Raw genomic sequence first — 113,178 nt, forward strand, 5'->3', positions numbered from 1 at the left:
AGCCGCTCAACGATCCTCGCCACAGGCCACAGCCTATCGGGCCAATTGAGATGACTTCTTAATGGGTCGATCAGGCTTCACGCATGAACGCCTCTGCTGGTGACCTTTTCGGACTCCCTCCTGAAGACCGCACGTCGAGCTCGTACACCGGATACACGCGTGCCCACTGGGAGGCGGCCGCCGACGGCCTGCTGGAGGCCGCCTGGAAGTGGGCCACTCCTGGCGGTGCCCGGCTCGACCTGCCGGGGCCCCCGTCGCACTCGGGGGTCCGCAGCGACGGTCTGGAGGGGTACGCGCGTACGTTCCTGGCGGCCGGGTTCCGGGTCGCGGGGGCGGGTGGCAAGGACCCGAACGGTCTGCTGGAGCGGTACGCGGACGGGCTCGACGCCGGAACGCGGACGCCGGGCCGGGACGACGCGGAGTCCTGGCCGCTGATCCTCGACCACCATGTGCAGGGGCAGCCCATGGTGGAGTCCGCTTCCGTGGCCCTCGGCCTGCGGCTCACCCGGCCCTGGCTCTGGGACCGGCTGCCATCCGACGTACAGGACCGGGCGGAGCAGTGGCTGCGGGGTGCGCTGCGGCATGTTCCGGCGGGGAACAACTGGTACCTCTTCCCCTACACCGTCGCCGGGTTCCTGGAGTCGGTGGGCCGGGGTGACGCGGAGACGGCGCGGGCCCGGGAGCGGGCGTCGGAGCTGCTGGAGCGCTGGTACCGGGGCGACGGCTGGTACGCCGACGGGGACGGGCGGGCCTTCGACCACTACAACGGCTGGGCGCTGCACCTGTATCCGCTGCTGGACGCCCATCTGGCGGGCGACGAAAGGGAGTCGGCGCGCCACGGGGCGCGGCTGCGCGAGCACCTGGAGAGCTTCTCGCTGATGTTCGGCGGCGACGGGGCCCCGCTGCACTTCGGGCGTTCGCTGACCTACCGTTTCGCGGCGAGCGCGGGGGTGGGTCTGGGCGCGGTGACCGGGCACACGCCGCTCGCCCCGGGGGTCTCCCGGCGCGTGGTCAGCGGGTCGCTGCGGTACTTCCTGGAGCGTGGCGCCGTCGGGAGCGACGGGCTGCTGACTCTCGGCTGGCACGGTCCGCACGCGGCGACGCTGCAGAGCTACTCCGGTCCCGCGTCGCCCTATTGGGCGTCGAAGGCGTTCGTGGCTCTCCTGGCCCCGGACGGGCATCCTTTGTGGGCGTCTCCGGAGGAGGCGGGTCCGAGCGAGGGTCCCGACCGGGTGTTGTCCGTTCCGGCGGCGGGCTTTCTGGTGCAGTCGACGGGGGCGGACGGCGTGGTGCGGCTGCACAACCACGGCAGCGACCATGTCCGCCCGGACGAGGGCGAGTCGGCGGCCGACGACGACCCGCACTACGCGCGCCTCGCGTACTCCACCGTGACCGGTCCTACCTCGGCGGAGAACACGGCCGACAACCATCTGTCGGTGATCGTCGGCGGCGCGCGCAGCGCCCGGCGGCGTATCCGTCCGCTGGGGTCCGGGCACGGCGACGGCTGGGGCTGGGCGGCCTCCTGGCATCTGCCGGTGTTCCCGGCGGGGCCGTCCACGGTCCCCGGGCTGCGCGTGGAGAGCGTGACCGTGGCGCGGGGCCGCCATGAACTGCGGGTGCACCGGGTGCTGGGCGCGCCGGACGGGGCGCGGGCCGAGCTGACGGGCTGGGCGACCGACCCGGACGGGCCGGTGCGTTCACTGCTGCGGGGAGTGCACGGGTGGGAAGCGCCCGAGGAGGTACGGGCACCGCAGGGCACGGCGTTCGCACGCTGGGCGACCGTGCCTCGGCTCGGCGCCGAGGTGACCGGCACGGCGGTTCTGGTCGCCCTCGCCTCCCTCACCGCCGCTCCGGAGGCCGCCCTGCTGGACGGGGTGGTGGACCGGGTGGAGGTGGCCGGTGACACGGTCATCGTGCGCTGGGCGGAGGACGGGGCGCGGACACGTATCGCCTTCGGCCCTGGCGCGGCAACGGCAACGGCAACGGCAACGGCAACGGCAACAGTGACGGCAACGGTGACGGTCGATCACGGGTAGGGGCTCCCCGGCTTTTACGCGTCCGTGCGGATCACCACCACCAGCGTGCGGGGACCGTGGACGCCCTCCACCCGCTCCAGCTCGATGTCGGAGGTGGCGGACGGTCCGCTGATCAGCGTCGTCGGCCGTTCGGGCACCAGGCGTGCCACCGCCTCCGGCACGCCCGCCTCGACGGTGGAGAGGTCGACGACGCACACGTGCAGATCGGGAACGAGGGAGAGCGCCCGGCGGCCCTGGTCGGGCGAACCGTCCAGGAAGATCGTGCCGGTCTCGGCGCACGCGGCGGCCGATCCCGTGACCACCGCGTCCAGCGCGTCGAGTCGGGCGGGCGGGACGTCGGCGTGGTCCTGCCGCACCTCGCCCTCGTACCCGGCGAGCCAGCGCGCGTCCAGCCCGGCCGGCACGCCGATGCGACGCGCGCCGTGCTCCCGCAGGACCTCGCCGACGACCTCGGCGGTGCGGTCCGCCGTACAGGGGTGCACCCGTGCCTTGTAGTCGAGGAGCCGTTCGGTGAACAGGGCGAGGCGCTCGTCGTCGGGCAGGGCACGACCGGTGCGGTAGGCGCGCGGGACGACGACGGGGGGCGTCGGGGCCAGCGCCAGGGCGTCGCGGATCCGGCCCAGGACGGTGTCGCGGGCACTGCTCATGCCGTCTCCTCGCCTTTCTGCTCGCTGTTCGGGTCGGTGGCCGCCGCTCGCAGGGTGGCCCGGCCCTCCTCGGAGGCGAACCAGGAGCGGAAGGTCTCGCGAGGCGGGGCCGCGGTGTCGCGGCTGTCGCTCCAGCCGCTGAGCGGCGGGGGCAGCCGTGAGATGGTCCCGTCGCGCCCCGCGACGACCCGGCCGAGCGCGGACGCCTTCTGCGCGGCGGCGTACAGGGACGGGCGGCGCATCACGGCGGCAGCCGCCTTCATCGCCAGCTTCTCCGGTGTGAGGCCGGTCTGTTCGGTGTGCTGGTGGCGCAGCTCCACCAGCAGCGAGGGAATGTCGATCTTGACAGGGCAGGCGTCGAAGCAGGCTCCGCAGAGGCTGGAGGCGTACGGCAGGGAGCTGTTGGGGTCGTCCTTCGCCGCGTGCATGCCGGCCAGTTGCGGGGTGAGGACGGCGCCGATGGGGCCGGGGTAGGTCGATCCGTAGGCGTGGCCGCCGGTCCGCTCGTACACCGGGCAGACGTTGAGGCAGGCGGAGCAGCGGATGCAGTTGAGGGCAGCCCGTCCGATCACATCGGCGAGGGCGGCGGTGCGCCCGTTGTCGAGGAGGACCAGGTGGAAGTGCTGGGGTCCGTCGCCGGGTGTCACTCCGGTCCACAGGGAGGTGTAGGGGTTCATCCGCTCCCCCGTCGAGGAGCGGGGCAGGAGCTGGAAGAAGACCTCCAGGTCCTGGTAGCGCGGGAGGACCTTCTCGATGCCCATGACGGTGATGAGGGTGTTGGGCAGGGTCAGGCACATGCGGCCGTTGCCCTCGGACTCGACGACGGCCAGCGTGCCGGTCTCGGCGATGCCGAAGTTGGCGCCGGAGACGGCGACCTTCGTGGTCAGGAACTTCTCGCGGAGGTAGCTGCGCGCGGCGGCGGCGAGGTGGGCGGGGACGTTGTCCAGTTCCGGGTCGACGCCCGGGATCCGGTCGAGGAAGATCTGTCGGATCTCGTCCCGGTTGCGGTGGATGGCGGGCACCAGGATGTGTGAGGGCTTGTCGTCGGCGAGCTGGACGATGAGTTCGGCGAGGTCGGTCTCGTACGGGGTGATGCCGACGGACTCCAGATACTCGTTGAGTCCGGTCTCCTGGGTCGCCATCGACTTGACCTTGATGACCTCGTCGCTGCCGGTGGCCCTCACGAGGCGGGCGACGATCGTGTTGGCCTCGGCGGCGTCGCGCGCCCAGTGGACGGTGCCGCCGCGCTCGGTGACCCTGCGCTCCAGTTGTTCGAGCAGTTCGGGCAGCCGGTTCATGGCGTCGGTCTTGATGGCGGAGCCGGCGTCGCGCAGGGCTTCCCAGTCGGGCAGTTCGCCGGTGACGTTCAGGCGTTTGGCGCGGATGGTCCCGGTGGCGCGGCCGAGATTGCGGCGGAGCTGGTCGTTGCCCAGTTCGTCGCGGGCGGCGCGGGGGAAGGCCCGGTCGCCGCGGAGGTTACCGGTGCCGTACGGGGAGCGGGGCGGCGGGGCGGGCATGCCGAGGAACGTGCTCATACGGAGGCCTCCGTCAGGACGTCGGGGGTGGTGCGGGTCGCGGCGAGGATCCGGGCGAGGTGCAGGGTGCGGGTGCGGGACCGGATCCGGGAGAGGCCGCCGCCGATGTGCATCAGGCAGGAGGAGTCCCCGGCGGTGCACACGTCAGCCCCGGTGGCCGTGATGTTGTCCGACTTGTCGTGGAGCATCGCGGTGGACGTCTCGGCGTTCTTCAGCGCGAAAGTGCCGCCGAAGCCGCAGCAGGAGTCCGCCCCGGGCAGCTCGACGAGGTCGATGCCCTCGACCTCGCGCAGAAGTCGGAGCGGTTTGTCACCGACGCGGAGCATCCGCAGGGAGTGACAGGTGGGGTGGTACGTCACCCGGTGCGGAAAGTACGCGCCGACCCGGGTGACACCGAGGACGTCCACGAGGAGTTCGGAGAGCTCGTACGTCTTCGCGGCGACGGCGTCCACCCCGGCGCGGAGCGCGGGCTCCCCGTAGCGTTCGGCGACGATCGGGTGCTGGTGCCGGACGGAACCGGCGCACGAGCCCGACGGCATCACGACCGCCTCGATCGAGGCGTCCCCGAACGCGTCCGCGAAGTTACGTACCAGGGGCACGGGTTCACGCTGGTAGCCGGTGTTGATGTGCATCTGCCCGCAGCAGGTCTGGCCCGGCGGGAACACCACCTCGTGGCCCAGGCGCGTGAGCAGGATCGCGGTTGCCTTCACCGCGTCGGGGAAGAGCGTGTCTCCCAGACAGGTGGCGAAGAGTCCGATGCGCATGGGGCCTCCCCGGTCGGGTTCCGCTCGCGATTAAGGTTTCTATGGTCGGACCATACTCGGCGCGGGCTGCTGAAGGGAACGACCGGCGACGCGTGGCGTGGCCGGAGTCGGCCTGGGGCGGGACCCGCGCCCAGCCTTCAGGAGCTGCTGGGTCCGACGGGTCCGACGGGGCCGTCCACCAAGGTCCCGTGCAGGCCGCGGATATGCCACTCCACCAGGTCCGCGGCCTCCGGGCCGCTCCCCTCCCGTACCAGAGTGAGGAGCGTCCGGTGCTCGGCGTTGAGAGCGCGGGCGGTGGCCGGCCAGTCCTCGACGGCTTCCAGGGCGCGGAGGATCAGCGGCCGGACGGACTCTCGTACGGCAGAGGTCAGCGTGGACGTCAGGGCGTTGCCGGAGCTGCGGGCGATGAGCACATGGAAGCGGGTGTCCAGATCGTTGAAGGCGCTCACTCCGATCCCCGGTTCCGCCATCCCGGCCACCAGCTCCGCCGCCTCGTCGAGGTCCTCGATCGGGGCGTGGCAGGCGGCCCCTTCGAAGCTGGACCGCTCCAGGACCACCCGGGCCTCCAGAACGTCGTGGAGGCTGTAGCTGCCGAGGGCGAAGTGCAGGCGGAGCAGCCGGCCCAGGGCGTCGTCGGGGTTGCGGACGATCCGGGCCCCGGCGTCGGGCCCCCGGCCGGGCTGCGCCACGAGGACGCCGATGGTCTCCAGCACCCGCAGCGCCTCGCGCAGCGCGGAGCGGCTGACGCCGAGCACCGGAGCCAGCTCCCGTTCGGGCGGCAGCCGGTCACCGGCCCGGAGCTCGCCGGCGAACACCCGTTCCTCGATGCTGCGGAGCACGAGTTCGTGGGTACGCGACTGCTGCACGGGCTGCCATTCGACGGGCATCCGTCACTCCCTGGCTCGGCCGGATCCGGACATGCAGCCTATGTCACCCGGCGATGTGGTCGGACCTCACATCGGACCGTACATGCGTGCGGAGGTGAGTGCATGAACTGGTCGCCGAGGTCCACTCGTCGAAGGAGATCGCCGAGGCGCTCGTCATCAGCGTCAGGACGGTGGAGCGGCACCGCGCCACCCTGCTTCAGAAGCTCGGCCTCAGGGGCCGTCTGGGGCTCATCCGCCACGCGATCAGGGCCGGGCTGATCGAACCCTGACCGGGACCGGACGAGCGCACCCGGTCGGTTCATGTGATTCTCACCCGATCCGCATATGGTTCCCCCGTGACCCAGATGACCCCGCCCGGCTGGCATCCAGACCCCGGGCACTCAGGCAAAGGCCCCGCTCAGGAACGCTGGTGGGACGGAGCGCAGTGGACCGGCCATGTCCGCGCGTCGCCCGGCGCGGCACGCCGTCGCGGGATCCGCATCGGCGTCGGTGTGACGGTCGGCGCGGTGGTGCTGGCCGCCATCGCGGGCGGCATGCACCTCCTGGGCGAGGACCGTGGCGGCGGCCGGCCGGACGCCGCGGCCTCCTCGCCGTCCGCCGCACCCGATCTGCCGGGCGCACCGGACGGCGGGGACAAGGACGGCGGCCGGGGCGGCGGGGGCAACGACGGGGAGAACGGCGGAGGTCAGGGCCCGGGGCAGCAGCTCCCGCCGACCGAACCGGGCTTCGCCACGGACCTGGCCGGCGGGGTCAGCCTGCCGGTGCCCGAGGGGTGGAAGGGAACCTCCGGGGCGGTCGGCGCCGGGCTGACGACCGGTGAGCACGCGTGCCCCGGCGACACCGCCCAGACCTGTGTCCGCGGCGGCGTGTTCTCGGCCCCGGCGGCTGCTCTGAAGCTGAGCGCGGAAACCCCGGAGGAGGCGGCGAAGAAGGACATCACCGTCAACGCCACGGAATCCTACGGCGGCAAGAGCTACGGGAAGATCACCTCGCACGAGGAGCTGAAGTCCGAGGCCGTCACGGTGGCGGGCGGCAAGGGGTACGTCGTGCGCTGGAAGGTGGTGACGGAGAAGGGCGACGACGGTTACGTGGAATCGCTGGTGTTCCCCTCCCCCGTCTCCAAGAACATGCTCGTCGTGGTCCGGTCCGGGTTCGACATCAACAAGGACGCGCCGAAGTTGTCCGTCCTGGACGAGATCACGGGCGGGATCAAGGCCGCGTCCGTCGGCGGCGGAGGCACCGGCGGCGAGGTCTGACCCGGACACCGCACCACCCCGCGCCGCTCAAGACGGACGACGGCGGGCCCCGGACCGCTCCCGGTCCGGGGCCCGCTGTTCCCGTTCTCAGCCGGTGACCGTGGCGGGGTCGCTGACCCCGGTGGCCCCCGTCTCGACATGACCGGCGAAGCGGCGCAGGAAGACGGGGTCCCCCTCGGCCGTGACGGACACGTCGTACCAGCGCCTGCCCGCCCGCAGGTCGATCGTGCGCGACACCGTGGCACCGGCCCGGACGATGACCGTCTGCTCGGTTCCCCCGTAGGCGGCGGCGCCGCCAAGAGTGAGCCGGGCCTCCGTGTCGCCGGGGTTGGTGACGGTCAGGTCGAGGTCGCCGCTCCCTTCGTTGTGCCGGGCGGTGACCTCGGGGCCGACGGTCGAACCCGGGCTCCTGAACGTACGGAGGAAACCGTTCGGGCCGTGGACGGTGAGGTCGTGGGTGCCACCGGAGTACGCGGAGTTCCAGGCGTCCGTGATCGTCCTGCCCGCCTCGGCGGTGTACGTCCACGGGGCGTCGGTGCGGTTGCCGGAGGTGACGTAGAACTGCGCGCCGGCCGCCGTCCCCGGGCTGAAGGTCAGCGCGATCTTTCCGGTCCCCGGGTCGACGGCGCTGTCGACGTACGGGGCGTAGGGCAGCGGCCGGGTGGGGCGGCTGCCCGGTTCCTGCTTCGGCATCGAGCCGACGGCGGGCGGGGTGGGCCGGTAGTCAGGGTGCCGTTCGCGGTCCGGCGGCTCGTAGGCGGCGGTGTCCGGCAGGTCGCCGGGGGCGGGCTCGGTACGGGCGAAGTCGAAGGCGGAGGTCAGATCGCCGCAGACGGCACGCCGCCAGGGTGAGATGTTCGGCTCGCGCACCCCGAAGCGCTGCTCCATGAAGCGCAGCACCGAGGTGTGGTCGAAGGTCTCGGAGCAGACGTAACCGCCGGTGCTCCAGGGCGAGACGACCAGCATCGGGACGCGCGGCCCGAGCCCGTAGACGCCGGGGCCGTACGAGGAGCCGCCCGCGTAGACCTCGGTGGAGGTGTCGGCCGTGGACAGGCCCTGGCTGGCGGAGGTCGGCGGGTAGGGCGGTACGACGTGGTCGAAGAAGCCGTCGTTCTCGTCGTAGGTGATGAACAGGGCGGTCCGGCTCCATACCTCGGGGTCGGACGTCAGCGCGTCCAGGAGGCGGGCGATGTACCAGGCACCGTAGTTGGACGGGAAGTTGGAGTGCTCGCTGAAGGCCTCGGGGGCGGCCACCCAGGAGATCTGCGGCAGCTTCCCGTTCTTGACGTCGGCGGCGATCCCGTCGAAGTAGCCGCCGCCGGCCGAAACGTCGGTGCCGGTGCGCGCCTTGTCGTACAGCGGGTCGCCGGGCTCGGCGTTCCGGTAGTCGTGGAAGTAGAGGAGCGAATTGCAGCCGTAGTTGCCCCGGTAGGCGTCGTCGATCCACCCCCAGCGGCCCGCGGCGTCCAGCCCGTCACCGATGTCCTGGTAGATCTTCCAGGAGACCCCCGCCTCCTCCAGCCGCTCGGGGTACGTCCGCCAGCCGTACCCCTGCTCCTCGTTCCCGAGCACCGGGCCGCCGCCCGCCCCGTCGTTGCCGGTGTGACCGGACCAGAGGTAGTAGCGGTTGGGGTCGGTGGCCCCGATGAACGAGCAGTGGTAGGCGTCGCAGATGGTGAAGCGGTCGGCGAGCGCGTAGTGGAAGGGGATGTCGTCCCGGGTCAGGTAGGCCATGGTCGTCGGCGTCTTGGCCGGGATCCAGCGGTCGTACCGCCCGTCGTTGTACGCCTGGTGGCCGCCCGCCCAGTCGTGGTTGAGGCCCTGGAGGAACTGCATCCCCAGGTCGTCGGCGGTCGGGTGGAACGGCAGGGTCTCCTTCCCCGCCGCATCGGCCTGGTGCCAGACGGACTTCCCGCTCGGCAGCGTCACGGGCCGCGGGTCGCCGAATCCCCGGACGCCCTTCAGCGCGCCGAAGTAGTGGTCGAAGGAACGGTTCTCCTGCATCAGGACGACGATGTGCTCGACATCCTTGATCGTCCCGGAGGCTCGGTGGGCGGGGATGGCGGCAGCACGGTCGATACTGCCCGACAGCGCGGCGAAACCCGCCGTCGCACCGGCTATCTGGAAGAAGCGGCGCCGATTCATATCTGCCATGAGTGAGGGGCCTCTTGGAGTGTGGGCAACGGATTGAGGTGTGGGGAACAGAAGCGAACAGGATGCTCCAAGAGAATCGAACAGAACGGAAGGGGCCGTGACGCATCGGTTAACCCCGGCGGTACGCCGGGCACGTGTCACGTCGCCTCACGGCAACGAGCGTGTGAGCCACGCCACTTCGCCGTTCTCCTCCGTGGAGACGCGATCCCGGTGGAATCCGAGCTTCTCCAGTACCCGGAGCGACGGGGTGTTCCACGTGCCGACGGTCGACCAGAGCCGCTTGCGCCCGGTCGCCGCGGCGGCTTCCAGTACGGCGCCGGCCGCCTCGGTGGCGTAACCGCGCCCGTGCGCGTGCCGGAACAGCTCGTAGGCGATCTCGGGCTCCTCCAACGTGGTGCGGCCGATGATCAGTCCGCAGTAGCCGATGAAATCGGCTTCCTCCCGGCGCTGAACGGGCAGCAGCGCGATCCCCGTGGCCTCCGTCGCGGCGAGAAACTCCGTGATGGATGTCCGGATGCGCTCCACCGGGGGTTTCCCGTTGCCGCGTTCGGCGAGGAGGTCGCAGAACGCGGCGGCGTCGGACTCGGCCCACGGCCGGAGGATCAGACGCTCGGTCTCCAGGTGGAACGGCATGGTCGCGTATGGGGTGGCCATGCGCCCACTCTGCCCCACGGGCTCGTGGCGAACTACGGGCGGTAACCCGGTACGAGCAGTTCCCGCAGGAATCCCACGACGAGTTCGGGGTGCCCGACGAACGGGGAGTGGCCGGTCCCCCACTCGCGCACCTCGGTGCAGCGTGAGGCCATCGTCCGTTGCAGAGCGGGGTCGATGGCCCGGTCCCGGCCGCAGACGACGTACGTGGAGGGGGTGCCCTTCCAGCTGTGGTGCCGCGGAACTCCGCGTCCGCAGCCGGGGGCTTGGGGGCGGAGCAGTCCGACCGCCCGGGCGGCGAGTGGTGCGGGACAGTCGTGGTAGAGGACGTCGGCGGCCCGGTCGGGGCGCAGGCTGGTCGATCCGTCGGGCTCGGACCTGATCGCGTCCCGGAGTTCCGCGGACGCCCCGCCCAGAGCGGCCGCGCTCTCCCCGGCGTCCAGGACGAAGGCCGCCAGATAGACCAGGTGGCGTGCTCCGCGCACTCCGGTGATCACGGATCCGCCGTAGGAGTGCCCGAGCAGCAGCGGTGGTTCGGGCAGCGCGTCGACGGCGGCCTGGACCACCTGCGTGTCGGCCGCCAGCGAGCCTCGATGGAGTTCGGGGACGACGGCTTCGACGCCCGAGGACCGCAGGCGATGCGCCACCGCCTCGAAGTGCCCGGGGCGGTGGTACAAGCCGTGGACGAGTACGACGGCCGGCAGTTGACCCGCCTCCTCCCGATCATTTTCCGGGCTGGTGATCATAGGCGTCGGTCCGCACGGACGGAGAACGGAGGCAGGGGCGGGACGGTGAGGTGTCCTCAGGTGCACCTGTGCGGTGGGGGCCGCCCCAGCCCGTATCCGGGGGTCGGCGCTACTGATCTTCCCTGTGGTCCCCGGCAGGATTTCCCGTGCCGGAACTCATATCGGGGAGTGCTGATGACACCGAAGACGACGTCGAAGCTGCGCACGTGCCTGTTGGTCATAGCGGCGGCAGGCCTGATGGCATCCGCCACCACCGTTTCCGCCGTGGCGCATCCTCCCGAGAGCACGCCAGGGCGGGGCGGCAAGGACATGGCCCTTCAGAAGAGCCTCGACGCTTTGGTGAGCGAGGACAAGTTCCCCGCCGCCCTCGCGTGGGTACGCAAGGACGGCCGCACCTCCTCGCTCGTCTCCGGGTCCGCGCGGCTCGGCGAACAGGCCAAGGTCCCCCGCGACGGATACGTGCGGGCGGGCAGCAACACCAAGACGTTCACCGCGATCGTGGTCCTGCAACTGGTGGGCGAGGGCAAGGTCGCGCTGGACGAGCCCATCGAGACGTACCTGCCCGAACTGGTACGGGGCGAGGGCATCGACGGCAGGAAGATCACCGTACGGCAGCTGCTCCAGCACACCAGCGGACTTCCCAACTACACCGAGCACATCGGCCTGGAGAACTTCGCGAGGATCCAGCACAAGTTCTTCCATCCGCACGATCTGCTCGCCGCGGCTCTGGCCCACCCGGCGGAATTCGCACCGGGCGCCAAGTGGAAGTACAGCAACACCAATTACCTCCTCGCGGGCATGCTGATCGAGAAGGTCACCGAGCGGCCCGTGCAGGAGCAGATCACCGAGCGCGTGATCCGGAAGGCGGGGCTGCGCCACACCTCATGGCCGCAGCCCGGCGACCAGACCCTCCCCAGGCCCCACGCCCGCGGCTACGCGCTCAGCAGCCTGGAGAACGGCAAGGTCATCGACGCCACCCGGATGGACCCCTCGTGGGGCGGAGCCGCCGGCCAGATGATCTCCACGCCGAGCGACCTCGCCACATTCGCCCGCCTCCTCCTCGACGGAAAGCTCCTCGCACCCGAGCAACTGGCCGAGATGCGCAAGACGGTCGACGCGCCGCTCATGCCCGGGTGGCGCTACGGACTCGGCGTCGTGAGCATCCCGCTGAGCTGCGGCGGCGTGTACTGGGGGCACGGCGGCGACATCGACGGCTACGAGACCCGGGGCGGCGCCACGGACGACGGCCGCTCCGTCGGCGTGGCGGTCACCGCGCTTCCCGGAACCTTCGGCGACGCGGAGAAGAGCGCGAATGCGGTCATGTCCGCGACGGACACCGCGTTCTGTTCGGCATGATCGCCGTTGCCCAGCAGCCTTCGGGGCGGGTCCGGAGCGCCCGTCCGATCCGGCCCGGTCGCGGCGGGCGCGCACGGCGCGGGTGAGGCGTGCGATGTCACGGCCGAGCAGCCAGGGCAACCAGGGCAGCTCCGCAAGGCCCCGGCGCATCCGAGAACGCCGTGGGCGACGTCGCTGCTCGGTGAGCTGCCCCCCATGGGCGGTCACCGCGCGCCGACGGGCACCCCGACTGGCCCTGACCAGCCCCAACCGGTCACAAAATGATCAGGGCCGGTTTCGGATTGCTCCGAAACCGGCCCTGATCTACGACTGTCTCCAGTCGGGACGACAGGATTTGAACCTGCGACCCCTTGACCCCCAGTCAAGTGCGCTACCAAGCTGCGCCACGTCCCGTTGCCCGCCTGACCTGGGCTTTCCCCCTGGCCGAACGCGCATGAGAACAATACCGCACTCCGGCAGGTGGTCACCAACACCATTCCACGCTTGACCTCAACCATGGTTGATGTTGAACGCTCGGGGCCATGACGAACACCACTGCCGCACCGGCCGCCGGCCGCCTGGCCGCACCCACGCCCGCGCCCTCGCCCGCACCCGCCTTCCGGGATCTCCCCCGCCTGATCGCCCTGATGACCGGGGCGGAGAAGCACGCACCCGCCGCCCACTCCACGCTGGACGCCCTGTGGGTCCTGTACGACCGGGTGCTCCGGGTCACACCGGACACGGTCGACGATCCGGGGCGCGACCGCTTCCTGCTCTCCAAGGGGCACGGGCCGATGGCCTACTACGCCGTCCTCGCCGCCCACGGCTTCTTCGACCGGGCGCTGCTGCCCGGCTTCGGGTCGTACGACTCGCCGCTCGGCCACCACCCCGACCGGGTGCTGGTGCCGGGGGCGGAGATCGGCAGCGGGTCCCTGGGACACGGGCTGCCGCTCGCCGTCGGGACGGTGCTGGGGCTGCGCGCCCAGGGCCTCACCGATCCCCGGGTCTGGGTCCTGATCGGCGACGCGGAGCTGGACGAGGGCAGCAACCACGAGGCCATCGCCCACGCGGGCCCTGCCGGGCTCGAACAGCTCCACACCCTCGTGATCGACAACGCCTCCGCCACCCACGGCTGGCCCGGCGGGATCGCTTCCCGCTTCGCGTCCGCCGGATGGGACGCGGTGACCGTGGACGGCCGCGACCACGAGGCCCTCTACGAGGCGTTCACGACGCCCCACCCGGGCAGGCCGCTGGCCGTCGTCGCCCGCGTCGAACCCAAGAACTGACCGCAGCAGACCGAAACCGGGGAGGGACCCCTCATGGACACCATGCGTGACCGATTCATCAGCACCGCCTCGCAGCTCCTGGACGAGGAGCCACGGCTGGCCGTCGTGCTCGCCGACATCAGCGCCGACGGCTTCGCTCCGGCCCGGCGCACCCACCCGGACCGGGTGATCAACGTCGGCATCCGGGAACAGCTGCTGGTCGGAGCCGGTGCCGGCCTGGCACTGACCGGGATGCGGCCCATCGTGCACACCTTCGCCAGCTTCCTGGTCGAGCGCCCCTTCGAACAGGTCAAGCTGGACTTCGGGCACCAGGATGTCGGCGGCATCCTGGTGAGCGCCGCCGGCTCGTACGACTGGCCCGCCGGGGGCTTCACCCATATGGCACCCGGCGACGTCGCCCTCCTCGACACACTGGACGGCTGGACGGTGCACGTGCCGGGCCATCCCGACGAGGCCGAGGCCCTTCTGCGGGAGGCCGTGGGCGGCGACGACCGGGTGTACGTACGCCTCTCGCTCCAGGAGAACCGGGAGGCGCGACCGGTCGGCGGCGGTTCCGGGTTCTCCGTGGTGCGTGAGGGGAAGGGCGGGACCGTGATCGCCGTCGGCCCGATGCTCGACAACGTCCTCGCCGCCACCGAGGGGCTGGACGTCACCGTGCTGTACGCGACGACGGTGCGGCCCTTCGACGCGGCGGGGGTGCGGCGGGCCGCCGGTGCGGCCACGGACGCGGACGTGGTGATCGTGGAGCCGTACCTCGCGGGCACCTCCACCGCCGCGGCGGGCGAGGCGCTCATCGATCTGCCCCACCGGGTGCTCGGGCTGGGCGTGGGCCGCGCCGAGTTGCGCCGCTACGGGCAGATGGAGGAGCACCTCACGGCCCACGGCCTGGACCCTCGGGGCCTGCGGGAGCGGATCACCGGATTCCTGCGCCGCTGATCCGGGAACACCCCGGGGGCCCGGACGGGCTGCCGCCGCGCTCAGCCGTCCCCCTCCCCCGGCGCGTCCGGCGCCGGGGCGGTCGGCTCCGGATGCGCCGCCGCCAGCCGACGCGGGGCGACCTGCCGCCAGGAGTCGGCGAGGATGGCGGCCAGCTCGTCCGCGTCCTCCAGCGCCGCCAGCCGGACGCGCATCCACGCGTAGTGGTCGTCGTGCCCCTCACGGATGAAGAATTTCTCCGGCTCGGCGGCGATCAGCTCGGCACGGTCCTCCCGGGGGCACTTCACGCCCATCGACGTCTCGTCGTCACCGAGCGAGGCGAAGACCTTGCCCGCCACCCGGAAGGTGGGCTGCCCCCAGGCGAGCTTCTCGGTGGTGTCGGGCAGGGAGAGCGCGGCCGAGCGGACGTCGGCGGCGGTGATCGTGGCGTCAGCGGTCATACCGGCCTCCGTTTCGAGGGCCCGGCGGTGCGCTGCCGGGATTCGACCGTAGCGCCCGGTACCGACATCCACCCGCGACCGGCGCCGCACCCGACGCCCGAGAACGCGCCTCCGGACCCCGTGCGCCGCGCCCGCAACCCCACGACCACGCCCCCGCACCCGCACCCGCCCCCGCACCCAGCCCGGCATCGCACCCCCTCCGACCGCCCCGCCCCGCATCGCGCCCTCTCCCACCGCCCCGCCCTGCGCAGTAGGCCCTGCAGACCCATTGACCGCGTCGAAGAGCTGAACCTACTCTGAACGGCGTTCAGAAAGCGCTTTCTATCCCCCGCAGTCGGCTTCTACCGCACAGGGAGCGCCCCATGAGACGCCGTTCGTTACGCCGGGCCGGCCGCGTCGGCCGATCCCCCGGCGGCCCGTCCCCCCTCATCGCCGTCACCTCGCTCCTGGCGCTGGTCCTCGCCCTGCTGGCGGCGTCGCCGACCGGCGCGCAGGCGGCCGACGCGTACCGGGTGCTCGTCTACTCCGAGGTCACCAACTCCGACCACCCCTCGATCCCGGCGGGCGTCGCGGCCATCGAGAAGCTCGGAACCGAGCACGGCTTCGCGGTGGAGGCCACCGCCAACTCCTCGGTCTTCAACGACACCGACCTCGGCCGCTTCCAGGCGGTCGTCTTCAACAACACCAACTCCACACCGGAGACGAGTGACTTGCTGAACGCCGAGGAGCGGGCCGCGCTTCAGCGGTACATCCGGGCGGGCGGCGGCTGGGTCGGGCTGCACTCGGCGTCCGCCAGCGAGCGCGACTGGGAGTGGTACGAGGGCCTGGTCGGCGCGATCTTCGACCAGCACCCCGCCCCGCAGACCGGCCGGATCAAGGTCCTCGACCACGCGCACCCCTCCACCCGGCACCTTCCCGACCTCTGGGAGCGTCAGGAGGAGTGGTACAACTGGCGCACCAACCCCACGTCCACGGTGCACACCCTCGCCCAGATCAAGGTGCGCGACGGCATCGACGGGCTCGACGAGGGCGTCGACCACCCGTTCTCCTGGTGCCAGAAATACGACGGGGGCCGGTCCTGGTTCACGGCGGGCGGGCACGACAAGGCCGCCTTCGAGGAGGAGGCGTTCGTCCAGCACCTGCTCGGCGGGATCCAGTGGGCGGCCGGTGCGGCGGAGGGCGACTGTACCGCGACGCGCACCGGTTCGTTCCAGCGGACCCCGCTGGCCACGAGCGATCTGGCGGACCCGTTCGAGCTGGCCGTCGCCCCCGACCGCCGGGTGTTCTTCGCCCAGCGGACCGGCAAGCTGAAGGTGATCGACCAGGAGACGATGAAGGTCTCCACGGCCCTGGACTTCGCGTACACCCCGGAGATGACCAGCCAGTCGGACGGCCTGCTGGGGCTGACCCTCGACCCGGGCTTCGCCGAGAACAACTGGCTGTATCTGCTCTACTCCGACAAGGTCGAGAAGCGGCTGAACCTGTCCCGCTTCACCGCTGACGGCGACACCGTCGACCCTGCCTCCGAGAAACGGCTGCTGACCGTGCCGACGCTGCGCGGCGAGGGGCGGGCCAACTCGCACATGGCGGGCTCGCTCGCCTTCGACAAGGACGGCAACCCCTACGCGGCGACCGGCGACAACACCGACCCGTTCGCCTCGGACGGCTTCACGCCGATCGACGAGGGCGAGGGCCGCCGCGCCTGGGACGCGCAGATGACCGCGGGCAACACCAACGACCTGCGGGGCAAGATCCTGCGGATCACGCCCGAGGACGACGGGACGTACTCCGTCCCCGAGGGGAATCTCTTCGCCCCGGGTACGGAGAAGACGCGGCCCGAGATCTACGCGATGGGCATGCGCAACCCGTTCCGGATCACCACCGATCCGGTCAGCGGGGCGCTGATGGTCGCCGACTACGGCCCCGACGCCCGTGAGGCGAAGGCCGACCGGGGGCCCGAGGGCACGGTCGAGTACACCCGTATCACCGAGGCGGGCAACTTCGGCTGGCCTTACTGCGTCGGCGACAACACCCCTTTCAACGACTACGACTTCGCGACGAAGACGTCCGGCCCGAAGTTCGACTGTGGGGCGCTGGTCAACGACTCGCCGAACAACACCGGGCTGCGGGAGCTGCCGGCCGCCCGGCCCGCCACGGTCTGGTACGCCTACTCCGCGTGGGCCGAGTTCCCGGAGGTGGGCGCCGGGGGCGGCGGCCCGACGGCCGGCCCGGTCTACGACTACGACCCGGACAACACCTACCGCACGAAGTTCCCGGAGTACTTCGAGGGCAAGGCGCTCAACTACGAGCTGACCCGCCGCTGGTTCAAGACGTTCTCGTACCAGAGCGAGGACCAGACCTTCACCGATCCCCGGTTCGGCCCGGTGAAGGCGGGCGACCTCCAGTCGATCAACGGCATCTTCGAGGACATGGAGTGGAACCAGCCCTTCGACGCGGACTTCGGTCCCGACGGGGCGTTGTACGTCATCGACTTCGGCCTCGGCAGCGGTACGGGACGGGGAGGCAGCAACGAGGGAGCGGGGATCTACCGGATCGACTACGTCGGTGACGGCCGACTGCCCGACGCCAAGATCTCCGTCGACCGCGACAGCGGACCGGACCCGCTGACCGTGAAGTTCTCCAGCGAGGGTTCGGGCCTGCCCGGCGACCAACCGGTCACCTATGCCTGGGACTTCGACGGCGACGGCACCACGGACTCGACCGAGGCCGACCCCTCGCACACGTACACCGCGAAGGGGCTGCACACCGCACGGCTCACCGTGGCCGGCCCCGGCGAGCTGACGGCGCTCGCGGTGCGGGACATCACGGTGGGCAACACCCGGCCCGAGGTGACCATCCAACAGCCGCCGGACGGAGGCATGTTCAGCTTCGGTGACACGATCCCCTTCACGGTGAAGGTGACCGACGCGGAGGACAACGAGAGCGGGCCGATCGACTGCTCACGGGTCGTGGTGCAGTCACAGCTCGGCCATGACACCCATCTGCATCCGCTGGACAACTACACCGGCTGCACCGGAGAGATCGTCACGGACGCGGGCGACAGCCACGGCCCGGGACAGAACCTCTACTACGGGATCACCGCCCAGTACGAGGACAAGGGCGCCCCGGACGCCCCGGCACTGACCGGCTCCACCGCACTGACCCTGCGTACCTCCTTCCGTGAGGCCGAGCACCGCACGGCGACCGGCGGCGCCAACGGGGGTGCGGACACCGGGAGTCGCGCCGAAGCGTCCGGCGGGAAGCGGCTGATCGAGATCGAGCACGGCGACTGGGTCAGCTTCGACCCGGTGCATCTGAAGAAGGTCGACTCGGTGACGGTCGGCGCGTCCTCCGGCGGGCTCGGCGGCACGGTGGAGTTCCGGGCCGGCTCCCCCACCGGGGAGCTGCTGGGTTCGGTGAAGATCCCCCACACCGGCGGCTACGACAAGCTGATCTCGCCGACGACGAGGCTGAAGAATCCGGGCGGCTCGACCACGCTGTACGCGGTCTTCACCAACCCGGACTGGGCTCCCGGCAAGGCGGATCTGCTCTCGGTCGACTGGCTGCACTTCAACGGTCCGGGCGTGGAGAAGAAGGGAGGGACGACGGTGGCGCCCGAGGCCGCACCGGCATCCGGCACCGCTCCCCTGGCCGTGTCGCTGAGCAGCACGGTCAAGCCCGCCGCCGGTCGCACCATCGCCTCGTACCACTGGGACTTCGGCGACAACGTGAAGCCGTCCGGCACCGAGGGGCCCACGGCGACGCACACCTACGACCGCAAGGGCGCCTACACCGCGCGTCTGACGGTCACCGACGACAAGGGCGACACGACCACCGGCGCCGTCCCCATCGGCGTGAAGTGAATCGACGCGAAGTGAGGAGTCCCGTGGCAACGCAGCACGCGAACGGAGCCCGAAGAGCCTTCCTCGGTACGGCGGTGGGGGCGGTGGCCGCCGTCGGCCTCGGCGCGGCCCCCGCCGCCGCGACGGCCGGGCGGGGCTGCCGCCGGATCCCGCCGTCGGGGATCGGCATGCATCTGTACACCATGCGGAGCGCGCTGGCGGCGGACTTCGCGGGGACGCTGGAGCAGCTGGCGGACATCGGGTACGCGACGGTCGGCGTGAGCGGCCGGCACGGCCACTCCCCCACCGCCATACGGCAGATGCTCGACCGGACCCGGCTGAAGGCGGTGCTGGAGCACGTCGGCTACGACATCGTCACCGGCACCCGTCTTCCGCAGGCACTTCAGGACGTGCACACCCTCGGCGGCCAGTGGATCGTGGTGCCGAGCCTGCCCGGTTCGCTGCACTCGCCGGACGGATACCGTGAGGTGGCACGGCAGTTCAACCGGGCGGGTCTGGCCGCCCGGGAGTCCGGGCTGAAACTGCTCTACCACAATCACGGCAGCGACCATCAGGTGGTGGACGGCGTCAGCCTGTACGACATCCTGCTGAAGGAGACCGATCCGGAGCTGGTCGGCTTCGAGCTGGACCTGTACTGGGCGGCCGACGGCGGCTCGTCCGATCCGGGCGAACTGTTCGTCCGGCACCGGGGGCGCTTCCCCGCCCTCCATGTGAAGGACATGGCGGCGAACGGGGACTTCGCGGACGTCGGTTCGGGGATTCTGGACTTCCCGGCGATGTTCGACACCGCGCGGCAGGGCGGTGTGAGGCAGTGGCTGGTGGAGCACGACGCCCCGGCCGATCCGTTCGCCTCGGCGCGGGCCAGTTACCGGTATCTGTCCCGGCTGCGCTACTGAGCTGTCGTGTCTGCGGTCCGGCCCCGGGTGTGCGGTACGGCGCCCGGGGCCGGACCGCGCGTCTCAGCGGCGGGCGGCGAGGAACTCCCCGTACCAGGCGAGGGTGGCGTCCAGTGCCGTCTCCAGTGGGGTGGGGGTGAGTCCGTAGGCCTTCTCGATGGCGGACGAGTCGAGGATCTGCGGTTCGGTGTGCTGGTAGAACATCTCGGCGTACTCCGCCATGAAGGTCTCGTCGAACGGGCCGAAGGGGCGGGGTTCGGCGACGACGGTGAGGTCGACGGTCCGGCCCGTGCGCTGTTCGACGAGCGTGAGGATCTCCCGGGTGGTGCGGGCCGGTGCGGTGGGCAGGTGCCAGACGCGGCCGTCGGCGTCCGGGTTTTCGCCGAGGGTGGCGAGCCCGGCCGCGACGTCCTCGATGTAGGTGTAGCTGTGCGGCAGGTCGATGTCGCCGAGCGCGGGCACGGGCTGCCCCGTGAGCGCGGCGGGGAAGACGGCTCCGCCGAGCGTGGAGTTGAGGACCCCGGGCCCGACGAAGTCGGCGGAGCGCCCGAGGACGACGGGGAGCCGGCCCTCGCGGTGGGCGGCGAGATAGCGGGCGTCCAGTTCGGCCCGCATCCGGCCCTTGCGGGTGGTGGTGTTCCACGGGGTGCCCTCGGTCATCACCGCGCCGTGCGTCTCCCCGTACGGGTAGAGCGTGTCGAGCACGACGAGCCGTGCGCCCTCCGCCTCGGCGGCGCCGAGGACCGCCTCCTGGATCTTCGGCATGACCTCCACCTGGAGGTGGTAGCCGACATTGACGCAGTGGTGGACGACGGCGGCCCCGGCCACGGCGGCGCGGGCGCCTTCGGGGGTGGCGACATCGGCGGCGTACCGCTCGACGCCTTCGAGCGCGGGGCCGCTCCCCGACCGGTCGACCAGCCGGACGGGGTGGCCCCGGCGGACGAGTTCGCGGGCGAGGGCGGTACCGGCGGGTCCGGAGCCGAGGACGGTGTGGAGGGGCTGGGCAGTGGTCATGGCGGGTCCTTCAGGGCGGAGGCGACGGTGAAGCGGAAGCAGATCAGCTATAGAGACTCACTTCTGTTAGAGACCATAACTTTCGAGAGCGGTGATCGCAATAACTTTTGTTAGACCCCTTTACACGAATGGCCATCCCTGGTCGATCCGCCGACGAGGGCGAGGAGCGGCTGGTGCCGCCTCGACCGTGCTGTCGAGCCCCGGAGCGTCGGAACTCCCCGTGCTGGCGTTGGGCGAGCAGAGACAACCGGGTCTGTTGCGGACCAGAAGTGGGGGTGAGTTGATGACTGGCGTGGAGACCGCTGCCGTGTGCAGTACCCGCCGGACCGTCCTCACGTCCCGGGCCCCGGTCTGACCTGACGGTCGCCCTCACTGATGACGCCTGGGACGAGGCGTGCTCGCACGCCTGCCACCTCAGCGCGGTACCGGACCGATTCCGTCTCGGATCACGCGGGCCGAACGCGGTGCCGGCGAATCGGCCGAGCGGACCGGCGCTGTTCCGGCATCCTGAGGCATGCCGGAACAGCGCCGGCCCGCATGTCTCGGGCCCTCGCCACGCTCCGGACAGAGACCGCCGTGCGGCACGAGCACGGCGGCGACCACGACTTCGCCGCCCACCGCCAGCCCAGCCCCAGCCCCACGGCCTCGTTCCTCACACCCCCGAGAACGGATCCCCATGACCACCTGGACCGCCCGCCCCGAAACGACGTCCGACATCGCCGCCATCCGCGACATCAACCTCGCCGCCTTCCCCACCTCGGGAGAAGCCGACATCGTCGACGCACTGCGCGCCGATCCGAAGGCATGGATCGACGGACTGTCCATGGTCACCGAGGGCTCCGACGGCACCCTCACCGGGCATGCGCTGCTCACCCGTTGCCACGTCGACGGCGCGCCGGCCCTCGCCCTGGCCCCCTGCGCGGTACGGCCCTCCGCCCAGCGCACCGGTGCCGGCTCCGCCGCCATCCGTGCCGCTCTGGACGCCGCCCGCTCCCTGGGCGAGAACCTCGTCCTCGTCCTCGGGCACCCCGAGTACTACCCGCGGTTCGGCTTCACCCCCGCCTCGCGCTTCGGCATCCGCGCACCGTTCGACGTACCCGACGAGGCCATGATGGCCATGGCTCTGGACGACACCCGCCCGGTCCCCACCGGCACCATTCGGTACCCCGCCGCATTCGGGGTCTGACCCCCGTCCGTGGCGCCCCGGCGGCATCCGCCCCGGGGCGCCCGGGACCCGGCAGACCGGCGGGGCGGCCGGCGGGCGGCCCTCCACCGTGTCGCCCTCAGTCGTGTGCGGACACCGCCCCCAACAGATCGCGGATGTGTGCCGCCGCCGCCCGGAACTCCGGTCGGCCCAGCGTCTCGCCGTAGTCGCGCTCGGCGGGCAGGCCCACCTCGATGATCTCCGTGACGGTGCCGGGGCGCGGGCTCATCACCACCACCCGGTCGGCCAGGTAGACCGCCTCCGAGATCGAGTGGGTGACCAGCAGGACGGTGGTTCCGGTGGTGCGCCAGATGCGGTTCAGCTCGGTGTTCATCTGCTCGCGGGTGAGGGCGTCCAGCGCGCCGAAGGGCTCGTCCATCAGCAGGACCGGCGGTTCGTGCAGCAACGCCCGGCAGAGCGCGACGCGTTGCTGCATCCCGCCGGAGAGCTCGTGCGGGTAGGCGTCCTCGAATCCGCCCAGTCCGGTCATCCGGATCAGCTCGTCGGCCCGGGCGCGCGCCACGGCCGTTTCCATGCGGCGGATCTCGGCCTGGAGCAGGATGTTGCGCAGCGCCGAGCGCCACTCCAGCAGGGCCGCGCGCTGGAAGACGTAACCGATGTCGTGCCGGGGGCCGGTGACGCGCTCGCCGCCGAGCAGGACGTCCCCCGAGGAGGCGGTGAGCAGACCGGCCACCAGTTTGAGGAGGGTGGACTTGCCGCACCCGGACGGTCCGACGATGGCGACGAACTCCCCCGGCGTCACGTCCAGCGAGACATCGCTGAGCGCGGTGACATCGCGCTTCCTGCTCCGGAACCGGACCGCCACGTCCGCGAGCCGGACCCCGGCCGCCGGGCCCGCCCCTGCGGCCGGGGAGCGCGGTGTCGTCTGCTGCTTCGGCATCGTCATCCCTTCAGAGCCGTCTTCGTGTCCCAGTACTCACCGACGGCCTTCGGCTGGGTGACCATGCCCGCCTCGGCGAACACGTCGATGGTCTGCTGCCAGTCCGCCTCGGTGTTGACGCCTGGCGCCTTGCCTTCGGTCGCCGCCGTGTGGAGCAGGGTCAGCGTCGTCGCGAACTGCTCGGACAGCACGGTCTGCGGCGGCAGTTGCTCGGAGGCGCCCTCCATGGCCGCAACCGCCGGCTCGGGCGCCTTCGCGGCGGCCGCCCAGGCCTCGCTGACCGCCTTCACCATGCGCTCCGCCACCTCCGGCCTGGAGCTCAGGATCTTCTGACCGGCCAGCAGCCCGTTGGAGTAGAAGTTCAGGCCGTGCTCGGAGAAGCGGAGGTAGGAGACCGGCTTCTTGGCCTTGTCCTGCATGGTCGGACCCTGATCGCTGGCGTACCCGAGGAGGCCGTCGGTCTTTCCGGAGATCACCGCGGCGATCTTGCCGGCCGGGTCGGTGTTCTGGACGGTGACATCGGAATCCCCGATGCCGTTCTTCTTCAGGAAGATCGGGAAGGTCTTGGACAGCGCGTCCCCCGCCGTCCCGGCGATGGTCCGCCCCTTCAGGTCGGCGGGCCCCTCGATGCCCTTGGCGTCGAAGGACTGCACGGAGGCCGGGGTGGTCTGGAGGAAGACGCCGAGGCTCTTCACCTTGACGCCCTGGTCCACGCCCGCGAGCAGGGCCGGGGTGTCGGCCCAGCCGAAGTCACTCTGCCCTGCGGCCGTCGCCTGGACGGTCTTCTGGGAGCCCTGGCCCGCCCGGATGTCCAGGTCGATGCCGTGCTTCTCGAAGATCTTCTGCTGCTTGCCGTAGTAGAACGGCGCGTGTTCGCCGTACGGATACCAGTTGAGCGTCAGCGTGACCCTGTCCAGCTTCTTGCCGGAGTCACTGGTGCTCGTCGAGGCGTCCTCGCCGCCGCAGGCGGTGGCCACCAGGACGAGGGGGACGACACCGATCAGGAGTCTGCGCGCATGCATGGGCTGGCCCTTCTCACGAGGAGGTCGGTGCGTGGGTCAGAACGTGGTGGTGGCCGAGGTGTCCCGGCGGCTGGCGTGCCACGGCAGGAGCAGCTTCTCGGCGATCTCGACGACGACGAACAGCACGACGCCGATCAGCGACATCACCAGCAGCCCCGCGAAGAGCATCGGTGTGTCGAGGTTGCCGTTGGCCTGGAGGATGACGTAGCCGAGCCCTTCGTTGGCCCCGACGAACTCGCCGACGACCGCGCCGGTCACCGCGAGGGTGACGGCCACCTTGAGCCCGGAGAACAGATGCGGCAGGGAGGCCGGGAAGCGGATCTTCACGAAGGTCTGCCAGGGCTTCGCCCCCATGGTGGCGGACAGTTGGAGCATCTCCGGGTCGACGGCCTTGAGCCCGGTGACCATCGAGATCACCACCGGGAAGAAGGCGATCAGCACGGCGATGAGGATCTTGGGCGCGATGCCGAACCCGAGCCACACCACGAAGAGCGGGGCGATGGCGATCTTCGGCACGACCTGGGCGAAGAGCAGAATCGGGTAGAGCGTGCGCTCGACCGTCGAGGAGTGGACCATCACGACCGCGGCCAGCACCCCGACGACGACCGCGATGGCGAAGCCGAGGAGCGTCTCGTACGTCGTCACCCAGGTGTGCTGCCAGAGGTACCCGGCCTTGGAGGTCAGGACGTCGAGCGTCGCACCGGGCGACGGCACGAGATAGGCCTCGATCAGCTCGGCGGCCGCGATCACCCACCAGACCACCAGGGCGGCCAGCAGCAGGGCGAGCGGCCGCCAGCTCTGTTCCGCCGCGCGGACGAGCCGCTCCCCGGTCGTGGGACCGGCCCTGCGGGCGACCCCCGCCGCATCGGCGGGGCGCTTGCTGAGCGCGCTCTGACTCACGGTGAACTCCCTGAACTTAGGGGCCAGTTGTGAAGAGCTGTGCAATGCTGCGATGCTGCCGTCCGGACCATGAAGGCGCTTTCAGAAAGCGCTTTCTGGTAAGGTGCCGCCACGCTAATGACTGCTCCCGCGCACGGTCAAGAGGTCGTCCCGAAGTTTCGGGGCCCTGCCACCACCGCACCCCTGGGGGTCGAGTTGAGTGAACGGGAAACACCGCTCCACCCCGATACGCGCCGACGGGCGCCCGCCGCCCATGTGACGCTCGACGCGGTGGCGCGCGAGGCCGGCGTCTCGCTCGCCACCGCCTCCCGGGCCCTCAACGGCACGACCCGGGTCCGCGACGATCTGCGCGGCCGGGTGCGCGCGGCGGCCGATCTCCTCGGCTACATCCCCAACGCCCACGCCCAGGCCCTCGCCAGCGCCGAGGGCAACCGTACGGTGGGGGTGATCTGCCACGACGTGGGCGACCCGTACTTCGCGGGCATCGCGAGCGGGGTGATGCGCGCGGCGGCCGAGCAGGACCTGCTGGTGATGCTGGCCTCCACCTTCCGGGAGCCGTCGCGGGAGATCGCCTACGTCTCGATGCTGCGGGCCCAGCGGGCGCGGGCGATCCTGCTGATCGGCTCCGGCTTCCAGGACCGGGCCTGGGAGCGGGCGATGGACGCCGAGTTGGAGCCCTACGTCCGGGCGGGCGGCCGGGTCGCGGTGGTCAGCCGGCACCGGTCCATGCGGGTGGACACCGTCCAGCCGGAGAACCGGGCCGGGGCGGCGGCGCTCGCGGCCTCGCTGGTGGAGCTGGGGCACCGGGACTTCGCGGTGCTCAGCGGGCCGCCCGAACTGACCACGGTGGCCGACCGGTTGGCGGGGTTCCGCGAGGGGCTCGCCGCAGCGGGCATCACCCTGGGCCGGGTGGTGCGGGGCGCGTTCACCCGGGAGGGCGGGCACGCGGCGGCACGGCAGCTGCTGGCCGCCGGGGACGCACGGCCGACCTGTGTGTTCGCGGTGACCGATGTGATGGCGGTCGGCGCGCTGGCCGCGCTGCGGGAGGCCGGGGTACGCGTCCCCGAGGACATGTCGCTCGCGGGGTTCGACGACATCCCCGTCGTACGGGAGGTGTCGCCGCCGCTGACCACGGTGGCGCTGCCGCTCACGGAGATGGGTGAGCAGGTGATCGCCCTCGCCCTGCGGACGCCGTCGCGGGCGGGGCGCTCCCGGGTGCTGCGGATCGAGGGGAGCGTGGTCCTGCGCGGCAGTACCGGTGCGCCGCCCGGGAGTTGATCGCCCGCGTCGCGCCGCCGGGGCGCCCGGGGTCAGACCGTGCGGTGGTCCTCCCGGTCGTCGATCTGGCGGACGAGTTCATGGGCCAGCGACTTGATGGTGTCGAGGCCGGCCCGCCCCCAGGGGCGTGGCACGGTGTCGACGGCACAGACGGTGCCCAGCGCGATGCCGGTGCGGTCGATCAGCGGCGCCCCGAGGTAGGAGCGGATGCCTATGTCGTCCACCACCGGATTGCCCGCGAAGCGCGGGTAGTCGCATACGTCGTCGAGGACGAGGGCCTTGCGCCGGACGAGGACGTGCGGGCAGTAGCCGTGGTCGCGGGCCAGATAGCGGCTGCTGCGGTTGCTTCGGGCCGCGGCCGAACCGAGGTCCTGGCCACCGCGGTTGCCCGCAGGGGTGTGCAGTCCGGCGAAGAACTGCCGGTTCTCGTCGATGAAGTTGACCATCGAGAAGGGCGTGGCGGTGACTTCGGCCACCTTGTCGGCGAAGGCGTCGAAGTTGTCGTAGGAGGCGTCGGGGCGTTCGCCGAGGTCCAGTTTGCGCAGCCGCTTGGCGCGGGCGGGGCCGTGCCGGTCGGTGGGCGTGAGGAGCATCCGGCCGGTGGCGAAGGATGTCACGGGTGGGCTCCGAAGGTCTGGAGTGGGGCGGGCGCCGAGGTGGCGTTGATGAGGTGCTGGACCAGGGTGACGAGGGCGCCCGTGCCGGAGCTGGCGATCCGGGCGTCGCACAGGACGACGGGCACCTCGGGGCCGAGGTCGAGCGCGGCACGGATCTCGTCCGGCTCGTAGCGGTAGGCGCCGTCGAACTCGTTGACGGCGACGATGAATCCGATGCCGCGCCGTTCGAAGAAGTCCACCGCGCCGAAGCATTCGGCGAGGCGCCGGGTGTCAGCCAGCACGACCGCCCCGAGCGCGCCCTGGGAGAGTTCGTCCCACATGAACCAGAAGCGCTCCTGGCCCGGTGTGCCGAACAGATAGAGGACATGCTGCTCGGAGAGGGTGATCCGGCCGAAGTCCATGGCGACGGTGGTGGCCGTCTTGGACTCGACCCCTTCCAGGCTGTCCGTCCCCACGCTGCTCTGGGTCAGCAACTCCTCGGTGGACAGCGGGGCGATCTCGCTGACCGCGCCCACGAACGTCGTCTTGCCGACGCCGAATCCTCCGGCGACCAGAACCTTGAGGGCCACGGGAAAGAACTCGGCGGTTCCGGTGCGGTCAGAGCTGTCGTCGTAAACCATCGAGCACTGCCTCCAGCAGGGATCGGTCGGTGGGCATGTCGTGGAAAGCGGGAGCGTGCGCGGTGACCGCTCCGCAGGCGACCAGGTCGGAGAGGATGACCTTGGCGACGACCGCGGGCAGCCGGAGGTGTGCGGCGATCTCGGCGACGGACATCGGCCCTTCGCACATGCCGAGGGCGATGGTGTGTTCCGGGCCGAGCGGGATGTCCGGCTCGATGCCCGTGGCCATGATCAGGGAGAGCAGGTCGAACGCGGTGGACGGCCGGGTCCGGCCGTTGCTGATCGTGTACGGGCGGATCAGCCGGCCGGCCGCGTCGTCGAGCAGGGGCCCGTCCTGCGGGGCCGGCATCCTCAGATCCCCGGGGTGAACGGCGCGCCGGCCGGCTGCCGCAGCGGGGTCGTCAGGTAGGGGCGGACGCTCTTGACCAGCATCGCCATCTCGTAGCCGAGCACCGCGGCGTCCGCCTCGCGTCCGGCGAGGACGGCGAGGCAGGTGCCGGATCCGGCGGTGGAGACGAACAGGAGCGTGGAGTCCAGTTCGACGACCACCTGCCGGACGTCGCCGTTGTCACCGAACCGGGCCCCGGCGCTGCGGCCCAGCGAGTACAGACCGGCGGCCAGGGCGGCCATGTGGTCGGCGCTGTCGGGGTCCATGCCGTGCACGGATTTCACCAGCCCGTCGGCGGAGAGCAGAACCGCGCTGCGGGTGTAGGGAACACGCTGGACCAGCCCGCTCAGCAGCCAGTCCAGGTCCGAGACCTGACCGGACGGCATATCGCTCGTCATGGTGTCTACTCCTTGAAGGTGGTGTCTTTACGGGGTTGCGGGACGGCCTGGCCCGGCACGAAGGGCTCGCCCGGGAACGCTCCGGGCGTGCCCGTCCCGCGGTCGGGGGCGTCTTCGGCGTGGCTGCCGCGCCGGTACGTGGCGGGGTCGTGCGGGTACGCGTCGGGCGGGTAGCTGTCCGGTACGGGCAGGCCGACGGCGGGCAGCGCGTGGTCCGGCCGCGATGTCCGGGCCGGCCCCGGCCGGTCGTGCGGTGCGGTGGCTCCGCGTACGGGGAGGGGCGACAGGGACTCCAGGGGGGCGTCGAGCGCGGTCTGCGCCCCGCTTCCGGTGGTGCCGCCGGGGTTTCCGTATCCGCCCTCGGGGCTCTCCTCCTCGGTGGTCTGGGCCTCCGCGAGGTCGACGCCGCGCCGGAAGGCGGCCATGAGGCCCGGGTCGTGCAGGGCGTGCTCGTCCTCGACGCGCGGGGCGGGCGCCTCGCGCAGCTGCGGTACGAGGCTTTCCTGGTTCGTCCGTTTGGGCAGTTCGGGCCGGGCGGGAGAGGGGGCGGCGTGGGCGCGCTCGTGGACGGCCCCCGGAGCCGGCCGGTCCTCGCGCTCATCGCCGGCCGCCGCGGGCGGGCCGCCGTGCTCGGGCGGGGAGGCGGGTGGAGCAGACCGGTCGGTGTGTTCGGCGCGCAGCGGGAGGGGCGGGGCCTCGCCCGATGGCGGCCCGGGGCGTGCGTTCCGTGCGGGCCCGGGCGTCCGGTGCGGGACGCCGGTGGACGCCTGGGGCGACGACGGTGCCGTGGCCGCCCGGGGTGCGGGGGTCTGGTCCCCGGAGCCCGGGGCCTCGGGTGCCCGGGTCCCGGCTGTCGGGGCCGGAGCCGTGGTCCGGGGTGTGCCGTTCCGCGGTGCGGTGGCGGCGGGGCTCCCGGCTTCGACGGGCGGGCGGTGGACGGCGCCGGGGGGCGGCACGGGCACGGCGTCGGGCGACGGCGGGGCGTCGGGATCGGTCCCGAGCAGCGACTGCGGAAGGACCAGCACCGCCTGCGTACCGCCGTAGATGTTGCTCTGGAGGCGGACGGCGATGCCGTGGCGGCGGGCGAGGGCCGAGACGACGAACAGGCCGATCCGGCCGTCCTGGAGCAGATGGGCGACGTTGACCTGGTCGGGGTCGGAGAGCAGGGCGTTCATCCGCTTCTGCTCGTGGTCCGGCATCCCGAGTCCGCGGTCCTCCACCTCCAGGGCGAGCCCGGCGGTGACCTGCTGGACGCGCAGCAGCACCTGGGTGTGGGGGGCGGAGAAGACCGTGGCGTTCTCGACCAGCTCGGCCAGCAGGTGGATCACGTCGGCGACGGCGTGGCCGCGCAGGGTGCCGTCCATCGGCGGGACCAGCTTGACCCGGGGGTACTGCTCGACCTCGGCGATGGCCGAGCGGAGCACCTCGGTCATGGTGACCGGGTTGCTCCACTGGCGCCGGGAGACGGCCCCGCCGAGGACGGCGAGGTTCTCCGCGTGGCGGCGGATCCGGGTGGCGAGGTGGTCGACGTGGAAAAGGCCCTTGAGGAGGTCGGGGTCCTCGACCTCGTGCTCCAGCTCGTCGAGGATCTGGATCTCGCGGTGGACGAGGGATTGCAGCCGTCGCGCCAGGTTGACGAAGACCTCGACCTTCTGTTCGTTGCCGGCCCTGCTGAAGAGCTGGGACGCCTGGACGACGGCGGCGACGGAGGCCTCCTGGGCCCGGGCCATCTCCTGTCCGAGCAGGTCGAAGGCGTCGGCCCCGGGAGTGGGGGGCGGCGAGGGCCGCCGCGCGGGAACGGACTCCCCGTTGCGGAGCTGTTCCACCACCCGCTGCAGCTCGGCCTGGCCCTGGGCGCTGGCGCGCCGAAGGGCGAGAGCCCGGTCGAGCACCTGGCCCGCCACGCGGTTGGCGCCGAGGTAGGCGGCCGCGACGGCGGCGACCGCCAGGGCGCCCGATCCGCCGAGCGCCGCCCAGAGGCTGGGCGAGGAGCCGACCCCTCCGGCGCGGGCGGTGAAGATGACGGCCGCCGCGCCGCTGAGCACGGCGGCGACGGCCGGGAGCAGCGCGGTCCGCAGCAGTTGGGGGCGGATCCGGGCGTCGGGGGAAGGCCCCTCGGCGCGCGGCCTGCTCGGGGCCGAGTGGCCGCGCGTGCCGGGGCGGCCGTGCCGCCCGCCCTCACGGCGGTCCGGTCGCGCTTCGGGTGCGCGAAGTTGAGACATCAGCGTCCTCGGTACAGGGGGCACCGGGGATCGGCGGTCGTGCCGGCGTCCATGCGGTGGCCCCTACGGTGGTCGGTCAGGCGCGGGTCATCGGTCGGGCAGGCCCGAACGTCATGAGCCCACCGTTGATCACCGGGCACACACGGTAGTCGTCAATGCCGTATGCGCGACGGGCAGTTGTCGAACTTGCCCGCCATCCGTCCCACTCTGGTATGAGCCCTCGTACGCGCGCCCGATTGCCGAGCCTTGGCCCTGGGTTTACCCGCAGGTAGGGCACCCCCCGAGGAGGCGCGATGGGGGCCGGTTACCATATGAGCGCCGCCTAGCTCGAAAGATAAACTTGTGACTGTCAATGACGACTCGTTCACCAACTGGATGCACCGCGAGGAGATCGCGGAGTCGATGATCCCGATCATCGGGAAGCTGCACCGCGAGCAGGACGTCAATGTCCTGCTGCACAGCCGCTCCCTGGTGAACAAGTCGGTGGTCAGCATCCTCAAGACCCACCGCTTCGCCCGGCAGATCGCGGGCGAGGAGCTCTCGGTCACCGAGACGATGCCCTTCCTCAAGGCTCTGACGACGCTCGATCTCGGCCCGTCCCAGATCGACATAGGCATGCTGGCCGCCACCTACCGGGCCGACGGCCGCGGCCTCTCCGTCGAGGAGTTCACCGCGGAGGCCGTCGCCGGGGCGACGGGCGACAACAAGATCGAGCGCCGCGCCTCGCGTGACGTGGTGCTCTACGGCTTCGGCCGCATCGGCCGGCTCATCGCCCGCCTGCTGATCGAGAAGGCCGGTTCGGGCAACGGCCTGCGCCTGCGGGCCATCGTCGTCCGCAAGGGCTCCGGCCAGGACATCGTCAAGCGCGCCTCGCTGCTGCGGCGCGACTCGATCCACGGCCAGTTCCAGGGCACGATCACCGTCGACGAGGCGACCAACAAGATCATCGCCAACGGCAACGAGATCCAGGTCATCTACTCGGACGACCCGACGACGGTCGACTACACGGCGTACGGCATCAAGGACGCCATCCTGATCGACAACACCGGCCGGTGGCGGGACCGCGAGGGCCTCTCGAAGCATCTCCAGCCGGGCATCGGCAAGGTCGTGCTCACCGCGCCGGGCAAGGGCGACGTCCCGAACATCGTGCACGGCGTCAACCACGACACCGTGAAGCCGGACGAGCGGATCCTGTCCTGCGCGTCCTGCACGACCAACGCGATCGTCCCGCCGCTGAAGGCGATGGCGGAGGAGTACGGCGTCCTGCGCGGGCACGTGGAGACCGTCCACTCGTACACCAACGACCAGAACCTGCTGGACAACTACCACGGCTCCGACCGCCGTGGCCGTTCGGCGGCGCTCAACATGGTCATCACCGAGACCGGGGCCGCGTCGGCCGTGGCCAAGGCGCTGCCCGAGCTGAAGGCGCCGATCACCGGCAGCTCGATCCGCGTCCCGGTGCCGGACGTCTCGATCGCCATCCTCAGCCTGCGGCTGGAGCGCGAGACCACCCGCGAGGAGGTCCTCGACTACCTCCGCAATGTGTCGCTGGCCTCGCCGCTCAAGCGTCAGATCGACTTCATCAGCGCGCCCGACGCGGTCTCCAGCGACTTCATCGGCTCGCGCCACGCCTCGATCGTCGACGCGGGCGCGACCAAGGTCGACGGCGACAACGCGATCCTCTACCTCTGGTACGACAACGAGTTCGGCTACTCGTGCCAGGTCATCCGGGTCGTCCAGCACGTCTCCGGCGTGGAGTACCCGACGTACCCGGCCCCGGCGGTCTGACGCCTCCGGCAGGCCCTTCCGTACGACGCCCGGTGCCCGGCAGGTCCGCCTGCCGGGCACCGGCGTGTGGGCGCGGGCGCGCGTGTCAGGACCCGGTGGGGGCGTCCACCGGGCTCAGCCGTTCGGTGGGCCCGGCGAAGTCGAGGAAGAGCTCCCGCGAGGTGAGGAGCCACCGGCCGTCGTGTTCCCGGAGGGTGTCCTCGTAGCGCCCGACCTGCACGGGGAGACGGGGCGGCAGCATGCCGCCGGTGTGGCCGTCCACGCGGTACGTCGTGAAGTACGTGCTCGCCGTCGCCGTCGAGACCGACGTCAGGGTCACCAGGATGTTGGTGCACAGGCGGCGCGAGAGCCGGTCGGCGGGGCGGCCGGCGAAGTAGGCCCGCAAGGCCTCCCGGCCCTCGATCCGCCGGTCCCCCGCGGCCCACTCCCACACCCCGTCCGGGGTGAACAGCTCGGCCACGTCGCCGGGTTCGCCCAGGTCGAGCGTGTGGACGAACTCGACGATCAGCCGCTCGCAGGCACGCTCGGCGATCAGACGGCCTACGGGGTCCAGGAGATCCAGGCGGCCCAGGGGATCCCGGCGGCCCCGGCCGTCCCGGGGATCCGGTGCATCGGTGATGTCCATCGCCCCATTCCACCAACGCGCCCCGGGGCCGCGCGACTTGTTTCCCGGCAGCTCCATCGCACCCGCGGCCGGGGTTCAGACCTGGCCGAGGTCCGAGCTGACCCAGCGTTCGGGGCGCAGGGTGATCACCACCTGCTCGCCGTGGTTCTCCCAGGCGAAGTCCACGTAACCGGCGACCTTCTCGGCCGGGAGGTAGCGCGCCGACACATGCTCCAGGTCGGCGCGCGTCGCGGGGCGCGTGTCGATGACGGGCCCCTCGACCGAGACGTACCGGACGGTCGGCTCCAGCCGGTCGACGAGCAGCGTGAACCGGCCTGCGGCGGCGATCAGTTCGGCCTTGCGCGAGGTGCGGCCGGTGAGGATCCGGACGTCGCCGCCCGCTTCGTACTCGTACCAGATCGGCACGCTGAGCGGGGCCCGGTCACCGTCTCCCGACGCGACGGCGAGGGCGGCGACATGGGGTTCGGCGAGGAACTGTTCGCGCTCTTCACGGGTCAGTGCCACGGGAGGCTCCTTCTCGTACGGGGATGCGGGGGCTGCCCCAGTGTGCCCCGCGCGCCGGGCCCGGCCCCCGGCACCCGCCGTCGGCGTGTCCTACGCGGTTCCCCGGGCCCGGGCCACCTCCTCGGTCCGCCGTACGACGGCCGCACCGCGTAGGGCGACGGCGCACCAGACGGCCACGAGCAGCAGGCCCACGGCAGCGAGGCCGGCGACTTCGAGAGGCTCCGGCCGCCAGCCGAGGGAGAGCCTCGTCCCGATCAGGACGACGCCGATGGCGGCCTTCTCCGGTTCGTACACGGGCACCTTGGCCGCCACGACGCGCAGGACGGCGGCCAGGGCCAGACCGATCGCGGTCCAGGCGAGCAGATAGGGCCAGAGCGCTCCCGGAGCGGCGGGCGGCAGGCCGAACTCCTCCGGCCCGATGCGGAAGAGCGCGCCCACCCATCCCAGCGCCACACCGGCGGCGGTGACGGCCGCGACCCACACCGCATGACGCCAGAGGGGGCCGGGCCGCACCTCGGCGTCCTCGGATTCGTCGGCGTCGATGGAGCCGGCGGGGTGCTCAGGAAGATCATTCATGCCCGGTCAGACGCGTACGGGGCGGCGATCGTTGCGCGTTCGGGCGGCAACTAGGCTCCGGGGCATGAGCAAGGGCCATGACGACGAGCCGATATTCATCCGCTCGAACTGGGGAACAAGTCGCTATGTCTACAACCCGAGGAACCCGGTCGGGATGGGCCTCATCATCGGGTCCCTGCTGTTCGCCGCCATCTTCCTGTACTCCCTGCGCGCCCGTAGCTCCTGGAGCGAGGGCGAATTGCGCGACGCGGTGCACGTCGCCGTCCGCGACCTGGAGGCAACGCCGCAAACGCTGGGGCCATGGACCGGCAGCTACGGGAGCATGATCCGCGACGCCCTGGAGAAGAGCGGCGAGGGCCCCTCGACCGGCGGCCTGCACGTCGAGGACGCGGACGACCCCTACGACAAGGACGCGGATCCCGCCGTCGACCTGTTCGAGGTCACGGCGGAGGACGTCGACACCACGTTCTGCCTGAGCGTGTCGCCGCCGCAACCGGAGCCGGACATGACGAGTGTCGAGGTCAGCCTCTCCATCACCGTCGCGGAGGGCGAGTGCTGAGCCCGGCCGGAGTCGGTCCCCCGGATCGGCTCCAAGGGCCGGTCCCGGCCGGGCTGAGCCGGCCAGGGCACGAGGGCCGCCGTCGGCGAACCGGCGGCGGCCCTCAGGGCTACGTCCTGCGGGCGGTCAGCGCTCCCCCGCCAGGTCGAGGTCGCCCCGCGCTGCCGGGGCGGGGCCGCGGTCGGCACCGGGATGTTCTTCGGGGAGGCGCCACGGGTGGGCGAGCGCGGGCGACAGCGCTCGCCACCACGGTGCCACGGGCAGGATTCCGGCCGGCTCGAACGGTTCGCCCGGCCGGGGGAACGCCACCGGCTGGTCCGCCTCGTCGCCGGCGTCCTTCGTCCACTCGCCCGGCTCCGCCCAGGCGTGCGGGGCCAGGTTGAACGTGCCCCAGTGGATCGGGAGCAGCACTCCGTGCGGGCGGCCGCCCTGGAGGTCCAGGTGGGCGCGCATGCCTTCGGCGGGGGTCATGTGGATGTCCGGCCAGTACTCCGAGTACGCGCCGATCTGGATCATGGTGGCGTCGAAGGGACCGTGCTCGGCGCCGATCTCCCGGAAGCCGGGGAAATAGCCGGTGTCCCCGCTGTGGTAGATCCGGTGCTCCGGGCCCGCGACGACCCAGGACGCCCAGAGGGTGTGCTGTCCGTTGCGCAGCCCGCGCCCGCAGAAGTGGCGGGCGGGGGTGGCGGTGAGGCTGATTCCGGCGACCGTCGCGGTCTCGTTCCAGTCGAGCTCGTGCATCCGGGCCGCGGGCACACCCCAGCGCTCCAGATGGGCTCCGACACCGAGCGGCACGGCGAAGACCGTGTCGGTGCCGGCCAGGGCACGGATCGTCGGCAGGTCGAGGTGGTCGTAGTGGTCGTGGGAGATCACGACGACGTCGACGGGTCCGAGCGCGGCCAGCGACAACGGGGTGGGGTGCAGCCGCTTGGGCCCGGCGAACGGGAACGGAGAACAGCGCTCGCCCCAGACCGGGTCGAACAGGACGCGTCGGCCGTCGATCTCCGCCAGCACGCTGGAATGGCCCATCCAGGTCAGCCGCAGCCCGCTGACGGGCGGTGCGGCCAGATCGGCGAGGGTGGTGGGGTGGACGGGCACGGCGCCGTCCGGCGTTCTCAGGGCCCGCTGCTCCCTCTGGAAATAGGTCTTGGCGAACTCGACGGTGGACCCGGAGGGCCGGATACGGGCCCCCACCGGGTTCTGGAAGGCTCCGTCGACGAAATGGGGCGAGCGGCGGATGCGCTCCATCCGCGCTCCGGCCGGATCGGCCCCGAAGGACTCGGTACGCATCGAGCGCAGTTTCGTGCGGAGCGGAAGCAAGTAGTCAGCGCCGGTCACAACATCTCCTGAGGGAGTCGGTGTCGTCTCATTATCGTCGGCCTGTACGACAGGGCGAGCAGAAGATGCTGAACGGGGCAGCCGGTCCGGCCGACGGGGGTGTCAGCCACGCGGCTGCCCGTAGACGTGGCCGATGCGCAGGGTGAGCAGCACCCTGCGGTCCTCGACCATGGCCCGGCGGTAGTCGTCCCAGTCGGGGTGCTCGCCCCTGACGTCCCGGTAGAGCGTGATCAGGGCCTCCACGGTGGCGTCGTCGGGGGTCTCGGCGGGGGAAGTCAGCTCGGCGGTGGCGTCGGCGACGGTCCAGGCCCACCGGTCGTCGCTCGTGACGTGGTAGCTCGCCCGGGGGTCGCGCCGCAGGTTGCGGGTCTTGGCCCGGCCCTCCGTGACCGAGACGCGGACCACCTGCTCCTCGGGGTAGTAGGCGTGATTGACGTTGGACAGCTGAGGGCGTCCGTCCTGCTTCAGGGTGACCAGAACCCCGCCGTCCTGCTCTCCGAGGAGGCGGAGCAGCGCTTGCCGATCCGGTTCGATTCGCGTCATGCAGAATGCAACGTCCGGCCCGGCCGGAGGATTCCGGTTCCGGTTCCGGTCCCCTCCCCCGGTCATGTCACAGGTCCCCCGGTCGTGTCACATCCGTCGGCCCCCGCCACGTCCTTCTGGTGAACGTCCGTTTCCCAGGTCGCCGCCGGTCACCGGCCCTCCGCCGTGCCGCCGCTGACCTGGCCCATTCGTTAGGGTGTCCCGGTGGGAAGAGTCCGGTTGAACGTGGCGGAGCGGCGTGAGGAGCTGCTGCGTGCCGCGGTCGAGCAGATCGAGATCCGAGGGGTCTCGTCCCTGCGGATCGCCGATGTGGCCCAGGTGCTGGGTGTGAGCAACGCGCTCGTCCTCTACCACTTTTCGACCAAGGAGAAGCTGGTCGCGGCGGCGTTCGCGTACGCGGCCGAGGCCGATCTCGCCCACCTGCGCAAACTGCTGGCCCGCCGCACCACCGCCGTACGCCGGCTGCGGGCGGCCGTGCGGTGGTACGCCCCGACGGGAACGGCCAAGGGCTGGCGCCTGTGGATCGAGGGCTGGGCCGCCTCGCTGCGCGACCCGGCCCTCCGTGAGGTCGCGGGCGACCTCGACCAGCAGTGGAAGACGGAGCTGGCCCAGGTCATCGACGAGGGTGCCGCCGCCGGAGAGTTCCGGTGCGAGGACCCCCTCTCGGCGGCCTGGCGGCTCACCGCCCTCCTGGACGGGATGGCGGTGCAGACGACCTCGTACGCGGGCCCGCTCTCGCGGACCACGATGCTGCGGTGGACCGACGAGGCGCTCGCCCGCGAGCTGGGCGTCGACCTCGCCGATCTGACCGGTGCGGCCGTCGCGGACGCCTCGGCCGACGGCTGACCGGCCGATCCCTCCGCCGCTCCCCCGTTTCCCGGACGAACCCGGACGGCAGCCGGCCGGCCGCCGCCGTCAGGTCTGGCGCACCGGTGCGTAGGCCGCCCCCTCCAGGCCGAAGGTCCAGGCCACCCCGTCCTTCGCCGTCCGGGTGGCGGGCGGCACCCGCAGCCAGTAGGTGCGACACGTGCCGTCCGGTTCGGGGGTGGAGTTGACCACCTCGACCATCACCACGTCCTCGTCGCCGTCGAGGGCGATGCGCCAGAGGATGCCCGTCTCGTCGCGGTGGACGGGCTCGGCACCCGACTCGGTGAGATACCGGTCGTAGCCGTAGTACTCCAGCATCACCCGGCGCAGCTCCGCGTTCTCCTCGGCACGGATCCGCTCGGGGGTGAGGGAGGGCAGCTCCTCCAGGAACGCGGCGGGCACGGGCATGCCGCGCCAGGCGTGCAGGGCGAACCCGTCCCCGTACGCGAGTGCCGGCCCCTCCCCGTGGTCGAGCCGGCCCGCCTCGTCGCGGTGCAGGACGTCGGGCCGCTCGGTGATGACGACGGCGTGCTCGTAGGGCCACCACCAGCCGGCGTTGCGGGCCACCTCCGCGAGACCCGCGAGCCGGTCGCCGTGTCCGTCGAAGGCCGCGAGCCAGGCGGCGTCGTGCTGGCCGAGCACCGCGTCCAGGAGCACCAGCCGGACGGCCGCCGCGTCCTGGGACCGGGGTGCCAGGTCGGCGACGACACCGGTCCGTATCCGCTCGGCGAGCGCGGCCGTGGTCTCCCACAGCTGGGCCCCGGTGGCGGACCAGAGCGCCGACCAGCCGGCCGGGCCCAGCTCGTCGTACATCCGGCGGCGTTCGTCCGCCCAGGGGCGGGTGCGGACCTCCTCGCGCACCGACCGTCCGGCGTCGGTCAGCTTCTCCACCGTCTCGACGGCGGCCCGGGGCGATGCGGCCCAGATGATCCGGTCCGGCTCGGCCAGTCCGGCGGTGCGGTAGGCGCGCCGCACCCCTGCCTCGGCCGCCGTCCGGTCCGCACGGCCGGTCGCCGCCGCCACGCTCCGCCAGGAATTCACGTTCTGCATCGGTTGTCCCCGTCCCCTGCTGTGCTCGTTCTGTTCCGAAAGGCTGTGTTCGCTGTGTCTACTGCGTTCGGTGCGTTTGCTGCGTTCGGTGCGTTTGCTGCGTTCGCTCCGGGTGTCCGTGCGGGCTCCGGCACGGCCGAAGGGTCAGTCCGCCACGATGCGGACCGCGCCCGGCGCGTACTCCCGCTGGCGCACGACGCGGAACCAGCCCTTGGGCAGCGGGATCACCGCGTGCTCCTCGTGCACCACCCGGCCGCCCTCGGGAAGATGGAGCAGCATCGGCCCGAACTGGCCCGCTTCCCGGATCAGCCGGCCGGGGCCCTGCACGGCGTGCGCGTGTCCGGTGACCTCGCCGAGCGCGAGCACCAGCCGTCCCCGCCCGTCGCGCAGTTCGCCCGGGGCCTCCAGGAAGGGGGCGGGCACCGCCGACTCGTCCAGCTCCATGATCAGTACGTCGCCCTGCCGGTACACAGACGTCTCCCCTCGTCGCGGCACCCGGTGTGCCGACCCTGCGAAAAACGCTACGGGCAGGGTCTGACAACGGCGCCCGGCGACGGCTGTGGCCGGGGTCCCGGTCGCGGCGTTGTCAGTGCGGCTTGATAGACCTTGCGGACAACAGCCGTTCCCAGGATCAGGAGCTCAGGGCCATGTACGGTGCGCAGCATCTGCACGAGTTCGGCGGCCTTCCGGCCGTCGACTTCCGGCACACGACCGACGAGGGCCCCCGGCCCGCCGCAGATGCCGTGGCCTGGCGTGTCTCCGTCGATCCGTACGGCGACGACGAGGACCGGTCCTGGGAGGAGGAGTTCGCCCACTTCCTGGGCGAGGTCGACCCGGCCGGGGTCCGGGCCCTGATCATCGGTCAGTGGGGCGAGGCGTACGAGGAGACGTCCTCGGTTCCGATCGGTCTGGTGATCGCCGCCGCCGACCGGCTGACCTCGCTGGAGGCAGTGTTCGTCGGTGATCTGGAGGCGGAGGAGGCCGAGATCACCTGGATCGAGCAGTCGGACGTGACGGCCCTGCTGGCCGCGTTCCCCGCGCTGACGGAGCTCGGGGTGCGCGGCGGCACGGATCTGGTGTTCCCGCCGACGAAGCACGAGCGGCTGCGGTCGCTGACGATCCAGGCGGGCGGACTGCCGGTGGAGGTGGTGCGCGGGGTGCTGGACAGCGAACTGCCCGCGCTGGAGCGGCTGGACCTCTGGCTCGGGGTCTCCGCCTACGAGGGCAACACCGACGTCGCCGACCTCGCTCCGCTGCTCTCCGGCACCCGCTTCCCCCGGCTGCACCACCTGGGCATGCGCAACAGCGAGATCCAGAACGAGATCGCCGCAGCCATCGCCTCGGCTCCGGTCGTCGCCCGGCTGCGGGTGCTCGACCTGTCGAACGGGACGCTGGGCGACGAGGGCGCGGCCGCCCTGCTCGAAGGGCAGCCGCTGACCCATCTGGAAGTCCTCGACCTCCACCATCACTTCCTCAGCGACGCCATGGAGCAGCGGGTCCGTTCCGCCCTGGAGCCGCACGGGGTGCGGGTCGACCTCTCGGAGAAGTGCGAGCCGTGGGGCGACCGGGGCGTCGAGGGCCGTTACACCGCGGTGTCGGAGTGAGCGCCATGACGTATCTCGGGATCGAGCATCTGGAGCGCTTTCACGGGCTGCCGGTCCACACCCCGGCGCCGTCGTCCGGCGCCCTGCCCGCCGCCGACTCGGTGGCCTGGCGGCTGGAGTGCGACTACGGCAAGGACGCCGGCTTCGCCACGCTGTGGGAGCAGTTCCTGGAATCGGTGGACACGACCCGGGTCCGGGCCCTCGTCATCGGCCCCTGGTGGAACGACGAGTACACGCCGTTCGCTCCGGTGATGGAGCTGATCGTCGCCCACGCCGACCGCTTCCCGGCCCTGCGCGGGCTCTTCCTCGCCGATGTGGTGGGCGAGGAGTGCGAGGTGTCCTGGCTGAGGATGTGCGACATCACTCCGGTGCTCGAAGCGCTGCCGTCGCTGGAGGAGTTCGGTGTGCGCGGCTGCGGCCAGGAGGGACTCGCGCTGCGCCCCCTGCGCCATACGGCGCTGAAGTCGCTGCGCTTCGAGTCCGGCGGGCTGCCCGGCGCGCTGGTCCGGGCCGTCGCCGCGAGCGAGCTGCCCGCGCTGGAACGGCTGGACCTGTGGTTCGGCAGTTCGTGGTACGGCGGCGACGCCACGGTCGACGACATCCGGCCGCTCCTGTCGGGCGGTGTGTTCCCCCGGCTGCGCCACCTGGGGCTGCAGAACAGCGAGATCCAGGACGAGATCGCCCTCGCCGTGGGTTCGGCTCCCGTGGTGGCCCAGTTGGAGACCCTGGCGCTGTCCATGGGCACCCTGAGCGACACGGGTGGCGAGGCCCTGCTCAACGGTCAGCCCCTGAGCCATCTGTCCACCCTCGATCTGCGCCACCACTACCTCACCGGGCCGGTGCTGGACCGCATCAGGACCGCCTGCGCCCCGGCCGTGGTGGAGGGCGGCGAGGCCGAGGACGACTACGCCGACCCGGACGACGAGGACGACGAACCGGAACGCTATGTCGCGGTCAGCGAGTAACGGCAAGGTCCCGGGGCCGCGGTTCGCGGTCGTCGGCAATCCGGGCAACCGGCGGGTCGCCTTCTTCGAGGAGGCCGTGCGGTCCGCCGGTCTGCCGGCGGCCCGGGTCGTGCCCTGGCTCCAGGTGCTGCGCGGGGATGCGGCGTTCACCCCCGGCGAGAGCGTGCGGATCGATTCGCCCGGTGAGGACGCCGAGGTGGACCGGCTGCTTCGCGGGGTCGACGACCCGACCCGGGTGGAGGGCTCCGCCCGGTGGTACGCGCGCTTCACGGCGGCGGTGGACGCGGTGGCCGGTGCGGCGTCGGCGGCGGGGGCCGAGGTGCTGGGCTCCTCCGCCGACATCGCCGTGCTCTTCGACAAGCGGCTGTGCCACGGACTGCTCGACCGGGCGGGGGTCCCCGTGCCCGCCTCGCCGACCTCCGGCCCGGCCGGGGCCCCGGTGCGGGGCTGGTCCGACGTACGGGAGTTGCTGCGCGAGCACCGGATGCCCCGGGCGTTCGTGAAGCTGGCGCACGGCTCCTCCGCCTCCGGGGTGCTGGCGGTGGAGACGGCGGGTCCCGGCCGGGTCCGGGCGAGCACATCGGTCGAACGGGACCCGTCGGGGCGGCTGTTCAACTCACTGCGGGTCCGGCGCTACACCTCGGAGCGGGAGATCGGCGCGGTGGTGGACGCGCTGGCCCCGGACGGGCTGCACATCGAGCGGTGGCTCCCGAAGGCGTCCCAGCGGGGGCGGGCCGCGGACCTGCGGATCGTGGTGGTCGGCGGCCGGGCCACGCACGCCGTGGTGCGGACGAGCACGAGCCCCATGACCAATCTGCATCTGGGCGGCGCGCGCGGTGACCTCGACGAGGTCCGGGGCGCGGTGGCGGCGGCGGGCGGCTGCTGGCGCGAGGCGCTGGCGATGTGCGAGCGGGCGGCGGCCTGCTTTCCCGGGACGCTCTGTGCGGGCGTCGATCTTCTGCCCACGGCCGGCTGGCGGCGCTTCGCCGTCGGCGAGGTCAACGCCTTCGGCGATCTGCTGCCCGGACTCACCGGTCTGCCGGACAGCGGCGCCGAGGGCCTGAACACCTATGCGGCGCAGGTCGCCGCCGTACTGGACCGAGCAAGGAACCACCGTGCCCTCACCGCTTCCTGACCCCGCCACGCCCCCCGGATCCGGCCGGCCCGACATGGGCGAGGTCGTGGGCAGCCACGACCTGCTGCTGGTCACCCTGGACACCCTGCGCCACGATGTCGCCGTCGAGCTGGCGGCCGCCGGACGCATCCCCCACCTCGCCCGGCACCTGCCCGGCGGCGGCTGGGAGGAGCGGCACGCCCCGGGCAGCTTCACCTACGCCTCGCACCAGGCGATGTTCGCCGGGTTCCTGCCGACGCCCGCCTCCCCCGGACCGCACCCGCGGCTGTTCGCGGCGCGGTTCGCGGGCAGTGAGACGACGGCGGACGGCACGTTCGTGTTCGACACCCCGGATCTGGTGTCGGGGCTGGCCGCCGAGGGCTATCGCACGGTGTGTATCGGCGGGGTCGGATTCTTCAACCGTCAGGGACCGCTCGGTTCGGTGCTGCCCGGGATGTTCCAGGAGAGCCACTGGGAGCCCGGCTTCGGCGTCGCCTCGCCCACCTCGTTCGAGGAGCAGGTGGCGCGGGCGGAGGAGGTCGTCGCGGCGCTCCCCCGGGAGCAGCGGCTGTTCCTCTTCGTCAACGTGTCCGCCCTGCACCAGCCGAACTGGTTCCATCTGCCCGGCGCGACCCGTGAAGCGGGCGACTCCCGGGCCACGCACGCGGCGGCCCTGGAGTACGTGGACCGGCACATCGGCCGGCTCTTCGCCACCGCGAGCAGCCGCCGCCGGTGTTTCGCCATCGTCTGCTCCGACCACGGCACCGCCTACGGCGACGACGGCTACACCGGTCACCGGCTCGGCCACCCGGCCGTCTGGACCGTCCCCTACGCCCACTTCTTCCTCGAACCGCCCGCAACACCCGGACCGGGGGCCGCCCGATGACGATCACGACCAGCACCACCGCGCCGCCCGCCGTCCGGCCGTACGAGAGTTACGTCTACGCCTATCCGCACAAGACGGCCTACCGGCCGCTCAAGGACCGCCCGGCCCTGCGGTCACTGTGGGCGGCGGAGCCGAAGGACGCCCTCTCCCTCTACCTCCACATACCGTTCTGTGAGGTCCGCTGCGGCTTCTGCAATCTCTTCACCCGGATCGGCGCGCCCGAGGAGCTGACGACGCGTTATCTGGACGCGCTGGACCGGCAGGCCCTGGCGGTGCGGGAGGCGCTGGGCGACGAGGAGCCGGTGCGGTTCGCGGCGGCGGCGTTCGGCGGCGGGACGCCGACGTTCCTCACCGCCGGGGAGCTGGAGCGGCTCTGCGATATCGCGGAGAAGCGGATGGGCGCCGACCTGAGCGCGGTCCCGCTGTCCGTGGAGACCTCGCCGTCGACCGCCACCGCCGACCGGCTCTCGGTGCTGGCCGACCGGGGCACGACGAGGATCAGCATCGGTGTGCAGAGCTTCGTGGACGAGGAGGCCCGGGCCGCCGTCCGGCCGCAGCGCCGCGCCGACGTGGAGGCGGCGCTCGGCCGGATCCGGGACGCCCGGATCCCGGTGCTGAACATCGACCTGATCTACGGCATCGACGGGCAGACCGAGCGCAGCTGGCTCGCCTCGCTCGACGCGGCGCTGGCCTGGCGGCCGGAGGAGCTGTACCTCTATCCGCTGTACGTCCGTCCGCTCACCGGTCTGCACCGCATCGGCCCTGCCGCGACCGCCCCGGAGGCCCAGGCCCTGGAGGACGCCGCCTGGGACGAGCAGCGGCTGCGGCTGTACGCGGTGGGGCGGGACCATCTCCTGGCCCGCGGCTACGAGCAGGTGTCGATGCGGATGTTCCGGCGGACCGACGCCCCGCGCGAGCAGGACGGCCCGGACGACTACGCCTGCCAGACCGACGGCATGATCGGCCTCGGCTGCGGTGCCCGTTCGTACACCTCCGCCCTGCACTACTCCTTCGACTACGCGGTGGACATGCGGGAGATCCGGTCGATCATCGACCGTTTCACCGCCACCGAGGACTTCTCCCGGGCCGAGGTCGGCCGGTATGTCGACGTGGACGAGGCGCGCAGGCGGCACCTGTTGCAGTCGCTGCTCCAGGCGGCGGGGCTGCCGGTGGCGGAGTACCGGGCCCGGTTCGGCACGGATCCGGGCGAGGACTTCCCGGCCGAGCTGGCGGAGTTCGCGGACCGGGGCTGGCTGGACGCGTCGGCGCCGGACGGTCTGCTCAGGCTGTCGCCGTCGGGTCTCGCCCATTCCGACGCGCTGGGGCCCGCGCTGTTCTCCCCCGGGGTGCGGGCGGCGATGGCCGCGTACGAGAGGAAGTGACCGGGCCGTGGACCTGACGATTCTCTACCGGGGACCGCTCGCCTCCTGCGATTACGACTGCCCCTACTGCCCGTTCGCCAAGCGGCGGGACAGCCGTGCGCAGCTCACGGCGGACCGGGAGGCACTGGAGCGGTTCACCGGCTGGGCCGCGGCGCAGACGGCCGACCGGCTGTCGGTGCTGTTCACGCCGTGGGGCGAGGGGCTGGTGCGCTCCTGGTACCGGCGGGCGCTGACCGAGTTGTCGCACCTGCCGCACATCGGCCGGGTCGCGATCCAGACGAACCTGAGCTGCCGCACCGACTGGCTGGCGGACGCCGATCCGGAGCGGATCGCGCTCTGGTGCACGTACCACCCGGGGCAGACCCCGTACGACCGTTTTCTGGGCAGATGCCGGGAGCTGTCGGCGAAGGGCATCCGCTACAGCGTGGGAGTGGTCGGGTTCGACGAGCATCTCGACGAGGCGCGGCGGCTGCGGGCGGAGCTGCCGGACGAGGTCTATCTCTGGGTGAACGCCGCCGAGGGGCACACGTACACCGACGAGGAGGCGGCGCGGTGGACGGAGCTGGATCCGCTGTTCCCCTACAGCCGTGATCCGCACCGCTCGGCGGGACTGCCCTGCCGGACGGGCGAGTCGGTCGTCTCGGTGGACGGGGACGGCACGGTGCGGCGCTGTCACTTCGTCGAGGCGGAGCTGGGCAATCTCTACGACGGCAGCTACCGCCGGGCCCTCGGCCCGCGGGCGTGTCCTCTCGCCGTGTGCGACTGCCACATCGGCTATGTGCATCTGGAGTCGCTGCCGCTGTACGACGTGTTCGCCGGCGGTGTCCTGGAGCGGATACCGGCCGGGTCCGGCGCGGGCACGCCACCGGGCGGGTTCGTCGCGCCGAACCCGCCCCGGCGGGCGCTTCCCCTGCTGGAGCCCTGAGGGACAGGCCCTACAGCGGCAGCAGGTCAGGGCGCTTGGCCTCGACGTGGTCGCCGGAGGACTCGCCGCGCAGCCGTCGGCCGATCCAGGGCACCAGGTATTCGCGGGCCCACTGGATGTTGTCGCGCCGCTCGTCGAAGGGGCTGCGCTGGGCCTGCGGCGGCCAGGGCTGGTCGGGGTCGGCGGGCACGTCGTGGCCGAGGACCTGGGCGGCGCGGAGCGCGACGCGGGTGTGGCCCTCGGGCGACAGGTGCAGCCGGTCGGCGTCCCACGCACGGCGGTCCTGGACGGAGCGCAGCGACCACAGGTCCAGCACGGGGCACTGGTAGCGGTCGGCGATGGCCCGCAGATGGACGTTGTACGTGGCGATCTTGCCGCGCATGTGGCGCAGCACCGGAACGCCCCGGGTGTCGAAGCCGGTGGTGACCATGACCGTGCCGACGGCGTTGCTCAGATCGGCGACGGCTCGCTCGAAGCGCTCGGCGAGATCGTCGGGGTCGGTGCCGGGCCGGATGATGTCGTTGCCGCCCGCGCAGAAGCTGACCAGGTCGGGGGCCAGTTCCTTGGCACGCGGGACCTGTTCCTCGACGATCTGGTCGAGGAGACGTCCTCGTACGGCGAGATTGGCGTAGCGGAAGTCCCCGTGCGGGGAGTCCTCGTGCGGGGCGCCCTCGGAGCCGGCCCGGTCGGGGGCCGGCAGCCGGTCGGCGAGGAGGACCGCGAAGCGGTCCGCCCAGCCGACGAAGGTCCCGTCGGGGCCGGGGTCGCCGACGCCCTCGGTGAAACTGTCGCCGATCGCCGCGTACGACCCGATGGTGTGCTGCTGGTTGTTTCTCGAATCGTCTGCCACAAGGACTTATCCTGCATCGTCCGATGTGACCTACGCGACCGTAATACGGGGTTGACGGATGGTGAGATAGACCACCCGGTCAGTTTTCGGTAAAGCCGGAATAAAGCGAGGGGCGGTGCGCCGCCGCGCACCGCCCCTCGGACACTTCTCGTCGCCGCTGGGTCAGAGGGAGACGCCGTGCTGGCGCAGGTAGGCGATCGGGTCGACGTCCGAGCCGTAGCCCGGGCCGGTGCGGACCTCGAAGTGCAGGTGCGGGCCGGTGGAGTTGCCGGTGGAGCCGGAGAGGCCGATCTGCTGGCCGCCGGTGACGGTCTGGCCGACCGAGACGTTCAGCGCGGACTGGTGGGCGTACTGGGAGTACATGCCGTCCTCGTGCTTGATGACGACCTCGTTGCCGTAGGCGCCGCCGTTGCCGGCCGAGACCACGGTGCCCGGGCCGATGGCGAGGACGGGGGTGCCGGTGGCGGCCTGGAAGTCCGAGCCGGTGTGGTAGCCGCTGGACCAGCTGGCGCCGGAAGCGCGGTACTGGGTGGTGACGTTGGCGTTGGCCAGCGGGGCGGACCAGCCGGAGCCGGTGGCCTCGGCGGAGCCGGTCCGCGCGGCTCCGGAGCCCTCGGAGTCGTCGGCGGAGATGGTGTCGCCCTTCGGGGCTTCTTCCTTCGGCGCGGCCTTCGGGGCCGGTTCGGCCTTCTTCGGGGCGGCCTCGGGGGCGGCGGACTTCTCGGCCGGGGCGGAGCCCTTGGCGCCGAGGGTCAGCTTCATGCCCGGGTGGATCAGGCTGGGGTTGTCGCCGACGGTGGAGCGGTTGTCCTGGTAGAGCTTCTCCCACCCGCCCTTGAGCTGGTGCTCGGCGGCGATCTTCGACAGGTAGTCGCCGGAGACCACGGAGTACGTCTTCGGGGTGGCCTTCGACGCGGCGGGGGCGGCGGCCGGAGCGGTGTGCGCGGCGGCGACCGAGGCGGCGGCCGGCTTGACGGCCGGGGCGGCCTGGCCGGCGGCGTTCGCGGCGGTGGCGCCGATGAGCGGGAGGGCGAGTGCGGCGCCGCCGGTCCCTGCGGCAAGGACGCCGCGGGAGATCGGGCCGGACTTCGGACGACGGTGCTTACCCTTTGCGGGCATGGGGAAGTTCCTCTCCGGCGCCTGCGAGGTGAGCTGTCGGGTTCGGGCTGGAGATGCCCGGTCGCGTCGCGGCGACTTCACCCCTAGCCGGTCCGGATCACTCCGGCTCGGCGGCTTACCTGGTTCCCCCGCTCCTGCCACACGTGAGTGGGTGGGTGCGAATTCCGGGCGGCGGCAGGATTAGGCGGTCCGTCCGGATTGACGGTGACCGTAAACCGGTCAGGACGGGCGGAACAAGCCATCGGTTGCCCGACGGAATCATCGATTCGATATCGCTCCGGATTTCCCGTCACACTCCGTGGACAACGGATCTTGGATTTCCGTACGGGCAACGGGAATGCCCGGCGGCGCGCCCACCACGGACCGTCACGGATATGATCCCGCTCACCCCCGAAACGCCATCTCCCCCATTAGCGGGGCATGTTCTGCGAAATGGGCCAATACGGACATGCCGCGAGCGGCGCCCCTGACGCCGAGTCAGTCCAGCCCTCCCGGCACTCGCTCCCCGGGGGGCAACCGTGATGATTTTCCGTCGAATCGATGTCGTATCGTCACGGGAGCGCCCTCGCCGGAGAGCCGCGCCGACGCCCGAGAACCGAGGAGTCCCCGTGACGCAGCAGGTGCCGCAGATCCCGCCGACAGAGATCGTGCTGACCGGAGTCCGCAACTTCCGTGATGTGGGCGGGCTCCCCACCGCGGACGGGCGGCGCACCGCCTTCGGCCGGCTCTACCGCAGCGGCCATCTGGCACACGCCACCGCCGAAGACGCGGCCTTCCTCGGCGGTCTCGGACTGCACACGATCTTCGACTTCCGCCACTCCGCCGATCACCGGCTCGACGGGTACGACATCGAGCTGGCCGGTGTCCGCAATGTCAGCATTCCGCTCTCGGACCCGGCCGATGGCGCGGAGTTCTGGCGGCTGGTGGGCAGCGGGAACATCGAGCAGCTGCGCTCGGTCCTCTCCGGGAGCAAGGGCGTCGACCGCATGATCCGGATGTACCGCGCGACGATCGAGGACCGCACCGCCGAGCACAGCCGGGTCCTGCACGCCCTGGCCGAGGACAGCGTCCCGGCGCTGATGCACTGCGCGGCCGGCAAGGACCGGGCCGGCCTCTCGATCGCGGTCGCCCTGCTCGCGGTCGGTGTCGTACCGGAGGCGATCGAGGAGGACTACCTCAAGTCCAACGATCTCCACCGGCGGTACAAGGTGAAGCGCTCCGACCCGTCCGGCGCCGGCATGTCGCCCGAGGTGCTGGAGCTGCTGGACCCGCTGTTCGGGGCGCGGCCCGCCTATCTCGCGGCGGCCTTCGCGGCCATCGAGGAGAACTGGGGGACGACGGACCGCTACCTGTCCGAGGGGCTGAGGATCTCCCCCGAGACCCGGGAGCGGCTGCGCGAGCGGCTGCTCGACGAAGGCTGACCTCTCCCCCGTGACGGCGGCCCGCCCCGGAACGGGCCGTCACTTGCTCCCGGCCACCACGAAGAGCAGGTAGAGGAAGGCCGCGATGATGTGGCCCGCCACCAGATAGGCGAAGAGCCGGATGATGACGCCGCGCGGCATCCGCTTCTCCTGCGGGTCCTCGTTCGCGCGGCGTCCGGGGCCCAGCGGGTCGTAGTGCTCGGAATCGGACATGACGGTCCTCTCTGTCGGCCTCGCGGCCGGTGGCGTGAAGGGCGGGGACCGGCGGGAACGGCCGGTCAGCGCGAGTGCAGTCCGCTGCCGAGGCAGAGCTCGGCGGCGGGACTCTGCAGCAGGGAGTGGACGAAAAGCAGTTCCGCGCCGCAGCGGTCGACGGCCGCGATCCGGTGCGGGGTGAGCGAGTCGAAGTGGGCGCTGTCGCCGGGTTCGAGGTCGTGGACGGTGTCGCCGAGCCCGACCCGCAGCCGGCCCTCCAGGACGTACAGCCACTCCTCGCCGGGATGGACCCGGACCAGGTCACCCTGGGCCCCGTACGGGACGCGCACCCGCAGCGCCTGCATCGCGCGGCCGGAGCCGCCCGCCCGCCGGTACATCCAGCCGTCGGCCTCCGCCCCCTCGAAGCCGCCGCCGCGGATGATCGCGTCCCGTTCGGGCGGCTGCTCGCCGAGCAGCTCGGAGACCGTCGTACCGTAGATGCGGGCGAGGCCCAGCAGCATCGGCAGCGAGGGCTGCCTGCGGCCGGTCTCCAGCCGGGAGAGATGGGCCGGGGAGAGCCCGGCTCGCTGGGCCGCGGCCTCCAGGGTGAGGCCGCGGGCACGGCGCAGATCGCGCAGTCGGGGTGCGACACCGGGGAGCTCGTCCGGCACCCCTTCGTCCGGAGGGTTCATGCCTCTATTGGGCCAGGAGCTTTCCTCTGGGGCAAATAACTTGCCTCAGAGGTAAACGCCGCCGGTTCAGCGGTTGGCCACGGCCTGCTTGACCAGCGTCCGGCCGAAGTCCCACATCAGTCCGCCGCCGCTGTGCGCTTCCTCCATGACGGAGGTGAACGCCGCCACGAAACGGTCCACCTCCGCGTCCCCGATGACCAGCGGCGGGATCAGTTTGATCACTTCCAGGTGGTCGCCGGAGACCTGGGTGAGGATCCGGTGCTTCTGGAGCAGCGGCACCACGACCATCTGGGCGAAGAGCCCCTTGCGGGCCGCCTGGAGCATGGTCCATCGGCTGCGGAGCTTCAGCGAGGAGGGCCGGCCGAACTCGATGCCGATCATCAGCCCCCGGCCGCGCACCTCGTGCAGCAGTTCGTAGCGGTCCACCAGGGCGGCCAGCCGCTCGCGCAGCAGATCACCGGTGCGCCGGGCATTCGCGACGGTCTCCTCGTCCTCCATCACCGTCAGGACGGCGAGCCCGGCCGCCATCGCCTGGGCGTTGGAACCGAAGCTCGCGGAGTGGACGAGGACCCGGTCCATCGAGGAGTAGACCTTGCGGAAGATCCAGTCCTTGCCGAGGGTCGCGCCGACCGGCACATAGCCGCCGGAGAGCGCCTTGGCCACGCACACGAGGTCGGGCTCCACCCCCTCCTCGTGCTGGTAGGCGTAGAAGTCCCCGGTGCGGCCCAGGCCCGTCTGCACCTCGTCGGCGATCAAAAGCGCCTTGTGCCGGTGCAGCAGCTCCTGGGCCTCGCGCAGATAGCCGGGCGGCGCGGGGTGCACGCCCTTGCCCTGGATCGGCTCGACGACCAGGGCCGCGACGTCGCCCCGCTTCAGCTCGCGGCGCAGCGCGTCGAGGTCGCCGAGCGGGACGGCCGTGTCGGGGAGCAGCGGGGCGAAGCCGTCGCGGAAGCCGCTCTCCCCGTTGACGGACAGCGAGCCCGTGGTGAGCCCGTGGAAGGCGTGGTCGCAGTAGAGGACCCTCGGTTTCCCGGTGGCGTACCGGGCGAATTTCAGCGCCGTCTCGACCGCTTCGGTGCCGCTGTTGCCGAAGAAGACGCGGTCCAGGTGCGGGCTGTGGGTCAGCAGCTTCTCGGCGAGCAGTCCGGGAAGCGGCTGGCAGTCGAAGCGGGTGAGGTCGGCGAGCTGGGCGTCGAGCACGTCGTGCAGGGCCTTGGCCACGACCGGGTGGTGCCGGCCGATCCCCATGACGCCGAATCCGGCGAGCATGTCGAGGTAGTCGTTGCCCTCCGCGTCCCAGAAGTACGCGCCCTCGGCCCGCTCGTAGACCTTGTCGAAGCCGATGGTGTGCAGCATGCGCGGCAGCTGGTGGTTGAGATGGCGCGCATGCAGCTCGTACCGCTCGGCCCCGCGCTCGGCCAGGAGCCGTCCCAGGTCGAAGCCGCCCGGCCCGCCGTCCGTCACCGGTTGCCGCCCACGCTCTCCCGCGCCGCGCGCAGGGACTCCTTGAGCGATCCCATGGTGGCGAGCACGGCGGTGGGTTCGTAGCCGCAGTGCGCCATGCAGTTGGCGCAGCGCGGGTCCTTGCCCCGCCCGTACTTCTCCCAGTCGGTCTCCTCGATGAGCTGACGGTACGTCGGTACGTAGCCGTCGCTCATCAGGTAGCAGGGGCGCTGCCAGCCGAAGAGCGAGTAGTTGGGGATGGCCCAGGCGGTGCACGGGAAGTCCGCCTTGCCCTCCAGGAAGTCCAGGAAGAGCGGCGAGTGGTTGAGCCGCCAGCGGGCCCGGTTGCCGCCCGCGAAGGCCTTCTTGAACAGTTCGCGGGTCTGCTCGACGCCGAGGAAGTGCTCCTGGTCGGGGGCCTTCTCGTAGGCGTAGGCGGGAGAGATCATCATCTCGTCGACCTTGAGGTCGTCGTTGAGGTAGTTGAGGACCTCGATGATGGTCTGCGGGGTGTCGGTGTTGAAGAAGGTGGAGTTGGTGGTGACGCGGAAGCCGCGCGCCTTGGCCTCCTTCATCGCGGCGACGGCCTCGTCGAAGACGCCTTCCTTGGCGACCGACTCGTCGTGCCGCTCGCGCAGTCCGTCGATGTGCACGGCGAAGGCGAAGTAGGGGGACGGGGTGAACTTGTCCAGCTTCTTGCGCATCAGCATGGCGTTGGTGCAGAGGAAGACGTATTTCTTCCGGGCGACGAGCTGGCGCACGATCTCGTCGATCTGCGGGTGCATCAGCGGCTCGCCGCCGGCGATGGACACCATGGGGGCGCCGGATTCGAGGACCGCGCCCACCGCCTGGGCGACCGGCATGCGCTGCTTCAGGACACCGGCCGGGTGCTGGATCTTGCCGCATCCCTCGCAGGCGAGGTTGCAGGCGAACAACGGCTCCAGCTCGACGATCAGCGGGAACTTCTCACGCTTGCGGAGCTTCTGTTCGAAGAGATACGTCGCAACCTTGATGGTCTGGCGGAGCGGCATGGCCATCTGGCTCACCTCCTGGGGAGCAGTAAAGATCGGTGCCATTCGTAGAAAGCCGGAAGGGCGGTACGAAGAACGCGGAACGCCGATATTCCACCGCGTACGGTGCCGATCCGGACGAGCTCATGCTCTGGAGCGTCTACGACCACCCGGACGGCCGCAACCGGGCGCGGTCCGTGGCACAGGGCGGTACGCAGTGTCGCGGCGGACTCCATGTCCACGGCGATGGCCCCGCCCGCCCGCAGCGCGGCCCGTTCGGGCCCCCGTACGACGTGGTCGGAGCCGGTCAGCGGGCCGGTGTGGACCCTGCGGCCGGGCAGAGCGCGGGTCAGCGCGGCGACCAGGACGCCGGTGCCCATGCAGGGGGTGGTGCCGTCGGCGTCCCGGGTCTCCTCGGCGACGACGAGGTCCCCGGGGTGCATGCCCGGGGCGAGGCCGGCGCAGAAACCGGAGGCGATGACGGCGGAGTCGGGCAATCCGCCGGGGCCGCCCAGAAGGCGCGCCACGGCCGCCTCCGCCGCCCGGGGGCCCATCCCGGTGCGCAGCACCCGGACCGGGCCCGGGGCGCCCCTGCCGCTGCGCAGGGCCACCTGCTCGATCCCGAGGGCGCAGGCGACCAGCAGCGGCGTCACGGGGCTCCCGGGCCCTCGCGGATCGCCCATCACGCCCCCTCGGCTGCGTCCGTGCGGTCCGCGAACGGGTCGCCGTGCACATACCGCCCGAGCGCGGTCAGGGGGAAGACCTGGCGGTAGAGGTGGTAGTTGATCGAGAAGTCCCAGGGGAATCCGGTGCCGGTGAAATACGGCTCGTCCCAGGAGCCGTCGGCCTGCTGCGCCTCGGTCAGCCAGGTGACGCCCCGGGTGACGGAGGCGGTGTCCCGGCGGCCCGCGGCGAGGAGGGCGAGCAGCGCCCAGGCGGTCTGGGAGGCGGTGGACTCACCGTGCCCGATCCACTTCTCCTCCTGGTAGGAGCGCAGGTCCTCGCCCCAGCCGCCGTCGTCGTTCTGGACGGACTCCAGCCAGTCGACGGCCCGGCGGATCGCGGGGTGTCCCGCGGGGAGCCCGGCGGTGATCAGGGCGGGCACCACGGACCCGGTGCCGTAGACGTAGTTGACGCCCCAGCGGCCGAACCAGGCGCCGCACGCCTCCTGTTCGGCGAGCAGCCATTCGATTCCCTCGCGGGTACGGGGGTGGTTCGCGAGCCCCTCGACGGCGAGCATCTCCACGACATGGCCGGTGACGTCGGCCGACGGGGGGTCGATGACCTCGCCGAAGTCGCAGAAGGGCAGCCGGTTGGGGAAGGGGCTGGTGTTGTCGGCGTCGAACGCGCCCCAGGCCCCGTTGCGGGACTGCATCCCGAGGTTCCAGCGGACCCCGCGGGCGATCGCCGCCTCCAGCCGGGCGGGGTCGGGGTGGCGCACCCGGCGCAGCGCCAGGACGACCTCGGCGGTGTCGTCGATGTCCGGGTAGTTGTCGTTGTGGAACTCGAAAGCCCAGCCCCCCGGGGGCAGTCCGGGTTTGCGGACCGACCAGTCGCCGGGGCGGGTGATCTCCTCGGCCAGCATCCAGTCGGCGGCCTTCACCAGGGCGGGGTGGTCGGGTCTCAGGCCGGCGTCGGCCAGCGCGATGGTGGCCAGGCAGGTGTCCCAGACGGGCGACTGGCAGGCCTCGATCATGCGGGCGCCGTCCTCGCGGTGCACGGCGAACCGGTCGAGCGAGGCCAGGCCGGCCTTCATCACCGGGTGGTCGAGGTCGTAGCCGAGCAGGTGCAGGGCGATGATCGAGTAGACGGCCGGAGGCTGGATCCCGCCCCAGCAGCCGTCGTTCTCCTGGCGTTCGATGATCCAGCGGGCGGCCACGTTCATCGCGATACGGCGCAGCGGGCGTGGGGCGACCTTCTGGTAGAGGTGCAGCCCCTTGTCGAGGCGCTGGAAGAGCCCGTCCCAACTGGTGGGCGGGGCAAGCTTCCTGGCCGGGTTGGGGTGGTCCGGGTCGGTGTGCAGCTCGTCCAGGGCGAAGGGGGCGGGGCGCACGGGGCGCTTCGCGGAGACGATGGTGAGCGGCACGATGGTCTGCCGGGCCCAGCAGCCGAAGTCGTAGATGTTGAGCGGGACCCACTTGGGGAAGAACATCAGCTCGGGCGGGAGTTCGGGGAGGTCGTCCCATTTCCACCAGCCGAACAGGGCCAGCCAGATGCGGGTGAAGACGCGGGCGGCGGCGATGCCTCCCTGGTCCCGGATCCAGCCGGAGGCGCGGGCCATGTGCGGTTCGTCGGGGCGGTCCCCGGCCAGTCGCAGGGCGACGTACGCCTCGATCGTGGCGGAGAGGTCGCCGGGTCCGCCGTAGAAGGTGTTCCAGGTGCCGTCGCCGAGTTGTTCGCCGCGGATGAAGAGAGCGGCGGCTCGGGTGGTCCCGGGGTCCTGGATACCGAGGAACTGGCGCAGGAGCAGGTCCTCGGCGTCCATCGTGACGTTGGTGGCGAGGTCCCCCTTCCACCAGCCCTGCTCGTCCTGTCTGCCGAGGAGGTGCTCCACGGAGCGTTCCGCGGCCCGCCGTGCGACGTCGGTGACATCGTTGGCGGCGGTTCTCGTCTCGGTCGGATCGTCAGCGGGGGCCCCGGTGATGTTCGCGGCCCCGGTCGGTCCGTCGGTCGTCGCTGTCATGAGCTTCCCCTTACGTGCAGTCGGTTCTCTGCTGTGCTGGGGTCTCCGTCGGCCGGCGCCCCGGTGAGGGCGCCGGCCGGCGACTGCGAGTCATATGGAGAAAGTGATCATCTCTTCCGTACCACCACGAAGTCGGCGAGCTCGGTGAGCTGCTCCCGCACCCGGTGGGGCATGTCGACGGCGTGCAGCGCCTCGATGGCGTGTCCGTGCTGACGGCGGGCTTCCTGGGCGGTCCACTCGCGGCCGCCCGCCTCCTCGATGAGCGCCGCGCGGGCGGCGAACTCCTCTTCGGAGAAACTGTCGAAGTCGTTGCTCTTGGCGTCGGCGGCGAGCAGTTCGCCGAGGCGCTCGGAGGCCTCGCCGCCCGCGGCGAGCGCGGCGACGACGGGCAGGGACTTCTTGCGCTGGCGCAGGTCGCTCCAGGTCTGCTTGCCGGTGGACTCCGGGTCGCCCCAGATGCCGAGCAGGTCGTCGACGGCCTGGAAGGCGAGGCCGAGGTGGTAGCCGTACGCCTCCAGGGTGTCGGCGGTGCGGTCGTCGGCGCCGCCGAGCACCGCGCCGATGGAGACGGCGCAGGCCAGCAGGGCGCCGGTCTTGTTGCCCTCCATCTCCAGGCATTCCTCGACGGTGACCCGCTCGCGGTGCTCGTAGGAGATGTCCTGGGCCTGCCCGTCGATGAGCTTGCGGGTGGCGGTGGTCAGCCGGCGGGCCGCACGGCCCGCCTCGACCGTGCCGAGCTCCAGCAGCAGGTCGTAGGCGAGGGCGAAGAGCGCGTCGCCGACCAGGATCGCCTGGGCCGGGCCGTGCACCTTCCACACGGTGTCGCGGTGGCGGCGCTGTTCGTCGCCGTCCATCAGGTCGTCGTGCAGCAGCGAGAAGTTGTGCACGAGTTCGACGGCCACGGCGCCGGGGATGCCGGCCTCGGCCGGGGCGCCCGCCGCCTCGGCGGACAGCAGGGCGAGCGCCGGGCGCACGGCCTTGCCGCCGTCGCCGTCCGAGGGCCGCCCCTCGGCGTCGATCCAGCCGAAGTGGTACGCGGCGACGGTGTCCATGGGCGACGCGAGCCGGTCCACGGCAGCCCGCAGGACCGGCGCTGACAGGGCTCGTCCGCGCTCCAGAAGCGCGGTGACGTCCGCGGTGTCAGCCACGGTGTCGAAAGCCGGATTCGCCGGGGTCACAGACTCTCCTCTTGTTCCGGTGGTACTGCTCATGCCGCCTCCTGCAGCGGATGTCCTGGGGGGCGGCCGAGGTCGTGGAGGGCCGCGTCGGCGGCGGCTCCGCCGCTGCGCACGGCACCTTCCATCGTCGCGGGCCAGCCGGTGTCGGTCCAGGCCCCGGCCAGCTGGAGGCCGGGCAGCCGGGTGCGGGGGCCGGGGCGCAGCCGCCCGACGCCCGGGGCGGGCGCGAAGGTGGCGGTGCGCTCCCGGGTGACGAAGAAGTCGCGGATGCCCGCGCCGCGGGCGGCGGGCAGCAGCCGCTCCAGCTCGGGCAGGTAGCGGGAGCGCAGTTCGGCGACGGGGAGGTCGATCTCGGCCTGGGCGGCCGACTGCGAGACCGCCAGATACTGGCCGGGGCCCTTGAGGCCCGAGGAGTGGGTGCGGTCGAAGACCCACTGGACCGGGGAGCCGATCGCGGCGAAGAACGGCCGGCGCAGCACCTTGCGGTCGTAGACGACGTGCACGTTGAGGATGGGGGCGGATGCGATGTCGAGCAGCAGTTCCGGCTCGTCCAGCGCGCCGGCGGGCAGCAGGTCGTGGGTCTCGGTCTGCGGCACGGCCAGCACGACGGTGTCGGCGATGATCCGCTCCCCCGCGCGCTCGACGCTCCAGCGGCCGTCCTCGGTGCGGGCGAGGGAGCCGACCTTGGCGCGCAGTTCGGTGCGGACGCCCGCGGTGTCCAGGGCCTTGCGGGCAAGGGTGTCGTGCAGGTCGCCGAGCGGTACGGTCGCCCAGCCGATGTCGGCGGCGCCGGCATCGGAGAGCAGGCCGGTCTTGAAGACCTTCGCCGCGAGCGCCATGGAGGCGTCCGGGGCGGTGGCGTTCAGGGTGGCGACGCCGACGAGGTCCCAGAGCGCCTCGATGGCGCGCTCGGACTGGCCGTGCCGGCGCAGCCAGGTGGCGAAGTCGATCCGGTCCAGTTCGGGGTCGGCGGGGTCGAGGCGGCCGAGCGCCAGAGCGGCCCGGCCCACGGCCGCCTTCTCGGCGAGCGAGAGGTGCGGATAGGCGGCGAGGCCGCCCGCCAGGTGCAGCGGTACGGGCAGGGCGGTGCGGCGGATCCGTCCCAGGCGCGGCCCGGCGGCCCGGCCGACGTCCAGCACGGGCACGTCGAGGCGGTCCTGGAGCGGGGCCAGGTGGGTGGCGTCGATCCGGTCGAGGAACCAGCGGTAGCCGGTGCAGCAGCGCAGGTAGACGTGCTGGCCGTTGTCGACGGTGAGGTCGCCGCGCTGGAAGGAGAAGGCGAGACCGCCGAGGCGGGGCCGGCCTTCCAGGAGGGTCACGTCGAGTCCGGCGTCGGCGAGGCGGAGCGCCGCCGTGACCCCGGCGAGGCCGCCGCCGACGACCACGCCGACGGGGCGCGAAGTCTCGTCGCTCATGCCTGCCCCTCCCCCCGGGTCGTGGCTGTCGGCCGGGTCCTCACCCTGCAGATCGTCGCAGTCTGTGACGCGTCGGGCCACCGGAAGGTTGCCCCGGGGCCGGAGCCGCACGGCCGCATCAGGCTCGCCCCCTGGCGGTGAGCCGCGAGATGTGACGGGCGTCGAGACCGGACAGGCCGCGCACCGCGACGTAGGCCTTCTCGTGGCCGGGCAGGGAGACCCGGCCGCGCAGGACGGCCTCGGGGTCGCGCTCGATCCGGTCGAGGAGGCGGCGGTAGATCCCGGCCATCGCGGCGACGCAGGCGCCGCTGCGGCGGTCGAGCATCGGCAGCAGCCGGTAGCCCTCGGCGAACAGGGCGCGGGCGCGGCGGACCTCGAAGTGGACGAGGCCGGCGAAGTCGGACCCGGGGGGCGGGGTGGTGCGGTGGAAGCCGGCCGAGCAGCCGAATTTGGCCAGGTCGTCGGCGGGCAGGTAGGTGCGCCCGTTGCCCGCGTCCTCGCGGACGTCGCGCAGGATGTTGGTGAGCTGGAGGGCGAGGCCGAGGGTGTCGGCGTACTCCGCGGCGCGCTCGGCCCCGCGGGCGCCCGGCGCGGTGCCGAAGACGCCGAGGCTGAGGCGTCCGATGGCTCCGGCGACGCAGCGGCAGTAGGCCTTGAGGTCGTCCCAGGTCTCGTAGGTCGCCCCGCGTACGTCCATCAGGACGCCGTCGATCAGCTCGTCGAGGCCGCCGAGCGGGAGCGGGAAGCGGCGGGCGGCGTCGGCGAGCGCGACGGCCACCGGGTCGGTGTCGTCCTCCTCGACCTTGCCGTGCCGGACCCGGTCGAGCAGCTCGCGGGTGCTCTCCAGCCGGGTCCGCTTGGTCCCGGCGTCCAGCTCCCCGTCGCCGATGTCGTCGACCCGACGGGAGAAGGCGTACAGCGCCGACATGGCCTGCCGCTTCTCGTACGGCAGCAGCCTGATGCCGTAGGCGAAGTTACGGGCCTGCTGTCCGGTGACGGCTTCGCAGTAACTGTATGCGGCCTGCACCGGCGGCGACATGTACGTCGTCTGTCCCTCCACGGTCCGGCTCACCTCTCTCCACGCGCTCTTCGCAAGACGGTTCCCACTTCACGCAGCAGGCTGGGCTTGGTGGCCTTGGGCGGTCCGGGCAGGACGTCGAACCCGGCGGCCGAGATCGCCGTGAGCGCGCTGCGGCCGCCCCCGACGAATCCGGCGAGGAGCAGTTTCAGCCGGCCGTCGACGCTGCCCACCAGCGGGGGGCCCTCGTCCAGCAGGTCGCTCGCTCGCTGGGCCTCGTACGCGATCAGGGCGCGGACGGAGGCTCCGGCGGAGGGCGCGGCCAGGTCGGACTCGGTGACCCGGAAGCGCTCCATGTCCTCGGCGGGCAGATAGATCCGGTCGCGTTCCAGGTCCTCGGCGACGTCCTGGAGGTGCTCGACGATCTGGAGGGCGGTGCAGACCGCGTCGGAGCGGCGGACGCGTTCGGGGCTGGTGGTGCCGGTGAGGGCGAGGACCAGGCGGCCGACGGGGTTCGCGGAGAGCTCGCAGTAGGCGGCGAGCTCGGCGTAGGTGCCGTAGCGGCGGACCTTCTGGTCCTGGCGGTTCGCCTCGATCAGGCCGGTGAAGAGGTCGGGAGTCAGTGCGCGGCGGCGCACCGTGGGGCGCAGATCGCGCAGCAGGGGGTGGTGCGGCTCCTCGCCGGTGGTGGCGAAGACCCGGCGGAGGTCGGTCTCCAGCGCGTCGAGCATGGCGAGGCGGTCGTCGCTCTGCTCCGGCTCCAGGCCGAGGTGGCGGGCGTCCGCGCCGCCGGGGGCGAGATCGCCGTCGCCGATGTCGTCGACGAGCCGGGCGAATCCGTAGACCGCCATCAGGTCGCCGCGCCAGGCGCGGGGCAGGAAGAAGGGAGCCACGGGGAAGTTCTCGTCCGCGGCCTTGCCGAGGGTGGCGCCGCCGATGCGCGCCGTGGGGGTCGAGGTCACTGCGGACCGCCCGGCGCGGGGACGGCGAAACCACGTCGGAGCTGGAGATCTTCCGTCATTGCCGTCACATCTCCCGTTCTACACTGCTGACCCAAAACAACCCTTTTCGGACACGCCGCTCAGTCTTCCGAGTGCACTGCGGCAGAGCGTCGGTGCCGCGGCGTATCGCCCTACTTGCCATGAATCAGCACCGCTCCAGCTTACGTTGTACAGCTCACAGCGGATCGGCGGGGTGGAGCGCCCGCCGCCGCTTCCCGGCCGCACCTGTCAACCTTCCCCGGGCACGGCTGAATTGACGTCATCCGCCGGGAGGAGATCGGCCCTCGGCGCTACTGCGGAGGGCCTGCCCGGCAACGGGCACCGCACGGCCCCCGCCGGACCGGTCCGGCGGGGGCCACGGGATGGGCTCGGGGGGCTCGGGCTACTTGCCCGTCTCGCGCTCGTACGCCTTGAGGACTTCCTCGGTGGGACCGTCCATCAGCAGCTCGCCCTTCTCCAGCCACAGCGCGCGGTCGCAGGTGTCCCTGATCGACTTGTTGTTGTGGCTGACCAGGAAGACGGTCCCCGCCTCCTTGCGCAGCTCGCGGATCCGCTCCTCGGAGCGGATGCGGAACTTGCGGTCACCGGTGGCCAGCGCCTCGTCGATCATGAGGACGTCGTGGTTCTTGGCGGCGGCGATCGAGAACCGCAGGCGCGCCGCCATGCCGGAGGAGTACGTCCGCATCGGCAGGGTGATGAAGTCGCCCTTCTCGTTGATGCCGGAGAAGTCGACGATCTCCTGGTAGCGGGAGCGGATCTCGGCCTGGGTCATCCCCATGGCCAGACCGCCCAGCACCACGTTGCGCTCGCCGGTCAGGTCGCTCATCAGCGCCGCGTTCACGCCGAGCAGCGAGGGCTGGCCGTCGGTGTACACATGGCCGGATTCGGTCGGCAGCAGGCCGGCGATGGCCCGCAGCAGCGTCGACTTGCCGGATCCGTTGGTGCCGATGAGGCCGATGGCCTCGCCGCGGTAGGCGGTGAAGGAGACGCCGCGTACGGCGTGCACCTTCCGGACACCGCGCGGCTCGCCCTTGCCCCGCCGCAGCATCCGGCTCAGCGCGGCGGTGGCGCTGCCCCGGCCGCCGCCCGCGCCGTTGACCCGGTACACGATGTGCACGTCGTCGGCGATCACCGTGGGGATGCGCCCCTGCGCGTTGTCGTCAGCCACGGCCGTACCGCTCCTCCGCCTTCCAGAAGTACACGAATCCCACGACCCCCAGCAGCACCGCCCAGCCCAGGCCGGCGGCCCAGACGTGGTCCGGCAGGTTCTCGGAGCCGTAGCCGTCGATCATGGCGAAGCGGACCAGGTCCATGTAGATCGCCGCCGGGTTGTACTGGAGCACGTCCGCGATCCAGGCCGGCTTGTCCTTCAGCATCACCGGGATGGAGAACATGACGCCCGAGGCGTACATCCAGGTGCGCATCACGAACGGCATCAGCTGTGCGAGGTCGGGGGTCTTGGAGCCGAGCCGCGCCATGACGAGGGCCAGGCCGGTGTTGAAGACGAACTGGAGAAGGAGGGCGGGGATCACCAGGAGCCACGACAGCGAGGGGTAGCTGCCGAAGATGACGGTGACCGCGACCATCACGATCATCGAGAAGAGCAGCTGCTGGAGCTGCTGGAGCGAGAAGGAGATGGGGAGCGAGGCGCGGGGGAAGTGGAGCGCCCGGACCAGGCCGAGGTTGCCGGAGATCGACCGGACACCCGCCATCACCGAGCTCTGGGTGAAGGTGAAGACGAAGACGCCGGTGACGAGGAACGGCACGAAGACGTCGTGGGGGATCCCCTCCCTGGTCCCCAGGATCAGGCCGAAGATCAGGTAATAGACACAGGCGTTCAGCAGGGGCGTGACCACTTGCCACAGCTGGCCCAGTTTGGCCTGGCTGTACTGGGCGGTCAGCTTCGCCCGGGAGAAGGCCAGGATGAAGTGGCGCCGGCCCCAGAGCTGTCGCATGTACGCGAACAGCCCCGGTCGGGCACCGCTCACGGTCAGGCCGTACTTGGCGGCCAGCTGGGCCGCGTCGAGGCCCTCGTCGGCGGACGGCGGGGTCCCGAGGGCTACCCCACCGTCGTGGGTCGTGTCACTCACAAGTTGAGACTCTCGTCTTCACGCGCAGCCAGTCGCGGGCGCGGCTCAGGCGGACAGGTTCCGGAAAGAAAATACGCCTCATGCTCTCAGAGGTAAGCGTCTCAGATGACCGGAGGTCGGCCCAGCCTCGTCAGCCGCCACACCGTACGCCACTTCATCGGGCGCCGGATTCCGCACGGGGTCGTCCAGCCCTCCCGGAATCCGCCGAACCATGCCTTCAGCGCGGGCGGCGAGGGGCGCCTGACCAGGGTCAGCAGCAGCCAGACCCCGGTGTAGAGCGGTACCAGCGGGGCGGGGAGGTTCCGGCGGGCGAGCCAGACCCGGTTGCGGGCGACCATGCGGTGGTAGACCGCGTGCCGGGACGGGGCGGTGGTGGGGTGGTTCAGCACCATGTCGGCGCGGTAGTCGATCATCCAGCCCGCGTCCAGCGCCCGCCAGGCGAGGTCCGTCTCCTCGTGGGCGTAGAAGAAGTCCTCGGGCAGCGGGCCGACTTCGGCGATGACCTTGGTGCGTACGGCGTTGGCGCCGCCGAGGAACGTCGTCACCCGCGAGGAGCGCATCGGGTCGGCGGCGCGCAGCCGGGGCACGTGCCGCCGCTGGGTGACGCCGGTCTCCGGGTCGGCGATGCGGAAGGTGACGATGCCGAGCTTCGGGTCCGCCGCGAAGGCCTGCCGGCACAGCTCGGCGGTGTCCCGGTTCGGCAGCAGCCCGTCGTCGTCCAGGAAGAGCAGCGCGTCCACGTCCGCCCCGCAGGGGCCGAACGCCTCGATGCCGACGTTGCGGCCGCCGGGGATGCCCAGGTTCTCGGGCAGCTCCACCGTGCGCACCCCGGCGGGCACGTCGGGGACCGGGGCGCCGTTGCCGACGACCACGACCTCGATCCGGTCACCGTGCTGGGCGGTGACCGAATCGAGGAGGGCGCGCAGTTCGTCCGGGCGGTTGCCCATGGTGATGATCACCGCGCCCAGTTTCATGGGACGGGTCACTTCAGCCTGCTGGACGCCAGGACGGACACCAGGTGCAGCAGGGTCTGCAGCAGCGCGATGCCGGCCATGACCGCCACGGTCAGGCGGGTGTAGAAGAGGTCGCCCGCGATCGCGTCCACGACGGCCACCACGAGGATCACCAGGGACGCCTCGATGCCGAGGATCAGCCGGTGGAACTTGAGCGCGGCTGCGGCCTTGCGGGCCAGCGCCATCCCGGAGGAGCGCGGCTCGGAGGCCGCCTCCTTCACCGGCGGCAGCCCGCCCTGGTGACGGGCCACGCCCACCAGGTCCGTCTCGGCCTTGATCAGGATCGCGCCGAGCGCCGCGAGCGTCCCGAGGAACGCCCAGAGCCAGTCGATCCGGCCCTCGCCCCAGATGTCGGCGGCCCGCAGGCCGAGGCCCACCAGGACCGCCGCGTCGCACAGATAGGCGGCGACCCGGTCCAGGTAGACCCCACTGAGCGAGTACTGCTTCTTCCAGCGGGCCAGCTCGCCGTCCACGCAGTCGAAGAGCAGATAGAGCTGGACCATCACCACGCCGAGCACGGCGCCCCAGACGCCCGGCACCAGCAGCGCCGGGGCGGCCAGGGCTCCGGCCAGCGTCATGACGTACGTGACCTGGTTCGGCGTGACGCGGGTGTTCACCAGGTAGCGGTCCACGCGCAGCGAGACCTCGCGCATGTACATGCGCCCGGCCCAGTGCTCGCCGCTGCGCCGGTCCTTCACCCCCGGGGGGTGCACGACCGGACGGAGTTCAGCTACTGACGGTCGAGACATAGTCGGCGTACGCGTCCCTGATCTGGTCGGTGGACAGGTTGAGGTGCTCCAGGACCGTGAAGCGTCCCGGACGCGTCTGCGGCGCGTAGTCGACGGCCTTGACGAACTCGTCGACGCTGAACCCGATCTCCTCCGGCAGGACCGGCAGACCGTGGCGGCGCAGTATCGATGCCATCAGGAGGGACTCCTGGCGGGCACCGCGCAGATGCATGGCGAAGCAGGCGCCGAGGCCGACCTGTTCGCCATGGCTGGCCGCGCGCTGGGGGTAGAGCAGGTCGAAGGCGTGGTTGATCTCGTGGCAGGCGCCGGACGCCGGCCGCGAGTCGCCCGCGACCGACATCGAGATCCCGGTCAGCACGAGTCCCTCGGCCAGCACCTTCAGGAAGGCGTCGTCGCCGACGCCGCCCGGGTGGCGCAGCACGGCCTCGCCGGCCTGGCGGGCCATCGCGGCCGCGAGCCCGTCGATCTCCTCACCGTTGACCTCGTGGGCCAGCTCCCAGTCGGCGACGCAGGAGATGTTCGAGATCGCGTCGCCGATGCCGGAGCGGACGTAACGGGCGGGCGCCTCACGGATCACGTCGAGGTCGATGACCACGGCGATCGGGGTGGGGACCCCGTAGGAGCCGCGCCCGTTGTCGTTGTCCAGCGTGGCGACCGGCGAGCACAGGCCGTCGTGCGAGAGGTTCGTCGCGACGGCGACCATGGGCAGCCCGACCCGCGCCGCGGCGTACTTCGCCACGTCGATGATCTTGCCGCCGCCGAGGCCCACCACCGCGTCGTACCGGTTGCCCTTGATGCCGTCGGCGAGCTTCACCGCGGAGTCGATCGTGCCGTCGGAGACCGGGTACCAGTCGGCGCCGGGCAGGACCGGGGCGAGCCTCTCCTTCAGGGCGCGCCCGGAGCCGTCGCTGATCGCGATGGCGAGCTTGCCCGAGGAGGAGATCCGCTGATCGGCCAGGAGACCCGCCAGATCGTCCATGGCGCCGCGTCGGATGTCCACGACGACCGGGGACGGAATGAGCCGGGTCAGTACTGGCACGCGATCTCCCGGCCCTTCTTGAGGTCGTCGTGGTTGTCGATCTCGACCCAGGTCACGGTGCCGATGGGGGCCACGTCGACGGTGAAGCCGCGGTTCACGAGCTCCTGGTAGCCGTCCTCGTAGTAGAGGTCGGGGTCGCGCTCGAAGGTGGTCTTCAGCGCGTCCGCCAGCTCCTCGGCGGCCTCGGCCTCGATGAGGGTGACGCCGATGTACTCACCGGTGGCGGTGGCCGGGTCCATCAGCTTGGTGATCCGCCGGACGCCCTTGCCGTCCTCGGTGATGACCTTCATCTCCTCGTCGGCGAGCACCTTCTCGGTGTCCAGGGCGAGGATGATCTTCTGGCCCTTGCCGCGGGCGTCCAGGAGGGTCTTCTCGACGGAGACCGGGTGCACGGTGTCGCCGTTGGCGAGGATCACGCCGCGCTTGATGACGTCACGGGCGCACCACAGGGAGTAGGCGTTGTTCCACTCCTCGGCCTTGTCGTTGTCGATCAGCGTGAGGCTGAGGCCGTAGGTGGCCTCCAGCTCGGCCTTGCGGGCGTAGACGGCCTCCTTGCGGTAGCCGACGACGATCGCGACCTCGGTGAGCCCGACCTCGGCGAAGTTGGCCAGCGTGAGGTCGAGGACCGTCTTGTCGCCGTCGACAGGGACGAGCGCCTTGGGGAGCGTGTCCGTGTAGGGGCGCAGACGTCGTCCTGCACCGGCTGCCAGTACGAGGCCGATCATGCGAGTTCTCCTTCGTCGTGTACGGCGGGCGCCGAGGAGGACACCCAGAAGCGGATGGACTCCACGAGCACCACCAGAGCCACGGCGACCGCGAGCGCGGTCAGGGCCGTGGTGAAACCTGAGGCGTGGGTGAGTACGGCGGCGAGGACGGCCACCAGCGCGGTACGGCCCTCGTGTCCACCGATCGTCCGCACCAGCCACTGGGGCGGTGCGCCGGTGCCTCCGCGAATGCGGTACACCGTGTCGTAGTGATGGTAGGCGACGGCCGACACCAGCCCGAAGGCCGCCGGAACGGCGTGCGGGACGTCGCTGCGGGCCGCCAGCACGAGGATCGTGACGTACTCCGCGGCCCGGAAGAACGGCGGCACCAGCCAGTCGAGCGCACCCTTGAGCGGGCGGGCGACGGCGAGGCCGGAGAGGACCACGTACACCGCCGCCGCGGCGACCGTGAGCGGGCTGCCGTACGGGAGGAAGAGGGCCCCGCCGATCATGACGAGCGTCCCGAGCAGGGCGACGGCCGGAGCCGTGAACGCGCCCCGGAGTCCGGGGGCGACGGCGGCCACGCCCTGGGCGAGGGGCCCGGAGTCGGCGAGGTCCGCGAGGGCCTGCGCGGCGCGGTCGGTACGGCTGGCCCGGCGGGTGAGCGAGCGCAGCAGGCGGCCCGCGGTGGTGTAGCAGGCGGCCAGGGAGCAGCCGACGAGCAGGGCGTAGAAGACGATGCGCGGGGTGGTGAGCGCGGTGAGGACCGCGATCATGGCCCAGCGCTCGCCGATCGGCAGCACGATCATCCGGCGCGCCCAGACCGTCCAGCCGACGCTGTCGAGCTTGTCGGACAGGGCGGCGGTGGGGCTGGTGTTGGCGACCGCGTCGTGGTTGGCCTCGTTGAACGAGAAGTCCACGACATGGCGGCAGGCCTGGAGGACCATCGCGCCGAGCGCCAGGACCCAGACGTCATCACCGCCGCGTACGGCGCCGATGGCGAGCCCGGCGTAGTACGCGTACTCCTTGGCCCGGTCGAAGGTGGCGTCCAGCCAGGCGCCCATCGTGGAGTACTGGAGCGAGTAGCGGGCGAGCTGCCCGTCGGTGCAGTCCAGCACGAAGGAGACCAGCAGCAGGATCCCGGCGGCGATGTAGCCGCCCCGGGTTCCGGTGGCCGCCGCGCCCGCCGCGACGAGCGCGGTGATCAGGGACGCGGTGGTGACCTGGTTCGGGGTGAGGCCCCGACGGGCGCACCAGCGGGCGATGTAGCGCGAGTACGGGCTGATGGCGAAGGTCGTGAAGAAGCCGTCGTGGGCCTTGACCGCGCTGCGCAGCCGGACCGCCTCGTCGTCGACCGCGTCGCGGGCGCTCTCGGCGGTCGCTCGCGACGCGGCGTCGGTGGGGACGGCGGCGGTGAGCGATCCCAGCTCGGGGCGCTTGACGGCGGTGCCCTCGGCCTCCAGCGCCACGGCGATCCGGCCGGGGACGGTGCGGTCCTCGGGCGCCGGATCGGTGTCGGGGGCGACGACGGGGGCGCCCGCGCCGACGGCCGCCGTGGTGCGCCGGAGCGCGCGCAGCAGGGCGCCGCGCGCCTCGGGCTGGGCGGTGAGGGCACCGGGCACGGTGGCGGCGGCGAAGCGCGGGTCGGTCAGTCCGAGCCGCAGCGCGTGGACGTGGCCGACGAAACGCGGATCGACGAGGGCGACCCGGCGGCCGGCCGGGACGGCGGCGAGGAGGGTCGCGGCGTCACCGGCGTCGGCGGCGGTCTGCACGTCGAAGCCCAGGGACCGCAGATCGTCCGCGAGCGACGACCCGGGTACCGGCGTACCGGTGAGGATGGCGGTCGACAGACGAACTCACTCCTTGGCACTGACGTGGACGGCACGCGGCGGCACGGCCACATGGCGGGCCGGCGGCGTGTCGGCTGAGGCTATCGGATGAACGGAAGCCCGATTTCACCACCCGTTTGTGCGCCGTTCGGGTGGACGTGCGCGGTCGGGCGCCGTTCGCGATCATCATCATCGATCGGGGGCCCGGCCCACAAACCGCGGAGGCGGGCGGCGGGAGCGCTGCGCTTAGGCTGGCGGTCATGACATGGCTGATCACAGGCGGGGCGGGTTACATCGGGGCACACGTGGCGCGGGCCATGGTCGCGGCGGGCGAGCGGGTCGTGGTGCTCGACGACCGCTCCAGCGGCGTCGTCGACCGGTTGCCGGACGCCGTCACGCTGGTGGAGGGGTCCGCCTCCGACCGGGCGCTGCTGGACCGGGTGCTGGCCGATCACGCGGTGAGCGGTGTGGTGCACCTCGCGGCGAAGAAGCAGGTCGGCGAGTCCGTGGAGAAGCCGCTGCTGTACTACCGGGAGAACGTCGCGGGACTGGCCGTCCTGCTGGAGGCCGTGGTCGCGGCGGGGGTGCGCCGCTTCCTCTTCTCGTCCTCGGCGGCCGTGTACGGCGTACCGGACGTGGACCTCATCACGGAGGAGACGCCCTGCCTCCCCATCAACCCGTACGGCGAGACGAAGCTCACCGGGGAGTGGCTGGTGCGGGCCACCGGCAAGGCGCACGGGCTCTCGACCGCCTGCCTGCGGTACTTCAACGTGGCGGGCGCGGCCGCGCCGGAACTGGCGGACACCGGGGTCTTCAACATCGTGCCGATGATGTTCGAGCGGCTGACGCGCGGCGAGGCCCCGCGGATCTTCGGCGACGACTACCCGACGCCGGACGGCACCTGCATCCGCGACTACATCCACGTCGCCGATCTGGCGGAGGCGCACCTCGCGGTCGCGCGGCGGCTGGACGAGACGGGCGCGGGCGACCTGACGCTGAACGTCGGCCGGGGCGAGGGCGTCTCGGTGCGGGAGCTGGCAAACGTGATCGGCGAGGTGACCGGAAGCGGTCTGAAGCCGGTCGTCGAGCCGCGCCGGGCCGGTGACGCGCCGAAGGCGGTGGCGTCGGCCGCGCGGATCACCGGGGAGCTGGGCTGGGCGGCCCGGCGAGGTGTGCGCGAGATGGTCGAGTCGGCCTGGGAGGGCTGGTGCCTGCACCACCCCGAGGCCCGTCCTTGATCGGTTCCAGGTGGCTTCCTCGATCGTGTCCATGCTCTGACCTGCGAAGCGTTTCCGCAGGTCAGAGGAGATGACAACGGTGTTCAGTCCCGTGTTGCCCGATACCCCCCACCCGTAGTTCACTGGGCCTGGCCGGGGCGGTTGGGCCCCGGACGACCTACGGACCTGGAGGCGTTTCCCATGGGGGCTGGCCACGATCACGGGCATGCGCACGGCGGGCCGCCTCCGACGGGAACGGCCGCCGCCGCGTACCGGGGAAGGCTCCGGGTCGCCCTGGCGATCACCCTGAGCGTGATGGTCATGGAGATCGTCGGCGGGGTGCTCTCCGACTCGCTCGCGCTGATCGCGGACGCCGCCCATATGGCCACCGACGCCCTGGGCCTCGGGATGGCGCTGCTCGCCATCCACTTCGCCAACCGCCCGGCCGCACCGAACCGCACCTTCGGCTTCGCCCGCGCGGAGATCCTGGCCGCGCTCGCCAACTGTCTGCTGCTGCTGGGGGTCGGCGCCTATCTGATCTACGAGGCGGTGGAGCGGTTCATCACCCCGGCCGAGACGAAGGGCGGGCTGGCCATCGCGTTCGCCGCGGTCGGTCTGGTGGCCAATATCGTCTCCCTCTCGCTGCTGATGCGCGGGCAGAAGGAGAGCCTCAATGTGCGGGGCGCCTATCTGGAGGTGATGGCGGACACCCTGGGCTCGATCGCCGTGATCGTCTCGGCGGGGATCATCATGGCGACCGGCTGGCAGGCCGCCGACCCGATCGCCTCGCTGGTGATCGGCCTGATGATCGTCCCCCGGACGGTGAAGCTGCTGCGGGAGACCCTGAACGTGCTGCTGGAGGCCGCGCCCAAGGGGGTCGACATGGCGGAGGTACGGGCCCACATCACGGCGCTGCCCGGGGTGCTGGACGTCCATGACCTGCACGCCTGGACGATCACCTCGGGGATGCCGGTGCTCTCCGCCCATGTGGTGGTGCGCCAGGAGATGCTCGACTCGATAGGGCACGAGAAGGTGCTGCACGAGTTGCAGGGCTGCCTCGGGGACCACTTCGACGTGGAGCACTGCACCTTCCAGCTGGAGCCGAGCGGTCACGCGCAGCACGAGGCGCGTCTCTGCCACTGAGCCGTGGGGCCGGGGTGCGGCGCGCCCACGGGCCGGACATGCCCGGCCCCGGAGTGATGACAAGCGGCTTTTGTACGGCAGACTTGACCGGACTCCAGGGGCCCGGCGCACGAGGCCGGGGACCAAAGCGAAGGATGGGTATGCCGACCACACCAGCCACCGCGACGCACAGCTCGTCGAACGGCACCGCCGAACCGATCATGCTCGAACTGGTCGACGAGAACGGCACCACCATCGGCACCGCGGAGAAGCTGGCGGCCCACCAGGCCCCCGGGCAGCTGCACCGTGCGTTCTCCGTGTTCCTCTTCGACGAGCAGGGGCGGCTGCTGCTCCAGCGCCGGGCGCTCGGCAAGTACCACTCGCCCGGCGTCTGGTCGAACACCTGCTGCGGGCACCCCTACCCGGACGAGTCGCCGTTCGCGGCCGCCGCCCGGCGTACGTACGAGGAGCTGGGCATCTCGCCGTCGCTGATGGCCGAGGCGGGCACCGTGCGCTACAACCACCCGGACCCGGCGTCGGGCCTGGTGGAGCAGGAGTTCAATCACCTGTTCGTGGGAATGGCGCAGGAGGCACTGAAGCCGGACCCGGAGGAGGTCGGCGAGACCGCCTTCGTGACGGCGGCCGAGTTGGAGAAGCGGCACGCCGAGGGGCCGTTCTCCGCGTGGTTCATGACCGTGCTGGACGCGGCGCGGCCGGCGATCCGTGAGCTGACGGGGCCCTCGGCCGGCTGGTGACTCTTCGCCCGGTCGCCTACGGGGGCGGCCGGGCCGTCGCGCACGGGGGCCGTCGCCTGCGGAAGAGGCGGCAGCGGGGGTCCGCTGCGTGGGGTTCCGATGCGTGGGGGTTCCGCTGCGTTCGGGGCGGTCAGAGCTGCGTCTTCAACGGCAGCGCCGCCCAGATGATCTTCCCGCCGCTCGCCGTGTGCTCGACGTCGCAGGTGCCGCCCGCCTCCGCGGTGATCACCTTGACCAGCAGCAGCCCCCGGCCGCCGGTCTGCGCGTAGTCCGTCTCCAGGGCGGTGGGGCGGTAGGGGTGGTTGTCCTCGACCGAGACTCTGACCCAGTCGGCGGCGATCGCCACCTCGACGGCCAGCTCGGGCGAGAGGAGCGCCGCGTGCTTGACGGCGTTGGTGACCAGCTCCGAGACGATCAGCAGCAGCCCCTGGAGGACATCGTCCTCGACCGGCACGCCCTGCCGGCCGAGGAGATCGCGTACGGCGTGCCGGGCGCTGGGCACGGACGCCTCCACGGCGGGGGCGGTGAAGCGCCACACCCCCTCGTACGACACGGGATCGGCAGGGGCACTCCCGAGGCTCTCCATCGTCCGGCACCAGCTCTCACTCGCACTGCACTGACCGTCGAGTAAAGAGTGTTGGGAATGGCTTGGTCAGGACCGTGCCACTGATCGGAAGTAGCCAGGTATCGGCGCTATTCGACCAAACCTGTGGATCGTTGGCGACCTAGTGACTACTTCTGCTCGTCTTCCGGTGGCGTGATCCGCTTGTCCGCGGCCGGGACCGTTTCATCGAGCCGCTCCGAGACCATGCTGACAATACGTCGGCCGCCGATGCCGATGGCGATCAGGCCCAGCCCGTCGAACAGCAGGGCCAGCGAGAAGAAGCAGCCGAGCACGTACAGGCTGCTGTGCGGCCAGTCGAACAGCACCAGCAGGCCCAGGAGCAGGCCGAAGGCTCCCTGCAACAGCGTCCACCCCATCTGCGGGCCGCGCACCACGACGCTGCCGACGAGCCGGAAGACCCCGCCGGTCAGGAAGAGCAGAGCGGCGAACATGGTCAGCGCCTCGGCCGTGCCCTCGGGGTGCTTGATGACGACGACGCCCGCCGCGATGTTGAGGGCCGCGACCACCACGCCCAGCCAGAAGTAGCTCGTGCCGCGCGACTCGATCGCGTGCAGCAGCCCGACCAGACCGCCGACGAGCAGCAGCCAGCCGAAGAGCAGCATCGAGGTGAGGGTGGCCACGCCGGTGTAGACGAGCCCGATGATGCCCGCGATCACCAGCAGGGTGCCGAGCAGCGCCAGCCAGCCGAAACTGCGGCTCAGCTTCCTGCCCTCGGTGGTGGGTTCGTTCATCGACAGCTCCTCACGGTGCGTGCCCGTCTCGCGACCCCTTCTTGATCATAGGTTCGAACCGTGGGGATAGCATCCGGCGCATGGACCGTACGGAACCTCGGCTGATCACGTCCGTCGAACGCGGTATCGCCACCGTCGTGATCGCGAACCCCGCCAAGCGCAACGCGATGACCACCGCGATGTGGCGGAGCCTGCCGGAGCTGCTGGAGCGGCTGGCGGCCGATCCGGCGGTGCGGGTGCTGGTGCTGACCGGGGCCGGTGACACCTTCTGCGCCGGGGCCGACATCGCGGCGCTGCGGGAGAGCGCGGACGGCTCCCCGGGGCTGACCTCCGGGGTGACGGTGGAGGCCGAGGAGGCGCTCGCCGCGTTTCCCCGGCCGACGCTGGCGGCGGTGCGCGGCTACTGCGTGGGCGGCGGCAGCCAGCTCGCGACCGCCTGCGATCTGCGGTTCGCGGAGGAGGGTGCCTCCTTCGGGGTCACCCCGGCCAACCTGGGCATCGTCTACTCGGCGTCCTCGACCCGGCGGCTGGTCGCCCTCGTCGGCCCGGGCACGGCCAAGCATCTGCTGTTCTCCGGCGAGCTGATCGGCACGGAGCGGGCGCTGCGCACCGGCCTGGTCGACGAGGTGCTCCCGCCCGGCGGTTTGGACAAGCGGGTCGAGGAGTACGTACGCCTGCTGGCGTCCCGGTCGCAGCTGACCCAGGCCGCGGCGAAGGAGTTCGCCGCGGGCCGGACGGACCGGGACGCCCACTGGGCCGCTGAGGCGCGGGGCAGTACGGACACGGCGGAGGGCGTCGCGGCCTTCCTGGAGCGGCGCGCGCCGCGGTTCACCTACACCACGGGCCCTACCGGGTGAGTCGGTGCGCCGCGGGCCCTACCGGGTGAGTCGGTGCGCCGCGGGCCCTACCGGGTGAGTCGGTGCGCCGCGGGCCCTACCGGGTGAGTCGGTGCGCCGTGGGCCCTACCGGGTGATGTGGCGGCTTTTGGACCGCCACTCCTCGACGAGGACGGCCGGGGCCTTCCGCGGCGAGCCGGAGTCGTAGGGCGGCTGGGGGTCGTACTCCGTGAGCAGCTGCACCGAGCGCGCCACGTCGTCGCCCGCGATCCGGCCCAGCAGGGTCAGCCCCATGTCGATGCCGGAGGAGACCCCGGCGGCGGTGACGTACTTGCCGTCGAGCACGACCCGCTCCCCGGTGGGCTCGACGCCGAACTCCTTCAGCACCTCCAGCGCCAGCCAGTGCGAGGTGGCCCGCCGCCCCTTCAGGAGTCCGGCCGCCGCCAGCAGCAGCGATCCGGTGCAGACCGAGGTGGTCCAGGTGGTGGTGGCGTCGACCGTGCGCAGCCAGCCGAGCAGGGCCTCGTTCTCCATCTGGCCGCTCTGGCCGGGGCCGCCGGGCACGATCACCAGATCGGGCGACGGCACTTCGGCGAGCGTCTTCTCCGCGACGAGCGCGAGGCTTCCGCTGTCGTTGCGGACGGGTCCGGTGCGTTCGGCGACGAAGACGGTCTCGGCGCCGGGGGCACGGCTGAGGATCTCGTAGGGGCCCACCGCGTCCAGGGCGGTGAAACGGTCGAAGAGCAGGATGGCGATCTGCACGGGAACTGCCTCTCGGTTCGGACGGACAGACTGAATGGCTGGATGGATGGATGGCTGGCTGGCTGGCTGGGCAACTGACCGGCGGTACGTCTCGGATGTCAGGTGCCGGCCGCTGGTGTACGGAAGCGGCGGCGGTATTCGGCCGGCGCCGTCGCGAGGGTCTTCACGAAGGCCCGGCGCATGGCCTCCGGAGTGCCGTAGCCACTGGCGCGGGCGATCCGCTCGACGCCGTCGCCGGTGTCCTCCAGGAGCCGGCGGGCGTGCTCCAGACGGACACGTTCGACGTACCGCCCCGGGGTCGTGCCGGTCTCCTCCCGGAACGCCCGGGCGAAGTGCCGGGGCGAGAGCCGGGCACGGGCCGCGAGCGCGTCGACCCCGAGGTCGGCGTCCGGGTGCTGGGTGATCCAGTGCTGGACCTCGCGCAGCGGTTCGCGCCGGGCGGTCTGGGCGCTGAGCTGCGCGCTGAACTGGGCCTGGTTGCCGGGGCGGCGCAGGAACACCACGAGATGGCGGGCGATGGTCAGGGCGAGGTCCCGCCCGTGGTCCTCCTCGACGAGTGCGAGGGCGAGGTCGATGCCCGCGGTGACGCCCGCCGAGGTGGCCAGCCGCCCGTCCCGTACGAAGATCGGCTCCGGGTCGACCCGGACGGCCGGGTGATCACGGGCGAGCCGGTCGCAGTGGTTCCAGTGGGTCGTGACCCGGTGCCCGTCCAGCAGGCCCGCCCCGGCCAGCAGCAGCGCCCCGGTGCACACGGAGACCAGCCGCTCCGCGCGTGGCGCGTGCTCCCGCAGCCAGCCGGTCAGCTCCGGACAGGAACCCCGGGTGCCGTGCCCGCCGGGCACCAGCAGCGTGTGCGGAGCGGGCGCGTCCGCCAGGCTGCTGTCGGGCACCAGGGTGAGGCCGCTGGTCGACCGGACGGGGCCGCCGTCGAGCGAGGCGGTCCGCAGGTCGTAGGAGACACCGGGCGCCCGGGAGGCGCCCGCGAAGACCTCCATCGGCCCACTCACGTCGAGACTCTGAACGCCGTCGAAGAGGACGACCAGGACGGTTCGCTGCTTCACGTCTGCCATCCTGGGCGGCGGGCGGCGATGGCCGCAATGACGCATACCCCTCCTTTCCTGCCATCGGGCTGCCGTCGGCCCGGTTCGGAGAACACCGGTGCTCCCCCGGGGTTCCACGTCGTACCGACCAGTCGGTAACGTGCCCGTATGAGTACTCTCCCGGCCCGCGCGGAGCGCCGCTGCCACAACGCCGTCAACCCGCTGCACTCCTGCCTCTTCTTCTCCCCCGACCTGGGCGCGGAGATGGCGAAGATCGGCATCGAGGACCCCTCCGCCGCCTACTTCGCGACCCGTGCCGCCGCGTTCGGCGCCGTGGGCGCGGGCACCGTCAGCGCCACCTTCTACAACTTCAACCCCGTGCTCGTGGCCCGCCATGTCCCGGCCGTCTGGGAGACCGCCTCCCCCGAGGCGGTTCTCGGAGCCCGGCTGCGGGCGGCGGACTCCACGCTGCGGCGGCTGCTCGGCGAGGAGATCATCGCCTCCGACGCGATGGCGGAGGCGGCCCGGCTCGCATCGCGCGCAACCGAGGCCTGCACCCCGCACGCCCGCCCGCTGTACGCCGCGCACGCGGACCTGCCGGTGCCCGAGGAGCCGCACCTGGCGTTCTGGCACGCGGCGACCCTGCTCCGCGAGCACCGGGGCGACGCGCATCTCGCCGCCCTGCTCGCGGCCGGTCTCGACCCGCTGGAGTCGCTCGTCAGCCACACCGCCACCGGGAAGGGCATGGCGATCCGCTGGATCCTGTCCTCCCGGGGCTGGCGCCGCACGGACTGGGAGGCCGCGGCCGACCGGCTGCGCGAGCGCGGGCTGCTGGAGACGGGCGACGAACTGGCACTGACCGAGGCCGGTACCGCGCTGCGGGCCGAGGTGGAGGAGGCGACGGACCGCATGGACATCGCGCCGTACGAACATCTGGGCGCGGACGGCGTGGAGCGGCTCACGGAACTCGCCCGGGGCTTCCTCTTCACCGCCGCGGCGGCAGGGGCGTTCCCGGCTTCGGCGACCGGCCGGGGCTGAGCCGGCAAGGGCCCCGGCACGGCTCGGGAGCCCCGCGCACCTCGGCGGGGCTCCCGGGCGTGTTGCCCGAGGTCACGCGACACGGCCCCCGGCCACGCGGCACAATGCAGGCCCGGGGGATGCCCCCGGCAAGCAGATACGTGCTCATCGCGACCCGAGCACGGCCAGCACAGCCAGTACGAGAAGGCGAGTCGGGAAAACCGTGACGACGTCCATCGAAGGCAGGATCGCCGAGGAGCTCGGCGTACGTGAGCGACAGGTCAGGGCGGCCGTCGAGCTGCTCGACAGCGGATCGACCGTGCCGTTCATCGCGCGCTACCGCAAGGAGGCGACCGAATCCCTCGACGATGCGCAACTGCGCACGCTGGAGGAGCGCCTGCGCTATCTGCGGGAGCTGGAGGAGCGGCGTACGGCGATCCTCGATTCCGTCCGCGAACAGGGCAAGCTCGACGCGGCGTTGGAGGCGAGCATCCGGGCAGCCGAGACCAAGGCGCGCCTGGAGGACATCTACCTGCCGTTCAAGCCCAAGCGGCGCACCAAGGCGCAGATCGCCCGGGAGGCGGGGCTCGAACCGCTGGCGGACGGCCTGCTCGGGGACCCGTCGGTCGATCCGCTCGCCGCTGCCGCCGCGTTCGTGGACGGCGACAAGGGTGTGGCGGACGCGGCTGCCGCCCTGGAGGGCGCACGCGCGATCCTCACCGAACGGTTCTCCGAGGACGCCGACCTGACCGGCGAGCTGCGTGAGCGGATGTGGACGCGCGGCCGGCTGGCGGCCAAGGTGCGTCAGGGCCAGGAGGAGGCGGGCGCGAAGTTCGCCGACTACTTCGACTTCGCGGAGCCGTTCACCGCCCTGCCCTCGCACCGGGTGCTCGCGATGCTGCGCGGCGAGAAGGAGAACGTGCTCGATCTGGTTCTGGAGCCGGAGGAACCGGAGGCCGCCGAACGGCCGGGCCCGTCCGCGTACGAGAACATGATCGCCCGCCGCTTCGACATCGCCGACCGGGGCCGGCCGGGCGACAAGTGGCTGGCGGACACCGTCCGGTGGGCCTGGCGGACCCGGATCCAGGTGCACCTGGGCATCGACCTGCGGCTGAGGCTGCGTACGGCGGCGGAGGACGAAGCGGTCCGGGTCTTCGCCTCGAACCTGCGTGATCTGCTGCTGGCCGCCCCGGCCGGGACGCGGGCCACGCTGGGCCTGGACCCCGGCTTCCGTACGGGGGTGAAGGTCGCGGTCGTCGACGCCACCGGCAAGGTGGTGGCCACCGATGTGATCCACCCGCACGTCCCCGCCAACAAGTGGGACCAGGCGCTGGCGAAGCTCGCGCGTCTCGCGAAGGAGCACGCGGTCGACCTGATCGCGATCGGCAATGGCACCGCGTCCCGCGAGACGGACAAGCTCGCGGGTGAACTGATCGACAAGCACCCGGAGTTGAAGCTCACCAAGGTGATGGTCTCGGAGGCGGGCGCCTCGGTGTACTCCGCCTCCGCCTTCGCCTCGCAGGAACTGCCCGACATGGACGTGTCGCTGCGCGGCGCGGTGTCCATCGCGCGGCGGCTCCAGGACCCGCTGGCCGAGCTGGTGAAGATCGACCCGAAGTCGATCGGTGTCGGCCAGTACCAGCACGACCTCTCCGAGGTGAAGCTCTCGCGGTCCCTGGACGCGGTCGTCGAGGACTGCGTGAACGGCGTCGGCGTGGACGTCAACACCGCCTCCGCTCCCCTGCTTTCACGAGTCTCCGGGATCAGCTCGGGGCTCGCCGAGAACATCGTGGCGCACCGGGACGCCAACGGCCCCTTCCGTTCCCGCAAGGCGCTCAAGGACGTGGCGCGGCTCGGCCCGAAGGCGTACGAGCAGTGCGCGGGCTTCCTGCGGATCCGGGGCGGCGACGACCCGTTGGACGGCTCCAGCGTGCACCCGGAGGCGTACCCCGTGGTGCGGCGGATGGGGAAGACGGCCGGCGGCGAGGTCGCCTCGCTGATCGGCAACACGGACGCCCTGCGGGCGCTGCGCGCGGCGGACTTCGTGGACGACATGTTCGGGCTGCCGACCGTGACGGACATCCTCAAGGAGCTGGAGAAGCCGGGGCGCGACCCGCGGCCCGCTTTCCGTACGGCGACCTTCAAGGAGGGCGTCGAGAAGCTCGGCGACCTGGAGCCGGGCATGGTGCTGGAGGGCGTCGTGACGAACGTGGCCGCGTTCGGCGCGTTCGTCGACATCGGTGTCCACCAGGACGGTCTGGTGCACGTCTCGGCGCTGTCGAAGACGTTCGTGAAGGACCCGCGCGACGTGGTGAAGCCCGGGGACATCGTGAAGGTCAAGGTCATGGACGTCGACGTGGAGCGCAAGCGGATCTCGCTGACGCTGCGCCTCGACGACGAGCCCGGCGCGGGCGGCGGGCAGCAGGGCCGCGGCGAGCGGGGCGGCCGTCCCCCGAAGCAGCGCCAGGGGCAGGGCTCCGGTGGCGGCCAGGGCCGTCAGGGCGGCCGGGACCGGCGCGGTGGCGGCGGGTCGCAGCGGGGCGGCCAGGGCGCTCCGGCTCCGGCGAACAGCGCCATGGCGGACGCGCTGCGGCGGGCCGGGCTGGCCGATCCGAAGCAGGGCGGCGGCGGCCGGGGGCGCTGAGCCGGTTTTCCCCGGGGAGGCCGGGCCGCCGGGTGCGGCCCGGCCTCCCTCCTCACTCCCTCGCGGGTTACGGGGGTTGAGCGCGGGCCGCGTTCAACCCCCGCAACCGCGCTCAGACTTCCTTGATCTGCCCGTCCGCCACTTCGATGCGGCGGGTCGTGCGGACCGCCTCCAGCATCCGGCGGTCGTGCGTGACCAGCAGCAGGGTGCCCGTGTACGTCTCCAGGGCCGCCTCCAGCTGCTCGATGGCGGGCAGGTCGAGGTGGTTCGTCGGCTCGTCGAGCACCAGGAGGTTCACCCCCCGGCCCTGGAGCAGGGCGAGGGCCGCGCGGGTGCGCTCGCCCGGGGAGAGACTGGTGGCCGGGCGCGTCACGTGGTCGGCGCGCAGCCCGAACTTGGCGAGCAGGGTACGGACTTCGGCCGGCTCGGTGTCCGGCACGGCCGCGCAGAACGCGTCCAGCAGCGACTGCGCCCCGAGGAACAGCTTGCGAGCCTGGTCCACTTCACCGACGACGACGCCCGAACCGAGCACGGCGTGGCCGGAGTCCAGCGGCAGCCGCTCCAGCAGGGCGGCCAGCAGCGTGGACTTGCCCGCGCCGTTGGCCCCGGTGATGGCGACCCGGTCCGCCCAGTCGATCTGGAGCGAGGCGGGGCCGAAGGTGAAGTCGCCGCGCGCGACGCGTGCTTCGCGCAGGGTGGCGACGACGGATCCGGAGCGAGGGGCGGAGGCGATCTCCATCCGCAGCTCCCACTCCTTGCGGGGCTCCTCCACGACATCGAGGCGTTCGATCATGCGCTGGGTCTGGCGGGCCTTGGCGGCCTGCTTCTCACTGGCCTCGCTGCGGGCGTTGCGGCCGAGCTTGTCGCCGTCGGTGGCCTTGCGGCGGGCGTTCTTGACGCCCTTGTCCATCCAGGAACGCTGCATATGGCCGCGGGCTTCGAGGGATGCCTTCTTGTCGGCGTACTCCTCGTAGTCCTCGCGAGCGTGCCGGCGGGCGGTCTCGCGCTCCTCCAGATAGGCCGCGTAGCCCCCGCCGTACAGGTTGATCTGCTGCTGGGCGAGGTCCAGCTCCAACACCTTGGTGACCGTACGCATCAGGAACTCGCGGTCGTGGCTGATGACGACGGTGCCCGCGCGCAGGCCGGACACGAAACGCTCCAGCCGCTCCAGGCCGTCCAGGTCGAGGTCGTTGGTGGGCTCGTCGAGCAGGAAGACGTCGTAGCGGGAGAGGAGGAGCGAGGCGAGTCCGGCGCGGGCCGCCTGTCCGCCGGAGAGCGCGGTCATGGGCCGGTCGAGCCCCACGGTCAGGCCCAGCTCGGCGGCGACCTGCTCGGCCCGCTCCTCCAGGTCCGCGCCGCCGAGGGCGAGCCAGCGCTCCAGGGCGTCGGAGTACGCGTCGTCCGCGCCCGGGACTCCGGCGACCAGGGCCTCCGTCGCCTCGTCCATGGTGCGCTGGGCGTCGGCGACGCCGGTGCGGCGGGCCAGGAAGGCGGCCACGGTCTCGCCGTCGCGGCGCTCGGGCTCCTGCGGGAGATGGCCGACGGTGGCGGTGGGCGGGGAGAGCCGCAGCTCGCCCTCCTCCGGGCGGTCGAGCCCGGCGAGCAGGCGGAGCAGGGAGGATTTGCCCGCCCCGTTGACTCCGACGAGACCGATCACGTCACCGGGGGCGACGACGAGGTCGAGCCCGGCGAAGAGCGTGCGGTCGCCGTGTCCGGCGGCGAGGTCCTTGGCGACGAGAGTGGCAGTCATCAGGGGGCCGATCCTAGCCGCCGGTGCGCGATGCCCCGGCCGGGCGCTGCCACGGTGGCCGATGCCCACGGCGGCCCCGCCCGACCGCCCGGCGGGAGGCCAGGCGCCCGAACGCCGGGGCCCGGGGCCCGGGAGCGGGGCCCGGCGGGGTGCGTCCCACCGGGCCCGGGAGCGGGACGGTCAGCTGAAGCCGTCGAGCGTGATCAGCGCCTCCTGCGGGTCGCCGTCGTGGACGAGCGACTCATGGGCGCCCACGTCGTCGAAGGCGAAGCCGTACGCCTTGCCGTCCACCATCTGCGCGTGGATGAGGCGTGAGTAGTGGTTGGTCACGGAGTCCTTGTAGAAGTTCGCCGCGTTGTTGTCGGGCTGGTTCGCGCTGGTCAGCAGCGTGGAGCGGTTGAAGCCCGCGCACAGGGTGCGGGAGATCGGGCCGCGCACCTGGTCATTGGGCGCGTCCAGGTGCTTGTAGCAGCCGAAGACGCTGTCCGAGTCCGGCTTCTGGAACGAGGTCACGACGGCACCCGCGCCGTTGGTGAAGTTCATGACGTTGCCGGAGACCCGGCCGTAGTACTTGGTGTTCGGCTCGTGCGCGAACGGCGTCACCGTCAGTACGGAGCCGCTGTAGCGGCTCCACACCCGGTCGATGTAGTCGTTCATGATCCCGGACGGCAGGGCGCCGCTCCCTACGCCGTGCCCCGGGGACAGGGCGCGCAGCACCGTTCCGTCGGGCCGGGTCTGGATGAGGCCGGACCAGCCGCCGGACTGGTTCCTGAGGTTGTTGAGCACCGCGTTGTAGCCGCCCTGCTTGAGCTTGCCGGTGCTCTTGACGGACCCGCCCGGAGCCTTGACGCCGACGGAGTAGGGGGCGGAGAACATGTCGACCTGGGTGCTGTTGATCCACAGGCCCGCGTCGTTGAGCGTGTACTCGGTCCAGTTGAAGAGGATGTTCCGGTTCGGGTCGCTCGGGTTCTGGACGGCGGGCTGGACCAGACCGCCGGTGGTGACCTTGAAGACGAGCTTCTGACCGTACGAGAAGTAGACGCGTCCGGAGAACTTCGGCATCCGGATCGTCACCGACTGCCCGTTCCGCGGACCGGCGATCGACGCGTCCGGGGCCGGGGTGGGCGGGTTGCCGCCGGCCGGCCAGGGGTGGAAGGTCCCGTTCGCGTCCGCCCAGCCCTGGCGGCCGGTGGAGAGCTCCGTTCCGAGGTTGTAGACGTAGATCCGGTCGGCGCGTCCCGAGTCGTTCTTGATGGTCAGCGGGATGGTGGCGGGGACAGCCGCCTCGGCCGGCGGCTGGCCGATGCCGGTGGTCAGACCGAGGGCGAGGGCCAGCGTGGCGGTCAGCGCGCCGAGGCTTCTCCTTGCAGCGGGCATGCTCGTTCTCCTCATTCGGGCGGATGCGTGGGCGGAACGCGGGGGGACATCACGGCACTTCACCTGAGCATGAGAGCGCTCTCAGAATCCTGCCGGGGATGACTGCTGTCAACGAGCCCGTCTCGACTTGTTGAACCCGACCGGTGAACCTGCGGGGCCCCGCGCCCCGCCGCGCGGTCTGCGTCCCGCCCTCCGGTCCGGGATTCCGGTTGCTCTGGCCGCGGGATTCCGGTTTCGGTTAGCGTCCGGGCAGCGGCGGGCGAGGGTTGAGACCGAGGGATGGGAGTGGCCGTGGTGGCGGATGTGATCGTGGTGGGCGGCGGGGTCGTCGGGCTCACCACCGCCGTGACGCTGGCGGAGCGCGGACTGCGGGTGCGGGTCTGGTCACGCGATCCGGCCGGGGCCACCACGTCGGCGGTGGCCGGGGCCCTGTGGTGGCCCTACCGGATCGAACCGGCCGCGCGGGTGGGCGACTGGTCGCTGGAGACGCTGGCGGTGTACGAGGAGCTGGCCGGCGCCTCGGAGGAGACCGGCGTACGGCGGGTGGCGGGGCTGCACGGCGGGGAGCGGTTCGCGGCACTGGGCGCGTGGGCGGCCGGGCTGAAGGACGCCGTGGAGGTGCCCGAGGGACTGCGGGTCACGTTGCCGCTGCTGGACATGCCCGTGCATCTGGAGTGGCTGGAGCGACGGCTCGTGGCGGCGGGCGGTGCGGTGGAGCGCCGGGCGGTGGCGGGGTTCGCCGAGGCGGCGGCGGTGAGCCCGGTGGTGGTGAACTGCACGGGGCTCGGGGCGCGTGAGCTGGTGCCCGACGCGAGAGTGCGGCCGGTGCGGGGGCAGCTGGTGGCGGTGGAGAACCCGGGGATCGAGGAGTGGTACACGGAGGCGGATCCGGCGTCGGCCGCGACGACGTACTTCTTCCCGCAGCCGGGACGGCTGGTGCTGGGCGGTACGGCGGAGGCGGACGATCCGCGCACGGAGCCCGATCCGGACACGGCCCGGGAGATCGTGGCGCGGTGCGCGCGGATCCGGCCGGAGATCGCCGGCGCCCGGGTGCTCGACCACCGGGTGGGGCTGCGCCCGGCGCGGGAGGCGGGAGTGCGGATCGAGCCGGAGTCCCTGCCGGGCGGCGGCCTGCTGGTGCACAACTACGGGCACGGTGGCGCGGGCGTGACGGTGGCCTGGGGCTGCGCACGCGCGGCGGCGGCGCTGGTGGGATGACGGGAGAAGGGACACGCCCCGGAGCCCGCGACCGGGTTCGGTCGCGGGCTCCGGGGCGTTTGTGCGGCCGCGCTGCTCAGCACCGGGCGGCTGGCGGCCGCGCGGTCGGCGGCCGGCGGTCAGCCGTCAGCCGTCAGCCGTCAGCCGGACGGTCGCTACTCCGTGGGGTCCGCGGGGCGCTTCTCCGTGGAGACCTGCGTGGCCGTCGAACCCGAGCCGCCCGACTCGTGCTTGTGGCGCTCGTCCGTGACCGACGTGGTCCCGGGGCCGATCCGGATCTCGAAGTCGCCGTCGTACTTGGCGTGCCCCTCGATCACCGCGGACTCGACCGCTTCCACGCCGAACTCCTGGCGGACGATCTGCGGGTCCCTGCGCAGGTCCCGCATCAGGGCCACGCACATGCCGATCATCACAATCGTGAAGGGCGCGGCCACCAGGATGGTGAGGTTCTGGAGCCCTTGGAGGGCGTTCTCCTTGCCCTCCCCGATGAGCAGCATGATCGCGGCCACGGCCCCGGTCACGACACCCCAGAAGACGACGACCCACCTGCCCGGCTCAAGGACGCCCTTCTGCGAGAGCGTGCCCATGACGATCGAGGCGGCGTCGGCTCCGGAGACGAAGAAGATGCCGACCAGGATCATCACGAGGATGCTGGTGACCGTGGCGATCGGGAACTCCTGGAGGACGCCGAACAGTTGAGCCTCCGGGGTGTCGGCACCCTGGAGCTTGCCGGCCTCGTCCAGCTTCATGGCCGAGCCGCCGAAGACGGCGAACCAGATCAGGCTGACGGTGCTGGGCACCAGGATGACGCCGCCGACGAACTGGCGGATCGTACGGCCGCGGCTGATGCGGGCGATGAACATGCCGACGAAGGGCGTCCAGGAGATCCACCAGGCCCAGTAGAAGACCGTCCAGCTGCCGAGCCAGTCGGCGACGCCCTCGCCACTGGACGCCTCGGTGCGGCCGACGAGCTGCCCGAGGTCGCTGAGGTAGGCGCCCAGGGAGGTGGGCATCAGGTCGAGCACGATGATCGTGGGGCCGGCGATGAAGACGAACACCACGAGCAGCAGGGCCAGCACCATGTTGGTGTTGGACAGCCACTGGATGCCCTTCTCGACACCCGAGACGGCGGAGACGACGAAGCAGATGGTCAGCACGGCGATGATGGCGACCAGCAGGCCGGTGCCGGTCTTCTCCATCCAGTCCAGCTCCTGGAAACCGCTGCCGATCTGGAGCGCGCCGAGGCCCAGCGAGGCCGCGGAGCCGAACAGGGTGGCGAAGATGGCCAGGATGTCGATGAAGCGGCCGAAGCCGCCGCGGGCGTGCCGCTTGCCGATCAGCGGCTCGAAGACCGCGCTGATCGTCTGCCGCCTGCGCATCCGGTACGCGCTGTAGGCGATGGCGAGGCCGACCACCGCGTAGATCGCCCAGGGGTGCAGCGTCCAGTGGAAGAGAGTCGTGGCCATCGCCGTTCCCATGGCGTCGGCCGCGTCCGCGGGGTCGGTGCCGGGCGGCGGGGTACGGAAGTGGGCGAGCGGTTCGCTGACCCCGTAGAACATCAGCCCGATGCCCATACCGGCGCTGAACATCATGGCGACCCAGGAGATGGTCCGGAACTCCGGCTCCTCGCCCTCCTGGCCGAGGCAGATCTTGCCGTACCGGCTGATGGCCAGCCACAGCGCGAAGACGACGAAGCCGGAGGCGGCCAGCATGAAGGCCCAGCCGCCGTTGTGGATCAGCCCGTCGAGCAGTGTGCTGGAAACGCTCTCCAGGGAGTCGGTCGCGGTCGCCCCCCACACGACGAAGGCGAGGGTGAGGACCGCCGTGACACCGAACACCACTCGGTCGGTGGTGGGGGTCCTGGTACTGACCGGTTCGGGGGGAAGGTCCGCCGTGACCGCCAGCCCCTCCCGCCCCTCCGCTGTCTGGTCGTCCTGGGACACAAATGGCACCTTTCACCGAGTCTGAAAAACGCTCTCCGTAGGCAGTACCACACCTGCCCCGGATCTCGAAGGATCAACAGCCTGTTCCGGCTTGACCGTTTGTGAGGGGATATGCCGCCCGCTGGTCGAGGAGCAGGGGAATCAAGCTCCGGGCCGACTGTCGCAACGGCACGAATGCGCCATCTCGCTCCGGCCGGGCCCTGACCCCGTGCAGAGCCAGTTCGTCCTTCACCGCCGCGTACTGGGCGGTGTTCAGCCGGTAGCCGCACGGCGGATCGACCAGCACCTCGGACGGCTCGGCCGGGTCGTTGTCGGCGCCGCCCAGATAGACGGGCCCCCGGTCGACGAGACCGGCCAGGCGGGAGAGGGCGGTGGCCGTCCGGAGCCGGGCGCGCTGCTCGTCGGCGAAGTCGAGGAGGCCGCCGAGCGCGGTCCTCTGGGAGTCGACCCTGCGCCGGTGGTTGAGCGCCGGGTCGGCCTTCTCCGCGTCGCTCAGCGCGTCGACCCGGGATTCGATGAGCAGGCCGACGGCGTGCTTGAGGCCGGAGGCGTTGCGCAGGATGCGTTCCTGGCCGTCCCCGGCGACCTGCTTGACCGGCTCCCCGGTGGCCGGGTCGGTCCAGATGCCGTAGTGCCCGCTGGTGTAGCCCTCCGCCGTCGCGGCGGGGCGGACGTAGCGCTCGGAGAGGGTGCGCGAGGCGTCGTGGACCCCGTCGTGGACGTTCAGGTTCCGCGGCCACAGGGTGAACAGGTCCTTGTCGTAGTACGGCGGGGTCGCGCCGTACTCGTGCAAGTCGTAGATCACCTCCGGCCGTTCGTCACGGACCACGGCGGCAATGGTCCGCGCCTCGGCGGTCTCCAGGGCGATGTGGTCGCGATTGATGTCGGCCCCGTCGGCGTTGCCCCGGGTGTCGGCGGCCCGGCCGTCGGGGTTGGCCGTGGGCAGCACGAGCAGGGTCGTCCGGGCCAGGAACGCGCGGGTCGCCCGGTCCTCGGCGAACGCCAGGTCGCGGACCGTCGTCAGACAGGCCTCGCGCCCGGCGGGTTCGTCGCCGTGCTGACTGCAGATCAGCAGGACGGTCGTGGCGCCGGGACGCTCCTGGCCGACGCGTACGAGCCGCAGGGCGCGGCCCTGGCCGGTCGTGCCGACGCGGTCCACCAGGACCCGGTCGCTCCCCCGGTCCACCGCGGCCAGGAAGTCCCGTTCCTCCGCCTCCCCGGTCCATCGGGCACCCTCGCTCGTCTCGAACCCGGTGCGCGGCGGGCGGTGCGCGGCCTCGGCGGGTGCGATGGCGAACGGCAGGGCGAGTGCGGCGAGCGTCGCCGCCACGGCCGTCCTGCGCACCGTCCGTGCGCCGCGGGGCACGCCGACGGGCTCCGGCCGCGTGAGCGCCTCGACCGGTGCCAGCCACGGGTGCGGGCTGAGCACGTGGAGTGCGCGAGCGACACGAAGGGTCATCAGCGGCTGCCTCCGGAACGTGTGGGGCGGGCGCCGTGGCGCCCGTCGGTCTGTCGGCGATGTGCGGACGTTACCCCGGTCAACTCCTGTGCAACAGGGGGCGATCACTGCCATTCGCAGGTTCGCGCACCCTGCCGTCCGTGGCGACGGAAGGAGCTGTCCCGCTTCGACCTCGATTTCGGGCTCGGAGACCCAGGAGCGACCCTTGTACAGCCCGTGGCTCTGGTCGGAGAAGCAGGGCGAGGGCCCCGCGCAGGAGCCGGCGGACTCCCCGTACGCCCAGCACCCGGCCGACGACCCGTTCCGGAAGGTGAAGCCGGGCGGTCCGGGTCCCGACAACCAGTTCGCCCTCGCCGTCTGCGACCGGGGCGCGCCGGCACTCCAGGCACCGCGCAACGAGGTCGGCGACGACACCTTCTTCGCGCTGCTGAAGGGCTGGCCGGCCGAGCACGCGGGCCGGGATCGCTCGGGTCACCCGGGTCACGACCACGGGTGACGACCGTACACCCGGGAGCCGAGTGATCGGGGCCGTCGGAGCGGCGGGAGTTCGGCCGCTCCGAGAGCCCCTCGGCCTCCGCGCACGGCCGTACGCCGGGGCGCGGGCCCGGTCAGCCGTTGGGCGCAGCCGTGCGGTGGGCCGCACGGGCCGCCCGCGCCCGGGGCAGATAGCGCAGCCGCTCCGGCAGGACGGGGACGACGACCCGCAGGACCGCGCACATCCGGCGCAGCCGCCTCTCCTGCTCCGCGCTCCACGGCAGGCCGACGGCCGCGCGGGCGTCGGGCGGCATGAGCCCGATGGTGACGAACCGCCGGAAGCGGGCCAGCGGCGGCAGGAGCACCGGCCACAGCGCCCGCAGGACCACCCGCAGCGGCCACGGCCCCCGGTCCGGCGGGGGGACCGGCTGCGCGACGTCGACCAGTTCCCGCACGACGGGGGTCGCCTCGATCTCCTCGGCGAGCATCTTCTTCCAGTACGGCCAGAACTCCTCGATGGTCTGCGGCATGTCCCGGTCGTGGATGCCGAGGATCCGGCCGACCTGGAGCCACTCCGCGTACAGGGCGCGCTCCTGGGCCGGGGTCATGGGCCGGATCAGATAGCGGGCCGCGTGCTGGTAGACGGGGAAGCCGGTGGCGTGCACCCAGGCGTAGTTGGCGGGCGTCAGGGCGTGGTAGCGGCGGCCCCGGGTGTCGGAGCCCTGAATGGTGCGGTGCAGCACGCGCAGCCTGCGGCCCTCCTCGGCCGCCTCCGTGCCGCCGTACACCCAGAGCTGGAGCGAGCGCAGCGAGCGTTCGCCGCGCCCCCAGGGGTCCGTGCGGAAGACGGAGTGCTCGTCGACTCCCGCGCCGACGGCCGGGTGGGCGACCTGGAGGGTGAGCGCGGCGGGCAGCATCAGCAGGGCGCGGATGTCGCCGGACAGGTTCCAGAGCACCCCGCCGGGCGACGGCGGCTCGGGGTCGGCGCGGCTGAACGCGGGTGACTCGGAGTCCGAGGCGGACGCTGCCTCCGGTCCGCCGTCCCGGGGGCCCCTCACATGCTTCGCGCTGCTCATCCGGTGCTCCCGCGGTCCCGGCGGGCCTGCCGTGCGCTGCCCGTCCCCTTCCCTCCATGATCCCCCCGGGCGGGAGAGCCGGGATGGCGGGCCCCGGTCCCCCGTGACCGGCTCAGTCGTGGTCGTAGACCGTCACCGGCACGCCGGCGGCTATGAGGCGCCGCTCGATCAGCGGCTCGATCCGGGACCACGTGCCGCCCGCGAGCCCGCAGCCGATCCGGGGCATGTGCACGGACGCCCCCAGCTCACCCGCCCTGGCGGCCACCGCACCGAGCGCCGTGTCGATGGCCTCGTACCGCACGGGCACCCCCTTGCTGCCGGTGCGTATACCGCGCTGGCCGACCATGTTGGCCACCCAGAGGCGGGAACCCACCTGCACGAACTGTGCCGCGCCCAGGGCGAAGTCGTTGCCCGCGCGCTCCCGGTGCCAGCGGCGGTAGGCGGCCTCGGGCTCGGGCCAGCGGCGGGAGAGGGCGAGCACGAAGCCCTTGCCCCAGCCGCCGAGGTCGTTGCAGACATGGGCGATCAGCTTGAGGCCCTTGCCCTGCGGGGCGGTGGCGTCCCCCCGTACGTAAGTGATCTCCGACATGACCTCACCGTACGGGCCGCCACTGACAACGGCCCCGGGCTGGACGGCAGCGCGATGGTGCCGGAGACTTTCGCAGTAGTGGTGAGACAGCAGAACTGTCCGATACCAGGGTTCGACTGCGGGGAGCAGAGATGGCGACGGGGACCGACGAGCCGACGCTCACGGTGGACGAGCTGGCGGCCCGGGCCGGCGTCACCGTGCGCACCGTGCGGTTCTACAGCACCCGGGGCCTTCTGCCGCCCCCGGTCATCGGTCCGCGCCGGGTCGGGCACTACGGGCCCGACCATCTCTCGCGGCTCGCGCTGATCGAGGAACTCCAGCAGCAGGGCATGACGCTGGCCGCGATCGAACGCTATCTGGAGCAGCTGCCGCCCGACCTGAGCGTCCATGATCTGGCCATCCACCGGGCGCTGGTCGCGTCCTGGGCGCCGGACAAGACCGAGGACTTCTCCCGCCCCGATCTGGAGCGGCGGGCCGGGCGGGGGCTGTCGGACGCGGATGTGGAGCGGCTGGCGGCGATGGGGGTGCTGGTGCGCCCGGAGGAGGACGGCGGGCCGTACCGGGTGGATCTCGGGCTGCTGCGGCTCGGCGTGGAACTGCTGGACGTGCCGATCGCCCACGAGACGATCCTCGCGGCCCGGACCGTGCTGCTGGAGCACACCCGGTCGGCGGCCCAGGAGATGACCCGGCTCTTCCGGGACGAGGTGTGGAATCCGTACCGGGAGCGGGAGGGCGATCCGGAGCATGTGGCGGCGATGAAGTCGCTTTCGGCCCACATGCAGCCGATCGTCGTACAGGCCCTGGTGACGGCCTTCCAGCGGTCCCTGAAGGAGGAGTTGCGGGCCGCGTTCACCGCCGAGTGACGGTGAACGCGGCGCCCCGCGGCCTCAGTCGTGGAAGGTCTCGCCCTTCTCCGCCTTCTCCACCAGCAGTGCGGGCGGCAGGAAGCGATCGCCGTAGCGCTCCGCCAGCTCCCGGGCGCGGGCCACGAAGCCGGGCAGGCCGCCCTCGTACCCGTTGATGTACTGGAGGACGCCGCCCGTCCACGGCGGGAAGCCGATGCCCATGATGGAGCCGATGTTGGCGTCCGCGACGGAGATGAGGACGTTCTCCTCCAGGCAGCGGACGCTGTCCAGGGCCTCCGAGAAGAGCATCCGCTCCTTCATGTCCTCGAAGGGCACGTCCGCGTCGGCCTTGGTGGTGAAGTGCTCGCGCAGGCCCGGCCAGAGACCGGCGCGCTTGCCGTCCTCGTCGTAGTCGTAGAAGCCCGCTCCCCCGCTGCGCCCCGTCCGGCCGAACTCGTCGACCATGCGGTCGATGACCCCGTCGGAGGGGTGCCCGGGCCAGGTGCCGCCGGCCTCCTCGACCGCGCGCTTGCTCTCGTTGCGGATCTTACGGGGCAGGGTCAGCGTCAGCTCGTCCATCAGGGAGAGGACCTTGGCCGGGTAGCCGGACTGGGCGGCGGCCTGCTCGATGGAGGCCGGCTCGACGCCCTCGCCGACCATCGCCACGCCCTCGTTGATGAACTGGCCGATGACGCGGGAGGTGAAGAAGCCGCGCGAGTCGTTGACGACGATCGGCGTCTTCTTGATGCGCCGTACGAGGTCGAAGGCGCGGGCCAGCGCCTCGTCGCCGGTCCGCTCGCCCTTGATGATCTCGACCAGCGGCATCTTGTCGACCGGGGAGAAGAAGTGCAGGCCGATGAAGTCGACGGGGCGTGAGACCCCCTCGGCGAGGACGGTGATGGGGAGGGTGGAGGTGTTGGAGCAGAGCAGGGCGTCGGGCTCGATGACGTCCTGGATCTCCTGGAACACCTTGTGCTTGAGCGCGGTGTCCTCGAAGACGGCCTCGATCACCGCGTCGCAGCCCGCGAGGTCGGCCACGTCGCCGGTCGGGGTGATCCGGGCCAGCAGTTCATCGCGCTCGGCCTCGGTCGTACGGCCCCGGGAGAGCGCTTTGGCGAGCAGCTTCTCGCTGTACGCCTTGCCCTTGGCGGCCGCCTCGGTGGAGACGTCCTTGAGGACGACGTCGATCCCGGCCTTGGCGCAGGAGTAGGCGATGCCCGCGCCCATCATCCCGGCGCCGAGCACGGCGACCTTGCGGACCGGGCGCTCCGGGACGTCCCCCGGCCGGTTGGCACCGGAGTTGACGGCCTGGAGGTCGAAGAAGAACGCCTGGATCATGTTCTTGGATACCTGGCCGGTGACCAGCTCGGTGAAGTACCGGGCCTCGATGGTCAGGGCGGTCTCGAAGTCGACCTGGGAGCCCTCGACGGCCGCCGCGAGGATGTTGCGGGGCGCGGGCATGGGCGCGCCCGCGAGCTGCTTCTTCAGGTTGGCGGGGAATGCGGGGAGGTTGGCGGCGAACTTGGGGTTGGAGGGGGTGCCGCCGGGGATGCGGTAGCCCTTGACGTCCCAGGGCTGCTGGGACTCGGGGTTCGCGTCGATGAAGGCGCGGGCCTTGTCGATCATCTCCTCGCGGGTGGCGGCGACTTCGTGGACGAGGCCGTTCTCCAGCGCCCGCCGCGGGGTGTACTGGGTGCCCTGGAGGAGCACCTTGAGCAGGGCGTCCGCGATGCCCATGAGGCGTACGGTACGGGTGACGCCGCCGCCCGCCGGGAGCAGGCCGAGGGTGACCTCGGGCAGGCCGATGCGGGAGCCGGGGGCGTCGAGGGCGACGCGGTGGTGGGAGGCGAGGGCGATCTCGTAACCGCCGCCGAGGGCCGCGCCGTTGATGGCGGCGACGACGGGCTTACCGAGGGTCTCGATGCGGCGCAGCGAGTTCTTGATCTCGGTGCCGGTGTCGAAGGCGGCCTGGGCGTTCTCCGGGCCGACCTTGATCATGTCCTTGAGGTCGCCGCCCGCGAAGAAGGTCTTCTTGGCGGAGGTGTAGATGATGCCGCGGATGGAGTCCTTCTCGGCCTCGGCGCGGTCCGCGACGGCCGCGATGGAGTCCTTGAAGGCCTGGTTCATCGTGTTGGCGGACTGGTTGGGGTCGTCGAGGACGAGGGTGACGACGCCGGTCTCGTCCTGTTCCCAGCGGATGGTGGTGCTCTCGGTCGTCATGTCGGTGTCTTCTTCCGTAAACAGGTGGGCCGGGAACCAGTCAGATGCGTTCGACGATCGTCGCGACGCCCATGCCGCCGCCGACGCAGAGGGTGACCAGGCCGAACCGCTGGTCGCGGCGCTCCAGTTCGTCGATGACGGTGCCGAGGATCATCGCTCCGGTCGCGCCGAGGGGGTGGCCGAGCGCGATGGCGCCGCCGTTGACGTTGACCTTGTCCAGGGAGAGGCCCATGTCCTTGACGAAGCGCAGGACGACTCCGGCGAAGGCCTCGTTGATCTCGACGAGGTCGATGTCGTCGATGGTGAGTCCGGCCTTGGCGAGCGCCTTGCGGGTGGCGGGGGCGGGGCCGGTGAGCATGATGGTGGGCTCGGAGCCGGAGACGGCGGCCGAGACGATCCGGGCGCGCGGGGTGAGACCGTAGCGCTCGCCGACCTCCTTGGAGCCGATGGCGACGAGGGCGGCGCCGTCGACGATGCCGGAGGAGTTGCCCGCGTGGTGGACGTGGTCGATCTTCTCGACCCAGTGGTACTTCTGGAGCGCCACCGCGTCGAAACCGCCCATGTCGCCGATGGCGGCGAAGGACGGCTTGAGGGCGGCGAGGGAGTCGGCGGTCGTGCCGGGGCGCATGTGTTCGTCGTGGTCGAGGACGAGGAGGCCGTTGCGGTCCTTGACGGGGACGACGGAGCGGGTGAAGCGGCCGTCCTTCCAGGCCGCGGCGGCGCGTTCCTGGGAGAGGGCGGCGTACTCGTCGACGTCGCGGCGGCTGAAGCCCTCGATGGTGGCGATGAGGTCGGCGCCGATGCCCTGCGGGGCGAAGCCGGTCTCGAAGCTGGTCATCGGGTCCATCGCCCAGGCCCCGCCGTCGGAGCCCATCGGCACCCGGGACATCGACTCGACGCCCCCGGCGAGCACCAGGTCCTCCCAGCCCGAACGGACCTTGGCGGCGGCCAGGTTGACCGCTTCCAGGCCCGAGGCGCAGAAGCGGTTCTCCTGGACGCCCGCGACGGAGTCGGGCAGGCCGGCCGCGATGGCGGCGATCCGGGCGATGTCGGAGCCCTGGTCGCCGAGCGGGCTGACCACGCCGAGGACGATGTCGTCGATGGCGGCCGGGTCGAGGTCCGGGAAACGCCCCTGGATCTCGTGGATGAGGCCGACGACCAGGTCGATCGGCTTGGTGCCGTGCAGGGCCCCGTTGGCCTTGCCGCGGCCGCGGGGGGTGCGGATCGCGTCGTAGACGAATGCTTCGGTACTCAAGACAGCTGCCTTTCGAGGGTGGTGTTCCGGCGCGGTGAGGGGGCGTCAGGCGAGCAGCGAGCGGCCGATGATCTCCTTCATGATCTCGGTCGTGCCGCCGTAGATGGTCTGGATACGGCCGTCGGTGAATGCCTTGGCGACCTTGTACTCGCTCATGTAGCCGTATCCGCCGTGGAGTTGGAGGCAGCGGTCGGCGACGCGCTTCTGGAGTTCGGTGGCCCACCACTTGGCCATGGAGGCGTGGACGGCGTCGAGGACGCCGTCGGAGTGGTCGACGATGCACCGGTCGAGGAAAGTCCGGGTGACGGCGCACTCGGTGGCCATCTCGGCGATCTCGAAGCGGATGTGCTGGAGCTTGGAGAGCGGACGGCCGAAGGCCTCGCGCTCCTTGACGTACCGGGTGGTGATCTCCAGGAGGTGTTCGGCGGCGGCGATGCCGGCGACCGCTATGCCCATCCGCTCCTGGGCCAGGTTGGTCATCAGGTGGATGAACGCGCCGTCCGGTTCACCGAGGAGGTTCTCCTTGGGGACGCGTACGTCGTTGAAGAACAGCTCGGCGGTGTCCTGGGACTTCTGGCCGATCTTGTCGAGGTTGCGGCCGCGCTCGAAGCCCTCGGCGCCGCGCTCGACGACGATGAGGGAGAGCCCCTTGGCCCCGCCCTCGGGGGTGGTCCTGGCGACGACGATGACGAGGTCGGCGAGGATGCCGTTGGAGATGAAGGTCTTGGAGCCGTTGAGCAGCCAGTGGTCGCCCCGGTCCTCGGCGGTGGTGCGGATGCCCTGGAGGTCGGAGCCCGCGCCCGGCTCGGTCATGGCGATGGCGGTGATGGTCTCGCCGGAGCAGAAGCCGGGGAGCCAGCGCCGCTTCTGCTCGTCGGTGGCCAGGCCGGTGAGGTAGGGGCCGATGATGTCGTTGTGCAGGCCGATCGCGAGTCCGGCGGCCCCGGCCCGGGTGAACTCCTCGGCGAGGACCGCGCTGTAGCGGAAGTCGTCGCTGCCGCCGCCCCCGTACTCCTCCGGGACTGCGAGACCCAGCAGTCCCGCCCGCCCGGCGGCGAGCCAGGCCTCCCGGGAGACGATGCCGTCCTGCTCCCACTGCTCGTAGTGCGGGAGGACCTCCTTGGCCAGGAAGGCCCGGACGGTCTCGCGGAACGCGTCGTGTTCCTCGGTGAAGATCTGCCGTTGCACGGGGTCTCCTAGTCTCGGGGGGTGGGCCGGAGCCCCGGTACGTCCCAGTCGGCCGCCACGGCCTCCGTGTCCGCGCCGGGCAGCGCGGGCCCGGTGCGTACGGAGACGGGGGTGGCCGAGAAGCGCGGGGCGGGGGCGGGCTGGGTCCGGCCGCCGTGCTCGACGAAGGTGGAGCGGGCGGCGAGGTGGGGGTGGTGCGGGGCCTCGGTGAGCGAGAGGACGGGGGCCACGCAGGCGTCGGTGCCGGCGAAGACCTCCGTCCACTCCTCGCGCGTACGGGTCAGGAAGCGTGCGGCGACGGCGGCGCGCAGTTCGTCCCAGCGAGCGAGGTCCCACCGGTCGGGGAAGGCGTCGGCGATACCGAGGAGCCGGACGAACTCCGCGTAGAACCGGCCTTCCAGCGGGCCGACCGCCATGTGGCCGCCGTCGGACGTGGCGTAGGTGCCGTAGAACGGGCAGCCGCCGTCGAGGAGGTTCGCGCCGCGCCGGTCCTGCCAGCTCCCGGCGGCGAGCATGCCGTGGATCATCGTGGCGAGGTGGGCCGCGCCGTCCACGATGGCGGCGTCGACGACCTGTCCCTCGCCGTGGGCGCGGGCGTGCTGGAGGGCGGCGAGGACGCCGACGACGAGGTAGAGCGAGCCGCCCGCGTAGTCGCCGACCAGGTTGGCGGGGACGGTGGGCGGTTCGTCCGGGCTGCCGATCATGGACAGGGTGCCGGTGAGCGCGATGTAGGCGATGTCATGGCCCGCGCGGTCGGCGAGCGGTCCGTCCTGCCCCCAGCCGGTCATCCGCCCGTAGACGAGCTTCGGGTTGCGGGCGAGGCAGGCGTCGGGACCGACACCGAGCCGTTCGGCGACGCCGGGGCGGTAGCCCTCGACGAGGATGTCGGCGCGTTCGACGAGGTCCAGGACGCGGGCCGGCCCCTCGTCGCTCTTGAGGTCCAGGACGACGGAGCGCTTGTTGCGGTTGGTGAGGTCGTGCGCGGGATCGATGCCGAGCCCCGCGCCGCCGGGCCGGTCGACGCGGACGACGTCGGCCCCGAGGTCCGCCAGCAGCATCGCGGCGAACGGTCCGGGGCCGATGCCCGCCAGCTCGACGACCCGGACACCGGCCAGCGGACCGTGCCCGGGTGTTGGGCCTTTCGCCATCTGTGAGCCCCCAGGGGTGTGACACAACCGATGTAACACCTGTGATGCTAAGAACGTCCCCGGCTCCGCACAACCCCTCGGGCCGAGCAAGCGCTTAGCTCTTTCCCCCGATCCTCTCGCACGGGGCCCGCCCGGCCGCACGCCGCCACGGCGCTCTCCGCTACCCTCTGGCTGCCACGTCGGCACCCGTCTTGCAGCCGGAGGTACTCGTGAACAGGCAGAACGACGCGACACGCCCCTGGGACGTGGTTCTCTTCGGTGCCACGGGCTTCGTCGGGACGCTCACGGCCGAGTACCTGGCGGCCCACGCCCCCGCCGGTCTGCGCTGGGCGGTGGCCGGGCGCAGCCGGACCAAGCTGGAGAAGCTGCGCGAGCGGCTCACGGCGATCGCCCCGGCCTGCGCGGAGCTGCAACTCCTGGAGACCGACGCGGACGACACGGAGGCACTGGCCGAACTGGCCGCCTCCACCCGGGTGGTGGCCACCACCGTGGGGCCGTACATCCGCTACGGCGAGAAGCTCGTCGCCGCCTGCGCGGAGGCCGGGACGGACTGCACGGACCTCACGGGCGAGCCCGAGTTCATCGACCGGATGTATCTGGAGCACGACGCCCGGGCCCGCGAGACGGGGGCGCGCCTCGTCCACGCCTGCGGCTTCGACTCCGTACCGCACGATCTGGGGGCGTACTTCACCGTCAAGCAGCTGCCCGAGGACGTCCCTCTGACGGTCGACGGCTTCGTCCGCACCAACGCGGTCTTCTCCGGCGGAACGTTCGCCTCGGCGCTGACCGCGATGGGCCGGGGTCCGCAGATGCTGGCCGCCGCCCGGGAACGGCGGCTGCACGAGCCGCGTCTGGTGGGCCGACGGGTCCGCACGCCCGCGGGCTCCCCGCACTTCAGCGGGCCCACCGGCACCTGGGCGCTGCCGCTGCCGACGGTCGACCCGACGATCGTGGGCCGCTCGGCGCGGGCCCTGGAGCGGTACGGCCCCGACTTCCGCTACCGCCACTTCGCCTCGGTCAAGACGCTGCCCATGGCCCTCGGCGCCCCCGTGGCGATCGGCGGGCTGGTCGCGGCCGCGCAGGTGGAAGGCGTACGGGAGTGGCTGATGAGCCGCTACGAGCCGGGGCAGGGGCCGGACGAGGAGCGCCGCGGGCGGAGCTGGTTCACCGTCCGCTTCGTCGGCGCGGGCGGCGGGCGACGCGTCTTCACCGAGGTGTCGGGCGGCGACCCGGGGTACGGCGAGACGGCCAAGATCCTCGCCGAGTCGGCGGTGTGCCTGGCCCTGGACGAGCTGCCGGAGACCTCCGGGCAGGTCACCACGGCGGTGGCGATGGGCGACGCGCTCCTGGACCGGCTGACGGCGGCGGGGCTGCGGTTCCGGGTCGCGGCGGTGCGGTAGCCGACGCCCTCGGCGGGCCGGCGGGCCCTAGAAGATCCAGCCGGCCAGCGTGTAGAGCATCGCCCCCAGCCAGACGAGACCGGCGGCGCTGCCGAGGAGCATGCCGAGGGCCATGCGGCGCCGGGCGGGGTCGAAGGGCGCGGAACGGACAGCTGTACGAGAGGCGTTCATGCGTTCAGCCTGCCCAGCCCTACGGATTCATGCCATCCGTACGGGTACTCAGTTGCAGGACTGTTCCACGGTGTTCCACGCCCGGGACGATCACGTGCGGGGCGGCAGCTGTCGGCGTACCCACGCGGGGTCCGGGTTGATGTGCGGCCGGTCCGCGACGACGACGGTCGGCACGGTCTCGTCCCCGCCGGTGGCGGCCCGCACCGCGGCCGCACCCGCCGGATCGCCCCAGATGTCCACCCAGTGCAGCCGGGAGGCGTCGCGGCCCAGCCGGAGGCGCAGCCGCAGGCAGTACGTGCAGCCCGGCCGCCAGTAGACGACCGGGCGGCCGTCGGCCGCCGCCCGGCGCAGGGCTTCGGCGGCGGGGACCGGCCCCGGGAAGATCAGGGGCGAGTGCACGACGGCGAACAGCGTGAACAGCACCAGGAGTACGGCCGCCATGACGGGGTCGCCGCCGAGGGCGAAACCCGTCGCGGCGACCGCGCCACTGAGCAGGAACAGGGCCGGCACCCTCCATACGCGTCTCATACCGAGGCACGCTACCGCCGCCCCGTGCCGCTCCTTCGGGCGGGCGGTCCCCCGGTCTCCTCAGGCGGTCGCTTCCCGCAGGGTCTGCCGGCACAGGGCGTCCGCCCGGCGGGTGCTCTCGGGCTGGCGGTAGCGGCCGGCGAGACGGAGGGTGTGGGCGCAGGCGTTGTCGAGGCTGATGCGGTGGCCCACCGAGACGAAGACCGGGCTGGTGTTCTCCCGGGTGCGCAACGCGCGGCCGACCACCTCGTCGCCGTCCAGCAGCGGGGAGGAGTCGCCGCGCCGGGGGCCGGGCGCCTCGTAGCTGAACGTGAACGGGTTCTTGCCGACGCCGATCACCGGCAGTCCGGTGAGGACGCCCAGGTGGCTGGCGAGTCCGAAACGGCGCGGGTGCGCGAGGCCGTAGCCGTCGCAGACGACGAGACCGGGGTCGACGCTCAGCTCCTCCAGCGCCTCAAGGACCGTCGGGATCTCCCGGAAGGCCAGCAGCCCGGGGACGTACGGGAAGGCGATCGTGCCGACGGCGGTGGCCTCCTCGACCGTCTCCAGCGTCGCGGCGTCCAGCACCACGGCCGCCGCGACGACGACGTCCTTCTCGTCGTCGTAGGCCACGTCCACCCCGGTGACCAGGCCGGTTCCGGGCTCCGGCCCCGCCTCGTCCAGGATCACCCGGTCGCGCAGCCGGTCCTGGATCGCCCGGCCCTCCGCTTCGTCGGCGGGGGTCTCATGGGCGGGGGCGGGTGAGCTCGTCATACCCGGGAGCTTATGCGGTGGCACGCCCCTGGCTGTCGGCCGGTGGGCTTCGAGACCCGCAGGTCGGGCCGGAAGCGCGGCAGCCATGGAGGCCATCCCCGCGACGGCCGGGATCCCGTAGCCTGACGATCATGTTCGTACTCGAATTGACCTACACGGCACCGGTCGAGCGCGTCGACGCGCTGATGGCGGAGCACATCGCCTGGCTCGACGAGCAGTACGCGGCAGGCGTCTTCATCGCATCGGGCCGCAAGAACCCCCGGGACGGCGGCGTGATCCTGGCCGTCGGGGAGGACCGGGCGGCGATCGAGACGATCGCGGCGGCCGACCCGTTCGCCGCGCACGGCGTGTGCGCGTACCGGATCACCGAGTTCATCGCCACCAAGACGGCGCCCGCGCTCGCGCCGTACCAGCAGCGGTTGCCGTAACGGGCGGACGGCTCCCGGAGGTCGCCGCCGCCACCGATGACTTTTGGGGGCGGGGCCGGTCTGCAGGGGTATGGAGACCTACACACTGACCACAGCCGGCGCCGACCTCGTGTACGACGTCCGGGGGCCGCTGCCCACCACCGACGGCCGCCCGCCGCTGTTCCTGATCGGGCATCCCATGGACGCGAGCGGGTTCGTCGCGCTGGCGGCACGCTTCCCTGACCGGACCGTCATCACGTACGACCCCCGGGGGCTCGGCCGCTCCACCCGCGGCGACGGGCGGGTCCACTACACGCCCGAGGTCCTGGCCGACGACGTGCACGCCGTCATCACCGAGCTCGGTGCCGGGCCTGTTGAGATGTTCGCCAGCAGCGGCGGGGCGGTCACCGCTCTCGCCCTCGTGGCGCGCCACCCCGGCGACGTGACCACGCTCGTGGCGCACGAGCCGCCGCTCATCACGATCACCCCGGACGGCCCGGCGGCCGTCCGGGCGCGGGCCGGGGTCCGGGACGCGTACGAGAAGCGGGGCTGGGGCGCCGGAATGGCCGCGTTCGTGGCCATGACCTCGTGGGAGGGCGAGTTCACCGACGCGTACTTCGCCCAGCCCGCCCCCGACCCCGCCGCGTTCGGGATGCCCGCCGAGGACGACGGCTCCCGGGGCGACCCGCTGCTGTCCGACCGGTCCTGGGCGGTCAGCGACCACCGCCCGGACGTCGACGCCATCGCCGCGGCCCCCACCCGGGTGGTGATCGCCGTGGGCGAGGAGTCCCGGACCGTGCAGACCGGGCGGACCTCCGAGGCGGCCGCCGAACTGCTCGGGCAGCGGGTGACCGTCTTCCCGAGCCATCACGCCGGTTTCGTCGACGGGGAGTCCGGCTATCCGGGCAAGCCGGACGAGTTCGCGGCGCGGCTGCGGGAGGTGCTGGACGCCTCCTGAGGCCGCCCGGGCGTCAGAACCCCAGCCGGGCCACCCGTCCCTTCTCGCCCGCCGCCCAGCAGCCGAGGTCGGGGGTGCAGTCGACGGTGTCGTACGAGCCGGAGTCGACCGTCCGCCAGGTGCGCCCGCCGTCCAGGGTGAGGTCGGTGCCCGTCGGGCCGACGGCCAGGGCGGCGGAGCGGCTGTGGGGCAGCCAGGTGACGCCGGAACGGTAGGCGGGCGGCGGGGTGGCGGACTGCCGCCAGCTCCGCCCGCCGTTCCCGGTGACGGCGGCCGCCTGCGGGGAGGCCTGGTCGGAGCGGTAGTCGCCGCCGACGGCGATGCCGTGGGCCCGGTCGCGGAAGGCCGCGGCGAAGACGCCCCGGGCCGGGTCGCCGGCCGGGAGGGTCGACGCGCTCGCCGTCCAGGTCAGGCCCCGGTCCCGGGAGTGCAGGACCCGGGCGGTCTCCGCTCCCCCGGTGGTCAGCCAGACGTCCTTGGCGCCGGAACTGACCAGGCACTGGCCGCTCGCCGCGAACCCCGCCTCGCCGGGCAGGGCGGCGGGCATCCCGGCATCCGGCAGGACGCGCCAGGAACGGCCGCCGTCCGCCGTGGACAGGACCCGGAACTTCCCGTCCACCGGATCGCCCGCCGCGAGGCCGTGCCGGCTGTCGAAGAACGTCAGGCAGTTGAAGAACGCCCGGGGATCGGTGTTGCGAAAGGACTCGGTCCAGGTCGCTCCGCCGTCCTCGGTGCGCAAAACCCGCGAAGCCTCGCCCTCGCCGATGGCCAGGGCGACGGCCCGGCGGCCGTCGAACGCCTCGATGTCCCGCAGTTCCAGTTCGGCGGCGCCCTGCGGTGACACGTCACGCCAGGTGAGGCCGCCGTCCGAGGTACGCAGGACCGTGCCCTTCGACCCGGCGACCCAGGCGGTGGTGCGGCTCACCGCGGCGAGCCCCCGGAAGCGGGCGTCGGTGCCGGTGTCGGTGAGCTTCCACCCCGGCAGGAGCCCGCCCACGGCGGCCTCCTGAGGGACCGCCTTCCCCTCCGTGCTCGGCGCCGCGTGTGCGCCCGGGGCGACCAGCGCGGCCGCCAGGGCCGCCCCTCCGGTCACCAGTGCCATCAGCCTTCTCGTCTTCCCCATGGCCTTCATGGCGCTGGAAGCTAGCCCACGGACCCAGACCCGTCCAGGGTGCGTCGCCGTCGAGCGGGCAGGAGAGCGGGAGTGCGCGGGGATACGGGCGGTAGCCGGACGTGGCCGGTGACGCAGCTCACGCCGCGCGCCGGTGCACGAAACGAGGAGTTCCGTCGTCTACTCCAGTGCCGGGAACCGTTCACCCAGCCGCGATAGGGAGCAGGTCTTGTCCAGCGTTATCGAGCAGTCCGTGCAGGCTCGCATGGTCGCTTCCGCACCGCGGATGGAGACCTTGCCCGCCCTGCTCAGTTACGACCGCCAGTACCCCTTCGCCGTACGCATGGCGTTCCCGGCCCCGGCGACCCTGGAAGGCACCGAGGTGTCGTGGGAGTTCTCCCGCGAGCTGCTGACCACCGGGGTGGACTCCCCCGCCGGGCAGGGTGACGTCCGCGTACGCCCGTTCGGGTACGAGCGGACCGTGCTGGAGTTCCACGCCCCGGAGGGCATCGCGATGGTCCATGTGCGCACGGAGGAGCTGCGCCTCTTCCTCCAGCGGGCGCAGGAGCTGGTTCCGCTGGGCGACGAGCACCGGTATCTGGACCTGGAGCGGGGTCTGACCGATCTGCTCGGCGGCCCGTGCTGACGCCCCGGCCGTAAATCCGGTTGCCGGGCCCGCGCCCCGGCCCTACCTTCGAGGACGTTCCTGTTGTCGTCGATCGGAGTAGGACGTTGCTGATCTGAGGTCCTGTGCACACCGTGCAGCGCCCGCCGCGCCCTGTCGTGGCCCGGAGCGCCCGTGTGCGATCTCAGCTTCCTTCAGCCGTCCTCGCTCCGTTCCCCGACGTACGACGGGAGTCCCGTATGTCATCCGCCGACACCCATATCAGCTGTACCTCCCTCTCCTTCTCCTGGCCCGACGGCAGCGAGGTCCTCACCGACTTCGATCTGGCCGTGGGCCCCGGCCGCACCGGGCTCATCGGGCTCAACGGCTGCGGCAAATCCACCCTGTTGCGGCTGATCGCCGGTGAACTGGCCCCGGCCTCCGGGACGGTGAGGATCCGTGGCGAGGTCGGCCATCTTCCTCAGTCCGTGGTCCTGGAGACCGCGCTGCGGGTCGACGAGGTGCTCGGCATCGCCGAGCGGCGAGCTGCACTCGACGCCGTCGAGTCGGGCGATGTCCGCCCGGAGCACTTCGCGGTGATCGGCGACGACTGGGACATCGAGGAGAGGTCCCTCGCCGCACTGGACGGGCTCGGCCTCGGTCACATCGGGCTCGACCGCACTGTCGGGGAGATGTCCGGCGGCGAGTGCGTCCTGCTGCGGCTGGCCGCGCTGCTGCTGGACCGGCCCGGGGTGCTGCTGCTGGACGAGCCGACGAACAACCTGGACGCGTACGCCCGTCGGCGGCTGTACGACGCGGTCGACGCCTGGACGGGGGCGCTGCTCGTGGTCAGCCACGACCGGGAACTGCTGGAGCGGGTGGACCGGATCGCGGATCTGCGCGAGGGCTCGGTCACCTGGTACGGCGGGAACCTGTCGGCGTACGAGGAGGCGCTCGCCGTCGAGCAGGAGGCGGCGCGGCGCACGGTGCGGGCCGCCGAGTCCGACGTACAGCGGCAGAAACGCGAACTGTCCGCGGCACACGTCACGTTGGCCCGCCGCAAGCGGTACGGGCAGAAGATGTGGGACACCAAGCGGGAGCCCAAGGTCGTGATGGGGCAGCGCAAGCGCGCGGCCCAGGTGTCGGCCGGCAAGCACCGCATCCTGCACACCGAGCGGCTGGCGGCGGCCGAGGAGCGCCTGGACGAGGCGGAGTCGGCGGTACGGGAGGACGAGGAGATCCGGATCGAGCTGCCGGGCACCCGGGTCCACCCGGGCAGCGAGGTGCTGCTGCTGCGCGACCCGGTTCCGCCGTACGGGCCGCCGCTGCACGGTGAGTTGATGGTGCGGGGCCCCGAGCGGATCGCGCTGACCGGGCGCAACGGGGCGGGCAAGACGGCGTTGCTGCGGACGATCGCGGGCGAGCTGAAACCCCTGTCGGGAGAGGCGTCCCCGCTGGTCGCGACGGGGTTCCTGCCGCAGCGGCTGGACGTGCTGGACGAGGAGTCGTCGGTGGCGCGGAACGTGGCGCGGGCGGCCCCCGGCCGTACGGAGAACGCCGTCCGGGCCCGGCTGGCGCGGTTCCTGTTCAAGGGGGCGGCGGCGGACCGCCCGGCCTCGACCCTGTCGGGCGGGGAGCGCTTCCGGGCGACGCTGGCGATGCTGCTGCTGGCCGATCCGGCACCCCGGCTGCTGCTGCTCGACGAGCCGACGAACAGCCTCGATCTGGCGAGCGTACGGCGGCTGACCGAGGCGCTGGAGGCGTACGAGGGAGCGTTGATCGTGGCGAGCCACGATGTGCCGTTCCTGGAGTCGATCGGGATCACCCGCTGGCTCCGGCTCGACGGCGAGCTGCGGGACACGACGGCGGAGGCGGTGCGCGGGGGCCGCTGAGGCGGTGTGCCGGTGGCTACGGCGGCCCGGCCGGGGCCCGCTCCGCCGGCCACGCGATGCCGTCGATGGCGAGCCACGGGGCGGCGGCCACGGCCGTGGGCGTCGCCCCGGTGAACGCCTTGACCTCGCGGTGGAGATGGGCCTGGTCGGCGTAACCGCTCACGGCCGCCACCCGGGCGGCGGGGTGGCCGGCGGCGAGAAGATGGGCGGCGTGGTCGAACCGGACCAGCCGGGCGGCGTGTTTGGGGGCGAGGCCGATCTGGGACCGGAAGCGGGACCAGAGACGCTTGCGGCTCCAGCCGACCTCGCCGGCCAGGCTGTCGACACCCATCCGGCCCCGGCCGGTGAGCATCAGCTGCCAGACCGCGGCCACCTCCGGGTCCGGCGACCGGCGGACGTCCAGCCGCCGGCCGATGGCGTCCGCCGCGATCGCGAACCGTTCGTCCCACGTCCCGGCCGCCCGCAGCCGGTCCTCGGTCCGCTCGGCGTCGCGGCCCCAGACGTCCTCCAGGGAGACGACCGCCCCGGTGAGACCGGCCGACGTGCCGAGCACCGCGACCGCCAGGGGCGGCGACAGCCGGATCTGCAGGCACTCGATCCGCCCGGCCGCCCGGCCGCCGAGCCGCAGGGGTCCTGGTACCAGCCCCGCTACCGTGCTGCCGCGTGCGCGTCCGCCGTCGGAGTCGTGGACGATGCCGCTGCCCTCGCTCAGGTCCACGAACAGGGTGACCGAGGGGTGCGCGACCATGGCGATGTCCACGTGGACCGGCGCGAGTTGCCGGAAGCCGGCCATGTCGACCCCGGGAAGGCGGCCCGGGCGCCGGGGCACCGCGACGTCCACCGCCGACCAGTCGGGGGGCGATCCGGTGAGCGTCACGGTGCCAGGCTAGGTCCTGTCGTGGCCAGGAAGGCCAGCAGCGACTCTCCCGTGTCCCCGGGCGCTTCGAGCATCGGGAAGTGCCCGACGTCGGGCAGCAACTCGACCCTCGCGTCCGCCGTCGTGCCGTAGAGATGCGCCGAGGACGGGTCCCACCGGGGATCGGCGGCGCCGAAGAGCACCAGAACGGGGACGTCGAGTGCGCTCAGGCGCAGGGGGACGCTCCGCTCCGCGATGTACTCGGTGTTGCGGCGCAGCACCGTCCTGAAGGTGCGGTAGCTGATGTCCCGTACGTCCTCGACCAGGTCGTCCGGGACGGTCACCGGGCGCTTGCAGACCGCGGTCACCCCTCGGCGGAGCATCGCGTCGGAGCGGACGCGCCACAGCAGCGGGCCGAGCGGCGGGGCGATGAGCGCCCGGAGGACGGCGGGCTGCGGGAGGAGCGCGTCGGGACTCGGGCCGCTGCTGATCAGCGCGAGGGATCTCACCAGGTCCGGGCGCTGCTCGGCGAGGGCGGTGGCGATGTAGCCGCCGCTGGAGTGCCCGGCCGCGGTGACGGAGGTGAGGGCGAGTTCGTCGAGGGCCGCTGCCAGGGTTGCCGCCTGTCCGGGCACGTCGTAGGACGCCGCGGGCGGGGACTGGCCGTGGCCCGGCAGGTCGACCCGGATGACATGGTGCCGCCGGGCGAGGGCCGGCACCACCGGGCCCCAGGAGCTGCCCGAGGCGCCCGATCCGTGGACGAGCACGAGCGGCGGCGCCTCCCGGGGGCCGTCGTGGACCATGTGGATTCCTTGCACGTACGTGCTGTCATCGATACCCATGCGGGCGAGGATCGCCGAGCCGTCCCTCCCCGGTCTTGTACGAATGTCACCCGCCGCGGATCTCCCGTGCCGCCCGGCGATCTCCCGGAAAAAAGCAGACACAAGCTGTCCGGTATCCCGCTTAGCGTCGCGCTCATGGACCGCATTCCCGACCGCGACGCGGAGCCGTACACCCCCGGCACCGCCCACCGCGACATCGTCATCACCGGCGCGCGCGAGAACAATCTGCGCGATGTCTCCCTCCGCGTCCCCAAGGGCCGGATCACCGTCTTCACCGGTGTATCCGGTTCCGGCAAGTCGTCGGTCGTCTTCGACACGATCGCCGTGGAGTCGCAGCGGCAGCTGAACGAGACGTTCACCTCGTTCCTGCGCAACCGGCTGCCGAAGTACGAGCGGCCGCACGTCGAGTCCGTCGAGGACCTGACGGTGGCCATCGTGATCGACCAGAAGCCGCTGGGCGGGAACGTCCGCTCGACGGTGGGCACGGCGACCGACATCTGGTCACTGCTCCGCGTGCTGTTCTCCCGGTGCGGGACGCCGAGCGCGGGCGGGGCGACCGCGTACTCGTTCAACGATCCCGCCGGGATGTGCCCGGAGTGCGACGGGGTGGGGCGCACGGTCCAGCTGGATCTGGACCGGGCGATCGACTGGTCGAAGTCGCTGAACGAGGGGGCGCTGCTGCTGCCCGGTCTGTCGGTGGGCAGTTGGGAGTGGAATCTGTACGGCGGGTCGGGGCGGTTCGACAACGACCTGCCGCTGGCCGAGTTCGGCGAGGAGGAGCGCCGGCTCCTGCTGCACGGTTCGGGGTTCTCCGTCCGCCTCGACCTGCGGACCGGCTCGGCGGACATGAAGTTCGAGGGGGTCGTGACCCGCTTCGAGCGTCTGTATCTCAAGCGCGACACCGCCTCCCTCTCCGAGAAGCGCCGTGAGGCGGCCGCGCGGTTCACCGTGGAGCGGGTCTGCGGGGCCTGCGGTGGGGCACGGCTGAACGCGGCGGCGCTCGCCACCAGGATCCACGGGCTCTCGCCCGCCGACTTCGGGCGGATGGAGGTCGCCGATCTCGTCGGCGTACTGGAGCGGATCGACGATCCGGTGGGCGGGCCCATCGCCGCCGCGGCGCGCGAGCGGCTGGAGCGGCTGGTCGGCATCGGGCTCGGCTACCTGAGCCTGGACCGGGAGACCACGACCCTGTCGGGCGGCGAGGGCCAGCGGCTCAAGATGGTCCGGCACCTGGGCAGTTCGCTCACCGGGCTGACGTTCGTGTTCGACGAGCCCAGTGTCGGACTGCATCCGCGCGACGTGGGCCGGCTGGGCGATCTGCTGGTACGGCTGCGCGACAAGGGCAACACGGTGCTGGTCGTCGAGCACGACCCGGATGTGATGGCCGTCGCCGACCATGTCGTCGACATGGGGCCGCGGGCCGGCGCCGACGGCGGTCACGTCGTCTTCGAGGGGCCGTTCGAGCGGCTGCGCGCCGCCGGTACGCTCACCGGCCGGTCGCTGCGCCGCCGCACCCCGGTGAAGGGGACCGTACGCTCCCCCACCGGTCAGCTCCCGGTGTACGGGGCGGATCTGCACAACCTCAAGGGCCTGGACGTGTCGTTCCCCGCCGGGGTGTTGACCGCGGTGACGGGGGTGGCCGGGTCCGGCAAGTCGACGCTGGTGTCGCGGGTGTTCACGGCGGCGTACCCGGACGCGGTGGTGATCGACCAGAGCGCGATCACGGCCTCGTCCCGCTCCACCCCGGCCTCGTACATCGGCGCGCTGGACGCCATCCGCAAGGTGTTCGCGCGGGAGAACGGTGTGGACGCGGGGCTGTTCAGCTTCAACTCCGCCGGGGCGTGCGCGGTTTGCTCGGGCCGTGGCGAGATCTCGACGGATCTGGCGTTCATGGATCCGGTCACCACGACCTGCCCGGAGTGCGAGGGCCGCCGGTTCCACGACGACGTGCTGAAGCACCGGGTCGGCGGCCGGTCGATCGTGGACGTCCTGGAGATGACGGCGGCGCGGGCGGTCGGGCTGTTCGAGGACCGCGCCCTGCTGCGGAAACTGCGCACGCTCGACGAGGTCGGCCTCACCTATCTCACGCTCGGGCAGCCGCTGAGCACGCTCTCGGGCGGTGAGCGCCAGCGCATCAAGCTCGCCACCCAGCTGCATCGCACCTCCAGCGTGTACGTCCTGGACGAGCCGACGACCGGACTGCACCTGGCGGACACGGGCACCCTGGTGGACCTGCTGGACCGGCTGGTCGACGCGGGGAACACCGTGATCTGCGTCGAGCACAACCTGGAGGTGGTCAAGCGGGCGGACTGGGTGATCGACCTCGGTCCGGAGGGCGGCAAGGGCGGCGGGGAGGTGGTCTTCGCGGGGACGCCCGCCGAGCTGCTCACGCATCCGACGTCCGTGACGGGCTGCTATCTGCGCCGGGACCCGGGGGTGGAATCACCGAATCCGGAAAGCTGAGAGCCGCCGGAACGGAGGCCTCACCAGGCCCCGAGGCACCCTTCACACACCCGTTCAGCTGGGGATATGACCCTGTGTAGTCCGGCGCTGCCGGTGGCGGGCTTGGCTTTGCCCTTACGGTCGCCTTAACCTACGGTCTCGTAACCTACGAAGCCGTAGGTAATTCTCCCGTCCCCAGGAGCTCCCCGTGACGATCACCTCTCCCCACCTCGGCAGTTCGAAGGCGTGGACCGACGCCCAACTGCTGTTCGCGCTGGAAGAGGTGGTGGAGAAGGAACTCAACCGTCATCTCAAGGTCGCCAAGGACTGGATGCCGCACGAGTACGTCCCGTTCTCCGACGGCCGGAACTTCCCCGGCGTCTTCGAGGACGGCGAGGCCTGGGCGGCGGACCAGTCCAAGGTCACCGACATCGGCAAGATCGCCCTCGTGGTGAACCTCCTCACCGAGGACAACCTCCCCAGCTACCACCACGAGATCGCCTCCCTCTTCGGCCGCGACGGCGCGTGGGGCACCTGGGTGCACCGCTGGACCGCCGAGGAGGGCCGCCACGGCATCGTGATGCGCGACTATCTGCTCACCTCGCGCGCCGTGGACCCGGACAAGCTGGAGCAGTTCCGCATGGCGCACATGGCGGAGGGCTTCGAGTCGGACAACCGGCACTCGATGCTGCACTCCGTCGCGTACGTCGCCTTCCAGGAGCTGGCCACCCGCGTCTCGCACCGCAACACGGGCCACCAGTCCGGCGACCCGGTCTGCGACCGGATGCTGGCCCGGATCGCGACCGACGAGAACCTCCACATGGTCTTCTACCGCAATCTCCTGGGCGCCGCCTTCGAGCTGGCCCCGGACCTGACCATGCAGGCCGTGCGCGACGTCGTCGTCAACTTCCGGATGCCCGGGCACGGCATGCCCGGCTTCGAGCGGGCCGCCGCGCAGATGGCGATCGGCGAGATCTACAACATGCGCATCCACCACGACGACGTGATCCAGCCCGTGCTGCGCTTCCTGAAGGTCATGGACATCGACGGGCTCGGCCCGGAGGGTGCGCAGGCGCAGGAGGAGCTCGGTCTGTACATGGGCGGGCTGGACAGCGAGGCGTCGAAGTTCGACGAGAAGCTCGCCGCACGCAAGGCCCGGATGGCGGCGCGCGGCCGCGCCTGACCCCTCCACCTCCACCGTCCCGGGCGCTCCGGTGCGCGCCCCGGGGCGGTCAGCCCCGGGCGCGTCCTTCTCTGCGCAGCCGCTCGCGCTCCTTCTCCGACAGTCCGCCCCAGACGCCGAACCGCTCGTCGTTGGCGAGGGCGTACTCCAGGCAGGCCAGCCGTCCTTCGCAGGCGTTGCAGAGCTGCTTGGCCTCACGGGTCGAACTGCCCGGGGCCGGGAAGAAGAACTCGGGCCCGGCCTGCGCGCACAACGCGGTCTCCTGCCAGGCGAGTGCGTCGTCGGTCACGGTGTTGATCAGCATGGGGCACACGCTGCCCGGTGGCGATAAACAACCGATCAACGATTCATCAATCCGGCGATGCCGTCCCGCTGGTGGGTGCCGCCTCGGCGCTACTGCCGCGGTTCGGGCTTCATGACCGCGAAGACCGCCCCGTACGGGTCGGCGACGTTGGCCATCTTGCCGACGCCGGGCACCTCCATGGCGGCCAGGGTCTCCGTGCCGCCGAGCCGCTTCGCCTCGGCCACCGTCGCGTCGACGTCGGTCACGGCGAAGTACGGCAGCCAGTGGGGTCCTCGGGCGGCCTCGGACGGAACGTCGCCCATCCGGACCAGACCGCCGAAGGACGCGTCCGGGCCGGCGCCGGCCGGGTGGACCGTGGTGTACGTGTAGTCGGAGCCCTCCACCTTCATCTCGTCGGTCCCCCAGCCGAAGACGCCGGCGAAGAACGCGGCCGCCGCCGGGACGTCGGGGGTGTAGAGCTCGGCCCAGAGGAACGCGTTCGGCTCCTGGATCACGCCGAAGCCGGGGTGCTCCTTCGGCTGCCACACCCCGAAGTACGCGCCGGCCGGGTCCGTGAAGCCGCCCATGCGGCCGAAGTCGAGGACGTCCATCGGCTCGAACGCGGCGCTGCCGCCCGCCTCGGTGACCGCCCGGGCGGTGGCGTCGACATCGGGCGACTTGAACGACACCGACCAGGCGCTCGGCGCCTCCTCCTCGGAGACCGTCATCACCCCGCCGACGTACCGCCCGTCGAGGGTGAGCATCCCGTAGCCCCCCACCTCGGGGCCGCCGGGGGTCAGGTCCCAGCCGAACAGCCCCCGGTAGAAGGCGGTGGCCCCGTCGAGATCGGGGGTGCCGAGATCGACCCAGTTGGGTGCTCCGTCGAGGAAGGTGGGGCTGATCATGGCGTGCTCCTCAGTCGGTCCGGGGGTCCTGCTCGTCGTGTACGGCCGGGTGGTTCCTTCCGTTCCGAGTCTTGCACCGGGCACCGGTCACCGCAGTCCGTGCGGGGCCGGCCGGGGCGCGGTCCACCGGCGGTGGTCGCGTCCGCCGTGCGGCCCAGGGTAGGCAGCGTGTGCCCGCCGGGACGAAGCGTTGGACCGGCGCGTCGCGCGGCGGCCGGGGCGGAGCGGAGCGGACGGTCCGGGCCGGGAGTGGCGGCGGGGCGTGGCACGATGGCGGGAGGCCGGCAGGCCTGAGGAGCGGGGCCCCGGGGCCGGGTGGGACACCCCTCGGGAACAGAAGGACGTACATGAACCAGAGCGGGGCGGCGGGCGGCTCGGCCGACGGAGCACTCGCGCGCGGAGCTGCCGGAAGCCCGGTGCCGGCCGGCGGCGCGGCTCGTGAGCTGCTCGCACGGGCGGGACGGCTGCTGGAGAGCGCCCGTGCCGTGCCGGCGGACCGGGCGAACGCCGTGGCGGCCGTACGGGCCGTGCTCGATCCGCTCCTCGACTCCCTGGTGGGGCAGGAGCTGGCCCACATCCCCGTCTCCCGGCTCAAGGACGTCACGGAGGGGCGGCTGCGGCTCGGGGCGCTGGAGCAGGCCGGGCTCGCCACGGTCGGGCAGGTCCACGGCACGGACCGTTACGAGCTCCGGCAGATCCCCGGGGTGGGGGCGCACACCGCCGACCAGGCGCTGGCCGCCGCCGCGCAGATCGCCCACGCGGTGCGCGACACCGTCTCGGTGCGGATCGACGTGGACGTCCCGGACGAAACGAGCACCGCGCTGGTGATCGCCCTGCACCGGCTGGTCGTGGCCGGTGCGGACGCGCGGCGCGCGGTGGACGCGGCCCGTCGGCTGGCCGAACTGCTGGGCCCTCCGCTGGAGACGGCCGCGCCGGGCGGGAGCCGGCTGCGGATGCTGTTCGCCGGGCGGCGGTCCCGGGCCCGGGTGCGGGAGGCACTCGACGCGGTGCGGTCGGCCGTGGCGGACGCGGCGCACCGGGAGCTGCCGGTGCTCTTCGCGCAGGCGTCGGCCGATCTGTTGCGCTCGCCGGCGTCGCCCGCCGAGGCCTGGGTGGACTTCGAGCTGCGGTCCGCCGAGTACTACAGCCTGCTCGCCGAGCTGTCGGGCAGCGGCCCCGACCGGGATGCCGCCGAAGGGTTCCTGCCCGCCGGGATCGCGGACCGGGTCCGGGCGCTGCGGCTCGACGACACCCGGCTGCGGGTGTCCCTGCGCGGCTACCAGGCGTTCGGGGCACGCTTCGCGGTGGCGCAGAAACGGGTGATCATCGGGGACGAGATGGGCCTCGGCAAGACCGTCCAGGCCATCGCGGCCCTCGCCCACCTCGCCGCCCGGGGCGAGACCCACTTCATCGTGGTGTGCCCGGCGAGCGTGCTGATCAACTGGACCCGGGAGATCCGGGCCCGCTCCACGCTGCGCGCCGTTCCGGTGCACGGGGCGGAGCGGGTCGCGGCGTTCGCGGACTGGCGTGAGGCGGGCGGGGTGGCGGTGACCACCTTCGACGGGCTGCATCTGCTGCCCGAGGGGGCGGCGGCCGAGGTGCGGCCCGGGATGCTGGTGGTCGACGAGGCCCACTTCGTGAAGAACCCCGAGGCCCGCCGGTCCCGGGCGGTGGCGGGGTGGACGGAGCAGGTGGAGCGGGTGCTGTTCCTGACGGGCACCCCGATGGAGAACCGGGTGGAGGAGTTCCGCAGTCTGGTACGCCAACTGCGCCCCGAACTCGCGCCGTCGGTGAGCACGACGCACGGCGCGGCCGGTTCGCGGGCCTTCCGCCGCGCCGTCGCCCCCGCCTATCTGCGCCGCAACCAGGTGGACGTGCTGGCCGAACTCCCGGCGCTGGTCCAGGTGGACGAGTGGGAGGAGTTCGGGGCCGAGGACCGGCGGGCCTACGGCGAGGCGGTCGCCTCCGGGCTGTTCATGCGGATGCGCCGGGCCGCCTACGCCGTGCCCGCGACCTCCGCCAAGCTGGAGCGGCTGCGCGAACTGGTCGACGAGGCCCGGGACAACGGCCTGAAGGTGGTCGTCTTCTCCTACTTCCGCGAGGTCCTCGCGGCGGTCGGCGACGCCCTGGGGCCGGACGTCTTCGGACCGCTCTCCGGGAGCGTCCCGCCGGCCCGGCGGCAGGAGCTGGTGGACGCCTTCTCCTCGGTGGAGGGGCACGCCGTGCTGCTGAGCCAGATCCAGGCGGGCGGCACCGGGCTGAACATGCAGGCCGCCTCCGTGGTCATCCTCTGCGAGCCGCAGATCAAGCCCACGCTGGAGCACCAGGCCGTCGCCCGCGCGCACCGGATGGGGCAGGTGCGCACGGTCCAGGTGCACCGGCTGCTGGCCACCGACAGTGTCGACCAGCGTCTGGTGGAGCTGCTGGCCCGCAAGGACCGGCTCTTCGACGCCTACGCCCGGCGCAGCGATCTCGCGGAGACCACCCCGGACGCGATGGACGTCTCCGACTCCGAGCTGGCCCGGCGCATCGTGGAGGAGGAGCAGCGGCGGCTGGCGGGCGGCACGGACAGGGCGTGACCGGGCCCGCCTCCTCCGCGGCCTCCGTGACGTGCCGGGCCCGGGACAGCCGGCGTCCGTGACGGCCGGGCTCCGTGACAGCCGGGCTCCGTGACAGCCGGAGTCCGTGACGGCCGGGCTCCGTGACAGCCGGAGTCCGTGACGGCCGGGCTCCGTGACGTGCGAGCCCCATGACGTACGAGCCGCGAGGCGGACGGGGTCGGTGACGGGCAGGGTCAGTGCTGGTGCTCCCCCGCGGCCGCCCCGGAATCCTTCGCGGCGGCCTTCTCCGCGCTCTTCTTCCCGGCCCTGTCGCCCGTGCTCCCGCCCGCCTTCTCCCCGGTCTCCTTCTCCGTTCCGCCGGCCGTGTGGTGGTGGGGTTCGTAGCCCGGGATCGTGCCGTCCGGCTTCTTGATCAACAGGAGTCCCGCCATCCCCATGTCGGAGTGGCTCTGGACGTGGCAGTGGTACATCCACGCGCCCGCACCCACGCGTTCACCCGCGATGATCTGGAGGCCGAAGGAGTCGGCGGGGCCGCAGATCTTGTTGTCGATCACCCGGCTGGGGTCATCGGGGCCGGTCAGCAGACCGGTGCGGTTGTCGGCCCAGCGGTGACCGTGGATATGGAAGGTGTGGTAGTACTCGCCGTGCGTGATCATCACGAATTCGAGCCGGTCCCCCACCGTGGCCTCGAAGTTGACGCTGTTGTGGGCCGTCTTGTTGTTGATCATCATGTCGTTGAAGACGACCGTGCAGGTCTGGTCGGGCAGGATGTCGCCCTTGCGGCGGACCACGACCGGCCCGTAGAGCCCCTTGCGGATGCCCCCGGTGCCGTGGTCCGTGCCGACGACGTGGTCGTGGTAGTGCCAGTAGCCCGCGCTGCCCGGCTCCCAGGTGCCGTCCTTGCGGACGCCCGGGGCGTGGGTGCGCCAGGTGTAGGTCCGGGTGCCGCCGGGCTCGACGTGGCTCCTGTTCATCCGCGTGCCGTCGTTGGCGATGTCGTAGTCCACACCGTGCACATGGAGGCTGGCGTCCCCATCGGTGAGGTTCTCGAACTCGATGTGGACCGTGTCGCCCTCGTTCAGCTCGATGAGGGGGCCGGGGATCGATGCCTTGCCCTTCTCAAAGCCGTAGCCCAGCTCGCCGTTCGGCAACTTCTCGGCGTACATCTTCAGCCGGCGTGTGACACCGCCCGCCGGCGCCGTGCGCGCCGGCTTCTCTGCCGAGCTTGCCTCCACCGCCCCGAGCGACAACGATGTCACCCCCGTCGCGGCCACCGCCGCGCCACCGGCCAGCATCCGTCGGCTGAAAGTCCTTCGGTCCATGTCGAACTCCCCACTGCGATAAGGAAACCGGCGAGGCCGCCGGGACGGAACAGGGCTCACGGGACCCCGGGACGGGCCACACCGTAGCCGGGGCCACTCCGTTTATCCACACTCAGGACAAAGTTCGTGCGATTGCTGCCGTAGCTATTGGCGGACCGCGGAAAGAGGTCTAGCTTCGTGCGCTGTCGCAGGGAATCAAGAGCCAGTGCACCCACGGCTCCTGACGATCAGTGAGCAAGCCACAGTCACCGAGAGATGCAGTGACCACAGAGGGGTGAGTGACCACATGCAGCGCGCATCACATCACCGGTCCAGATCACGACGCGGCCTCGCGGCGGCCGTGGCGGCCGGTGCCCTGACCGTGTCCATGCTGGGCAGCGGCGGCCCGGCCAGCGCGGACACATCGCCGGATCGGGCCCTGGTGGAAAGGATGGCGACAACGTTGTCGCTACCGTCTCCGCCGGGGGCCCGGAGCCAGGTGAAGGTGCTGGTGTTCCATGCCTCGGCGGGTGAGGAGGCCCCGTACACCGACGCCGGGATCGCGGCGATCGAGAGGATCGGGCTCACCGGCCCGGAGGCCCAGCGGTTCACCACCGTGGCCACCGCCGACCCCAAGGTCTTCACCAACGGCAAGCGGCTCGGCTCCTTCCACGCCGTCGTCTTCCTCACCGGCGGGGGCGATGTCCTCGACCCGGAGCAGGAGGCGGGCCTGGAGGCGTACATGGAGGCGGGCGGCGGCTTCCTCGGCATCCATGACGCGGCGCGCACCGAGCCGTACTCCGACTGGTTCACCGGTCTGGTCGGGGCCCGGCCGGCGGCGAACAGCCCGGCGTCCGTACAGCGGGCGACCGTCGAGATCGGGGACCGGGTCCACCCGGCCACCAAGAGCCTGCCGCTGGAGTGGAAGCGCCCCGACAAGTGGCTGAACTGGACGAAGAACCCGTCCGGAGACGTCCACACCGTGGCGCGCGTGCGGGAGTTGACGTACAAGCCGGGTGAGAGCGCCAACGGGTGGGACCACCCGGTCTCCTGGTGCCGCGACTACGACGGCGGGCGGTCCTTCTACACGGCGATGGGCGGTACGGCGAACAGCTTCGCCGAGACCGACTTCCGCGACCACCTGCGCGGTGCGCTGTCCTGGACGAACCGGACGTCACAGGCCGACTGCAAGGCGACGATCACCTCCAACTACACCGCCGAGCGGGTCACCCAGCCCAACCAGCCGGGCCAGAACGACCAGATCGGCGAGCCGCACGGACTGGTGACCGCACCGGACGGGCGGGTCTTCTACATCGGGCGCGGCGGGGCCGACAGCTCGCAGCCGGTCGTCACCGACTGGGCCGACCCGGACATCGGCAAGGGCAAGGGGGAGATCCACGTCTACGACCCGAAGACCGGAAAGGTCGCCCTGGCGGGTGCGCTGGACGTCTTCGGCAACAAGGGCGGGGGCGACGAGCTGGTCAAGAACGAGGAGGGGTTGCTCGGCATCGAGCTGGAC

Annotated in this window: 102 protein-coding genes, 1 tRNA gene, 2 pseudogenes and 1 riboswitch (1 of these 106 only partly in view); of the genes and pseudogenes, 38 read left to right on the top strand and 67 right to left on the bottom strand. The window is 71.9% G+C overall.

Annotated features, from left to right (window positions below):
* Positions 1-83 precede the first annotated feature (83 nt).
* Positions 84-2,036, top strand: coding sequence for a DUF2264 domain-containing protein (locus IE145_RS19135; RefSeq protein ID WP_229825666.1), 1,953 nt, complete (start codon positions 84-86; stop codon positions 2,034-2,036).
* 14 nt (positions 2,037-2,050) lie between these two features.
* Here the strand turns inward: IE145_RS19135 and IE145_RS19140 are convergent, their stop codons facing one another.
* The 4 genes from IE145_RS19140 to IE145_RS19155 form a co-directional block, all read right to left on the bottom strand.
* On the bottom strand, positions 2,051-2,683 hold the full coding sequence (locus tag IE145_RS19140; protein WP_189526486.1) for a LutC/YkgG family protein: 633 nt from the start codon (positions 2,681-2,683) through the stop codon (positions 2,051-2,053).
* The gene (locus tag IE145_RS19145) at positions 2,680-4,218 is read right to left on the bottom strand and encodes a lactate utilization protein B (RefSeq protein WP_189526488.1); all 1,539 of its coding nucleotides are present in this window, start codon (positions 4,216-4,218) and stop codon (positions 2,680-2,682) included. Before IE145_RS19145 ends, IE145_RS19140 begins: the two co-directional genes overlap by 4 nt.
* Positions 4,215-4,982, bottom strand: a complete 768-nt coding sequence (locus IE145_RS19150; RefSeq protein WP_189526490.1) for a (Fe-S)-binding protein — start codon at positions 4,980-4,982, stop codon at positions 4,215-4,217. The genes IE145_RS19145 and IE145_RS19150 overlap by 4 nt, the downstream gene beginning before the upstream one ends.
* A gap of 137 nt (positions 4,983-5,119) precedes the next feature.
* Positions 5,120-5,869, bottom strand: a complete 750-nt coding sequence (locus IE145_RS19155; protein WP_189526492.1) for a FadR/GntR family transcriptional regulator — start codon at positions 5,867-5,869, stop codon at positions 5,120-5,122.
* A gap of 104 nt (positions 5,870-5,973) precedes the next feature.
* On the opposite strand from IE145_RS19155, the pseudogene IE145_RS19160 reads away from it, so the two are divergent.
* Together IE145_RS19160 and IE145_RS19165 are read left to right on the top strand one after the other, a co-directional pair.
* Positions 5,974-6,138, top strand: a pseudogene (locus IE145_RS19160) (LuxR C-terminal-related transcriptional regulator); the annotation flags it as partial.
* Between the two features lie 75 nt (positions 6,139-6,213).
* The gene (locus tag IE145_RS19165) at positions 6,214-7,125 is read left to right on the top strand and encodes a DUF2510 domain-containing protein (protein WP_189526697.1); all 912 of its coding nucleotides are present in this window, start codon (positions 6,214-6,216) and stop codon (positions 7,123-7,125) included.
* Between the two features lie 87 nt (positions 7,126-7,212).
* Here IE145_RS19165 and IE145_RS19170 read toward each other — a convergent pair whose 3' ends face one another.
* The 3 genes from IE145_RS19170 to IE145_RS19180 all read right to left on the bottom strand — a co-directional run bounded on the left by IE145_RS19170 (position 7,213) and on the right by IE145_RS19180 (position 10,634).
* Entirely contained in the window at positions 7,213-9,279 is a 2,067-nt protein-coding gene (locus IE145_RS19170) for a phosphocholine-specific phospholipase C (protein ID WP_189526494.1), read from the bottom strand.
* Between the two features lie 147 nt (positions 9,280-9,426).
* On the bottom strand, positions 9,427-9,933 hold the full coding sequence (locus IE145_RS19175) for a GNAT family N-acetyltransferase (RefSeq protein WP_189526496.1): 507 nt from the start codon (positions 9,931-9,933) through the stop codon (positions 9,427-9,429).
* 32 nt (positions 9,934-9,965) lie between these two features.
* Positions 9,966-10,634, bottom strand: a complete 669-nt coding sequence (locus IE145_RS19180; protein ID WP_189526699.1) for an alpha/beta hydrolase — start codon at positions 10,632-10,634, stop codon at positions 9,966-9,968.
* A 216-nt stretch (positions 10,635-10,850) separates the two neighbouring features.
* On the opposite strand from IE145_RS19180, the gene IE145_RS19185 reads away from it, so the two are divergent.
* Positions 10,851-12,032, top strand: a complete 1,182-nt coding sequence (locus IE145_RS19185) for a serine hydrolase domain-containing protein (RefSeq protein WP_189526498.1) — start codon at positions 10,851-10,853, stop codon at positions 12,030-12,032.
* Positions 12,033-12,351: 319 nt separating this feature from the next.
* On the opposite strand, the gene IE145_RS19190 is transcribed toward IE145_RS19185, so the two are convergent.
* Positions 12,352-12,425: transfer RNA gene (locus IE145_RS19190), tRNA-Pro, on the bottom strand.
* A 128-nt stretch (positions 12,426-12,553) separates the two neighbouring features.
* On the opposite strand from IE145_RS19190, the gene IE145_RS19195 reads away from it, so the two are divergent.
* Positions 12,554-13,297, top strand: a complete 744-nt coding sequence (locus IE145_RS19195; RefSeq protein ID WP_373296606.1) for a thiamine pyrophosphate-binding protein — start codon at positions 12,554-12,556, stop codon at positions 13,295-13,297.
* A 33-nt stretch (positions 13,298-13,330) separates the two neighbouring features.
* The gene (locus IE145_RS19200) at positions 13,331-14,233 is read left to right on the top strand and encodes a transketolase family protein (RefSeq protein ID WP_189526501.1); all 903 of its coding nucleotides are present in this window, start codon (positions 13,331-13,333) and stop codon (positions 14,231-14,233) included.
* Positions 14,234-14,274: 41 nt separating this feature from the next.
* Here IE145_RS19200 and IE145_RS19205 read toward each other — a convergent pair whose 3' ends face one another.
* Positions 14,275-14,673 (bottom strand): MmcQ/YjbR family DNA-binding protein, encoded by a 399-nt coding sequence (locus IE145_RS19205; protein WP_189526503.1) that lies wholly within the window; start codon positions 14,671-14,673, stop codon positions 14,275-14,277.
* A 362-nt stretch (positions 14,674-15,035) separates the two neighbouring features.
* Here IE145_RS19205 and IE145_RS19210 point away from each other — a divergent pair, with 362 nt between their 5' ends.
* Both IE145_RS19210 and IE145_RS19215 read left to right on the top strand, forming a co-directional pair.
* Positions 15,036-18,536 carry a ThuA domain-containing protein gene (locus IE145_RS19210; protein ID WP_189526505.1) on the top strand — a complete coding sequence of 1,167 codons (3,501 nt, stop codon included), beginning with the start codon at positions 15,036-15,038 and terminating at the stop codon, positions 18,534-18,536.
* Positions 18,537-18,703: 167 nt separating this feature from the next.
* The gene (locus tag IE145_RS19215) at positions 18,704-19,432 is read left to right on the top strand and encodes a sugar phosphate isomerase/epimerase family protein (RefSeq protein ID WP_229825681.1); all 729 of its coding nucleotides are present in this window, start codon (positions 18,704-18,706) and stop codon (positions 19,430-19,432) included.
* A gap of 63 nt (positions 19,433-19,495) precedes the next feature.
* Here the strand turns inward: IE145_RS19215 and IE145_RS19220 are convergent, their stop codons facing one another.
* On the bottom strand, positions 19,496-20,446 hold the full coding sequence (locus IE145_RS19220; protein ID WP_189526507.1) for an NAD-dependent epimerase/dehydratase family protein: 951 nt from the start codon (positions 20,444-20,446) through the stop codon (positions 19,496-19,498).
* Between the two features lie 676 nt (positions 20,447-21,122).
* On the opposite strand from IE145_RS19220, the gene IE145_RS19225 reads away from it, so the two are divergent.
* Positions 21,123-21,632, top strand: coding sequence for a GNAT family N-acetyltransferase (locus IE145_RS19225; protein ID WP_189526509.1), 510 nt, complete (start codon positions 21,123-21,125; stop codon positions 21,630-21,632).
* A 97-nt stretch (positions 21,633-21,729) separates the two neighbouring features.
* Here IE145_RS19225 and IE145_RS19230 read toward each other — a convergent pair whose 3' ends face one another.
* The 3 genes from IE145_RS19230 to IE145_RS19240 are packed head-to-tail and all read right to left on the bottom strand — an operon-like array spanning position 21,730 to position 24,473.
* A complete protein-coding gene (locus IE145_RS19230) occupies positions 21,730-22,557 on the bottom strand; it encodes an ABC transporter ATP-binding protein (protein ID WP_189526511.1) in 828 nt (275 codons plus the stop codon).
* A complete protein-coding gene (locus IE145_RS19235; protein WP_189526513.1) occupies positions 22,554-23,573 on the bottom strand; it encodes an ABC transporter substrate-binding protein in 1,020 nt (339 codons plus the stop codon). Before IE145_RS19235 ends, IE145_RS19230 begins: the two co-directional genes overlap by 4 nt.
* 36 nt (positions 23,574-23,609) lie before the next feature.
* Positions 23,610-24,473 (bottom strand): ABC transporter permease, encoded by an 864-nt coding sequence (locus tag IE145_RS19240; protein WP_189526515.1) that lies wholly within the window; start codon positions 24,471-24,473, stop codon positions 23,610-23,612.
* A gap of 255 nt (positions 24,474-24,728) precedes the next feature.
* On the opposite strand from IE145_RS19240, the gene IE145_RS19245 reads away from it, so the two are divergent.
* Positions 24,729-25,751, top strand: coding sequence for a LacI family DNA-binding transcriptional regulator (locus IE145_RS19245; RefSeq protein WP_189526706.1), 1,023 nt, complete (start codon positions 24,729-24,731; stop codon positions 25,749-25,751).
* 32 nt (positions 25,752-25,783) lie between these two features.
* Here the strand turns inward: IE145_RS19245 and IE145_RS19250 are convergent, their stop codons facing one another.
* The 5 genes from IE145_RS19250 to IE145_RS19270 are packed head-to-tail and all read right to left on the bottom strand — an operon-like array spanning position 25,784 to position 29,996.
* Positions 25,784-26,368 (bottom strand): GAF domain-containing protein, encoded by a 585-nt coding sequence (locus IE145_RS19250; RefSeq protein WP_189526517.1) that lies wholly within the window; start codon positions 26,366-26,368, stop codon positions 25,784-25,786.
* Positions 26,365-26,988, bottom strand: coding sequence for a GTP-binding protein (locus IE145_RS19255; RefSeq protein ID WP_189526519.1), 624 nt, complete (start codon positions 26,986-26,988; stop codon positions 26,365-26,367). The genes IE145_RS19250 and IE145_RS19255 overlap by 4 nt, the downstream gene beginning before the upstream one ends.
* Positions 26,966-27,337 (bottom strand): DUF742 domain-containing protein, encoded by a 372-nt coding sequence (locus IE145_RS19260; protein ID WP_065476692.1) that lies wholly within the window; start codon positions 27,335-27,337, stop codon positions 26,966-26,968. Before IE145_RS19260 ends, IE145_RS19255 begins: the two co-directional genes overlap by 23 nt.
* 2 nt (positions 27,338-27,339) lie before the next feature.
* On the bottom strand, positions 27,340-27,774 hold the full coding sequence (locus IE145_RS19265) for a roadblock/LC7 domain-containing protein (RefSeq protein WP_006128963.1): 435 nt from the start codon (positions 27,772-27,774) through the stop codon (positions 27,340-27,342).
* Positions 27,775-27,779: 5 nt separating this feature from the next.
* Complete coding sequence (locus IE145_RS19270; protein ID WP_189526521.1) at positions 27,780-29,996, bottom strand: sensor histidine kinase; 2,217 nt, start codon at positions 29,994-29,996, stop codon at positions 27,780-27,782.
* Positions 29,997-30,338: 342 nt separating this feature from the next.
* Between IE145_RS19270 and IE145_RS19275 the strand changes: the two genes are divergently transcribed.
* The gene (locus IE145_RS19275; RefSeq protein WP_069740038.1) at positions 30,339-31,784 is read left to right on the top strand and encodes a glyceraldehyde-3-phosphate dehydrogenase; all 1,446 of its coding nucleotides are present in this window, start codon (positions 30,339-30,341) and stop codon (positions 31,782-31,784) included.
* A gap of 85 nt (positions 31,785-31,869) precedes the next feature.
* On the opposite strand, the gene IE145_RS19280 is transcribed toward IE145_RS19275, so the two are convergent.
* The 3 genes from IE145_RS19280 to IE145_RS19290 all read right to left on the bottom strand — a co-directional run bounded on the left by IE145_RS19280 (position 31,870) and on the right by IE145_RS19290 (position 33,489).
* A complete protein-coding gene (locus IE145_RS19280) occupies positions 31,870-32,409 on the bottom strand; it encodes a nuclear transport factor 2 family protein (protein WP_189526523.1) in 540 nt (179 codons plus the stop codon).
* 75 nt (positions 32,410-32,484) lie between these two features.
* Complete coding sequence (locus tag IE145_RS19285; RefSeq protein ID WP_189526524.1) at positions 32,485-32,913, bottom strand: pyridoxamine 5'-phosphate oxidase family protein; 429 nt, start codon at positions 32,911-32,913, stop codon at positions 32,485-32,487.
* A 90-nt stretch (positions 32,914-33,003) separates the two neighbouring features.
* A complete protein-coding gene (locus tag IE145_RS19290) occupies positions 33,004-33,489 on the bottom strand; it encodes a hypothetical protein (RefSeq protein WP_189526527.1) in 486 nt (161 codons plus the stop codon).
* A 64-nt stretch (positions 33,490-33,553) separates the two neighbouring features.
* Between IE145_RS19290 and IE145_RS19295 the strand changes: the two genes are divergently transcribed.
* Positions 33,554-34,048: a hypothetical protein gene (locus tag IE145_RS19295; protein ID WP_189526528.1), complete on the top strand. Its 495-nt coding sequence runs from the start codon at positions 33,554-33,556 to the stop codon at positions 34,046-34,048.
* Positions 34,049-34,174: 126 nt separating this feature from the next.
* On the opposite strand, the gene IE145_RS19300 is transcribed toward IE145_RS19295, so the two are convergent.
* Positions 34,175-35,386: an MBL fold metallo-hydrolase gene (locus IE145_RS19300; RefSeq protein WP_189526530.1), complete on the bottom strand. Its 1,212-nt coding sequence runs from the start codon at positions 35,384-35,386 to the stop codon at positions 34,175-34,177.
* A gap of 102 nt (positions 35,387-35,488) precedes the next feature.
* Positions 35,489-35,929, bottom strand: coding sequence for a PPOX class F420-dependent oxidoreductase (locus IE145_RS19305; protein WP_189526531.1), 441 nt, complete (start codon positions 35,927-35,929; stop codon positions 35,489-35,491).
* A 204-nt stretch (positions 35,930-36,133) separates the two neighbouring features.
* Between IE145_RS19305 and IE145_RS19310 the strand changes: the two genes are divergently transcribed.
* Positions 36,134-36,775: a TetR/AcrR family transcriptional regulator gene (locus IE145_RS19310; RefSeq protein WP_189526533.1), complete on the top strand. Its 642-nt coding sequence runs from the start codon at positions 36,134-36,136 to the stop codon at positions 36,773-36,775.
* Positions 36,776-36,844: 69 nt separating this feature from the next.
* On the opposite strand, the gene IE145_RS19315 is transcribed toward IE145_RS19310, so the two are convergent.
* Both IE145_RS19315 and IE145_RS19320 read right to left on the bottom strand, forming a co-directional pair.
* Positions 36,845-37,846, bottom strand: coding sequence for a DUF6745 domain-containing protein (locus tag IE145_RS19315; protein WP_189526535.1), 1,002 nt, complete (start codon positions 37,844-37,846; stop codon positions 36,845-36,847).
* A 144-nt stretch (positions 37,847-37,990) separates the two neighbouring features.
* Positions 37,991-38,317 (bottom strand): DUF8820 family protein, encoded by a 327-nt coding sequence (locus IE145_RS19320; protein ID WP_010057996.1) that lies wholly within the window; start codon positions 38,315-38,317, stop codon positions 37,991-37,993.
* 176 nt (positions 38,318-38,493) lie between these two features.
* Between IE145_RS19320 and IE145_RS19325 the strand changes: the two genes are divergently transcribed.
* The 6 genes from IE145_RS19325 to IE145_RS19350 are packed head-to-tail and all read left to right on the top strand — an operon-like array spanning position 38,494 to position 44,722.
* Entirely contained in the window at positions 38,494-39,450 is a 957-nt protein-coding gene (locus IE145_RS19325; protein WP_189526537.1) for an STM4015 family protein, read from the top strand.
* A 5-nt stretch (positions 39,451-39,455) separates the two neighbouring features.
* The gene (locus IE145_RS19330) at positions 39,456-40,415 is read left to right on the top strand and encodes an STM4015 family protein (RefSeq protein WP_189526539.1); all 960 of its coding nucleotides are present in this window, start codon (positions 39,456-39,458) and stop codon (positions 40,413-40,415) included.
* Positions 40,396-41,550, top strand: a complete 1,155-nt coding sequence (locus tag IE145_RS19335) for an STM4014 family protein (protein ID WP_189526541.1) — start codon at positions 40,396-40,398, stop codon at positions 41,548-41,550. Before IE145_RS19330 ends, IE145_RS19335 begins: the two co-directional genes overlap by 20 nt.
* Positions 41,551-41,584: 34 nt before the next feature.
* A complete protein-coding gene (locus tag IE145_RS19340) occupies positions 41,585-42,415 on the top strand; it encodes an STM4013/SEN3800 family hydrolase (protein ID WP_189526708.1) in 831 nt (276 codons plus the stop codon).
* A complete protein-coding gene (locus tag IE145_RS19345) occupies positions 42,412-43,797 on the top strand; it encodes an STM4012 family radical SAM protein (RefSeq protein ID WP_189526543.1) in 1,386 nt (461 codons plus the stop codon). The genes IE145_RS19340 and IE145_RS19345 overlap by 4 nt, the downstream gene beginning before the upstream one ends.
* A gap of 7 nt (positions 43,798-43,804) precedes the next feature.
* The gene (locus IE145_RS19350) at positions 43,805-44,722 is read left to right on the top strand and encodes an STM4011 family radical SAM protein (RefSeq protein ID WP_189526545.1); all 918 of its coding nucleotides are present in this window, start codon (positions 43,805-43,807) and stop codon (positions 44,720-44,722) included.
* A gap of 10 nt (positions 44,723-44,732) precedes the next feature.
* Here the strand turns inward: IE145_RS19350 and IE145_RS19355 are convergent, their stop codons facing one another.
* Positions 44,733-45,572, bottom strand: coding sequence for an SGNH/GDSL hydrolase family protein (locus tag IE145_RS19355; RefSeq protein ID WP_189526547.1), 840 nt, complete (start codon positions 45,570-45,572; stop codon positions 44,733-44,735).
* Positions 45,573-45,734: 162 nt separating this feature from the next.
* Entirely contained in the window at positions 45,735-46,691 is a 957-nt protein-coding gene (locus tag IE145_RS19360; protein WP_189526549.1) for a M23 family metallopeptidase, read from the bottom strand.
* A gap of 3 nt (positions 46,692-46,694) precedes the next feature.
* A riboswitch (cyclic di-AMP (ydaO/yuaA leader) is annotated at positions 46,695-46,855 on the bottom strand.
* A gap of 444 nt (positions 46,856-47,299) precedes the next feature.
* On the opposite strand from IE145_RS19360, the gene IE145_RS19365 reads away from it, so the two are divergent.
* A complete protein-coding gene (locus IE145_RS19365) occupies positions 47,300-48,112 on the top strand; it encodes a tyrosine-protein phosphatase (RefSeq protein ID WP_189526551.1) in 813 nt (270 codons plus the stop codon).
* Positions 48,113-48,151: 39 nt separating this feature from the next.
* On the opposite strand, the gene IE145_RS19370 is transcribed toward IE145_RS19365, so the two are convergent.
* The 17 genes from IE145_RS19370 to IE145_RS19450 all read right to left on the bottom strand — a co-directional run bounded on the left by IE145_RS19370 (position 48,152) and on the right by IE145_RS19450 (position 66,114).
* Positions 48,152-48,325 (bottom strand): DUF6126 family protein, encoded by a 174-nt coding sequence (locus IE145_RS19370; protein ID WP_006128941.1) that lies wholly within the window; start codon positions 48,323-48,325, stop codon positions 48,152-48,154.
* A gap of 65 nt (positions 48,326-48,390) precedes the next feature.
* Entirely contained in the window at positions 48,391-48,999 is a 609-nt protein-coding gene (locus IE145_RS19375; protein WP_189526553.1) for a helix-turn-helix domain-containing protein, read from the bottom strand.
* A 66-nt stretch (positions 49,000-49,065) separates the two neighbouring features.
* Positions 49,066-50,463 carry an aspartate aminotransferase family protein gene (locus IE145_RS19380; protein WP_189526554.1) on the bottom strand — a complete coding sequence of 466 codons (1,398 nt, stop codon included), beginning with the start codon at positions 50,461-50,463 and terminating at the stop codon, positions 49,066-49,068.
* The gene (hpnH, locus tag IE145_RS19385; protein WP_006128938.1) at positions 50,460-51,479 is read right to left on the bottom strand and encodes an adenosyl-hopene transferase HpnH; all 1,020 of its coding nucleotides are present in this window, start codon (positions 51,477-51,479) and stop codon (positions 50,460-50,462) included. Before hpnH ends, IE145_RS19380 begins: the two co-directional genes overlap by 4 nt.
* Positions 51,480-51,484: 5 nt before the next feature.
* Positions 51,485-52,135 carry a phosphorylase family protein gene (locus IE145_RS19390; RefSeq protein ID WP_189526556.1) on the bottom strand — a complete coding sequence of 217 codons (651 nt, stop codon included), beginning with the start codon at positions 52,133-52,135 and terminating at the stop codon, positions 51,485-51,487.
* Positions 52,135-54,135: a squalene--hopene cyclase gene (gene shc / locus IE145_RS19395; protein ID WP_189526558.1), complete on the bottom strand. Its 2,001-nt coding sequence runs from the start codon at positions 54,133-54,135 to the stop codon at positions 52,135-52,137. The genes IE145_RS19390 and shc overlap by 1 nt, the downstream gene beginning before the upstream one ends.
* 107 nt (positions 54,136-54,242) lie before the next feature.
* Positions 54,243-55,313, bottom strand: coding sequence for a polyprenyl synthetase family protein (locus IE145_RS19400; RefSeq protein ID WP_373296607.1), 1,071 nt, complete (start codon positions 55,311-55,313; stop codon positions 54,243-54,245).
* A 29-nt stretch (positions 55,314-55,342) separates the two neighbouring features.
* On the bottom strand, positions 55,343-56,728 hold the full coding sequence (gene hpnE, locus IE145_RS19405) for a hydroxysqualene dehydroxylase HpnE (RefSeq protein WP_189526561.1): 1,386 nt from the start codon (positions 56,726-56,728) through the stop codon (positions 55,343-55,345).
* 118 nt (positions 56,729-56,846) lie between these two features.
* On the bottom strand, positions 56,847-57,767 hold the full coding sequence (hpnD, locus tag IE145_RS19410) for a presqualene diphosphate synthase HpnD (protein ID WP_189526710.1): 921 nt from the start codon (positions 57,765-57,767) through the stop codon (positions 56,847-56,849).
* A gap of 29 nt (positions 57,768-57,796) precedes the next feature.
* Complete coding sequence (gene hpnC / locus IE145_RS19415; protein WP_189526563.1) at positions 57,797-58,708, bottom strand: squalene synthase HpnC; 912 nt, start codon at positions 58,706-58,708, stop codon at positions 57,797-57,799.
* A 421-nt stretch (positions 58,709-59,129) separates the two neighbouring features.
* A complete protein-coding gene (locus tag IE145_RS19420) occupies positions 59,130-59,915 on the bottom strand; it encodes an ABC transporter ATP-binding protein (protein WP_006128931.1) in 786 nt (261 codons plus the stop codon).
* Positions 59,908-60,837: an ABC transporter permease gene (locus IE145_RS19425; protein WP_006128930.1), complete on the bottom strand. Its 930-nt coding sequence runs from the start codon at positions 60,835-60,837 to the stop codon at positions 59,908-59,910. Before IE145_RS19425 ends, IE145_RS19420 begins: the two co-directional genes overlap by 8 nt.
* A 101-nt stretch (positions 60,838-60,938) precedes the next feature.
* A complete protein-coding gene (locus IE145_RS19430) occupies positions 60,939-61,811 on the bottom strand; it encodes a glycosyltransferase family 2 protein (RefSeq protein WP_189526712.1) in 873 nt (290 codons plus the stop codon).
* A gap of 8 nt (positions 61,812-61,819) precedes the next feature.
* Entirely contained in the window at positions 61,820-62,599 is a 780-nt protein-coding gene (locus tag IE145_RS19435; RefSeq protein ID WP_079133974.1) for a CDP-alcohol phosphatidyltransferase family protein, read from the bottom strand.
* Positions 62,577-63,638, bottom strand: coding sequence for an iron-containing alcohol dehydrogenase family protein (locus IE145_RS19440; protein WP_189526566.1), 1,062 nt, complete (start codon positions 63,636-63,638; stop codon positions 62,577-62,579). Before IE145_RS19440 ends, IE145_RS19435 begins: the two co-directional genes overlap by 23 nt.
* On the bottom strand, positions 63,626-64,363 hold the full coding sequence (locus IE145_RS19445) for a phosphocholine cytidylyltransferase family protein (RefSeq protein ID WP_097877273.1): 738 nt from the start codon (positions 64,361-64,363) through the stop codon (positions 63,626-63,628). Before IE145_RS19445 ends, IE145_RS19440 begins: the two co-directional genes overlap by 13 nt.
* Complete coding sequence (locus IE145_RS19450) at positions 64,360-66,114, bottom strand: DUF5941 domain-containing protein (protein ID WP_189526567.1); 1,755 nt, start codon at positions 66,112-66,114, stop codon at positions 64,360-64,362. Before IE145_RS19450 ends, IE145_RS19445 begins: the two co-directional genes overlap by 4 nt.
* A 317-nt stretch (positions 66,115-66,431) precedes the next feature.
* On the opposite strand from IE145_RS19450, the gene galE reads away from it, so the two are divergent.
* From galE to idi, 3 genes are all read left to right on the top strand, one after another.
* Positions 66,432-67,409, top strand: a complete 978-nt coding sequence (galE, locus tag IE145_RS19455; protein ID WP_189526569.1) for a UDP-glucose 4-epimerase GalE — start codon at positions 66,432-66,434, stop codon at positions 67,407-67,409.
* A gap of 180 nt (positions 67,410-67,589) precedes the next feature.
* Positions 67,590-68,531 carry a cation diffusion facilitator family transporter gene (locus IE145_RS19460; protein ID WP_189526571.1) on the top strand — a complete coding sequence of 314 codons (942 nt, stop codon included), beginning with the start codon at positions 67,590-67,592 and terminating at the stop codon, positions 68,529-68,531.
* Between the two features lie 140 nt (positions 68,532-68,671).
* The gene (gene idi, locus IE145_RS19465) at positions 68,672-69,265 is read left to right on the top strand and encodes an isopentenyl-diphosphate Delta-isomerase (RefSeq protein WP_189526574.1); all 594 of its coding nucleotides are present in this window, start codon (positions 68,672-68,674) and stop codon (positions 69,263-69,265) included.
* 130 nt (positions 69,266-69,395) lie between these two features.
* Here the strand turns inward: idi and IE145_RS19470 are convergent, their stop codons facing one another.
* On the bottom strand, positions 69,396-69,851 hold the full coding sequence (locus tag IE145_RS19470) for an ATP-binding protein (RefSeq protein WP_189526576.1): 456 nt from the start codon (positions 69,849-69,851) through the stop codon (positions 69,396-69,398).
* A 146-nt stretch (positions 69,852-69,997) separates the two neighbouring features.
* The gene (locus tag IE145_RS19475; RefSeq protein WP_189526578.1) at positions 69,998-70,621 is read right to left on the bottom strand and encodes an HdeD family acid-resistance protein; all 624 of its coding nucleotides are present in this window, start codon (positions 70,619-70,621) and stop codon (positions 69,998-70,000) included.
* Positions 70,622-70,701: 80 nt separating this feature from the next.
* Here IE145_RS19475 and IE145_RS19480 point away from each other — a divergent pair, with 80 nt between their 5' ends.
* Positions 70,702-71,478 (top strand): enoyl-CoA hydratase/isomerase family protein, encoded by a 777-nt coding sequence (locus tag IE145_RS19480; RefSeq protein ID WP_189526580.1) that lies wholly within the window; start codon positions 70,702-70,704, stop codon positions 71,476-71,478.
* 105 nt (positions 71,479-71,583) lie between these two features.
* On the opposite strand, the gene IE145_RS19485 is transcribed toward IE145_RS19480, so the two are convergent.
* Together IE145_RS19485 and IE145_RS19490 are read right to left on the bottom strand one after the other, a co-directional pair.
* Complete coding sequence (locus IE145_RS19485) at positions 71,584-72,219, bottom strand: DJ-1/PfpI family protein (protein WP_189526582.1); 636 nt, start codon at positions 72,217-72,219, stop codon at positions 71,584-71,586.
* Positions 72,220-72,317: 98 nt separating this feature from the next.
* The gene (locus IE145_RS19490) at positions 72,318-73,280 is read right to left on the bottom strand and encodes a GlxA family transcriptional regulator (RefSeq protein ID WP_444545679.1); all 963 of its coding nucleotides are present in this window, start codon (positions 73,278-73,280) and stop codon (positions 72,318-72,320) included.
* Positions 73,281-73,427: 147 nt separating this feature from the next.
* On the opposite strand from IE145_RS19490, the gene IE145_RS19495 reads away from it, so the two are divergent.
* Entirely contained in the window at positions 73,428-74,297 is an 870-nt protein-coding gene (locus IE145_RS19495; RefSeq protein ID WP_189526586.1) for an SCO6745 family protein, read from the top strand.
* A 202-nt stretch (positions 74,298-74,499) separates the two neighbouring features.
* The gene (locus IE145_RS19500) at positions 74,500-76,920 is read left to right on the top strand and encodes a Tex family protein (RefSeq protein ID WP_189526588.1); all 2,421 of its coding nucleotides are present in this window, start codon (positions 74,500-74,502) and stop codon (positions 76,918-76,920) included.
* A gap of 112 nt (positions 76,921-77,032) precedes the next feature.
* Here IE145_RS19500 and IE145_RS19505 read toward each other — a convergent pair whose 3' ends face one another.
* Both IE145_RS19505 and IE145_RS19510 read right to left on the bottom strand, forming a co-directional pair.
* Entirely contained in the window at positions 77,033-78,670 is a 1,638-nt protein-coding gene (locus tag IE145_RS19505; protein ID WP_189526590.1) for an ABC-F family ATP-binding cassette domain-containing protein, read from the bottom strand.
* Between the two features lie 180 nt (positions 78,671-78,850).
* On the bottom strand, positions 78,851-80,047 hold the full coding sequence (locus IE145_RS19510; protein WP_189526592.1) for a glycoside hydrolase family 64 protein: 1,197 nt from the start codon (positions 80,045-80,047) through the stop codon (positions 78,851-78,853).
* A 285-nt stretch (positions 80,048-80,332) separates the two neighbouring features.
* Here IE145_RS19510 and IE145_RS19515 point away from each other — a divergent pair, with 285 nt between their 5' ends.
* A complete protein-coding gene (locus tag IE145_RS19515; RefSeq protein WP_189526714.1) occupies positions 80,333-81,265 on the top strand; it encodes an FAD-dependent oxidoreductase in 933 nt (310 codons plus the stop codon).
* A gap of 155 nt (positions 81,266-81,420) precedes the next feature.
* Here the strand turns inward: IE145_RS19515 and IE145_RS19520 are convergent, their stop codons facing one another.
* On the bottom strand, positions 81,421-83,208 hold the full coding sequence (locus tag IE145_RS19520) for a BCCT family transporter (protein ID WP_189526593.1): 1,788 nt from the start codon (positions 83,206-83,208) through the stop codon (positions 81,421-81,423).
* 73 nt (positions 83,209-83,281) lie between these two features.
* Positions 83,282-84,667 (bottom strand): M14 family metallopeptidase, encoded by a 1,386-nt coding sequence (locus IE145_RS19525; RefSeq protein ID WP_189526595.1) that lies wholly within the window; start codon positions 84,665-84,667, stop codon positions 83,282-83,284.
* 208 nt (positions 84,668-84,875) lie between these two features.
* Between IE145_RS19525 and IE145_RS19530 the strand changes: the two are divergent.
* Positions 84,876-85,121, top strand: a pseudogene (locus IE145_RS19530) (M1 family peptidase); the annotation flags it as partial.
* Between the two features lie 154 nt (positions 85,122-85,275).
* Here IE145_RS19530 and IE145_RS19535 read toward each other — a convergent pair.
* Both IE145_RS19535 and IE145_RS19540 read right to left on the bottom strand, forming a co-directional pair.
* Positions 85,276-86,217 (bottom strand): oxygenase MpaB family protein, encoded by a 942-nt coding sequence (locus tag IE145_RS19535; RefSeq protein WP_189526597.1) that lies wholly within the window; start codon positions 86,215-86,217, stop codon positions 85,276-85,278.
* Between the two features lie 112 nt (positions 86,218-86,329).
* Positions 86,330-86,806, bottom strand: a complete 477-nt coding sequence (locus IE145_RS19540) for a macro domain-containing protein (RefSeq protein WP_189526599.1) — start codon at positions 86,804-86,806, stop codon at positions 86,330-86,332.
* A gap of 131 nt (positions 86,807-86,937) precedes the next feature.
* Between IE145_RS19540 and IE145_RS19545 the strand changes: the two genes are divergently transcribed.
* Positions 86,938-87,669, top strand: coding sequence for a MerR family transcriptional regulator (locus IE145_RS19545; protein ID WP_189526601.1), 732 nt, complete (start codon positions 86,938-86,940; stop codon positions 87,667-87,669).
* A 24-nt stretch (positions 87,670-87,693) separates the two neighbouring features.
* Here the strand turns inward: IE145_RS19545 and IE145_RS19550 are convergent, their stop codons facing one another.
* From IE145_RS19550 to IE145_RS19565, 4 genes are read right to left on the bottom strand one after another with little or no spacing between them, the layout of a single operon-like run.
* A complete protein-coding gene (locus IE145_RS19550) occupies positions 87,694-89,871 on the bottom strand; it encodes a 3-hydroxyacyl-CoA dehydrogenase NAD-binding domain-containing protein (RefSeq protein WP_189526603.1) in 2,178 nt (725 codons plus the stop codon).
* A gap of 40 nt (positions 89,872-89,911) precedes the next feature.
* The gene (locus IE145_RS19555; RefSeq protein ID WP_189526606.1) at positions 89,912-91,126 is read right to left on the bottom strand and encodes an acetyl-CoA C-acetyltransferase; all 1,215 of its coding nucleotides are present in this window, start codon (positions 91,124-91,126) and stop codon (positions 89,912-89,914) included.
* A 45-nt stretch (positions 91,127-91,171) separates the two neighbouring features.
* Positions 91,172-92,314 (bottom strand): acyl-CoA dehydrogenase family protein, encoded by a 1,143-nt coding sequence (locus IE145_RS19560; protein WP_189526607.1) that lies wholly within the window; start codon positions 92,312-92,314, stop codon positions 91,172-91,174.
* A gap of 8 nt (positions 92,315-92,322) precedes the next feature.
* Entirely contained in the window at positions 92,323-93,462 is a 1,140-nt protein-coding gene (locus tag IE145_RS19565; RefSeq protein WP_189526609.1) for a CaiB/BaiF CoA transferase family protein, read from the bottom strand.
* Between the two features lie 209 nt (positions 93,463-93,671).
* On the opposite strand from IE145_RS19565, the gene IE145_RS19570 reads away from it, so the two are divergent.
* On the top strand, positions 93,672-94,862 hold the full coding sequence (locus IE145_RS19570; protein ID WP_189526611.1) for a saccharopine dehydrogenase family protein: 1,191 nt from the start codon (positions 93,672-93,674) through the stop codon (positions 94,860-94,862).
* Positions 94,863-94,889: 27 nt separating this feature from the next.
* Here IE145_RS19570 and mmpA read toward each other — a convergent pair whose 3' ends face one another.
* From mmpA to IE145_RS19585, 3 genes are all read right to left on the bottom strand, one after another.
* A complete protein-coding gene (gene mmpA, locus IE145_RS19575; protein WP_189526613.1) occupies positions 94,890-95,033 on the bottom strand; it encodes a morphogenic membrane protein MmpA in 144 nt (47 codons plus the stop codon).
* A gap of 90 nt (positions 95,034-95,123) precedes the next feature.
* The gene (locus tag IE145_RS19580; RefSeq protein ID WP_189526616.1) at positions 95,124-95,561 is read right to left on the bottom strand and encodes a glutaredoxin domain-containing protein; all 438 of its coding nucleotides are present in this window, start codon (positions 95,559-95,561) and stop codon (positions 95,124-95,126) included.
* Positions 95,562-95,621: 60 nt separating this feature from the next.
* Complete coding sequence (locus IE145_RS19585) at positions 95,622-96,314, bottom strand: endonuclease V (RefSeq protein ID WP_189526617.1); 693 nt, start codon at positions 96,312-96,314, stop codon at positions 95,622-95,624.
* A gap of 131 nt (positions 96,315-96,445) precedes the next feature.
* On the opposite strand from IE145_RS19585, the gene IE145_RS19590 reads away from it, so the two are divergent.
* Together IE145_RS19590 and IE145_RS19595 are read left to right on the top strand one after the other, a co-directional pair.
* On the top strand, positions 96,446-96,742 hold the full coding sequence (locus IE145_RS19590) for a YciI family protein (RefSeq protein WP_189526620.1): 297 nt from the start codon (positions 96,446-96,448) through the stop codon (positions 96,740-96,742).
* A 70-nt stretch (positions 96,743-96,812) separates the two neighbouring features.
* Positions 96,813-97,679: an alpha/beta fold hydrolase gene (locus IE145_RS19595; protein ID WP_189526622.1), complete on the top strand. Its 867-nt coding sequence runs from the start codon at positions 96,813-96,815 to the stop codon at positions 97,677-97,679.
* Between the two features lie 13 nt (positions 97,680-97,692).
* Here IE145_RS19595 and IE145_RS19600 read toward each other — a convergent pair whose 3' ends face one another.
* Complete coding sequence (locus IE145_RS19600; RefSeq protein ID WP_373296608.1) at positions 97,693-98,811, bottom strand: WD40/YVTN/BNR-like repeat-containing protein; 1,119 nt, start codon at positions 98,809-98,811, stop codon at positions 97,693-97,695.
* A 208-nt stretch (positions 98,812-99,019) separates the two neighbouring features.
* On the opposite strand from IE145_RS19600, the gene ssgD reads away from it, so the two are divergent.
* The gene (ssgD, locus tag IE145_RS19605) at positions 99,020-99,436 is read left to right on the top strand and encodes a spore wall synthesis regulator SsgD (RefSeq protein ID WP_189526624.1); all 417 of its coding nucleotides are present in this window, start codon (positions 99,020-99,022) and stop codon (positions 99,434-99,436) included.
* A 218-nt stretch (positions 99,437-99,654) separates the two neighbouring features.
* Positions 99,655-101,286 carry an ABC-F family ATP-binding cassette domain-containing protein gene (locus IE145_RS19610; protein WP_189526626.1) on the top strand — a complete coding sequence of 544 codons (1,632 nt, stop codon included), beginning with the start codon at positions 99,655-99,657 and terminating at the stop codon, positions 101,284-101,286.
* Positions 101,287-101,302: 16 nt separating this feature from the next.
* Here the strand turns inward: IE145_RS19610 and IE145_RS19615 are convergent, their stop codons facing one another.
* A complete protein-coding gene (locus IE145_RS19615; protein ID WP_229825672.1) occupies positions 101,303-102,163 on the bottom strand; it encodes a helix-turn-helix domain-containing protein in 861 nt (286 codons plus the stop codon).
* Positions 102,160-102,984 carry an alpha/beta fold hydrolase gene (locus tag IE145_RS19620; RefSeq protein WP_189526628.1) on the bottom strand — a complete coding sequence of 275 codons (825 nt, stop codon included), beginning with the start codon at positions 102,982-102,984 and terminating at the stop codon, positions 102,160-102,162. The genes IE145_RS19615 and IE145_RS19620 overlap by 4 nt, the downstream gene beginning before the upstream one ends.
* 135 nt (positions 102,985-103,119) lie before the next feature.
* Here IE145_RS19620 and IE145_RS19625 point away from each other — a divergent pair, with 135 nt between their 5' ends.
* Complete coding sequence (locus tag IE145_RS19625) at positions 103,120-105,447, top strand: ATP-binding cassette domain-containing protein (RefSeq protein ID WP_189526630.1); 2,328 nt, start codon at positions 103,120-103,122, stop codon at positions 105,445-105,447.
* Between the two features lie 187 nt (positions 105,448-105,634).
* Entirely contained in the window at positions 105,635-106,609 is a 975-nt protein-coding gene (locus IE145_RS19630) for an acyl-ACP desaturase (protein WP_189526632.1), read from the top strand.
* A 49-nt stretch (positions 106,610-106,658) separates the two neighbouring features.
* Here IE145_RS19630 and IE145_RS19635 read toward each other — a convergent pair whose 3' ends face one another.
* A complete protein-coding gene (locus IE145_RS19635) occupies positions 106,659-106,913 on the bottom strand; it encodes a WhiB family transcriptional regulator (protein ID WP_189526633.1) in 255 nt (84 codons plus the stop codon).
* An 89-nt stretch (positions 106,914-107,002) separates the two neighbouring features.
* Complete coding sequence (locus IE145_RS19640; protein WP_189526636.1) at positions 107,003-107,797, bottom strand: VOC family protein; 795 nt, start codon at positions 107,795-107,797, stop codon at positions 107,003-107,005.
* 347 nt (positions 107,798-108,144) lie between these two features.
* On the opposite strand from IE145_RS19640, the gene IE145_RS19645 reads away from it, so the two are divergent.
* Positions 108,145-110,376, top strand: a complete 2,232-nt coding sequence (locus IE145_RS19645; RefSeq protein ID WP_189526637.1) for a DEAD/DEAH box helicase — start codon at positions 108,145-108,147, stop codon at positions 110,374-110,376.
* A 215-nt stretch (positions 110,377-110,591) separates the two neighbouring features.
* On the opposite strand, the gene IE145_RS19650 is transcribed toward IE145_RS19645, so the two are convergent.
* Complete coding sequence (locus tag IE145_RS19650) at positions 110,592-111,680, bottom strand: multicopper oxidase domain-containing protein (RefSeq protein ID WP_189526639.1); 1,089 nt, start codon at positions 111,678-111,680, stop codon at positions 110,592-110,594.
* Between the two features lie 340 nt (positions 111,681-112,020).
* Here IE145_RS19650 and IE145_RS19655 point away from each other — a divergent pair, with 340 nt between their 5' ends.
* Positions 112,021-113,178, top strand: partial view of a ThuA domain-containing protein gene (locus IE145_RS19655; protein WP_189526719.1) — the 5' portion only. The gene runs 1,293 nt beyond the window's last position; the window shows 1,158 of its 2,451 coding nt (coding positions 1-1,158); it begins with the start codon at positions 112,021-112,023; its stop codon lies beyond the right edge, outside the window.

This window comes from Streptomyces sindenensis (assembly GCF_014649035.1).
GTDB classification, from domain to species: domain Bacteria; phylum Actinomycetota; class Actinomycetes; order Streptomycetales; family Streptomycetaceae; genus Streptomyces; species Streptomyces sindenensis.

Coding starts and splice junctions, on each gene's coding strand:
- IE145_RS19325 (WP_189526537.1), top strand. CDS start 38,494: ATGTACGGTGCGCAGCATCTGCACGAGTTCGGCGGCCTTCCGGCCGTC.
- IE145_RS19645 (WP_189526637.1), top strand. CDS start 108,145: ATGAACCAGAGCGGGGCGGCGGGCGGCTCGGCCGACGGAGCACTCGCG.
- IE145_RS19600 (WP_373296608.1), bottom strand. CDS start 98,811: ATGAAGGCCATGGGGAAGACGAGAAGGCTGATGGCACTGGTGACCGGA.
- IE145_RS19155 (WP_189526492.1), bottom strand. CDS start 5,869: ATGCCCGTCGAATGGCAGCCCGTGCAGCAGTCGCGTACCCACGAACTC.
- IE145_RS19370 (WP_006128941.1), bottom strand. CDS start 48,325: ATGTCCGATTCCGAGCACTACGACCCGCTGGGCCCCGGACGCCGCGCG.
- IE145_RS19360 (WP_189526549.1), bottom strand. CDS start 46,691: ATGCCCGCAAAGGGTAAGCACCGTCGTCCGAAGTCCGGCCCGATCTCC.
- IE145_RS19445 (WP_097877273.1), bottom strand. CDS start 64,363: ATGATCGGCCTCGTACTGGCAGCCGGTGCAGGACGACGTCTGCGCCCC.
- IE145_RS19510 (WP_189526592.1), bottom strand. CDS start 80,047: ATGCCCGCTGCAAGGAGAAGCCTCGGCGCGCTGACCGCCACGCTGGCC.
- IE145_RS19290 (WP_189526527.1), bottom strand. CDS start 33,489: ATGAATGATCTTCCTGAGCACCCCGCCGGCTCCATCGACGCCGACGAA.
- IE145_RS19345 (WP_189526543.1), top strand. CDS start 42,412: ATGACGATCACGACCAGCACCACCGCGCCGCCCGCCGTCCGGCCGTAC.
- idi (WP_189526574.1), top strand. CDS start 68,672: ATGCCGACCACACCAGCCACCGCGACGCACAGCTCGTCGAACGGCACC.
- IE145_RS19210 (WP_189526505.1), top strand. CDS start 15,036: ATGAGACGCCGTTCGTTACGCCGGGCCGGCCGCGTCGGCCGATCCCCC.
- IE145_RS19200 (WP_189526501.1), top strand. CDS start 13,331: ATGGACACCATGCGTGACCGATTCATCAGCACCGCCTCGCAGCTCCTG.
- IE145_RS19220 (WP_189526507.1), bottom strand. CDS start 20,446: ATGACCACTGCCCAGCCCCTCCACACCGTCCTCGGCTCCGGACCCGCC.
- IE145_RS19175 (WP_189526496.1), bottom strand. CDS start 9,933: ATGGCCACCCCATACGCGACCATGCCGTTCCACCTGGAGACCGAGCGT.
- IE145_RS19215 (WP_229825681.1), top strand. CDS start 18,704: ATGCATCTGTACACCATGCGGAGCGCGCTGGCGGCGGACTTCGCGGGG.
- IE145_RS19165 (WP_189526697.1), top strand. CDS start 6,214: ATGACCCCGCCCGGCTGGCATCCAGACCCCGGGCACTCAGGCAAAGGC.
- IE145_RS19505 (WP_189526590.1), bottom strand. CDS start 78,670: ATGACTGCCACTCTCGTCGCCAAGGACCTCGCCGCCGGACACGGCGAC.
- IE145_RS19470 (WP_189526576.1), bottom strand. CDS start 69,851: ATGGAGAGCCTCGGGAGTGCCCCTGCCGATCCCGTGTCGTACGAGGGG.
- IE145_RS19435 (WP_079133974.1), bottom strand. CDS start 62,599: ATGTCTCGACCGTCAGTAGCTGAACTCCGTCCGGTCGTGCACCCCCCG.
- mmpA (WP_189526613.1), bottom strand. CDS start 95,033: ATGAACGCCTCTCGTACAGCTGTCCGTTCCGCGCCCTTCGACCCCGCC.
- IE145_RS19545 (WP_189526601.1), top strand. CDS start 86,938: ATGGCGACGGGGACCGACGAGCCGACGCTCACGGTGGACGAGCTGGCG.
- IE145_RS19195 (WP_373296606.1), top strand. CDS start 12,554: ATGACGAACACCACTGCCGCACCGGCCGCCGGCCGCCTGGCCGCACCC.
- hpnH (WP_006128938.1), bottom strand. CDS start 51,479: ATGGCCATGCCGCTCCGCCAGACCATCAAGGTTGCGACGTATCTCTTC.
- IE145_RS19625 (WP_189526630.1), top strand. CDS start 103,120: ATGGACCGCATTCCCGACCGCGACGCGGAGCCGTACACCCCCGGCACC.
- IE145_RS19585 (WP_189526617.1), bottom strand. CDS start 96,314: ATGACGAGCTCACCCGCCCCCGCCCATGAGACCCCCGCCGACGAAGCG.
- IE145_RS19550 (WP_189526603.1), bottom strand. CDS start 89,871: ATGACGACCGAGAGCACCACCATCCGCTGGGAACAGGACGAGACCGGC.
- IE145_RS19475 (WP_189526578.1), bottom strand. CDS start 70,621: ATGAACGAACCCACCACCGAGGGCAGGAAGCTGAGCCGCAGTTTCGGC.
- IE145_RS19280 (WP_189526523.1), bottom strand. CDS start 32,409: ATGGACATCACCGATGCACCGGATCCCCGGGACGGCCGGGGCCGCCGG.
- IE145_RS19390 (WP_189526556.1), bottom strand. CDS start 52,135: ATGGGCGATCCGCGAGGGCCCGGGAGCCCCGTGACGCCGCTGCTGGTC.
- IE145_RS19610 (WP_189526626.1), top strand. CDS start 99,655: ATGTCATCCGCCGACACCCATATCAGCTGTACCTCCCTCTCCTTCTCC.
- IE145_RS19340 (WP_189526708.1), top strand. CDS start 41,585: ATGGGCGAGGTCGTGGGCAGCCACGACCTGCTGCTGGTCACCCTGGAC.
- IE145_RS19650 (WP_189526639.1), bottom strand. CDS start 111,680: ATGGACCGAAGGACTTTCAGCCGACGGATGCTGGCCGGTGGCGCGGCG.
- IE145_RS19170 (WP_189526494.1), bottom strand. CDS start 9,279: ATGGCAGATATGAATCGGCGCCGCTTCTTCCAGATAGCCGGTGCGACG.
- IE145_RS19430 (WP_189526712.1), bottom strand. CDS start 61,811: ATGAAACTGGGCGCGGTGATCATCACCATGGGCAACCGCCCGGACGAA.
- IE145_RS19330 (WP_189526539.1), top strand. CDS start 39,456: ATGACGTATCTCGGGATCGAGCATCTGGAGCGCTTTCACGGGCTGCCG.
- IE145_RS19535 (WP_189526597.1), bottom strand. CDS start 86,217: ATGAGCAGCGCGAAGCATGTGAGGGGCCCCCGGGACGGCGGACCGGAG.
- IE145_RS19145 (WP_189526488.1), bottom strand. CDS start 4,218: ATGAGCACGTTCCTCGGCATGCCCGCCCCGCCGCCCCGCTCCCCGTAC.
- IE145_RS19460 (WP_189526571.1), top strand. CDS start 67,590: ATGGGGGCTGGCCACGATCACGGGCATGCGCACGGCGGGCCGCCTCCG.
- IE145_RS19255 (WP_189526519.1), bottom strand. CDS start 26,988: ATGGTTTACGACGACAGCTCTGACCGCACCGGAACCGCCGAGTTCTTT.
- IE145_RS19315 (WP_189526535.1), bottom strand. CDS start 37,846: ATGCAGAACGTGAATTCCTGGCGGAGCGTGGCGGCGGCGACCGGCCGT.
- IE145_RS19480 (WP_189526580.1), top strand. CDS start 70,702: ATGGACCGTACGGAACCTCGGCTGATCACGTCCGTCGAACGCGGTATC.
- IE145_RS19185 (WP_189526498.1), top strand. CDS start 10,851: ATGACACCGAAGACGACGTCGAAGCTGCGCACGTGCCTGTTGGTCATA.
- IE145_RS19375 (WP_189526553.1), bottom strand. CDS start 48,999: ATGAACCCTCCGGACGAAGGGGTGCCGGACGAGCTCCCCGGTGTCGCA.
- IE145_RS19205 (WP_189526503.1), bottom strand. CDS start 14,673: ATGACCGCTGACGCCACGATCACCGCCGCCGACGTCCGCTCGGCCGCG.
- hpnE (WP_189526561.1), bottom strand. CDS start 56,728: ATGAGCGACGAGACTTCGCGCCCCGTCGGCGTGGTCGTCGGCGGCGGC.
- IE145_RS19140 (WP_189526486.1), bottom strand. CDS start 2,683: ATGAGCAGTGCCCGCGACACCGTCCTGGGCCGGATCCGCGACGCCCTG.
- IE145_RS19305 (WP_189526531.1), bottom strand. CDS start 35,929: ATGACGCGAATCGAACCGGATCGGCAAGCGCTGCTCCGCCTCCTCGGA.
- IE145_RS19135 (WP_229825666.1), top strand. CDS start 84: ATGAACGCCTCTGCTGGTGACCTTTTCGGACTCCCTCCTGAAGACCGC.
- IE145_RS19525 (WP_189526595.1), bottom strand. CDS start 84,667: ATGACCCTTCGTGTCGCTCGCGCACTCCACGTGCTCAGCCCGCACCCG.
- IE145_RS19495 (WP_189526586.1), top strand. CDS start 73,428: ATGAGTACTCTCCCGGCCCGCGCGGAGCGCCGCTGCCACAACGCCGTC.
- IE145_RS19270 (WP_189526521.1), bottom strand. CDS start 29,996: ATGTCTCAACTTCGCGCACCCGAAGCGCGACCGGACCGCCGTGAGGGC.
- IE145_RS19580 (WP_189526616.1), bottom strand. CDS start 95,561: ATGAGACGCGTATGGAGGGTGCCGGCCCTGTTCCTGCTCAGTGGCGCG.
- IE145_RS19260 (WP_065476692.1), bottom strand. CDS start 27,337: ATGCCGGCCCCGCAGGACGGGCCCCTGCTCGACGACGCGGCCGGCCGG.
- IE145_RS19595 (WP_189526622.1), top strand. CDS start 96,813: ATGGAGACCTACACACTGACCACAGCCGGCGCCGACCTCGTGTACGAC.
- IE145_RS19235 (WP_189526513.1), bottom strand. CDS start 23,573: ATGCATGCGCGCAGACTCCTGATCGGTGTCGTCCCCCTCGTCCTGGTG.
- IE145_RS19225 (WP_189526509.1), top strand. CDS start 21,123: ATGACCACCTGGACCGCCCGCCCCGAAACGACGTCCGACATCGCCGCC.
- IE145_RS19150 (WP_189526490.1), bottom strand. CDS start 4,982: ATGCGCATCGGACTCTTCGCCACCTGTCTGGGAGACACGCTCTTCCCC.
- IE145_RS19590 (WP_189526620.1), top strand. CDS start 96,446: ATGTTCGTACTCGAATTGACCTACACGGCACCGGTCGAGCGCGTCGAC.
- IE145_RS19335 (WP_189526541.1), top strand. CDS start 40,396: ATGTCGCGGTCAGCGAGTAACGGCAAGGTCCCGGGGCCGCGGTTCGCG.
- IE145_RS19295 (WP_189526528.1), top strand. CDS start 33,554: ATGAGCAAGGGCCATGACGACGAGCCGATATTCATCCGCTCGAACTGG.
- galE (WP_189526569.1), top strand. CDS start 66,432: ATGACATGGCTGATCACAGGCGGGGCGGGTTACATCGGGGCACACGTG.
- IE145_RS19230 (WP_189526511.1), bottom strand. CDS start 22,557: ATGACGATGCCGAAGCAGCAGACGACACCGCGCTCCCCGGCCGCAGGG.
- IE145_RS19635 (WP_189526633.1), bottom strand. CDS start 106,913: ATGCTGATCAACACCGTGACCGACGACGCACTCGCCTGGCAGGAGACC.
- shc (WP_189526558.1), bottom strand. CDS start 54,135: ATGACAGCGACGACCGACGGACCGACCGGGGCCGCGAACATCACCGGG.
- hpnD (WP_189526710.1), bottom strand. CDS start 57,767: ATGTCGCCGCCGGTGCAGGCCGCATACAGTTACTGCGAAGCCGTCACC.
- IE145_RS19640 (WP_189526636.1), bottom strand. CDS start 107,797: ATGATCAGCCCCACCTTCCTCGACGGAGCACCCAACTGGGTCGATCTC.
- IE145_RS19265 (WP_006128963.1), bottom strand. CDS start 27,774: ATGACGAGCGATATGCCGTCCGGTCAGGTCTCGGACCTGGACTGGCTG.
- IE145_RS19540 (WP_189526599.1), bottom strand. CDS start 86,806: ATGTCGGAGATCACTTACGTACGGGGGGACGCCACCGCCCCGCAGGGC.
- IE145_RS19565 (WP_189526609.1), bottom strand. CDS start 93,462: ATGGCGAAAGGCCCAACACCCGGGCACGGTCCGCTGGCCGGTGTCCGG.
- IE145_RS19620 (WP_189526628.1), bottom strand. CDS start 102,984: ATGGGTATCGATGACAGCACGTACGTGCAAGGAATCCACATGGTCCAC.